This is a genomic window from Bradyrhizobium liaoningense (assembly GCF_018130825.1).
Taxonomy (GTDB): Bacteria; Pseudomonadota; Alphaproteobacteria; order Rhizobiales; family Xanthobacteraceae; genus Bradyrhizobium; species Bradyrhizobium liaoningense_B.
On record NZ_JAFCJS010000003.1, the window covers coordinates 1 to 113,406 of the forward strand.

Here is a 113,406-nt window from a genome sequence, read left to right on the forward strand (position 1 = left end):
AGTGCCTTGACTTCAGGACCCCGGCAGAGGCCTTCTCCCAAGTGTTGCACTTCGAGTGTGAATCCACCTCCCGGCCTCCGCCGGGACGACACCGAGTGTGTTGGAGCGCCTCGGCCTACCCCTTCGGCTGGATCCCGTCGCGCACGGCGCGGAAGCGGGAGAAGGCGGCCTGCCACTGGTCGCGCGGGGCGCTGGCGATGATGCGCAGCGAGGCGCCGCCGCTCGAGAAGCGGATCCACTGCACGACGGTCACCGGCGTCTTGTCCTTGCCGCTGACGCCGTCGATCCGGGTCTCGAAGCCCTGCTGGCCGTTGATGCGGATCGGCTCCGACATGGTGACGCGGGATTCACGCACGCCGGGGATCTGGAGCGCGGCCTCCTGGGCGAAGCGGGCGCGATCGTCGGCGGCTTGCGGGGTGGCGCCGATCAGGCCGAGGATCATGAACGGCTTCGACTCATAGCCTGCGCTCTCGTTGCCGTCGGCCAGGATGATGCTGGCGCCCGGCGCCAGCGTGCGGATGTCCTTGAAGTCGGCCAGATCGGTGATCTTGAACGGCATCAGCGCGATCTGCTCTTCGGCCGAGACCTGCTTGCGGGTGGTGGCGGTCGCGAACATCTGGCGCACCGCCTCGTCGGTGTAGATCTTGGTCGCGTTCTCCGGGATCTGCACCGCGACATAGCCGGAGAAGCCGGCGCCCGGCACGATCATCGAATAGCGTTTCACCGGGGTATCGCCGGCCTTGCCGCTCTCGGTGGTGAAATAGGCAAGACCCGCGGGGGTCTCGATCTTGTCCTGCTTGACGCCGCCAGCGCCGGCCGGATTGGAATTGAAGGCGCTCACGACCTCGCCATAGGCGGCCGGCGGCAGCTCTGTGATCAGCACCTTGACGCTGCCGTCCTCGCTCTCGAAGCCTGGAAAGGTCTTGGCCGTGCTGAGGCCGACCAGGGGCACCATGCCGAGGCGCAGGCCGGGCGGGAAGATGGCGTCGGCAGCCAGGGCCGGGAGCGCGGAGGCAACGAGGAGGGCGAGCGCGGCGAGGGGGCGGATCAGCTTCATGGGCACTCTGATTGGTTCACATTGAGGCCGTTCGATGGTCGGCCACCGGGCCGCTTTGTCGCGCGAAGCAGCCTTGGCGCGGCTGTCGGCCGGCCCGCCTTTTAGCGGTTTTGGCCCCGCCGTAACAGGGTGTGGCGGCTTGCGGGGGCGGGGTGGCGGAACGGCGGACCTGTTAATATTTCCTCACCCGCAAGGGCGGTTGAGCCCGGATATGAGCTCTTAAAACCCAATGTTTTCACGGCCGAAACGTTGCTTCGGTCCTTGCGGCCCCCTCCCCCCCTCCTATATGAGCCTCAATCATCGCAATATCGCGGATGTTTGATCTTAGGGGGTTTCGGTTCGGGTGCCTTCTGGGCCCAGCCAACCTGCCGCAAAACGAAGGATATCAGGACCATGGGAAAGGTCATTGGGATCGACCTCGGCACCACGAACTCGTGCGTCGCCGTGATGGATGGCAAAAACGCCAAAGTCATCGAGAATTCCGAAGGCATGCGCACGACGCCTTCGATCGTCGCCGTGACGGACGACGGTGAGCGCCTCGTCGGCCAGCCTGCCAAGCGCCAGGCCGTTACCAATCCCGAGCGTACGTTCTTCGCAGTGAAGCGCCTGATTGGCCGCCGCTACGACGACCCGATGGTCGAGAAGGACAAGAAGCTCGTTCCGTACAAGATCGTGAAGGCTTCCAACGGCGACGCCTGGGTCGAGGCCGACGGCCAGACCTACTCGCCCTCGCAGGTCTCGGCTTTCATCCTGCAGAAGATGAAGGAGACCGCGGAAGCCCATCTCGGCCAGAAGGTCGATCAGGCCGTCATCACCGTTCCCGCCTACTTCAACGACGCCCAGCGCCAGGCGACCAAGGACGCCGGCAAGATCGCGGGCCTTGAAGTGCTGCGCATCATCAACGAGCCGACCGCGGCCGCGCTCGCCTATGGCCTCGACAAGACCAAGGCCGGCACGATCGCCGTGTACGACCTCGGCGGCGGCACTTTCGATATCTCCATTCTCGAAATCGGCGACGGCGTGTTCGAGGTGAAGTCGACCAACGGCGACACCTTCCTCGGCGGCGAAGACTTCGACATGCGCCTGGTCGGCTATCTCGCCGACGAGTTCCAGAAGGAGCAGGGCATCAACCTGCGCAACGACAAGCTCGCTTTGCAGCGTCTGAAGGAAGCCGCTGAAAAGGCCAAGATCGAGCTGTCGTCGACGACGCAGACCGAGATCAACCTGCCCTTCATCACCGCGGACCAGACCGGCCCGAAGCATCTGACGATGAAGCTCACCCGCGCCAAGTTCGAGGCGCTGGTCGACGACCTCATCCAGAAGACCGTCGAGCCCTGCCGCAAGGCGCTGAAGGATGCCGGCGTCACCGCCGGTGAGATCGGCGAAGTCGTGCTGGTCGGCGGCATGTCGCGCATGCCGAAGGTCCAGGAAGTCGTGAAGCAGCTGTTCGGCAAGGAGCCGCACAAGGGCGTCAACCCGGACGAAGTCGTGGCGATCGGCGCCGCGATCCAGGCCGGCGTGCTCCAGGGCGACGTCAAGGACGTGCTGCTGCTCGACGTGACCCCGCTGTCGCTGGGCATCGAGACGCTGGGCGGCGTGTTCACCCGCATCATCGACCGCAACACCACGATCCCGACCAAGAAGAGCCAGGTGTTCTCGACGGCTGAAGACAATCAGAATGCCGTCACCATCCGCGTCTTCCAGGGCGAGCGTGAAATGGCGGCCGACAACAAGATGCTCGGCCAGTTCGACCTGATGGGCATTCCGCCGGCTCCGCGCGGCATGCCGCAGATCGAGGTGACCTTCGACATCGACGCCAACGGCATCGTCAACGTCTCGGCCAAGGACAAGGCCACCGGCAAGGAGCAGCAGATCCGCATCCAGGCCTCGGGCGGCCTGTCGGAAGCCGACATCGAGAAGATGGTCAAGGACGCCGAGGCCAATGCCGAGGCGGACAAGAAGCGCCGCGAGGCCGTCACCGCCAAGAACGAGGCGGATGGCCTGGTGCATTCGACCGAGAAGGCCCTGGCCGAGCACGGTTCGAAGGTCGCCGAGACCGAGCGCCGCGCCATCGAGGATGCCGTCAGCGACCTCAAGGAAGCGCTGAAGGGCGACGATGCCGAGGCGATCAAGGCCAAGACCCAGACGCTGGCCCAGGCTTCGATGAAGCTCGGCGAGGCCATGTACAAGCAGCAGGCCGAGGCCGACGCCAAGAAGGACGCGGCCAAGGACGACGTCGTCGACGCGGAGTTCACCGAAGTCGACGACGACAAGAACAACAAGAAGTCCGCCTGAACCCTGAGAGGGTGATGATGCGGACGGCTTGGACCCCACACACGCTACCGGCCTCCTCCCTCGCGGGGGAGGCCGTCGTGTCGGGACGGACGGGCGGGACGCTCGTTATGATCAATCAATTCCCAGCCGTTATTCGCAACGCCGCCGTGCCGCCCTCTGCCGCAAGGCGGAAGGCTGCCTATATGGTCGCGTGGCGACATCGTTTCGCTCCGACTTGACTCGCGATTGGATAGACCGAGCCCGCCATGTCCACCAAGCGCTGCTATTACGAAACCCTCGAAGTCGAACGCTCCGCTGACGATTCCGTCCTGAAATCGTCCTTCCGCAAGCTGGCGATGAAGTTCCACCCCGACCGCAATCCCGGGGACGACACCAGCGAGGTCAAGTTCAAGGAAATCAACGAGGCCTACGAGGTCCTGAAGGACAAGGACAAGCGCGCGGCCTATGACCGCTTCGGCCATGCCGCCTTCGAGCAGGGCGGTCCCGGCGGCGGCGCCGGTTTCGGCGCCGGCTTCGCCTCCTCTTTCTCCGACATTTTCGAGGACCTGTTCGGCATGGCCGGACAGCGCGGCCGCGGCGGCCGCGAGCGCGGTGCTGACCTGCGCTACAACATGGAAATCACGCTCGAGGAAGCCTTTGGCGGCAAGACCGCGCAGATCGAGATCCCGGTCTCGGTCACTTGCGAGGCCTGCTCGGGCATCGGCGCCAAGGCCGGCACCAAGCCGAAGACCTGCTCGACCTGCGGCGGCGCCGGCCGCATGCGGCAGTCGCAGGGCTTCTTCACGCTCGAACGCACCTGTCCGGGCTGCCAGGGCCGCGGCCAGATGATCGAGGACGCCTGTCCGTCCTGCTCGGGCCAAGGCCGCGTCACCCGCGAGCGCACGCTGTCGGTCAACATTCCCGCCGGCGTCGAGGATGGCACGCGGATCAGGCTCGCCGGCGAAGGCGAGGCCGGCGTGCGCGGTGGTCCGCCCGGCGACCTCTACATCTTCCTGTCGCTGGTCCAGCACCAGTTCTTCCAGCGCGACGGCGCCGACCTGCATTGCCGGGTGCCGATCTCGATGGTGACAGCCGCGCTCGGCGGCGAATTCGAGGTGCCGACCATCGACAAGGCCAAGGCCAAGGTGAAGGTGCCGGCCGGGACCCAGTCCAATCGTCGATTTCGCATTGCATCAAAGGGCATGCCCGTGCTGCGCTCGCGCCAGACCGGCGACATGTATGTTCAGGTCGTGGTCGAGACCCCGCAGAACCTCACCAAGAAGCAGCAGGAATTGCTCGCCGAGTTCGAAAAGCTCTCCTCCGGCAACACCCAGCCGGAATCCGAGGGTTTCTTCGCCAAGGTCAAGGACTTCTTCGGTAATCGGGCGAACTGAGCCGGCTTGACCGTATCGTCTGCGGCCTATACCTGTTTATGACCATTTTCTGACACGCCGCGGTCCCGCGGTCCCGTCCGGTCCTGACATGCCATTGCCATCGTCCGCGCGCGCGTTGAAGAAGCCTCGTCTCGACGACGAGGTGCGCTTTCTGAGATCGTGGATCGAAAAGCCCCTCCACATGGGCGCGGTGATGCCGTCGGGCAAGCTCCTGGCCCGGACCATGGCCCACTATGTCGACGTCGATTCCGACGCCCCGGTGGTCGAGCTCGGGCCCGGCACCGGCGCCATCACCTCGGCGCTGATCGAGCGCGGCATCGACCAGAAGCGTCTCGTCCTCGTCGAATACAATCCCGGCTTCTGCGCGCTGCTGCGTGACCGCTACCCGCAGGCCAAGGTCGTGCAGGGCGATGCCTATCGGCTGCGTGACACGCTCTGGAACGTGCTGAGCGCACCCGCCTCGGCCGTCGTCTCCGGCCTGCCGCTGGTCACAAAACCGATGCTGACGCGGCTGCGGCTCATTCGCGATGCCTTCACGGCGCTGGCGCCCGGCGCGCCCTTCGTCCAGTTCACCTATGCGGTGGTGCCGCCGATCCCGAAATCGCTGCCCGGCGTGTCCACAGAGGCCTCGGAACGGATCTGGATGAACCTTCCGCCGGCCCGCGTCTGGGTGTATCGCAAGGACTAATTCCGCCGGCGTTCTTCTTCGCGCGGCGGGCTCGTTTCGCCGAACGCATGGAAGCGGATGTCCGCACCCAAAATCCTGGTCATTCCCGGCTCGCTGCGCACCGGCTCGCATAATGCGAAGCTGGCGGCGGTCATAGCCTATGAATTCGTCCGGGCCGGCGTCGACGTCACCCGCATCTCGCTCGCCGATTTTCCGCTGCCGATCTATGACGGCGATCTCCAGGCCAAGTCCGGCGTGCCCAAGAACGCGATCAATCTGAAGCGCATGATCGGCGCGCATCACGGCGTGCTGATCGTCTCGCCCGAATACAATGCCTCGGTGCCGCCGCTCCTGAAGAACGCGATCGACTGGGTCAGCCGCGTCCACGATCTGCACGAGGCGCGCGGTGCGGTGTTCCGCAATCGCACCTTTGCGCTCGCCGGCGCTTCGCAGAGCCGGTTAGGTGCGGCCCGTGCGCTCCAGGCCTTGCGCCTGATCCTGACCTCCTGCCACGCCAATGTGATTGCCAGCCAGCTCGCGCTCGCCTTTGCCGACCAGGCCTATGACGATATGGACAGGCTGAAGAACGAGGGCGATATCGCCGCGTTGAAGGAGCTGGTCGCGCAGTTGATCGACGTTTCCCAACGCATGATGTGAGGTGACATGACGCCAGCCGAAATCGCTCCGAAAGACCGCCTGATCGTTGCGCTCGATCTGCCGAGCGTCGATGCCGCGGAGGCGATGATCGCGAAGCTCGGCGACAGCGTCACCTTCTACAAGATCGGCTATCGCCTCGCTTATGCCGGCGGCTTGCCGCTCGTCGCCAAGCTCGCCGACCAGGGCAAGAAGGTCTTTCTCGATCTCAAGCTGCACGACATCGGCAACACGGTGGCGCAAGGCGTCGAGAGCATTACCAGGCTGGGCGCGACCTTCCTCACCGTGCACGCCTACCCGCAGACCATGAAGGGCGCCGTCGAAGGCCGCGGCAGTTCGAAGCTAAAGATCCTCGCCGTCACGGTGCTGACCTCCTACAACGACGACGATCTGCACGCCGCGGGTTATCGGCTCAGCGTCTCCGAGCTGGTCGAGGCGCGCGCGCAGCAGGCGCAGGTGCTCGGCGTCGATGGCCTCGTGTCCTCGCCGGAGGAGGTCGGAGCCTTGCGCAAGATCGTCGGCCATCAGATGAACCTCGTTACCCCCGGCATCCGCCCGGCAGGCTCGGCCAGCGGCGACCAGAAACGCATCATGACGCCGGGCCGCGCGATTGCCGCCGGCGCCGATTACCTCGTCGTCGGGCGCCCGGTTGTGGAAGCCGCCGATCCCAAGGCGGTCGCGGAAGCCATCCACGCCGAGATCGCGCAAGCTCTCGGCTAACTACCGACAACAGGGAGAAGAACAATGGCAAAAGGCTACTGGATCGGCCGCGTCGATGTGAACAATGACGAGGGCTACAAGCCCTACGTCGTCGCCAACGGCCCGATCTTCAAGAAATGGGGCGGCCGCTTCGTCATCCGCGGCGGCAAGTTCACCACCGTCGAGGGCGCCAGCCGCACCCGCAACGTCGTCATCGAATTCCCGGACTATCAGACCGCGATCGCCTGCTACAACTCGCCGGAGTACCAAGCCAACATCAAGGTACGCGCGCCACACTCGATCGCCGACCTCATCATCATCGAGGGCTATGACGGCCCGCAGCCGCAGGACGGCTGAACACGATTTCTCGCTTACCCTCCCCTGGAGGGGGAGGGTCGGCACGTAATCGAGCGAAGCGAGATTGCGTGACGGGGTGGGGTGATCTCTCCACTCGGGCACTGTTCGTCGCGGAGGGACCGTCACCCCACCCCGCTCGCGCTGCGCGCGATCGACCCTCCCCCTCCAGGGGAGGGTGGGAGCATGCCGCGCGCACATGGGCCTCGGTTGCCGGAACTGCATCCCCCCGCTACAACGGCCTCCGAAAGGGATCACACCATGTCCGACATGCGCTTGATTGTTGCAGGAGCCGGCGGCCGGATGGGCCGCGCGCTGGTGCGGGCGATTGCCGAGAGCAAAGGCGCGGTGCTGGCGGGCGCGCTGGAGGCGCCGGGCTCCGACCTGCTCGGCAAGGATGCCGGCGTGCTCGCGGGCCTGCCCGCCAACGGCATCAAGCTCTCCGCCGATCTCTGGGCGATGTCGAAGGATGCCGACGGCATCCTGGATTTCACCGTGCCGGCCGCGACCATCGCCAATGTCGCCATCGCCGCCGAGCGCGGCCTCGTGCATGTCATCGGCACCACCGGGCTCTCCGTCTCCGACAATGCAGTGATCAAGAGCGTCACCAACCGCGCCGTCGTGGTGCAGTCGGGCAATATGAGCCTGGGCGTCAACCTGCTCGCCGCCGTGGTCAAGCGAGTCGCCAAGGCGCTCGACCAGACCTTTGACATCGAGATCGTCGAAACCCATCACCGCATGAAGGTCGATGCGCCCTCGGGCACGGCGCTGATGCTGGGGCAGGCGGCAGCCAGCGGCCGCGGCGTCACCCTCGATGACCATTCCGAGCGTGGCCGCGACGGCATTACCGGCGCGCGCCGGCCGGGCAATATCGGTTTCGCCTCCTTGCGCGGCGGCACCGTCGCCGGCGATCACAGCGTGACCTTCCTCGGTCCGTTCGAGCGACTGACGCTGTCGCACCAGGCCGAGGATCGCATGCTGTTCGCGCACGGCGCGCTCAAGGCGGCGCTGTGGGCACACGGCAAGAAGCCGGGGCACTACTCCATGGCCGACGTGCTCGGCCTCGCAGATATCTGATCGAACCCAACGGAAAGCAGTCAATGAGCGAACGTCTCCTCGTGCTCGTGCGCCACGGCCAGAGCGAATGGAATCTGAAGAACCTGTTCACGGGCTGGAAGGACCCCGACCTCACCGAGCTCGGCGTGAAGGAAGCCAAGGAAGCCGGCCGCAAGCTGAAGGCGCAGGGCCTCGTGTTCGACGTCGCCTTCACCTCGGTGCTGACGCGCGCGCAGCACACGCTCGACCTCATCCTCGGTGAGCTCGGCCAGGAGGGCCTGCCGACCTCGAAGGACCTCGCGCTGAACGAGCGCGACTATGGCGATCTCTCCGGCCTCAACAAGGACGACGCCCGCAAGAAATGGGGCGAGGAGCAGGTGCATGTCTGGCGCCGCTCCTATGACGTGCCGCCGCCCGGCGGCGAAAGCCTGAAGGACACGCTCGCGCGCGCATTGCCGTACTACGTGCAGGAGATCCTGCCCGGCGTGCTCAACGGCAAGCGCACGCTGGTCGCCGCCCACGGCAATTCGCTGCGCGCGCTGATCATGGTGCTGGAAAAGCTCTCGCCGGAAGGCATTTTGAAGCGCGAGCTCGCCACCGGCGTGCCGATCATCTACCGGCTCAATGCGGATTCGACGGTGGCGTCGAAGCTGGATCTGGCGGGTTAGTCTTTGCCGCACGCGCGGTGCCGTAGGGTGGGCAAAGCGAAGCGTGCCCACGCAGCGTCAGCGATTGAGAAAGATGGTGGGCACGGCGCTATGCGCCTTTGCCCACCCTACAGCAGCTTCGCCGGAACGACGACTTACTGCACCCCGACCCGCCCGGCTTCCCAGCCCAGCATCGCCTGCTTGCGGGTGATGCCCCAGTGATAGCCGGTGAGCGTGCCGCTCTTGCCGAGCGCGCGGTGGCAGGGCACGACGAACGAGACCGGGTTCTTGCCGACCGCAGCGCCGACGGCGCGCGAGGCCTTCGGGCTGTTGATGTTGCAGGCGATGTCGGAATAGGACACCGCGCGCCCCATCGGAATTTTCAGCAGAGTCTCCCACACCCGCACCTCGAAATCGGTACCGATCAAGACCACGCGCAACGGCTGGTCGGGCCGCCAGAGTTTCGTGTCGAAGATGCGCGCGGCGAGCGGCGCGGTGCCTTCGTGATCTTCCACATAGGTCGCCTTCGGCCAGCGCCGCGTCATGTCGGCGAGCGCGATCTTCTCGTCACCGGGATCGGCGAAAGCGAGGCCCGAGAGGCCGCGGTCGGTCGCGATCACGATCGCGGTGCCGAACGGCGAGGGGTGGAAGCCGTAGCGCAAGGTCAGCCCCGCGCCGCCGTTCTTCCATTCGCCCGGCGACATCGCTTCATGGGTGACGAAGAGATCGTGCAGCCGGCCCGGGCCTGACAGGCCGGAGTCGAGCGCGGCATCGAGGATGCTGGCGGAGTCCCGCAGCAGGCCCTTGGCGTGATCGAGCGTCAGCGCCTGCATGAAAGCCTTCGGCGTGATCGAGGCCCAGCGGCGGAACAGATGGTGCAGCTCATCCGGCGTGACACCGGCCGCATCCGCCATCGCCTCGATGGTCGGCTGCGCGCGCCAGTTCTCCGAGATGAACGCGATCGCCCGGCGCACGGAATCGTAATCCCGCAGCGCGGCGTTCTGGGGGCCCGGCTTGGCCAGGCGCTGGTCATGGATTGCGAGTGTCATCATGACCGGAAATGTAGGAGAGGGGCGGCCATGAAACCACCCGATTTCCGACTGGGATCAGCTGATCGGGTTGTAGGTCGGCCCGCGCCTGGCGGCGTTCAGTGCCTCGACCAAGCCTTTGTAAAAGCTTGCCTTTTCCTCGGGACCCAGGAACCTTGCGATCTGGATCTGGTGGCCGCGTGAGATCAGATAGAGATGCTCGATGCCAAAATCCTCGTCGACTTCCATGTCGAGGCGGACCCAGAGCGGGTTGAAGGTCCATTCGGCGACCTGACCGCGATGGCTGATGCGCCTCACGCGCAGCTCGGAGGTCGTGACGGTGATCTCCTCGCGTGCCCGCCCCGTGCCGAAATTGACCTTGAAGGCCCACCAGACCACGAGCACGTCGAGACCGAAGAAGCCGAGCACGGGCCAGGCGCCCTTCATCAGGAAGGCAAGGCCGGTGGCAAAGCTGACGACGCTCAGGAACAGCATGACGGCGAGGAAGCCGGTGCGGTTCAGCGAGCGGTGCGGCGTCAGCAGCGCGGAGAAGATCTGCACTTCGTTCTCGCGCTCAATTTCGTTGCCTGTGCTCATCGTCCCTCAGTATATCCCGATCATGGCGAAAATCACCCGCAAGCCGGTCCCGCGCAAGGCCGCCGTGCCGAAGAAAAAGGCAAAGGCGGCCGTCGCCAAGCCGAAGACCCCGGCGAAGAAATCGCTCAAGGCCATGAAACCCTGGACGCCGGCGGAGATCCACGAGGTCTTCAGCCGCTTCCGCAAGGCTAATCCGGAGCCGAAGGGCGAGCTCGAGCACGTCAACCCGTTCACGCTGCTGGTCGCCGTTGTGCTGTCGGCGCAGGCGACCGATGCCGGCGTCAACAAGGCGACACGCGCGTTGTTCGAGGTCGCCGATACGCCGCAGAAGATGCTCGACCTCGGCGAGGAGCGCTTGCGCGACTACATCAAGACCATCGGCCTTTATCGCACCAAGGCCAAGAACGTGATTGCGCTGTCGGCAAAAGTGCTCAGCGAGTTCGGCGGCGAGGTGCCGCGCACGCGCGCCGAGATCGAGTCGTTGCCCGGTGCGGGGCGCAAGACCGCCAATGTCGTGCTCAACATGGCCTTCGGCGAGCACACCATGGCGGTCGACACCCATGTCTTCCGCGTCGGCAATCGCACGGGGCTTGCGCCCGGCAAGACGCCGCTCGAGGTCGAGCTTGGCCTCGAGAAGGTGATCCCGGCCGAGTTCATGCTGCACGCCCATCACTGGCTGATCCTGCACGGCCGCTATACCTGCCTCGCCCGCAAACCGCGCTGCGAGGTGTGCCTGATCAACGATCTCTGCCGCTGGCCGGAGAAGACGGTCTGAGCCGCCCCGCGCGCTGGCCGTCGTCAGCGCATCTGCCGCGCCGGCTCGATCAGCTCGGGGCGCGGGCCTGACAGCCGCTTGTGCATGTGGACCATGAAGGCCATGCCGAAGATCGGCGTCGCCAGATTGACGATCGGGATCGAGACGAAGGCGGCGATGAAGAGGCCGGCGGTGAAGATGGTCGCGGCATTGTCGCGCCGCATCGCCTTGGCTTCCTCCGGGGAGCGGAAGCGCATCGCGGCGAGCTCGAAATATTCACGGCCTAAAAGCCAGGCGGCGGCGATGAAGAAGATCAGGAAGCCCGCGCCGGCGAACAACACCAGCGGCAGCGCAGCCAGGTAAACCAGGATCGCCAGCAGCGCGGTCTTGATGCCCTCGAGGATCGCCTGGCTGAACGGCAGCGCGACGCCCGGCCGCTCGCCGGGGTAGTGCTCGCGCTCGACGATCTCGGCGACGTCGTCGACGAACAGGCTCGCCACCAGCGAGGTGATCGCCGGCATGAGGAAGATGCCGCCGAACACGACGCCAAGCCCTGCCGCAATCGAGACGATCCAGGAGAGAACCTCGAGCGATGAGTGCCAGCCCGGCCCGAGCAGGCCCTCCAGCCAGACTTCGCCAGAGGTCGCAAACCAGCTCAGGAGCCGCTGCAGGCCGATCGCCAGCACGGTGATCAGCACGAGCGCAAGCCCGATCGATCGCCACAGGATCGAGCGCATCGGCGGCGAGATCATTTGCGACAGCGCCTTCACGGCGGCATCCAGCATGGGGGACCCTCTGAGGTAAACACTTCGCGAGAGGTAGATACCGAATGCGGCTTCGGCAAGGGCGGCTGGCCGCGCTGCCGTCGACCGCGAACGCGGCGCGAGCCCTTGCTTACCCTCCCCCTCCAGGGCTATCGCATATGAAGATGCGTGGCGGGTAGCTCGCCCGCAGCGCATCCTTCGAGACGCCCGCCGATGGCGGGCCCTCAGGATGAGGGCGGAGTGCGCGGCAGCAATTTCAACGGGGGCAATGCTGCCTAGCCTCATCCTGAGGAGACCGCGAAGCGGTCGTCTCGAAGGACGAGGCGCTTGCTCTGGCCGTCACCAAGAAGCCATCTGCGATAGCCCTGCCCTCCAGGGGAGGGTAAGAGTCGCCACTCTCTCCCAGAGTAGCCTACTCGTGCCGGTGTCCGTGCTTGCGCGCCTTCACCTGCTTGCCCTCACCGGTCGGAATCATCACCACGCGGCCGTAGCGTACGCCGCGTTCGGCGATGATGTGGTCGGCGAAATGCCGGACCTCGTCGGCGGCGCCGCGCAGTGCCGTCATCTCCATGCAATTGTTGTCGTCGAGATGGACGTGCAGCGTCGCCAGCGCGAGGTCGTGGTGGCCGTGGAATTCCTGCACCAGGCGTTTCGAGAGATCGCGCGCGGCGTGGTCGTAGACATAGACGAGACCGGCGACGCATTGGCCGGTCTGCGCGGTGTCCTCTGTGCTCTGCTGCAGCCCGGCGCGCGCGAGATCGCGGATGATCTCGGAGCGGTTCTGGTAGCCCCGCGCCTCCGCCGCGGCGTCGATCTCCGCCAGGAGGTCGTCCTCGATCGTGATCGTAATCCGCTGCATCAGGTCCTCTCCGCGCATATCGCCGAATGGACCTGTTTTACACGGATTTTGCGACACTCACAGCCGCGTCGCACGCAGTCGTAGCGCGTTGCCGACCACGCTCACCGAGGACAGCGCCATCGCCGCCGCCGCGATGATCGGGGAGAGCAGCACGCCGAACGCCGGATAGAGGATGCCGGCCGCGATCGGGATGCCGGCGGCGTTGTAGATGAAGGCGAAGAACAGGTTCTGCCGGATATTGCTCATCGTCGCCTGCGACAGTTTTCGCGCGCGCACGATGCCGACAAGATCGCCCTTGAGCAGCGTCACGCCGGCGCTTTCCATCGCCACATCCGTGCCGGTGCCCATGGCGATGCCGACCTCGGCGGCGGCCAGCGCCGGCGCGTCGTTGACGCCGTCGCCGGCCATTGCGACGCTGCGGCCAGCCTTTTGCAGCTTGGTCACCACCGCGCTCTTCTGGTCCGGCAGCACCTCGGCCTCGACATCAGTGATGCCGAGCCGGCGCGCCACGGCCTCTGCCGTCGTGCGGTTGTCGCCGGTCAGCATGATCACCTTGATGCCTTCGTCGGCCAGCGCCTTCAGCGCCTCCGGCGTCGAAGCCTTGACCGGATCGGCGATCGCGAACAGGCCGGCCAGCCGGCCGTCGATGGCCATGTTGATCACGGTGGCGCCGTCGCCGCGCAGCCGTTCGGCCTCGGCGTCGAGCGTTCTGGTGTCGATACCGATCGACGACAGATATTTTGCGTTGCCGAGCACGACGGTCTTGCCGTCGACCTTGCCGGTCGCGCCCTTGCCGGTCGGCGAGTCGAACTGCTCGACTTGGCCGAGCGCGAGCTGCTTCTCCTTCGCCGCGCGCACGATGGCGTCGGCGAGGGGATGCTCGCTGGCGCGCTCGACCGTGGCCGCGATGCGCAGGATGTCGTCGTCCGCGAAGCCGGACGCCGGAACGATCGTCACCACCTTGGGCTTGCCTTCGGTCAGCGTGCCGGTCTTGTCGACCACGAGCGTGTCGATCTTCTCCATCCGCTCCAGCGCCTCGGCGTTCTTGATCAGCACGCCGCCTTGCGCGCCGCGGCCGACGCCGACCATGATCGACATCGGGGTCGCGAGTCCCAGCGCGCAGGGGCAGGCGATGATCAGCACGCTGACGGCGGCAACGAGGCCGAAGGCGAGCCGCGGCTCCGGTCCAAACCAGGCCCATGCGGCAAAGGCGGCGATTGCGACGACGATCACGGCCGGCACGAACCAGCCGGCGACCTGGTCGGCCAAGCGCTGGATCGGCGCGCGCGAGCGCTGCGCATCCGCGACCATCTGCACGATCTGCGACAGCAGCGTCTCGCGCCCGACCTTGTCGGCACGCATGATGAAGCTGCCCGACTGATTCAGCGTGCCGGCGATGACTTTTGCGCCGGTCTCCTTGGTGACCGGCATGGATTCGCCCGTGACCAGCGACTCGTCGAGCGAGGAGCGACCCTCCAGGATGACGCCGTCGACCGGCACTTTCTCGCCGGGACGGACGCGCAAGCGGTCGCCGGCATGGAGCGTGTCGATCTCGACCTCATGCTCGCTGCCGTCAGCGTCGACGCGGCGCGCGGTCTTCGGCGCGAGCTGCAGCAGCGCCTTGATCGCGCCCGACGTGGCGTCGCGAGCGCGCAGTTCCAGCACCTGGCCGAGCAGCACCAGCACGGTGATGACGGCCGCGGCCTCGAAATAGACCGCGACTGCGCCCTCATGGCCGCGGAACGCGGCGGGGAAGATCTGCGGCGTGACCGTGCCGAGCACGCTGTAGACATAGGCAACGCCCGTGCCCATCGCGATCAGCGTGAACATGTTGAGGTTACGCGTGACGAGCGACTGCCAGCCGCGGACGAAGAACGGCCAGCCGGCCCACAGCACCACGGGCGTGGCGAAGACCAGCTGGATCCAGTTCGACAGCGTCGGATCGATCCAGTTGTGCGGGCCTGCGAGATGGCCGCCCATCTCCAGCACCACCGGCGGCAGCGACAGCACGCCGCCGATCCAGAACCGCCGCGTCATGTCGGCGAGCTCCGGATTGGGACCGGTCTCGAGGCTCGCCACTTCGGGCTCCAGTGCCATGCCGCAGATCGGGCAGGTGCCGGGGCCGACCTGGCGGATCTCGGGATGCATCGGGCAGGTATAGATCGTGCCTGCGGGCATCTCGGGCTCGGGCGCCTTCTCTTTGGCGAGGTATTTTGCAGGATCGGCGGCGAACTTGGTGCGGCAGCCGGCCGAGCAGAAATGGAAGGTCTCGCCGTGATGTTCGAAGCGATGCTTCGATGTCGCGGGATCGACCGTCATGCCGCAGACGGGGTCTTTGACCTTGGTCGCGGCGTCACCGTGGTCATGGGCGTGATGATGGGCATGGCCGGCATGATCGCCGTGGCCGCCGCAGCACGAGGCCGCGGGCTTGGCCGCCGGCGCTGCAGCTTTGGTGGAACAGCCGCATCCGGTGTGACCGTCCGCGTCGTGTTGATGCTCGTGTTCGTTCTTGTTCATTCCCATGCTCCGGCCTTCCAGCGGGTCTTGCAACCCATACCCGGTAGGGGTATATAGACCCCATGCGCAAGGACATCAAGGCATCTGTCGGAAAACGTCTCGGCCGGATCGAGGGCCAGGTTCGTGGCCTCTCGAAGATGGTAGAGGAAGACCGCTATTGCATCGACATCGTGACGCAGATCTCGGCGGTGCGCGCCGCGCTGCGCCGGGTCGAGGAGGAGGTCCTGAAGGACCACGTCGCTCATTGCGTCGAGCACGCCATTGCGAGCGGCGACAAGGCGGACCAGCGCGCGAAAATCGCGGAGCTGATGGCGGTGATCGGACGGGCGGAGCGGTAGCTCTTTACGTCATTGCGAGCGCAGCGAAGCAATCCAGACTGTTACCGCCGAGGCAGTCTGGATTGCTTCGTCGCAAGGGCTCCTCGCAATGACGGTGGAGAGGGACGCGCGGTATCTCCTCTAGCGTCGTCCTGGCGAAAGCCAGGACCCATACCGCGGAATCTATCGATAGCGCTCGGTAGGCATACCGAACGCCGGGTCTTCGCCAAACTGCATCTTGGGGTAATGGGTCCTGGCTTTCGCCAGGACGACGTTTGGGGGCGTGGCTTAAGCCGCCATCTCCCGCGCCCGCGCGCGATGCATCGCGAGCTCGCTCAGCAGCACAAAGTGCTCGGAGAACGCGGCGGTGATTTCCGCCGGCTGCGCGTTCACTTCTTCAGCCGGAACTTCATCCGGCGCTTCTTCGTCAATCGCCTCAGGAACGAGCGGCGGCGCACGGAGCGTTTCTGGAAACACACTGAAAGTACCCGCCACCTCCTCGAGCGGCTTTTGCTTGTCGGCCCAGTGCAGGGCGGTGTAGTCGAATCCGTTGACGATGGTCGGCTTCACCACCTCGAAATAGGGCGAGATGTCGAAGTCGCGGGGCATGTACAGCGAGGAATCGCGGATGTGCAGGATCTCGCGCCGGGCGGCGCGGCTGCCGGCTTTGGTGATCTTCGGCAGGATCGGGTAGCGCACGGCGTCGAAGGCCTGCGCGATCAGCGCCGAGCAGATGATCTTGGTCGGATCGCCCGAGCCGATCGCGATCATGCGCCGGCGCCAACGCTGCGGTATCGGCAGCGGGAACAGATAGCGCATGAGGTCGACGATGTTCTTGGTGTCGTAGCCGAAGCCGATGCGGTTGATGGCATAGCGGCAGACCGTGGTGCGGTCCTCGTAGGACAGTCCGACCGGGCGGCAGAGGCGGGTATGATACGGGAAATATTTCGACAGCGGCGCCGAGGTGACGCCCTCGCCGATATTGGCCTCGATCAGGACATGCGGCTCGCCGTCGGGCTCCACGGCGCCCTCGATCGGACCGACATAGAGCGCGGCATGCGACCAGGTCGACTGCGTCAGATATTTGATGATGCCGGAGATGCGGTTGTTGCCCTCGACCAGCAGCACGTCGCCGGCCTCGACGACGCCGCGCAGATGCTCGGGGTCGCTGGGCGTGAACGGCTCATAGCCCGGCACCTCCTTCGAGAGGTACGCGGCAATCAGCTTGCCGAATGAATCAAGGACCGTCCCCATGTCGAACTCCCCCACAGCCTTTTCCGGCCGTCTTTTTTCCCTTCTCTATCATGGTCGAAACGTGTTGCCATTCGGTTCATCACTCTGTGAGATCAAGCACGATTGATTCACCATGATGGTTGCCGTGCAACATCAGATGCGGCAAGGTTCGCTGGCTGTTCCCGTTCGCCGCAAGTCTCCGGAAACCATGACATGACAATCACGCGCCGCGGTTTCCTTTCGGCGTCGGCGGCCCTTGCCGCGCTACCGGTCCTGCGCGCAAACGCCGCGCCCCTGCCGCGCGACGCCGACATCGTCGTGATCGGCGCGGGAGCGGCCGGAATCGCTGCGGCGCGGCGCGTCATGGCGGCCAATCGCAAGGTCGTGGTGGTGGAGGCGGCCTCGCAGGTCGGCGGCCGCTGCATCACGGATACCACGACCTTCGACGTGCCGTTCGACCGCGGCGCGCGCTGGATGCACAATCCCGAGACCAATCCGATGATCCGCCTGGCGCGCAGCGCCGGGCTCGACGTGCTGCCGGCGCCGGCCGGTCAGAAGATGCGCATCGGCCGCCGCAACGCACGCGCCGGGGAGACCGAGGAATTTCTGGCGGCGCTGGTCCGCGCCAACCGCGCCATCGACGAGGCCGCGCGCGGCAAGCTCGATACGTCCTGCGCATCGGTGCTGCCGAAGGACCTCGGCGACTGGGCCGGCGCGGCCGAGTTCATGCTGGGTGCGAGCTTTGCCGGCAAGGATTTGAAGGAGCTGTCCGCGATCGACAAGGCGCGCGCACAGGACCGCAATGCCGCGATCGCCTGCCGCCAGGGGCTGGGGACGCTGATCACCAAGCTCGGCGAGCAGGCGCCGGTCGCACTTTCGACGCCGGCGAGCCGGATCGTCTGGAGCAATCGCGACGTCAGTGTCGAGACGCAAAGCGGCAAGATCGCCGCACGCGCCGCCATCATCACGGTCTCGACCAACGTGCTGACATCGGGCGCGATCAAGTTCGCGCCCGACATCCCCAAGCGCACGTTGGACGCGGCGTCAAAGCTCTCCCTCGGCAGCTACGATCACATCGTGCTGCAACTGCCCGGCAATCCGCTCGGCCTGTCGCGTGACGACATCCTGATCGAGCAGAGCAACTCGACCCGCACGGCGCTGATGTACGCCAATATCGGCGGCTCCTCGCTGTGCGCGATCGATGTCGGCGGCTCGTTCGGCCGCGATCTCTCCGAGCAGGGCGAGAAGGCGATGGCCGCCTTCGCGAAGGAATGGATCTCGAAGCTGTTCGGCAGCGAAGCTGCGGCCGTCGTGCAAAAGACCAGCGCGACGCGCTGGAACGCTTCGCCCTACGTGATGGGCGCGATGTCGGCCTCCGCGCCCGGCGGCCAGCTCTCGCGAAAGATCCTGACCGAGCCGATCGGCAATGTGTTCCTCGCCGGCGAAGCCAGCCACGAGACATTGTGGGGTACCGTCGACGGCGCCTGGGAAAGCGGCGAGCGCGCCGCGGACGCCGCCTTGCGCAAGATCGGCGCAATCAAGGACGAGCCGGCCGACGTGCCGACGCAATCGACGAAGAAGCGGCGGGCGCCAAGGCAGTAGGGCAATCAAGCGGCAACAATCTCCGCCGTCGTCCCGGACAAGCGAAGCGCAGATCCGGGACCCATACGCCGCAGCAGTAGTTTGGCGAAAACGGGCAATGACTATCTCGCCCAACAACGACTGCTGCGGCGTATGGATCCCGGCCTTCGCCGGGACGACATTGAGAGTTACCGCAACACCCCGTCCAGCGCCGGCAGCCCGAAAATCACCGCCATCGCAATCAGCGCATAGCAGATCCCGCGAAACACCTTCTCGCTGGCGCGGCCGAACAGCGACGCGCCGAAGGCGACGCCGAGGGCGTAGACCGGGCCGACGATCAGCGACAGCACCAGCGATTCGCGGCTGATCAGACCGGTCGTGGCGTAGCTGACCATCGAGAAGAAATCCGAGGCGCCGAAGAACAGCAAGATGTTGGCGCGTGCGATGATGGGCGCGATCGGGCGGCCGAGCCAATAGCCGACGATCGGCGGCCCGCCGGTCTGCGCGAGGCCGCTGCAGAAGCCGGAGAGGCCGCCAATGCCGACCGAGAGCCAGGCATGGTCCTTGCCGCGATAACGCCAGCCCGACAGCAGCAGAAGCAGCAGCGCCGCGACGAAGCAGGAGATGATCCAGCGCGTGGTGACGGGCTCGAGCACGCTGAGGAAATAGGTGCCGATGGGCACGCCGATCAGCGCGCCCAGCACGATCACGGCGGTGGCCTTTCGATCCGCCTTTCGCCACGCATCCGGCAGCAGCGGCGCGGCCGCGACGAAATCGATCACGAGCAGAAGCGCTGCGACCAGTCGCGGCGCCGCGATGCTGCTTGCCAGCGGCATGAAGATCAGCGCAGAGCCGAAGCCGGAGAAGCCGCGCGCGGTGCCCGAAATGAAAGCGACGGCGCAGAGCGCCGCCGCGATGGTGAGGCTGACATCCTTCGGAAGGAAATCCGCCAGCGTCATGCTCGATGATTCTGGAGCATGATGTTGTCCGAAAACCGCTTCACACTTTTCGGCATCATGCTCTCAAGACGCCGCCGGTCTTCTTGGTCACCTCGGCGACGATCTTCGCCGCGACGGCCTCGATCTCCTGGTCGGTCAGGGTCTTCTCGCGCGGCTGAAGCGTGACCGCGACCGCGATCGACTTCTTGCCATCGTCGATGCCCTTGCCCTCGTAGACGTCGAAGACGTTGACGCCGGTGATCAGCTTCTTGTCGACGCCCTGCGCGGCGCGGACGATGTCGCCGGCCTTGACGGCGCGGTCGACGATGAAGGCGAAGTCACGCGACACCGGTTGGAAGGCGGAGAGCTCGATCAGCGGCTTGGCGCGGGTCGGCTTCTTCTTGGCCTCGGGGATGCGGTCGAGGATCACCTCGAACACGACAAGCGGCCCGTCGGCGCCGAGCGCCTCGAGCGCGCGCGGATGCACTTCGCCAAAATAGCCGAGCACGTTCTGCGGCCCGATCTGGATCGTGCCGGAGCGGCCCGGATGCAGCCAGCCGGGACCGCCGGCGACGATCTGCAGCGCCTGCATCGGCGCGCCGGCCGCGGCCAGCACCGCCAGCGCATCGGCCTTGGCGTCGAACACATCGGCCTGCGCCGAGCCGGTCCAGTGTCGTCCGAGACCTTCGGACGAAGCAAGGCCGCGGCGCACGCCGCTCGCCGCCATGAACTGGTCCTGCGGGCGATCGCCCTTGAAGATTTGTCCAACCTCGAACAGCGCGACATCACCGAAGCCGCGATCGGCATTGGCCTGCGCCGCCGCGATCAGGCCCGCGAGCAGGGTCGGACGCATATCGGAAAGATCGGACGCGATCGGGTTGGCCACTTCGAGCGCGCGCTGGCCACCGCCGAACAATTCGGCCGCGGGCTTGGCGATGAACGACCAGGTAACGGCCTCGACCATGCCGCGGCTGGCGAGCGCGCGCCGGGTGCGGCGGGTGCGCAGCTGCAGCGGGGTCAGCACCGGTTTGCGCGCGTCCTCGCCGCGCTCGAACGGCGTCATCGGCACCTTGTCGACGCCGAAGATGCGGACGATCTCCTCGACGATGTCGGCCTTGCCGTGCACGTCCGAGCGCCACGACGGCACCGCGACCTTCACCACCGGACCCGGGCCAGCCATCATGAAGCCGAGATGGGTCAGGATGCGCTTCATCTCGACCTGCGGCACCTCGATGCCGGACAGACGCTTCACTTCGGTGATGGGGAAATCGATCACGCGGTCGTCGCCGAAGGCCTTGCCGACCACGACGTTCTCGGACGGCGCGCCGCCGCACATCTCCATCACCAGCTTGGTCGCGAGCTCGAGGCCGGGCACCATGAAGGCCGGATCGACGCCGCGCTCGAAGCGGTAGCGCGCATCGGAATTGATGCCGAGCTTGCGGCCGGTCTGGGCGATGTTGATCTCGTTCCACAGCGCGGACTCGATCAGCACGTCGGTGGTGTTCTCGTCGCAGCCCGAGGCTTCGCCGCCCATGATGCCGGCAAGCGATTCGACGCCGTGCTCGTCCGCGATCACGCAAATGGCGGGATCGAGATTGTAGGTGCGGCCGTCGAGCGCCAGCAGCGTCTCGCCCTCGCGCGCGCGGCGCACGACGAGATTGCCCTTCACCTTCTTGGCGTCGAACACGTGCAGCGGGCGCGCGCGGTCGTAGGTCATGAAGTTGGTGATGTCGACCAGCGCGTTGATCGGACGCAGACCGATCGCGGTCAGCCGCTTCTGCAGCCATTCCGGCGACGGGCCGTTCTTGACGCCGCGCACGAGCCGGAGCGCGAAGCCCGGACACAGCGTGGCGTCCTCGACCGTGACCTTCACCGGACAGGGGAATTCGCCCTTGACCGGCTTGATGGTGGCGTCCTTGAACTTGCCCATGTCGGCGGCGGCGAGATCGCGCGCGATGCCGTGCACGCCGGTGCAGTCCTGCCGGTTCGGCGTCAAATTGATCTCGATCACGGGATCGCCGAGCGCGGCCCATTCGGCGTAACCTGCACCGATCGGCGCGTCCGCCGGCAATTCCATGATGCCGTCATGGTCGTTGGAGATCTGCAGCTCGGCCGCTGAGCACAGCATGCCGCGGCTCTCGACACCGCGAATGGTGCCGACACCCAGCGTGATGTCCTTGCCGGGAATGTAGGTCCCGGGGGCTGAGAACACGCTGACGAGGCCCGCGCGCGCATTCGGCGCGCCGCACACGACCTGCACGGGCGCGCCACCGTCGCCGGTGTCGACCATGCAGACGCGCAACCGGTCCGCATTCGGATGCTGCTCGGCCGAGATCACCTTCGCAATGGTGAACGGCTTCAGCGCCTTCGCCTTGTCCTCGATGTTCTCGACCTCGAGCCCGATCATGGTGAGCTTGTCGGCCAGCTTGTCCAGCGGCTCGTCGGTCTCGAGATGGTCCTTCAGCCAGGAGAGCGTGAATTTCATTTTGCGTTCCTAGAAAACCTCGACCAGGCGGAAGCGTTCGCACATCAGCATCATGTCTTCGCGAAACTTGCCTTGCCGACCGAAATAGTTGCGATGCGCATTGCGCCAGTGGTCGAGACTGCGATCACCTTCGCCCTCGTCGAAGGCAAAGGCCGCATCGACCTCGCCGAAGCGGCGATAGCTCACCTCGGTCGATTCGATGATGCAGCGCGGCTCTCCGCGTCCGTCGAGCACGATCCAGCGTTCGCCCGGCGTCGAGGTGTTGGGCTCGTCCTCGGTGCTGCATGTCGCGGTCTTGACGCCCCGGATCACGAGATCGAGCAACTCGTCGGCCAGCGCCGGTCCGTCGCCGAAGGCGAACGACCGCAGGCCGCGATATTGCTCCGGGACGGCGCTCAGGTTCACGTGCTCAGTCCCCCCGCGAGCGTCGGGACTTCCAGCGGCTTGAAGCCGTAATGGGACAGCCAGCGGACGTCGCTGTCGAACAGCTGGCGCAAATCGGCGATGCCGTATTTCAGCATGGCGATGCGGTCGATGCCCATGCCCCAGGCAAAGCCCTGGTACTCGTCGGGATCGATGCCGCAGGCGCGCAGCACGTTCGGATGCACCATGCCGCAGCCGAGAATCTCCAGCCAGTCCTCGCCCTCGCCGAAGCGGATCTCGCCCTTGTCGCGGCGACACTGGATGTCGACTTCCAGCGACGGCTCGGTGAACGGGAAGAACGAGGGCCGGAAGCGCATGTTGATGTGGTCGACCTCGAAGAACGCCTTGCAGAACTCGTGCAGGATCCATTTGAGGTGGCCGAGATGCGAGCTCTTGTCGATGACGAGGCCTTCGACCTGGTGGAATTGCGGCGTGTGGGTCGCGTCCGAATCGATGCGGTAGGTGCGGCCCGGGCAGATCACGCGGATCGGCGGCTTCTGGCTCAGCATGGTGCGCACCTGCACCGGCGAGGTGTGGGTCCGCAGCAGCATGCGCGAGCCGTCCTCCTTCGGATGGAAGAAGAAGGTGTCGTGCATCTCGCGCGCCGGATGGCCTTCCGGGAAGTTCAGTTTTGTGAAGTTGTAGTCGTCGGTCTCGATGTCGGGGCCCTCGGCGACCGAGAATCCCATGTCGGCGAAGATGGTGGTGAGCTCGTCCCAGACCTGGCTCAGCGGATGGATGCGGCCGGCCTCCGCCGCCGCATCGCGCAGCGGCAGCGTCACGTCGATGGTTTCCGACGCGAGCCGCGCATCGAGCGCCGCCGACTTCAGCACGTCGCGCCGTGCTGCGAGCGCCTGCGTGACCTTGTCCTTGGCGAGGTTGATCGCGGCGCCTTGCGTCTTGCGCTCGTCCGGCGACATCTTGCCGAGCGTGGCAAGCAGTGCCGAGATCGAGCCCTTCTTGCCGAGGGCCGCGACGCGCACCGCTTCCAGGGCGGCTTCGTCGCCGGCGGCGGCGATCTGGTCGAGGATGGATGTTTCGAGCGTTGCGAGGTCGGACACTGTCAAATCCTTGGCTCTAAATTCGGCTGGGTTGTCGCCGCCCGAAGGCCGTAACGTCAAGCAAAAAGCCGGTCATTTCGGGCACATGGCCGGCTGGGTTGAACCCTGCGCGGGGAGGCGGCACCAAGGGGGATACGAGGAGACCTTTACGATGCTGTCGAGACCCCGCCTTGCCGTTGTTCTTGCCGTCCTGGCTGTCGTCCTGTCGGTCGCAGCCAGCCCAGCGCGCGCCATGGTCTGCATGGAGACATCCATGACGCTGGATGAGGTCGTCGACACCATCAACAAGCAGAAGAGCTGCGAAAGCGCGATGAAGGTGTTTCAGGATTGCCAGTTGACCGCGAGCGGGGATGTCCAGCTCGGCGCCGCCGTCGAGAAGAAGTGCGAGGCAGACTTCATGCCCGGTCTCAACACGGCGCAGCAGCAGGCTTACAAACGCGAGATGCGCGTCTGCGACCGGAAGTACCGGAACAAGTCCGGCACCATGTATCTCTCGTTCGCGGCTTTTTGCCGGGCGGAGGTCGCCCAGCGCTACTCGCAGCGCGCGCTGAAGGCTGCGGGCCAGAAGGCCCGCTAGCGCAAGCCTCAGGCAGCCAGAGCGGCCTTCGCCGTATTACGCCGCAAGGGCGGCTTTGGCCTTCTCGGCGATCGCCTGGAACGCCGCGGGCTCGCTGATCGCGAGATCCGACAGCACCTTGCGGTCCACAGTGATCCCGGACTTGGCCATGCCGTCGATAAAGCGGCTGTAGGTCAGGCCGAACGGACGGACGGCAGCGTTGATGCGCTGGATCCAGAGCGCGCGGAACGTCCGCTTCTTACGCTTGCGGTCGCGGAAGGCGTATTGCTGGGCCTTTTCCACGGCCGGCTTGGCGGCGCGGATGGTGTTCTTGCGGCGGCCGTAGAAACCCTTGGCGGCCTTGTAGACTTTCTTGTGCTTGGCGTGGGCGGTCACACCGCGTTTGACGCGAGACATGACAAAAATCCTTCAGAGATGACTTCGGTTTCGGATCGCCGCGAAAGCTGCGGCGCGCGAGGTGGCAGTGATCGTGGACGCGATCAGGCGTTCGGCAAGAAGTACTTCTTGACGTTGTCGCCGTCGGTCTTGAACAGCACGCGAGTGCCGCGGAGCTGACGGATCTGCTTCTTCGTCCGCTTGATCATGCCGTGACGCTTGCCGCGCTGGGCGTGCATCACTTTGCCGGTGGCAGTCACCTTGAAGCGCTTTTTAGCGCCCGATTTGGTCTTCAGCTTGGGCATTTGGCTCTCCTAATGGCCATAGAGATCCGCCCGCGAAGGCGGCTGGCCGTCAAAAATGCTCGTTAGAGCGTTGATTGTGCTCAGGTTTTGCGAACTAGCGCGAAACCCGCACGAAACACCGCCACGGCAGCCCTTAATCAGCCGGGCGATGAAGGCTGGGCTTATGACAGAGGACAAGCCAATTGGCAACGATGAACCGCCGAAACGGGCCCGCCGACTATTGGAGGACGCTACCCCATATCCAAGCCTTGTCGCCTGAAGCAGGTCCAAAATGGCCCATTTTCCGCAATTTCTCTCCTCGCTGACCGGTTTCGCCCGTCCGCGCCATCTCGCGCTGTTCGCCGTGCTCGCCACGGCCGCGCTCCCCTCACCTGCCGACGCCCGCGCCGGCGGCTATGACGGCATCTGGAACGTCACCTTCGCCACCACCCGCGGCAATTGCAGCTCGGGCTACAGCGTTCCCTTCACCGTGACAGGCAGCCGCGTCTCGTCGGCCGGCGGTGGCCGGGTCTCGGGCAGGGTCAACCGCTCCGGCGCCGTCGCCGTCCAGGTTTCGGTCGGCGCCTCCCATGCCAGCGGCGGTGGCCGGCTCGCCGGCATGTACGGCGCCGGTTCGTGGAGGGGCATCATTTCCGGCGATTACTGCAGCGGCACCTGGCAGGCGACGCGGAGCTGACACACAAACGGCCCGCCGGAGATCCGGACGGGCCGTTGAACTCGAGTTCCGAAGCGCTTCGCGTCAGCGCGGTGCCAGCACCATGACGACCTGGCGACCTTCGAACCGCGCGTCCTGCTCGACCTTGGCGAGCTCGGCAACGTCGGTCTTGATCTTGTCCAGCAGCTTGGTGCCGATCTCCTGGTGCGCCATTTCGCGGCCGCGATAGCGCAGCGTGATCTTGACCTTGTCGCCCTCTTCGAAGAACCGCTGCATCGCGCGCATCTTCACGTCGTAATCGTGGTCGTCGATCATCGGGCGGAGCTTGATCTCCTTGATCTCGACGGTCTTCTGCCGCTTGCGGGCTTCCGCGGCTTTCTTTTGAGCGGAATACTTGTACTTCCCGTAGTCCATGATCTTGCAGACGGGAGGGCTGGTATTCGGCGAAATCTCGACCAGATCCATGCCAACTTCCTGGGCCATCCGGATGGCGACGACGGTCTCAACCGTGCCTTTATTATCACCGGTCTGATCGATCAGCTGGATCTGCGCATTGCGAATATCATCATTGATGCGCGGCCCGTCTTTGCTGGCAGCGGGCGGAGCTTTATTGGGACGGCGAATGGGTGGTTCTCCAAAGTTGTGAAAGAAGCGGCTATTTTGAAGGAAGATGCGTTTGCCGGCAAGCAAGTCGCTCGTGCCGCGGTCAAAATACCTTCAAATGCGAGGCATTTTGGCCACGTCCTCCGGCACGTTGACCGACATAGACACCTTGCTTCTGTTCCGCAAGCGTCCCAAAGGGCCAATGCCGATGTTCGGCAGCGTCGCAAAATACGTCCGAACAGCTCAAACCACACAGCCAGAGTAAACGTTCCATGACCGAAGCGATTTCCGATGCCGTACTCGACTTCATCGAATTGGGCGAAGGCCCGTCCGCGCGCCGGATCGCGGTGCGTTACCGCGCCGGCAAGGGCCCTGGCCTCGTCTGGCTGGGCGGGTTCAAGTCGGACATGCAGGGCGGCAAGGCAGTGGCGCTGGACGCTTGGGCAAGGGATCACGGCCGCGCGGCGGTCCGGTTCGACTATTCCGGCCACGGCGAATCCAGCGGCGATTTCGCCGACGGAACCATCGGAAGCTGGCTCGAGGACAGCGTCGCCGTGTTCCAGCGGTTCTGCGACGGCCCGCAGATCCTGATCGGCTCCTCCATGGGCGGCTGGATGGCGCTGCTGCTCGCGCGCGAGATCAGGAAGCGGAGCGGCAAGGGCTCACTGGCAGGCCTCGTGCTGATCGCGCCAGCGCCCGACTTCACCGAGGAACTGATGTGGAAGAATTTTCCGCCCGCGGTGAAGAAGGAGATCGAGACCAAAGGCTTCTGGCTGCGGCCGTCGGACTATGGCGACGGCTCGCCCTATCCGATCACGCGCAACTTGATTGAGGAGGGCCGCAACCACCTCGTGCTCGGCAGCGCCATCGATCTCGGCTGCCCCGTCCGCATCCTGCAGGGCGCGCAGGATCCCGACGTGCCCTGGCAGCACGCGTTCGCGCTGACGCATCGCCTGCCGGCCGACGACGTCGTGCTGACCATGATCCAGGACGGCGACCACCGCCTGTCACGCCCGCAGGACATCGCACGCATTCTTGCAGCGGTAGCGGAGATCGGGTGATTGTTCTCTTCCTTCTCCCCTTGCAAGGGGAGAGGGCGCAACAAGAAGCACCGGGAGGCAATTCAATGACCACCACCGCCATGCTGCGCGCCTTCTGCGATGCGGTCGAGCAGCGCAACGGCCGCGCCTTTGCCGAACTGTTCACCGAAGACGGTGTCTATCACGACGTCTTCTACGGGGCGTTCGCAGGCCGCGAGAAGATCGCGGCGATGATCGACGACTGGTTCTATCGCACGGCGACCGATTTCCGCTGGGACATGCATGATCCCGTCACCGACGGCGCCACGCTCTATGCGCGCTACACCTTCAGCTACAAATCGACCCTGCCGGAAGCGAACGGCGCGCGGGCGATGTTCGAGGGCGTCGCGATCATGACGCTGAAGGGCGGCAGGATCGCTGGCTATCACGAGGTCGCCAACACCGCGCCGGCCTTCGTCGATCTGAAGTTCGCGCCTGAAAGAATTGCCAAGATCGTCGCCAAGCAGGGCGCCGAGCTGAGGGCGCGGCCGGAGATGCAAAGGCATCTGGCGTAGTCGTCATTCCGGGCTCACGCTTCGCGTGCCCCGGATTGACAAGGCCTACGGCGGCGGCACCTTCGTCATCGGCTTGCGCTGTGCGAGCGCTGCGACGGTCGCAGTGCCGATCGGGCCCTGTTCGTCATAGAGCCAGCATTCGCCGATCGCGACGCCATCCGTCGCGTGGTGATTGACCACGTCGAAGCCGATCCATTTCGTCACCGGCAGGCGGTGCAGATAGAGCGTGACGTCACTGTTGATGTAGCCGAGCCCCTTGTCGCCGGCGTTCGCGAACGGACTGGCGAAATCGGCGCCGACGGCGACATGGACGAACGGCGTCATCGCAACGCCGGCGACGAGCTCGCGCACCTCGCTCATCCAGAGACGGCGCGGCCCGAGCGCGCCCATGTGACCGACGATGGGGCGCGTCGTCCATTTGCCGTTCATGCCGAGCCTGGGATCGGTCGGTTTCGGAATGTCTGATGGCTTCGGCACGTCCCAGTTCGGCGGCGACCAGACATTGCCGTCGGGATTCTGTGTCTTGCGCAGCAGCTGGCACGAGGCGCGCGCCATGCTGACGCCGCCGGAAAACAGCTCCGCCTCGACCACGCGGATGCGCAGTCCATCGCGGACGAGCCGCGTCGTCACTTCAATCGGCTTGTCGATGGTCGGCAACCGGAACATGTCGGCGGTGAGCCGCGCCGGCACGAACTCGGGACCGGAATGACGCTCCTCGATGGCGAAGCCGAGCAGGCCGACGATGACGCGTCCGTGCAGCGATTTCGGGTCCCATGGACCATTGGCGACTTCCGTCGGGTGGAATGTATCGCCGTCGCGGGTGAAGAAGGGCATGTTTGTCATGCGCGCGACTTTGCGGGAACGCGTGGGGAAATCAAGCCTAGGAAGCGGCTCGCCACTCCTCGCGCACGCTCTCGTCGCGCTCGCCCGCGATGGCGTTCGTCCTGGACGCAGCGAACTCTTCCCGCGACACCAGCTGTCCCAGCGCCCACACCGCCGCGCCCCGCACCAGCGGGCTTGCGTCATGCAGCAATCGCCGGGCCTCTTCCGCCAGCGCTGCCTCGCCCGAGTTGCCGATCGCAATCAGCACATTGCGCAAGAAGCGGTCGCGGCCGATACGCTTCACCGGGGACTTCGTGAACAGCGCACGAAACGCGGCATCGTCGAGCCGTGCCAGTTCGGCGAGGCCAGGCGCGCGCAGTTCGTCACGCGCGGCAAGCTTCGCTTCGCGTCCCTCCTGCGCAAACTTGTTCCACGGGCAGGCGGCAAGGCAGTCGTCGCAGCCATAGATGCGATTGCCGATGGCTTTGCGAAAGTCGTGCGGGATCGGCCCCTTGTTCTCGATGGTCAGATAGGAGATGCAGCGCCGCGCATCGAGCTTGTAGGGCGCGGGGAACGCTGCCGTCGGGCAGATGTCGAGACACGCCCGGCACGAGCCGCAATGGTCGATCTCGGCGCCGTCGCGCGGCAGCTCCAGCGTCGTGTAGATCGCGCCGAGAAACAGCCACGAGCCGAATTCGCGCGAGACCAGATTGGTGTGCTTGCCCTGCCAGCCCAGATGCGCGGCCTGCGCCAGCGGCTTCTCCATCACGGCCGCGGTGTCGACGAACACCTTCACATCCGATGGGGCGGTTGCGACCAGCCAGCGCGCCAGCGCCTTCAGCCGCTTCTTGATGAGGTCGTGATAATCGTCGCCCTGCGCATAGACCGAGATTGCGGCGCGCGTGCGCTGCGCGAGAATCGAGAGCGGATCGGAGTCGGGACCATAATTGACGCCGAGCATGATCACGCTGCGCACGTCGGCCCACAGCCCGCGCGGATCGACCCGGCGCTCCGGCTGCGCCGCGAGCCAGTCCATGTCGCCATGGCCGCCGGAGGCGATGAATTCGAGGAAGTGCTTTCCGGCCGCTTCGATCGTGCCGGGTTGAGTGACGCCGATGCAGTCGAAGCCGAGCGCGCGCGCCTCGCGTCCGAGCGCCGCCTTCAGTTCAGTCGGATCGGAGCTCAGAAATCCAGGTCCACGTAGGTCCGCGACGCCGGCACGCCGGCCAGCCATTCGCTCAGCAGCGGACGGAACGACGGGCGGGATTTCACCCGCGCGTACCACGCCTTTGCTGCGTCGTCCTCGCTCCATGGCACGTCGCCCAGATAGTCGATCGCCGAGAGATGCGCCGCGGCGGCGAGATCCGCGTAGGTCAGCCGGTCGCCGGCGAGGAAGTTACGCGTCTGCGCCAGCCAGCCGATATAGGCCAGATGATAGCGCACGTTGGCCTTGGCCGCGCGCATCACGTCGGCCGAGGGCGGGCCGCCGCCATTCTCTTCGCTCATGAAGCGCTTGTAGATGCGCTCGGTGACGAGAGGGTGCGAAACCTCCTCGAAGAACTTCTCGTTGAACCAGGCCATCAGCCGGCGTACCTCGACGCGCTCGAACGTCGTCTCCGGCATCAGGCGCTTGGCTCCCATCCCGGCGCCATAGGCCTCGTCGACATATTCGGCGATGATGGCCGCGCCCGGGATCGGCGGCTGCTCGTCGTCCATCAGGACGGGCGTCGTGCCCGCCGCGTTGAGCAGCAAGAATGCCTCGCGCCGTTCCCAGCTGCGCTCCTCGACCAGCTTGAGGTCGAGCCCGTACTCGCCCGCGATCAGCCGGATGAAGCGCGAATGCGGACAGAACGGATGATGAAACAGCGTAAACATGAAGCCTTTGACTATTTGATGGTGCTTAAGAATCCATCAATGTTTGGGCGGCGCCACACTAGTCCTTCAAAACCGCGAAGCAAGAGCGTGATGCCGCATTTTGCGATTGCAGCATTGGGGGGAATAGGCGAGAAGAGCCCCGCTTTTCCAGCCGAAATGGACCGTAAATATGTCAGATGCAATACGGGCAGTGATCCTCGGCATCATCGAGGGCGTGACCGAGTTCCTTCCCGTGTCCTCGACCGGCCACCTGCTGCTCGCCGAGCGTTTCTTCCATCTTGGTGAAGGCGCCTTCTGGGATTCGTTTACCGTTCTGATCCAGCTGGGTGCGATCCTCGCGATCGTCGGGCTGTATTTCAAAAAGCTCTGGGACGTCGTGATCGGCTTCTTCACGGGCGATGCCTATGCGCGCCGTTTCGTCATCGGCGTGCTGGTGGCGTTCCTGCCTGCTGTCGTCGTCGGCCTGGTTGCCGGCAAATACATCAAGAGTGTGCTGTTCAACCCCTGGGTCGTCTGCTTCACGCTGATCGTCGGCGGCGCCATCCTGCTCTGGGTCGACAAGCTCGACCTCAAGCCGCGCGAGCACGACGCCACCAGGTTCCCGCTGCTGATGTACCTCTATATCGGCATCGCGCAGTGCGTGGCGATGATCCCGGGCGTGTCGCGCTCCGGCGCCAGCATCGTCGCGGCGATGCTGCTCGGCGCCGACAAGCGCGCGGCGGCGGAGTTCTCGTTCTTCCTCGCCATCCCCACCATGATCGGCGCGTTCGCCTACGACTTCTACAAGAACCGCTCCGAGATGACGATGGACCATATGGGCATCGTCGCGATCGGCTTCATCGTGTCGTTCATCACCGCGATCATCGTGGTGAAGACGTTCCTGACCTACGTCACCCGCCACGGCTTCGTGGTGTTCGCCTGGTGGCGCGTCATCGTCGGCACGCTCGGCCTGATCGCGCTGGCGCTGGGGCGGTAACCTTTAGAAACTCGTTGCGGCCCGTAGCGGATGGAGCTTGCGCTCCATCCGGGCTACGCGTCCACCACGCCTTCAACGCAAAATAAGCTTTTGACCGGTAGGCAGTTTCCAAGGCAGGGCGGACGCCGCCCGGCACAGGAGCTGAACCATGACCCTCGTCTCCGGCTGGGGGCGCTTCCCGGTCGCCGATACCGATCTGCTGCGTCCGCGCTCGTTCGAGGCCGTAGGCGACGCCGTCGCTGATCTGGCCGGCTCGGTGGCGCGGGGCAACGGCCGCGCCTATGGCGATGCCGCAATCGGAACTGCCAGGACCGTCGCGATGACCGGCTTCGACCGGATCAGGTCGTTCGATCCGGCCACGGGCCGTATCCGCCTCGAGGCCGGCGTGCTGCTGGCGGACCTGATCGACACTTTCGGCCCGCGCGGCTTCCTGCCCTTCGTCGTGCCCGGCACGCGCTTCGTCTCGATCGGCGGCGCCATCGCGTCCGACGTGCACGGCAAGAATCATCATTGCGAGGGCGGCTTCGGCCGCTATGTCGAGAGCATCCTGCTGCGCACCGGCGAGGCCCAGACCATCGAGGTCTCGCGCGAACAGAACTCCGATGCCTTCTTCGCGACGATCGGCGGCATGGGCCTCACCGGCGTGGTCCTCGAAGCGACGATGCGACTGCGGCGGGTCGAAACGGGATGGATCCGCGAGCGGGTGATCTCCGCATCCGATCTCGACGCCGCGATGCGCGCGCTCGATGCCGGCGATGCCGCGACCTATTCGGTGGCGTGGATCGACTGCGCCGCGCGCGGGCGAAATCTCGGCCGCTCGCTGATCTATCTCGGCGAGCACGCCGGCAAGGATGAGCTTGCGGATGGTGCCGACGCATTTCCGGTCGGCAAGAATCCCGGCCTCAGCGTGCCGATCGACCTGCCGTCGATGACGTTGAACCGCTACAGCATCCGCGCCTTCAACGAGCTCTATTATCGCAAGGGCGCGCGGCGCGCGGGCGGCAGCCATGTGGTCTCGCTCTATCCCTATTTCTTCCCGCTCGACAGCATTGCCGACTGGAATCGCATCTATGGCAAGCGCGGTTTCCTGCAGCACCAATGCGTGATCCCGGAAGCCGGCGCGCGCGACGTGCTCGGCGACATCCTCGATCGCGTCGCGCGTCGCGGCGATGCCTCCTTCCTCGCGGTGCTGAAGAAGCTCGGCCAGGGCGACGGCCTCCTGTCGTTTCCGCTGCCCGGCTACACGCTGGCGCTGGATTTCCCTGTGAAGGGCGACATCCTGGACTTCCTCGACGAGATCGACCGTCTGGTCGTCGCGGCCGGCGGCCGGCTCTACCTCGCCAAGGATGCGCGCCAGTCGCGCGCGACGTTCGAGGCCGGCTATCCCGCTCTGTCGCGCTTCAAGGCGATCCGCAAATCGCTCGATCCCGAAGGCAACATCCGCTCGAAGCTTTCACAACGCCTGTTTGATGAGGTCTAGGCCGTGACGTCACGCAAGTCCGTTCTGGTGCTGGGTGGCTCCTCCGACATCGGCCGCGCCGCCGCGCGTGCTTTTGCCAAGGCGGGCTACGATGTCGGCCTCGCGGGCCGCGACGTCGCCGCGCTGGAGCCCGACGCCGCCGATCTGCGCGCGCGCTACAATGTCGAGGTCGGTGTCTACAGGTTCGACGTGCTCGACACCGCCGCGTTCGACGGCTTTGTCGGCAGTCTTCCGGCGCTACCCGATGTCGTCATCTCCATCGTCGGATTGCTCGGCACGCAGGACAGCGCGCAGAGCGATCTCGCCCACGCCACCACGATCATGCGCTCCAACTACGAGGGGCCGTCGCTGATCCTCGGCCTGTTCGCGGAAGAGTTTTTAGGCCGCGGCAGCGGCACGATCGTCGGTGTGTCCTCGGTCGCCGGCGACCGCGGCCGCGCCTCCAACTATGTCTATGGCTCGGCCAAGGCCGGCTTCTCCGCCTTCCTCTCGGGCCTGCGCGCCCGCGCCAGCCGTGGCGGCGTCCACGTCGTCACGGTGAAACCCGGCTTCGTCCGCACCAAGATGACCGAGGGCATGAAGCTGATCGGCCCGCTCACCGTCGAGGCGCCCGTCGTGGGCGATGCGATCCTCGGCGCGGTCGAAAAGAAAACCGACGTCGTCTATGTCAGCGGCAAATGGCGCCTCGTGATGCTGATCATCAAGACGCTGCCGGAAGCGGTGTTCAAGAAACTGAAGTTTTGAGGTTTGTAGCCGCAGCGGCGGTCTGCTCCCTCTCCCCGCAAGCGGGGCGAGGTGAAGAAAGAAACCCTCACACGCTCATGCGCTGGAACTGACCGGCCGCGCGGAAGCGCCAGAGATATTGCGGGGCGATCGCCTCCAGCGAATCGGCGGCGATGCCGAGGCCTTCCAGCGTGAGCCCGGCCGCCTTCGCCGCATCGGACACGATATTGTCGCGCTCCAGCAGCGTGACCTGGTCCGGCGTCAGCTTGAATGCGCCCGGCGCAAACTGCAGGAAGTTGGCCTGGAAGCGGGCGGGGCCGAACGGCAGCGGTACCAGCATGCGCTTGCGGGCGGTGATGGCGAGGATCGCCTCGATGATCTCGCGCATGGTCAGCACTTCCGGCCCGCCGAGCTCGTAGGTCGCGCCCGCCTTGGCCTTGCCGTCGACGGCATCGGCGATCGCGGTGGCGACGTCGCCGACATAGACCGGCTGCATCCGGGTCGTCTCGCCGATCAGCGGCAGCACCGGCGACATCCGGGCCAGCGCGGCAAAGCGGTTGGTGAACTGGTCCTCGGGGCCGAACATCACGGAGGGACGGAAGATCGTGGCCGAGGGCACCGCGGCCAGCACCGCCGCCTCGCCGGCCGCCTTGGCCCTGGCATAATGCGAGGGCGATTCGGCGTCGGCGCCGATCGCGGAGACATGGATCAGGCGAGCGCCCGCGGCAGCCGCCGCCTTGGCGACGGTCTCGGCGCCCTTGGCCTGGACGGCGTCGAAGGTCTGCGCGCCGCCCTCGGCAAGGATGCCGACCAGATTGATCACGACATCCGAATCACGCAGCGCCGCCTCGACCGAGGCCGGATAGCGCAGGTTCGCCTGGACGACGTGGACCTGCCCCACCTTGCCGGACGGCTGGAGGTATCCGGCTAGTTCCGGCCGCCGCACCGCAACACGGACCCGGTAATCGCGCCGGCACAGCGCGCGGACGACATTCCGGCCCAAAAACCCCGATCCGCCGAAAACCGTGACGAGAGTTTCCAGATTCGATGCCATGGGAGCCAATCCTGCGGGAAAGAGTGCGTATTATCAGGCTTGTATCGGGCCGGTTTGCGATGCGCAATCCGCATCGCCAAAACCGGCCAAGCATGAATTGACAACGGCGTCACCGAACCGTAGTAACCGCCTCCGTGCCCCAAACGGCATGCCCAGGTGGTGGAATTGGTAGACGCGCTGGCTTCAGGTGCCAGTGGCTTAACGGCCGTGAAGGTTCGAGTCCTTTCCTGGGCACCATTTTGCGGGATTTGGTCCCAAAATAGACCTACCTTCGATCGGTAGAGATGGCAGGGCGGCGATCCCGGTATCGCCGCGCCCTCGGCCCCTCGATGGGCCCTCCCCTCACACCACCCTCTTCCCCGCCCGCTCCGCGACCGCCTTCTGCACGAAATACATCATCACCAGCGTGATGAGGGTCGTCATGACGACGACGTAGCCGATCCGGTCGAAATGGATCAGCGAGCCGTCGGGCGCCTGCGCGATGATGGCGCCGGCGAGCACCGAGCCGAGCCCGCCGGAGAGCTGCTGCAGCGAGGCGCTGACTGCGCTGAACGAGCCGCGCTGGCTGGGGTCGGGGATCGCCGACATCAGCGCCTGCGACGGAATCATGCGCGAGAAGATGCCGACGAACATCAGCACGTTCACGGTGATCGCGGTCGTGAGCGAGACCTGGCCGAGATGGGTGTAGATCAGCACCATGACGACGGTCATCGCGCAGCCGAACACGAAGGTCGGATATTTGCCGAAGGCGTCGCTGGCCCGGCCGACCAGCGGTCCGGTGACGATGCTGAACAGGCCGGAGACGAGATAGATCGTCGGCAGATGCAGCATGTCGATGCCGAGATTGTGCACGGTGTAGGCGCTGGAGAACGGCATCAGCATGTAGCCGCCGGTCGCAAGCAGCGTCGTGACGGCGAAGGCCAGCGTATAGCGCGGCTCTCCGACCGTCGCGATCAGGTGGTGGAACGGGTTCTTGTCCTGCTTGAGCTTCAGATGCGCGTTCACCGGCTCCATCACGAAGGCGATGATGGCGATCGTGACGATCGACAGGCCGACGATCGCGACGAAGCAGACCTGCCAGCTCCAGTGATTGGCGAGAAACAGCCCGGCGGGAATGCCGAGCACCTGGCTCGCGGCGAACGCGGTCTGCACGAAGCCCATGACGCGGCCGCGTAAGTGCAGCGCGAACAAATCGGTGATGATGGCGAGCACGACCGAGCCGATCACGCCGCCGAACAATCCGGTCACGATCCGGCCGACCAGCAGCACGTGGTAGTTCTGCGCCATGGCGCAGAGCAGGGTGCCCAGCGTGAAGCCGACATAGAAGAACAGCAGCAGGCGCTTGCGGTCGAAGCGGTCGGCAAAGCCGGCGGCGAGGATGCCCGATAGTCCCGCGCTGAATGCGTAGGCCGACACCGCGACGCCGAACTGGGCGGCCGTGATGTTGAGTGCCGGCATCAGGATGGCGCCGAGCGGCGACATGATGATGAAGTCGAGGATGATCGTGAACTGCGTGAACGCCAGAAGCGCGATCAGGAGCGCCTGGTAGCGCGAAAAGCCGCGCGGACGGTCCGATTGATCGTCGATAGGCGCGGCGAGCGTCTGGTCGGTCATGGGGCTCGATTCATGACGAGTGGAGGAAGAGACTGGCAGATAGGGTGAGCCGGGGCGAATTTCATCGGCCGCCGGCCGCTCGTTCCCTGGGGAACACGAAGCTCACACCGGGTTGTGGGATCCATGCAACAGGGAGTCCGGCAATCCGCTCAATTCCGCTTCGGCCTGCACCAGCCAGAACCGCATCTCCATCTCGCGGTACATCGTCGCCGCGGCAACAAGCTCGTCGCGAGCCTGGTCCGGGCGTCCCGCGTTCAAATACAATTTTCCGAGGCCGTGACGGCAGCGCGCAGCGAGCGGGCGGAGGTCGAGTTCATCGGCGAGCGCCAGCGCGGCTCTGTAGTGACCTTCGGCCTGGTCTGGGGAGCTGCCGCCGCTGGAAGCCTCGCCCAGAAGGCGCCGGGCGGCCGCCTCGCCGCTCCGCTGGCCATTTTCACGGGCCAGCGTCAGCGCCTGTCCGGCAGCCCTGAGAGCATCCGCCTGCCGGCCAGCCAACAGGTATGCTTCGCCCAAAGGCGACAGGAACAGCGCCTGGGCAAATCGATGCCCCATCTTCTCGAAGACCCTCAGCGCCTGCTCCATCAGCGGCAGGCCTTCGGCCGTTCGCCCCAGCAGGGCATAAGCGTGGCCAAGGCTGCCGGAATTGCCTGCGACGAGGAACGGCAGGTTCCACTCGCGCGCCACCGCCAATCCGCGCTCCAGCACCAGGACTGCGCGGTTCAGCTCTCCCCGGGACGCCAGCAGATCGGCAAAACACCAGCTGACGATGCCGAGGCTATAGGGGTGATCGACCGCCTCGGCGAGGCGTATGCCTTCCTCGCCGTGAGCGATCCCGCGCGCGAACTTGCCCTGGTCGGCATAGATGCGAGCGAGAAAACCGTGGGCGGTCACGGCCGGAAATCCGGCGAGGGAAAATTGCTGGAAGCATGCGTCGCGGTCGAGCAGTTCCAGCACGTTGAGATAATGAGATTCCGACTCGCCGTAGTGCAGCGTCGAGAAGCAGGCGAGCCCGAGAAACAGCGATGCCGAGATGCGGAGCGAAAGCTCGCCGAGCTGCTCTGCGAGACGATGGGCGTCCCGCCCGAACTTGACGGCGTCCTGTGGATGGCCGCTCAGGCTGAGGGTCTGGCACATGTGAACGGACGCGAGGCAAAGCCGTCCGGGATCGTCGAGATCTCTGGCCAGCGCTTCGGCCTCGCGAAGATAGCCGACGATGCGCGCGAACTGGCCGAGTGGAAACAGCGAGGTCTTCAGGTCGAACCTGAGATCGATCGCCTGCTCCATTGTGTCCCGGGTCTGCGGCAGCGTCGCGAGACAGCGCAGCCCCCGTTCGAAGAAATTGGCTGCTTCGCGGTTGGCCCATCGCGCATGTGCGAGTCGCCCCGCCTTGATCCAGTGGTCGGTCGCCTCGCGGACACGCCCGGCCTCGGCGAAATGAAGGGCAACGATCTCGGGTTGGGTTTCGGCCAGTGCCGGGAAGCTTTCGATGAGCGCGTTCGCGATATCCGCATGCAATTGCTGCCTGCGGCTCCTCAGCATTGCGACATAGGCGGCATCCTGGACCAGCGCGTGCTTGAACGTGTAGCTCGCCTGCGGCGGCGAGCCGCGACGGCTGACGAGGCCGGAGGCCGTCAGCCGTTCAAGCGCGGCGTCCAGATCGACAGGGGGCAGCGCGGATATTGCAGCGATCAGCTCGTAGGAGAACTCCCGCCCGATCGAAGCGCCGATCGAAGCCACGTCCTTCACCGCGCCGAGCAGATCGAGGCGAGCGGCCAGCGAGGCCTGCAACGTCGCCGGAATGGCGAGCGACCGCCGCGACCCCTCCGGCCCTTCGCTGTCGGATGCCTCGCGCAACAGTTCCTGCTCGATCAGCGTGCGGGTCAACTCCTCGACGAACAGCGGGATGCCGTCGGCGCGCGACAGTATCTGCTCGACGACGGGCTCGGGGAGAGGCTTGCCTCCCGCGACGTCATCAATGATGCCGGCGCTGTCGCTGCGGCCAAGGCGGCCGAGGGGCAACAGCGTCACATGTGGCTGGCCGATCCAGGAAGGCTGGAATTCCGGCCTGATGGTGACAAGCAACAGCAGCGGCAGATTTGCGGCGCGAGCCGCGATCGCGTCGAGCAGGTCGAGCGATGTCGGGTCGATCCAGTGCGCGTCCTCGACCACGATCAGCCCCGGTGTCTGCACCGTTCCGGCTGAAAGCTGGTTGAGCAGCGCATTGAGGGTCATCTCCCGCTTCTCCTGCGGGGAGATCGCGAGGGCCGGATAGCGTCCGTCAGAGGGCACGCCGAGAAGTTCGGCGATCAGCGCGACATCGCGGGTCAGATTTTTCGTTGCGGGCGCGAGCAGGGCTTCCAGCCTGTCTATCCGTACGCCGGCGCTGCTGCCGGGTTCGAAATCGGCAGCCCGTTCAAGCTGAACGATGAGCGGGTAGAGCGCGCTGTGCGCATGATGCGGAGAGCAATAATAGCGCAAGCGGCTGTGTTGCTCGTCCTCGAGCCTCGTCAACACGCTCTCGACGATGCGCGACTTGCCGATGCCGGGCTCGCCCGAGATCAGCACCACGCGGCCCGCACCGGACTTCGCCTGATTCCAGCGGCGCAGCAGCAGCTCGATCTCTTCCTGGCGACCGACGAGCGCGGACAGTGAATCGGCGCGCCGCGCATCGAAACGGCTGACGCCAACAGCCTCGCCGAGCACCTGCCACGCGGGCACCGGCTCTCGCAGTCCCTTGACCTCGATATCCGGAAGCGCGCGCGTGTCGAACAATTGCCCAAGCAGCCGCCGCGTGCCGGCCGCGATCGCGACCTCGCCCGGTCCGGCAACGCCCTGCAACCGCGTTGCCAGGTTCGGCGTCTCGCCGATCGCAACGTGCTGCCTGAGATCGCCGGGCCCGGGCTTCTCGCCGATCACGACGAGGCCGGTTGCGATCCCGACGCTCGCCCGCGGTGCCGCGCCGGCCGGTGCGTCCAGGATGCGAACCGCGTCGACGATCGCGAGGCCGGCGCGTACGGCATGTTCGGCATCGTGCTCGCGCGCCATGGGATAACCGAAATAGATCAGGACACCGTTGCCCTGGTGCTGGGCGACGAAGCCATGGAATTGCGCTGCGATCCGAGCCGCGACCCGATGAAAGGCGACGATCTGGTCGTGGATATCCTCTGGGTCGCGCTCCGCGGACAGAGGCATCGCGCCGATCAGTTGGCAGGCCATGATCGTCAACTGGCGCTGCTGGCGGCCGCCCGGGCGAAGCGATTCCGAGGGCGGAGCATCGTCGTCGCGTTCCGCGACGGCTGCGGCTTCGGTCTCCCGCACCCGAACGCCATCCAGGGGCTCGTTCGTCCGCGCCGCACCGGACGGTCTGGCGTTGCGGAGGTCCGCGACGAGCGACTGGGTGACCGCATCGGGCTCCGTGTTCAGCTCGCGCTTGAGCAGCGCGACGAGATCCTGATAGCGCTTGAGCGCCTCGGCCTTGCGTCCATTGGCGGTGAGCGCCTGGATGACCAGCCGATGCGCATCCTCGCGCAAGGCATTCACGGCAATGGCCCGGTTGGCCGTCTTGAGCGCGGATTCCGCATGTCCGGACTGCAGCGCGTGCCGGCCGTGCCGGACCATGGAATCGACGGCCAGGCCGTCCAGCCGCTCCCGTTCCTGGTCGCGCCATTCCGACCATGCGTCTTCTTCTATATTCAGATCCGTCAGCAGCGGATTGCGGTAGAGATCGGCGGCCGCGGCCAGCGACGCACGGCTGCCCTCGACGATCAGGGTCTCGAAGCGGACCGCATCGCAATCGATCACGCCGGGCGCGAGCCAGACGTCATTGTCGTCGCTGCAAATGGAGTCCTGCCCGAGAATCCGCCGTAAGCGTACCAGGCTCTGGCGCAGATTCTGCCGCGCCTGGGTCTCGAAATGCGAGCCCCACAGCAGGTTCGCGAGCTTTTCGCGCGGTTGGCGGCGCGGCGCAGTGCAAGCCAGATAGGCGAGCAATCCCGCAAGTTTCCGGCCCGGCAACGAAACCACGCCGTCATTTGTCGTCAGTTCAAAACGTCCGAACAGCGAAAGACCAAATCTCGGAAGCGGCACGCAGTCTCTCATTCCCATGGCAAACCGGGCCGGCGATCGTGGCCTCGGAAACACACCTAACACGCTTTGACGCACTTTGAAGGCCGCGCAAAGCAGGAGTCACGCTGCTGTCACGCCGGACTGACGCCGGCATTGACGGCGGTCGGCCTACAAATCCCCCGGGCGCTCCCCGATGTCTGCCAACAAATTCTCAGCCGCGACCGTCATCGGCTGGAATTTTTCACTGCTCCCGGACGGACTATGAAGAGGAACAAGTTCATGATGTATCGAATGATGATCGCCGCGGCGTTGTTCGCAGCGGTCAGTGCCGCCCCGGTCATGGCTTACACGAGATCTCCGTCGATGGCCGACGCGGCCGTACGGAAGAATATCCCGCCGCCGCCGAAGCCCACTCCGGCTCCCCCCAAGCCGCCAGCCCCCACGTCCGGGAAGAAGCAGCCGTAGCCGCGGCTTGATCGCGGGTCCGAGCGCGAGGTCGCCGTGCATCCGGCGATCTCGTTGCCGTCAGGCTTCTCCAACTGCATGTCCTCTCAGCCCATCATGCGCGCGCGCCTCTACGATTCGGTTCGAGACGGATGGAAGCGCGCGCGTGTGGTCATGGCCTGCTGTACGGTCTCCTCGCTCGCGAATGCCGCCGAGCCGAACTGGTCGCTGAGCGCCGATCAGGAATTGCGATATGCCACCTGGAGCGGCACGCGGGGTTTCCCTGCCAGCGGCTCGGCGGCGGCCGGCGCCGGGACGCAGGTCTATGCACCCCTGACGATCCAGGCGAGCGGGCAGCCGCTCGAAAACGTCAAAGTCGATCTGCTCGGCAGGGGCGGCTATGTCTGGTCACGGCAATCCACGCCCGGGTTGACCGGCAGCGTCACGACCACGACCGATACGGTCGTCTCGGGGACAGCAACCTATCTCGGCATTCCCGGAATTCAGCCGTTCGTCTCCATGAACGTCAATCTTCCAACGGGGACGACGGCTCTCTATGGCAGCGCGGCGAATGCGCGGATGGATCAGGACATCGTCGACCTCGCAACATTCGGGGAAGGGCTGAACATAGGGCCGACGGTCGGCGTCAACCTGCCCATCGGCGAACAGCTCATCCTGACGCTCAGTTCCGGCTATACCTGGCGCGGCGCATATCGCATGGAAGCGCTGCTCGATCCCGCAAGCACGGAGCCGCAGGCAACTACATTGGTGGGGCCGGGACGGGTCGCGACGCAGACGGCGTCGCTCGGCTACCAGCTGGCAAGCCTGACGCTGCTGGCTTCAGCGTCCTACGCCCACGAAACTGCAACCCATCTGGATCATATCTCATCCTATGCGCTTGGCGACCGCTACACGCTGTCAGGTACGGTCGGATACGCATGGACGACATCATCGAGCACGACATTCACGGCGTCGTGGACCAACGCCGAGAAGAACAGGGTTTTGGATCCGGAGTTGTTGAAGATCATTCCCGAGTCGTTTCGGTCCAACAGCGCCGTGTATCGGTATCGCCTCGAGCAACCCGTCGTGAGCGGCAACTGGACCGTCGCGCCGATGCTGAACTACATGCGGCGCGATCAAAACTCCTACAATCCGGTCACGCAGCAATTCATTCCGGCAAAGACCCGCATCGGAGCGGGAGGTTCTGCGCAGTATTCGCCACGCGAAGGCTTGTCCTTGAAAACGAGTGTCGAGCACTTCTGGATCAATGAAAACCTGACCGAACTGACGCCGAACCTTCGCGTTCGCGGCTGGATCGCGATGCTTGGCGGGAGCATGAAATTTTGACGCGCATCATCACTGGTTTGGGCGGCTTTGCTCTGGTCACGGCATTCGTCGCCGGCTTGTCGATTTTCGATCAGGCGCAGGCGCAAGCAAGATGCCCGGAGGGCAGGACTTCAGGCGGTGGATGCGTCAACGGCGGCCTCGCCAGGTCGATGCGCCAGCGAGCCATCATCTTCTCGCAGCCCAAACTGTCCTATACCGGCGCGCCGGTCTCGCAGAGCCGCGGCGACAGCCAGGACACGAACACCCCCAGGTCGATCGAGCGGTCCTACGACAAATACGGACCGCCTCCGCCGCAGCCCGTGCCGGCGGTGGTTCCGACCCTGCCGCCAACGCCTCCACCGCCTCCACCGCCTGTCACGTCCGACAGGCGGCTCAAGCGCGATATCTCGCGGCTCGGATGCCTCGACAGCGGCATCTGCCTCTACCGGTTTCGCTATCTCTGGGGCGACACGTTTTATATCGGTGTGATGGCCCAGGAGGTCGAGCGGATCGTGCCCAATGCCGTGGTGCACGGTCCCGACGGCTATCTTCGGGTCCGTTACGACCTGCTCGGACTGCAGTTCCGCAGCTGGAGCGATTGAGAGACCACCAGGCCTCGCCGGATTGCCGCCAATCTCGGGTTAAGCCAGCCTTAGCGAATGCCTCCTAGGCTCGCTGCCGTCCATTTCCCTGCTCCCTGGCCATCCGCTTTCCTGGAGCCGGTCATTTTGCGGCAAACAAGAGCGTTTTCGAATGGAGCAGCCTGCCTGGCAGTACGTTTCCAGCGCGCCGCAGCCGTCGGCAGTGCCGGCGGCGGCGCGGACGCTCGTGATCGATCTCGAAGGCGCCCTGCTGCGTTCCGAGCTCTTGATGGAAGCGCTGTTCTCCAGCCCCGCTCGCCTGCTGGCCCGCTTCGGCGCGGGCGGACGGCCCGGCATGGCGGCGCTGACGGATGTCCTGGCGCAGGCCGAGATCGACTACGCCCATCTGCCCTATGATCCCGATGTGCTGAACCAAGCGCTGGCGGCGCGGGCGCGCGGTGCGAAGGTCTACCTGGTCGCCGGCCGGCTTCCCGGTCATGCGGCCGGCATCGCCGCGCATCTCGGTTTCGATGGCGTCGTGACGCCGGCCGATCTCGCTGCGGGCGAGCTTCCCTTCGATCGCGGCACGATCGATCGCATCGAGAACCGCGGCGGTCGCAATCCCGGGCTGAAGGTCTGGGTCAAGGCGCTACGCGTCTATCAATATGGCAAGAACACGCTGGTGTTCGTGCCGGCGCTGACCGCGCACCAGATGAATTTCGCGACGCTCGGCTACGCGCTGCTGGCGTTCCTGGCGTTCTCGGCCTGCGCCTCCGGCGCCTATCTGATGAACGATTTGCTCGATCTCGCCGCCGACAGGCAGCATCCGACCAAGCGCCACCGCGCGCTCGCGGCCGGCGATTTGCCGATCTCGTCGGCGCTATCAGCGATCCCCGCGCTGTGGCTGTTCGCGGTCGCAGCCTCGCTCTTCATCTCGCCGCTCTTCCTCGGCGTGCTCGGCGCCTATCTCGCCACCACCATCGCCTATTCGCTCGTGCTCAAGCGCAAGATGCTGGTCGACGTCGTCACGCTCGCCGGGCTCTACAGCCTGCGCATCGTCGCCGGCGCCGTCGGTGTCGGCGTGGTGCTGTCGGAATGGCTGTTGATCTTCTCGCTGTTCGTGTTCACCTCGCTGGCGCTGATCAAGCGCTTCAGCGAGCTCAGCATGCGCGAGGGCGCCCGTCTCGCCGATCCCTCCAACCGCGACTATAGGATCACCGATCTGCATGTCATCGCGGCAATGGCCGCGGCGAGCGCCATGAACGCGGTGACCGTGTTCTCGCTCTATGTGTCATCAACCGCGGTGACGCCGCTCTACAGCCGCCCCTGGATGCTGTGGCTCATGACCCCGCTGCTGCTGTACTGGTTCGGCCGGGCCCTGATGATGGCGCATCGCCGCGAGATGCCGGACGATCCGATTCTCTACGCCTTCCGCGACGGCCCCAGCCGCACCGCGGTCGCGGCGATGATCTGCATCATGCTGGCCGCGATCTGAGCCGGCGGACGCTTGCGCCGCCTGCCGCGAGTGGATACATCGCGGGCAATCCGAAATGAGCCTATTGTGCCAAAAGACCGATTCGACCCGAGGTTTTGAAACGCCATGACCGTACGCCTGCACCGCGGCGACCTGCCCGACCTGTCCCGCTACACCACAGCGGTCGCGATCGACACCGAGACCATGGGGCTCAACCCCCACCGTGACCGGCTCTGCGTGGTGCAGCTCTCGCCCGGCGACGGCAGCGCCGACGTGGTGCAGATCCCCAAGGGCCACACCGACGCGCCGAACCTGAAGGCGCTGCTGGCCAATCCGGCCATTACCAAGATCTTCCACTTCGCGCGGTTCGACGTCGCGGTGCTGTACGAGACCTTCGGCGTCATGACCGGGCCGATCTACTGCACCAAGATCGCCTCCCGCCTGACCCGCACCTATACCGACCGCCATGGCCTGAAGGACCTTGTGCGCGAGGTGCTCAATGTCGACCTCTCCAAGCAGCAGCAGTCCAGCGACTGGGGTTCCGACAGCCTGACCGAGCCGCAACTCGCCTATGCCGCCTCCGACGTGCTGCACCTGCATGCCCTGCGCGAGCGGCTCGACGCCATGCTGGTCCGGGAGGGCCGCACCCAGCTGGCCAAGGCCTGTTTCGACTTCCTGCCGACCCGCGCCCTGCTCGACCTCCAGGGCTGGGCGGAAGAGGACATCTTTGCGCATTCCTGAGGCCTGAGCGGGCCTCCAAAGCATGATCCGGACCCGAAGGGCCGCGCTAGCGCAAGGTGCGAAGCGGTTTTCCGAAAAGATCATGCGCAAACAACGACCTAAAGCGCGATGACGATTCATCCAAATCTCGCGCTTTAGGCCGGGCCGGCCCCGTTTCGGACACTTTCCTGCGGCCTCTCGCGGGCTGCACATTCGGTCGCCGCCGGGTACAATGGCGCGGCCTTCAACCGGACAAGGCGAGCGACCTCTGGAGCAGCGGTGAATTCGGCCCAGAATCCCACCTACGACGCCGCGCTTGCGGCGAGGTTTGCCAGAGCGGCGCGTCACAGCCGCCTGGTGCGGATTCTGCGCGTCGCGGTGCCGGCGGCGGTGGCCGCGTCCATCGCCGCGATCGTCGCCGTCTCGACCTTCCTCAATCCCTTCACGATCCCCATCAAGCTCGACTCCGGAAATCTCGTGGTGACAGGCACCAAGATCACGATGGAATCGCCGCATATGTCCGGATTCACGCCGGACCGGCGGCCGTACGAGCTCTGGGCCAAGACGGCAACGCAGGACATCACCGACCCCGATCATGTCGATCTCGCCGATCTGCGCGCGAAGGTGCTGATGGAGGATCAATCCACCCTGTTCCTCGATGCGCGCACCGGCCGCTTCGACAACAAGCAGCAGCAGCTCGACCTGCACAAGGACATCTTCCTGCGCACCTCGACCGGCTATGAGGCGCGGCTGAACTCGGCCTTCGTCGACATGGGCAAGGGCACGGTCTCGTCGGACGAGCGTGTCGACGTCAAGCTCACCAACGGCACGCTGACCGCGGATCGCCTGCGAATCACGGAGGGCGGCGACGTCATCCGCTTCGAAGGCAATGTGGTGATGCATCTGGACAAGCTCGACGACGGTGCCGCTGCGCAGCCTGCGCCGCCCGAGCCAGCGCCGCCGCCTGCGAAGACGCGTACGCCTCAGAACAAATCTGCCAACTCAAAGTGATTTTCATGATCGGTTTTTTTTCGCGCAACGAGGACCAGCGGTGCGCCATCATCGCTGCGGCCGCGCTGGCCTTCGGCGCCGCGCTGGTCGCTGGCGGCGCGGCGGTCGCGCAGAGCACGATGCAGGGCGTGCCGAACGCGATGCAGGGCTTCTCGCAGAACCGCGATCAGCCGATCCAGATCGAGGCCGCTTCGCTCGAGATGCGCGACAAGAAGAAGGAGGCGACCTTCGCCGGCAATGTGAAGGTCGTGCAGGGCGACACCACCATGACCTCGAAGACGCTGGTGGTGTTCTATGAGTCGAGCGGTGACAAGCCCGCGCCGACGCAGCCTGCGGCGAAGGGGGCCAAGAACAGCAGCACCGGAGCGCCGATGCAGTCGGCGACGCCGGGCCCCGGCGGTGCCTCGTCGATCAAGCGGCTGGAGGCGCGCGGCAATGTCGTGGTCACCCAGAAGGATCAGGTGGTGACCGGCGAGACCGCCGTGTTCGACACCAAGACCAATCTCATCACGATGCTCGGTGGCAGCGGCGGCCAGGTGGTCCTGACGCAGTGCAAGAACGTGCTGCGCGGCGACCGCCTGATGGTCGACATGACCACGGGCGTCTCGCGGGTGGAATCCGACAGCGGCAGGGTGCAGGCCCTGCTGCCGCAGGGCGGCAGCAATGATTGCGGCCCGGGGGGCCAAGGGGGCAAGCCCGCCCCGGGGTCGCCTCTGCAGCTGCCCGGCGCAACTAAACCAAAGTAAATTCAACGGCTTGGTTGGGATGCTCCCGATCCGAGGTTGAAGCTTGCCCGGCGAGACTGTATCTAGCGCGAAGGGCTTTCGAAGCGGGGTCCGCCGCTTACCGGGCGTGTTTCATTGGGCATGAGACATCCCTTCACTCATGCTGCGTCGGCGAATCGATAAAGCCGGGGCGGCAGATCGCGCGAATGCCGCGAAAAGCTAGAAGGCGGGGATGGTCGATCTCTTCAGCATGTTCCGTCGGCGCCCCGCCAAGCGCGGCCGGCCAGGATTTGCACGTCAGGACATCACCGCCCTCGGTGACAGCGTCGGCGGGCTGGTGGCGAGCCCCGTGCGGGATGCGCCGACGATCGCCCGTGACCAGCCGATGCGCGCGCCCGACCAGTTCCAAGGGGATTATCAGGGCGATTATCAAGTCGATTATCAGGCCGAGGCACCGCGTGCGCAGGCGGTCCACCCGGTCAGGGCGGCCGCCAGGCCGAACGGCGCCGGCGGGCCGCAGCTCCTGAAGCGGCCGGGCTACCTGGCTGTGCATAGCGTGGAAAAGAGCTTCGGCAGCCGGCAGGTGGTGCGCGGCGTCAGCATCTATGTGCGCCGCGGCGAGGCGGTGGGTCTGCTCGGCCCCAACGGCGCCGGCAAGACCACCGTGTTCTACATGATCACCGGCCTCATCAAGGCCGATCGCGGCGCGATCGAGCTCGACGGCCACGACGTCACGAAGCTGCCGATGTATCAGCGCGCGCGGCTCGGCATCGGCTATCTGCCGCAGGAAGCCTCGATCTTCCGCGGCCTCACCGTGGAGCAGAACATCCGCGCCGTGCTCGAAGTGGTGGAGCCCTCGCGCAAGAAGCGCGAGCAGCAGCTCGACTCGCTGCTCGACGAGTTCAACATCACGCGCCTCAGGAAATCACCGTCGATCGCGCTGTCAGGCGGGGAGCGTCGCCGCGTCGAGATCGCGCGCGCGCTGGCGACGCGCCCGAACTACATGCTGCTCGACGAGCCTTTCGCCGGCATCGATCCGATCGCGGTCGGCGACATTCAGGATCTCGTCCGGCATCTGACCAATCGCGGCATCGGCGTGCTCATCACCGACCACAATGTGCGCGAGACGCTCGGCCTCACCGATCGTGCCTATATCGTCTATGCCGGTGAAATCTTGACCGAGGGTAGCCCGGATGAGATCGTCGCCGATCCGGACGTTCGCCGCCTTTACCTTGGCGAGGAATTCCGCCTCTAGCCCTTTTTTCCAATTCGTCAAGACGTGTACATCGGGCTGAGACTAGGATAAGCAAAAATCGGACCACTTTTCGGGATCGGTTCTTGCTTCATGGCGCTTACGCAGAGATTAGAGTTCCGGCAATCGCAGTCGCTGGTCATGACGCCGCAGCTGATGCAGGCGATCAAGCTGCTGCAATTGTCCAATCTCGATCTCACGACCTTCGTGGAAGAGGAACTCGAGCGTAACCCCCTGCTGGAGCGGGCCAGTGACGAGGCCCCCACCGAGGCCCCGGCCGAGACCGGCCAGTTCAGCGACGGCGATGAGTTCGGCGGCAGCAACGGCGACGAGCCGGGTGGTGGTTCGGGCGACGCCTTCGAGCCCGGCCAGGAAGAATGGATGAGCAAGGATCTCGGCACCCGCGCCGAGATCGAGCAGACCCTGGATACGGGCCTGGACAACGTCTTCTCCGAGGAGCCGGCCGAGGCCGCGGCGCGCAACGCCCAGGACGCGGCACCGACCACCTATACCGAATGGGGCGGCGGCGCCTCCGGCGACGAAGACTACAATCTCGAAGCCTTTGTCGCGGCCGAGACGACGCTGTCGGACCATCTCGCCGAGCAGCTCTCGGTCGCCTTCACCGCACCCGCGCAGCGCATGATCGGCCAGTACCTGATCGACCTCGTCGACGAGGCCGGCTATCTGCCGCCCGATCTCGGCCAGGCCGCCGAACGTCTTGGCGCGTCGCAGCAGGAGGTCGAGGACGTCCTTGCCGTGCTGCAAAAATTCGACCCGCCCGGCGTCTGCGCGCGTTCTCTCAGCGAATGCCTCGCGATCCAGCTCCGCGAGCTCGACCGCTACGATCCGGCGATGCAGGCCCTCGTCGAGCATCTCGACCTGCTCGCCAAGCGCGACATCGCCGCCCTGCGCAAGCTCTGCGGCGTCGACGACGAGGACATCGCCGACATGATCGGCGAGATCCGCCGCCTCAATCCCAAGCCCGGCATGAAGTTCGGCTCGGCGCGGCTGCAGACCATGGTGCCCGACGTCTATGTCCGCCCGGGTCCGGACGGCGGCTGGCATGTCGAGCTCAACAGTGACACCTTGCCGCGCGTGCTGGTCAACCAGACCTACTATTCCGAGCTGTCGAAGAAGATCGGCAAGGACGGCGACAAGTCCTACTTCACCGATGCGCTGCAGAACGCCACCTGGCTGGTGCGCGCGCTCGACCAGCGCGCCCGCACCATCCTGAAAGTTGCAACCGAGATCGTGCGCCAGCAGGACGGCTTCTTCACCCACGGCGTCGCGCATTTGCGGCCGCTGAACCTGAAGGCCGTCGCCGACGCCATCCAGATGCATGAATCCACGGTGTCGCGCGTCACCGCCAACAAGTACATGGCGACAAATCGCGGCACATTCGAATTGAAATATTTCTTCACCGCCTCGATCGCCTCGGCCGACGGCGGCGAGGCGCATTCGGCCGAAGCCGTGCGCCACCACATCAAGCAGCTGATCGATTCGGAGGCGCCCTCCGCGATCCTGTCGGACGACACCATCGTGGAACGGTTGCGCGCCTCGGGCATTGATATTGCCCGCCGCACGGTCGCGAAGTACCGCGAAGCCATGCGCATTCCCTCCTCGGTGCAACGCCGCCGCGACAAGCAGAGCGCTCTTGGTAACGTCCTCTCCACCGCACTGTCCGATCGCTCCCGCAACACCGAGCCGGCCTGATTGCGCTCGCGCCAAATCGCGCTACTCTCAATCCCCCATCGAGACCGATCCAAGCATGCGCATGAATCGGAAAATGTGCACGGCGGTTTTCCGAGCGGACCATGCGCAGGGAACAACCCCAGCTGCGATGATGCGTCGTCGCAGCTCGGCGTAACCAAGCGAGGCATCACATGACCCTTCGAATTTCGGGAAAGAGTGTCAGCGTCGGCGAGGCCCTGCGCGGCCGCGTTACCGACCGGACCGATGAGGTCCTGCGGAAATATTTCGACGGCAATTATTCCGGCCACATCACGCTCTCGAAGGACGGCTTCGGCTTCCGTACCGACTGCGCGCTGCATCTGGATTCGGGAATAACGCTGGAAGCCGATTCGAACGCGCCCGACGCCTATGCCAGCGCCGACCAGGCCCTCCTGATGATCGAGAAGCGCCTCAAGCGCTACAAGAGCCGGCTCAAGGATCGCTCGGCCCGCAAGGCCCATGTCGCCAGTGCGGCGCTGGCCGCGCTCGACGCCACGAGCTACGTATTGGAGGCTCCAGGCGAAGGCGAGGATGAGGACGAGATCACCGGCTACAGCCCCGTGATCATCGCCGAGGCAACCACCTCGCTGAAGCAGCTCTCGGTCAGCGAAGCCGTCATGGAACTGGACCTCAGCGGGGCACCCTGCCTGGTATTCCAGCATGGCTCCAGCGGCCGGGTGAACATCATTTACCGGCGCGCCGACGGCAATGTGGGCTGGATCGACCCGCCCGGAGCCAAAGCCGACGGCAAGGCCGGCGGTTAGGGCGGAAAATCGGGCCCCGTATCAACCACAGGTCTTAACAATGACCGGGGCAAAGCCGCACGCAGGAGTTGGCACCGGGATTGCGTTGGAGTAGAAGCGCCCCACATCAGGATCGGGGCTAAGTCCTCCTCCTGCTTCACCTTCTTGACGCCGGCCCGGCGCGGTTCTTTCCAAGCTGGCCAATTCGGAACCTGACGGTTTAATTCACCTCGGAAACCTTCCATGCCGATTACCGATCTGGTCGCACCCGAGGCGATTCTCCCGGCATTGAAGGTCAACAGCAAGAAGCAGGCCCTGCAGGAGCTTGCGGCCAAGGCCGCCGAGCTGACCGGGCAGAACGAGCGCGCGGTGTTCGAGGTGCTGCTGCAGCGTGAGAAGCTCGGCACCACCGCGGTCGGCTACGGCGTCGCCATTCCCCACGGCAAGCTGCCCAAGCTGGAAAAGATTTTTGGCCTGTTCGCGCGCCTCGATCGTCCGATCGATTTCGAGGCGATGGACGGCCAGCCGGTCGATCTCGTCTTCCTGCTGCTCGCCCCCGAAGGCGCCGGTGCCGACCATCTGAAGGCGCTCGCCCGCATCGCGCGCCTCTTGCGCGACCAGGACATCGCCAAGAAGCTCCGCGCCTCCCGCGACGCCCAGGCGATCTATTCGGTGCTGGCGCTGCCGCCGGCGAGCGCGGCTTAATCGCTCCTCAGCGACCCATCGATCGTCAGCGCGTCGAAAGGCCGCGCGATCAGCAGCTGTTCCACTCAGCGCTTGCGGCTGAGCCGTTCCAGACTGTAACTGTCTCGGAGCCGGCGGTTGATGGGCTGAGGGGGTAGGAGTGAACAAAGTGCCAGATCTCCGCTTTGGAGATCTGATCCTTGACGAGACGTGCCTCTTCGCGCGCCGTAACGAGCAGACGATCAAGTTCACCAGAAACGAGCGCGCACTGCTGCTGGCCCTCACGCGCAATCCACATCGCCTCATGCGCCGTGGCCGACTGCTTGACGAGCTCGCCTCCGAATCGGACATTTCCGATCGCAACATCGACTTTCTGGTAAACAGGGTGCGGTCCAAGCTTGGCGACAGTGCCAGATCGCCAAAGTACATCGCCACGCAATATGGCGAAGGCTATGTCTGGATTGCTGCACCGTCTTCCGGAACGATCGCGGGCTTCCTCGCCATTGCGCCGACGTTCGGACCGCAGGGCCATCGCTTCGGTCAGCAGGCGTCGTCCCTGGTCGGGCAGATCAGTGACATGATCGCCGGCGACCTGGGCCGCGATGTCGTGGTTGTCGAGGACGGGTACGCCGGCGCAACCAGCGCGCGCTATGTCCTGCAAATGAGCTTTCTTGCCGGCAATGAATATCTTGATTGTGCCGCGACCTTGCGGGACATGCCGTCAAAGCGCATCGTGAAAGCATTCCGGCTGCATTTCGACATGGCGGACGCCAGATCGTTGGCGACAGAGGCGAGAAGGATTTCGGACGGCGTCGTCGATGCGCTGTCGCAGGCGCTCATTGAGGCCTCGACCGGCCTCGGCACGCCCGCGGATGAACCGCTTGAAACGCGCTTCCACAAGGCCGCAAGCCTTCTGTCAGCCTCGAATCGCACGTGGCTGGCAAGCGGTGAGCAACTCGGCAGGGACCGCGCGCACGACCCCCTTAATGCAGACATCGCCCTGCAATGGTGTTTGCATCTGTTCGCGCGCCTGGTCCACACCAGTCCGTTCGGCGAGATCAGCCTGGAAGAACGCTATCGCATCGAAAGCGAGATCGACGCCACGGTGCTGGAGTGCCTGCCCGCCGTCGAGGCGAATCCGCTTCTGATGCTGGCGGCCGCCAAGCTGTTGTACTTCATCGACCGCGGTCACCTCGACCTCGCGGAGGACATTGCCGGTCGCGCGTTCGCCCGGACGGCCGATTCTGGCGCAGCCTTTCCCGTGATGGGGCAACTGTGCCATGCGCGCGGCCGTTTCGACGAAGCAATCGGATTCTTCGATCGCGGCATCGAAACGTTCGAACCGGACTCCGACCTGCATCTCCATATGCGGGTCCTGAAGGCGATCTCCGTGCTTGCGTCCGGAGACCGCGCTGCGCTGGACACGACTGTCGCCGATGCAGCGAGGGAAAATCCGCGCTGCCCGCGCGACATCGGCCTGACGATCGGCTGGATGGTCGCTGCCCCGGAGCAGAAATTGCCGGCGGCGTCGGTGGATGCACTGACCGCGATCGGCCCCGCGGGCGCAGGCAATGCGATCGAATATCTCTACTTCACCTCGGCGCGTCACCTCGTCTCGGAAGAGGCACGCGCCAATGTCATGCGCGGCCTGATCGCGCATGTGATGCGGTTGCACGGCAAAGAGGCCGTGCCAGCCTTCGTTCTCAGGAGCATCGGTCCGATCGCGGCCTGAATTGTTGCCCGCGTGCCGCATTGGCGGGTCGATCCGGCTCACGCACGCCCGGCATTAGGCTGCCCGGCGATCCTCAAATATTGACCAAACAATTGCCTGCTAGCGACAGCCGACCGGCTCGATTTTGTCGGCCAACGTGCAAGGCGGGGTATGTTCGTTCGTTCAGTCCTGAAAAGTCGGCCCTCGACTCTCGAAAGGTGCCGGCCGGCGACCCGCGGTCGGCTCATGTCGTCATGGCTGTTGCAGATTGCTGCACTGGTACTGATGTTGCTCGCCGTACCGGCTACGGCTCTTGCTGTGACCTCCCTCAGCCCGCCTGCCGGCGCCCTGCCGTCGGTAACCGTGGGAGATGCCTATACCCCCACACAATTCTCCGGCGTGGGAGGCGCGGCCGGGTGCTGCACCTATGCGGCATCGGGCGCTGTTCCGCCTGGACTCACGCTCAGTTCGTCCGGCTTGTTGTCGGGTACGCCCATTGCAGCCGGATCGTTTTCCTTCACTGTCACGGCGACCGACACGGACACCACCAGCGCCTCGAACAACTATACGCTCGTGGTCAACAAGGCCGCCACCGCCGTCGGCGTGACCTCCTCGGCCAATCCAGGCCCGTACGGCTCGTTCACCTTCACCGCGGTCGTCTCGTCCACCCCGGGGGCGGGAACGCCGACCGGCAGCGTGACCTTCAATATCTCCGGCGACGGCGCGGGGTCGCAATTGGCGACGTTGAGCGGGGGCACCGCCAGCTTCACCACCTGGCTGAACCCGGGCTCCTACACGATCTCGGCTACGTATAGCGGCGATGGCAATTTCAACAGCAGCTTCGGCTCGATGAACACGTCACAGATCGTCACCCCGGCGAACACCACGACCGCTGTGACCTCTTCGGCCAATCCGAGCGTGTTCGGTCAACCGGTCACTTTCACCGCGAACGTCTCGTCAGGCGGGTTGGGGGGTATTTCGATCCTCACCGCAGACTTCCTCGACGGCGGCACTTCGATCAACGCGGGTCCATTCCCGAACGCCGGCACACTCACGACCTCGTCGCTCGCTGTCGGCAATCACACGATCACGGCCTCCTATGCCGGTGAGAGTTTTTACTACGGCAGCACGGGACCGCTCACCGGCAATCCGCAAGTGGTCAACAAGGCCAACACGACGACCTCCGTGACATCCTCAGTCAATCCGAGTGCTGTCGGCCAGTCCGTCACCTTCACCGCCGTCGTTGCGGCCGTTGCGCCCGGGGCCGGAACTCCGACCGGCACGGTGACCTTTCTCGACGGCGGCAGTCCGATCGGCACTGCGCCGCTGAGCGGAGGCTCCGTCACCCTTACCACCGCAGCGCTTGCCGCAGGCAATCACACCATCACGGCCAGCTTTGGCGGCGACGGCAATTTCAACGGCAGCACGGGCTCGCTCTCCGGTAATCCGCAGGTGGTCAATTCACCGTTGTCACCTCCTGTGCTCGACGCGGCGTTTGCTCCAGCGTCCATTACGGTCAACGGCGCCACCACGCTTACATTCACGATCACCAACCCCAGTGCCTCGGCAGCACTGACAGGTGTCGCGTTCACCGATGCCTTTCCACCGGGCCTCGCGGTCGCGGCGCCAAACGGCCTCACCACGACCTGCGGGGGTACCGTGACCGCGGCGTCCGGCGGCGGCACCGTCAGTCTTTCAAGTGGAACGGTGACGGCGAGCAGCTCCTGCACCATCGCGGTGAATGTCACGGCCGGCTCCGTCGGCGCCAAGACCAACACGACCGGCCCCGTCAGTTCGACCAATGGCGGCATTGGCAACGCCGCGACAGCCGTCCTCACCGTGAATACGTCGACGACGACGACCGCTTTGACCTCGTCGCCAAACCCGAGCGGCTTGGGGCAATCGGTGACGTTCACCGCGACGGTCACGGCTCCGTCGGGCATGCCGACGGGGACGGTGACGTTCAAGGACGGCGCCACGACACTCGGGACAGGGGCGCTCGCCGGCGGCGTAGCGACATTCTCCACGTCGGCGCTGGCGGCCGGATCGCATTCAATCACTGCGGTTTATCCCGGGGATGTCAACAACGCGGGCTCGACATCGGCGGCTCTGACGCAGGCCGTCAATCAGTCGGCGACCACCGCGGTGGTAACCTCATCGCAAAATCCGAGCCCGGCAGGCCAGCCGGTGACATTCACCGCGACGGTGTCGAGCGGTGGCGGCACGCCGACTGGCACGGTGACATTCAGCGACGGCGGTGCTGCGATCGGCGCGGCGACGCTTGCCGCGGGCATCGCGACCTTCACGACCGCGTCGCTGACGCTCGGCAGCCACGCCATCACTGCAAGCTACGCCGGGAACGCGACCTTCACGGCCTCAACGTCCGCAGCGCTGATCCAGAGCGTCAACACGCCGGCGGACAGCCTGAAACTGCGTGCCATGCAGACTCTGGCGGCGCCGATGGTGGCGCAGGTCTCCGGGCAGGCCATCTCCGGCGTGGTCGATAGCGCAATCGGCGAAGGCTTTAGCGACGGCGGGCCGCTCGTCACACCCAACAGCAGCGGCGTCCGCTTCAACTTTGCCGCGGATCCCGGCGCAGCAGCAACAGACGCAGCTCCGCGCGGCACCGGCAACGATCCCGCCCCGAGCCGCGATCGCGCCTCCGCCTGGGGCATGCGACCGGCATCGCCACCGCAAATGTCTGGCTCGCGCGTCGATGATGCCTTCGCGGCGCTCAATAATGCGGTAGCGGCCAAGGCGCCGCCCAAACGCATCGCCGAGCCGCGCGATTGGCTGGCCTGGGCGGAGGTGCGCGGTGCGACGCTGGATCGCTGGAGCGTCGCGCCGCTTGGCAGCGCCTCCACGGTGCCAATGCTCTACGGCAACCAGATCAATGCGCTCGCGGGCGTCACGCGCAAGCTGACGCCGAGCTTTCTGGTCGGCGTGCTCGGCGGTTACGAAACCTTCGCCTATCGCTCCGACGTGCTCACGGGTCGCCTGAAGGGCGACGGATGGACGGTCGGCTCCTATCTCGGCTGGCGCGTCACCGACACCGTCCGTTTCGACGCGGGGATCGCCTATTCGGGCATCGGCTATAACGCAACTGCAGGCACGGCAGCCGGCTCGTTCACCGGCAGCCGTTGGCTGGCTTCCGGCGGGCTCACGGGCACCTATCGCTACCTGAGCCTCCTAATCGAACCGTCGGCGAAGATCTACGCGATGTGGGAGCACGAGAGCGCCTATACCGATACGCTCGGCACGTTGCAGGCCGCGCGCGATTTCACCAGCGGCCGGGCCAGCGGAGGCGTGAAGCTCGCATACCCGGTCGCATGGCTGTCCCGTGCGACCGTCATTCCCTATGTTGGCTTGTACGGCGACTATTACTTCAATGGCGACACGGCTGCGGCCTCGGCGTTGGCCGCCGCCGCTACGCCGCCGACATTCCTGCTCGATGGATGGTCCGCGCGGGTCACCGGTGGCGTTGCCGCGCGCTACGACAATGGCGCACAGATCGCCCTAGGTATCGAGCGCGGCGGCATCGGCGGCGACGTTGGGCTGTGGACCTATCGCGCCCGCGCCTCAATGCCGTTCAGCGCGCAGTAGCGGCGCCCAGGCGCGAGATAGCGACCGTCTTGCCGCCATTGTGGACGCTGGGGCGACGGCGTCTCCCTCTCGTGTCCGGATTGAACGCTCGCAGCGTCCCCTGCGACTTATGTCACAGCCGGGGCTGCGATGCCGTCCGGGAGGTTTTCTCCTCATCCGGGCCGACGAGGCGTCCTGCCGGCGGCTCGGATTCGACGCGGGATTTTCAGGCATGAATTGCGGTTCAACAGTACGTTTCTTCGGCCTGCTTTGCTCGGTCACGATCGCCGTGACGGCCGTGGCGCATGCCGACGAGGCATCCAACGATCGCGTCATCGCCGAGAAGACCGCAATCATCGCAGCCGATCCGGCCAATGCGGCCGCCTACGAGTTGCGGGGAGAAGCCTACTATCTCAAGCGGGACTGGAATCGCGCCTTCGACGATTGCAGCGCTGCGATCCGGATCGACCCGAACTTCGGGCGTGCCTATCATTGCCGCGGCCGCGCCTATTCCGCCAAAGGCGACCGCGATCGCGCGATGGCCGACTACAACGAGGCCATCCGCCTCGATCCCGACTATGGCGCGCCCTATAGCTCGCGCGCCGAGGAATATTTCAACCACCGCGATTTCGATCGCGCGATCGCCGGCTTCACCGAGGCCATCGAACACAGCCCCAAGCAGGCCTACCGCGCGCTCATGATGCGCGGGCAGGTCTATGCGGTGAAGGGCGACGCCGATCACGCCGCCGCCGATTACACCGAGGCCATGCAGCGGAATCCCGCCGCCGCCTGGCCCTACGAGCTGCGAAGCAACATTCGTCTCAACAAGGGCGAGATCGAGGCAGCCCTGGACGACTGCGACAGCGCCGTCCGTCTCGAGCCCGGAAGTGCCGGCGGCCATTATTGCCGGGCCATCGTGTTCCTGAACAAGGATGACACTGAAGGCACCATCCGGGAATTGGATGACGTTACGCGAATCGCGCCGTCTTTCCAGAAGGCTTATCGCGTTCGCGCCGTTGTCCTGCACAGGAAGGGCGACGACAAACGGGCCCTTGCCGATTTCGACGAAGCGATCCGGCTGCAGCCGCGAGATTCGGAAGTCTACAACGATCGCGGCGGCGTGTTTCGCGACCTCGGACAGCACGACCGCGCGCTCGCCGACTACAACGAGGCGATCCGGCTCGATCCCAAAAGCCAGACCGCGCTGGTCAATCGCGGCCTTCTCTACATGATGATGTCCGATGCCAAGCATGCGCGCGCGGACTTCAACAGCGTGCTCGCGCTGCCGCTGAATGATAAATGGGCGGTGGATACGGCGCGTGAAGGCCTCGGCTTTGTGAAGTGATAAAGGAGCGGACATTCCCGCTCTCGTGCCCCGGACGCACAGCGCAGGGCTCCTTCAGCGCACCGCATCGCGCTGCGCCGCGCCCGGGACACGAGAGTTGAGCGTGCGATTTCCTCACACTCCGTCATTGCGAGCGAAGCGAAGCAATCCAGAATCTTGCCGCGGAACGATTCTGGATTGCTTCGTCGCAAGTGCTCCGCGCAATGACGGCGCGGAAGCTTCATCGCCCAAAATGAAAACGGGCATGCCTTCCTGCGAAGGCATGCCCGTCTGAAATCCTGATTCGTGCGACCCGTGCTCAGTGCACGCTGACGGCCTGCAGCTCGTTGCTCCAGGCGTTGGCAATCGCGGCCTCGCGGCTGTCGGTCAGCATGATCGGCGTGCCGTCGGCGGCGTGGAGCGCGAAGAGCTTGAGACCGGGCGCGATCTTGGGCGCCTCGGGAAACAGGCCCGGCACGTCCTCGGAGCGGATCTGCTTCACATAGGCGATATGGCCTTCGCCCAGGGTTGCCAGCGTCTCCGGAGAGACGTTCTTGGCTTCGTATTCGAACGCAACGTGACCTTCACTCATGGTCTCGACTCCTCTAACGAACTAAGCGGTCGAGTCCGCTACTCGTTCCATTATTCGTGCTCATTGATAGCGATTGTCTTAACGATCCTCTCCGGTTCAGGCCGGGCGAGGTCGATCGACAACAACCCGTTCTTCAGATCCGCACCCAGTACCAGCATCCCCTCCGCCAGCACGAAGGTGCGCTGGAAGTGGCGCGCGGCGATGCCGCGATGGATGTATTGCCGGGTCTTGTCGTCCTGCTGCCGCCCGCGGATCACGAGCTGGTTTTCCTCAATGGTTACATCGAGTTGGTCGCGGGTGAATCCGGCGACCGCCAGCGTGATGCGGAGCCGCTCGGGCTGGCCGTCCGACCGGTCACACCTCTCGATATTGTAGGGAGGGTAGCCGTCGGCGCCTTTGACGACGCGGTCGAGCACGCGCTCGATCTCGTCGAAGCCCAGCAGGAACGGACTGGATAACGTGGGAACACGAGACATAGTTTACAAAGTCCTCTCGAAGCGACTTTGGTGTTTCGGGGCCCGATCAAGGCACCCCTTGGTCAGCAATATGGGCATATCCGCTTGTGCGTTCAAGGACGTAGCAGGGGGCTGTGGATGGCCATGCCGGCCGCCCACCCGCTCAGCCATCGCACAAAATGCTTACAATTCGTCATGGCCGGGGACGCGCAGGCATGAAGAATTTGCGAGGCGAAATATCCCAATGAAAACAGACCCCCTTCTACTGTGCATGGGGTTGTTTTCGCGCTTTTTTGAGAGGGGCCTTACGGGACGCGTCAGGCCTCGATCCGCGTCCGCCCGTCGCCGCTGAACAAATGCAGTTTCGCCCGCACCGCCGCGACCCGGATCTTCTGGCCGATCGCGGGGGCGTCGGTTCCGGGGATGCGGACGATGACCTCGCCGGGCGGCAGCTCGCCCGGGGTGGCGGCGACGCGCTGGTCTTCCTGCTCGCGGGAGCCGTAGACGAAGGTCTCGGCGCCGACGCGCTCGATCGCTTCCACGGTCAGCGGCAACGCCACGCCACCGGCCGGGGCCTGGTCGGTGATGACAAAGTCCTCCGGGCGGATGCCGACGATGCCGGCCTCGCCCGCGGCGCCGTCCAGCTGCGATTTGATCTCGTCGGAGCGCGTCGACATCAAATTCATCGGCGGTGCGCCGATGAACGAGGCCACGAAGGTCGTGGCCGGCTTCTCGTAGATTGCGAGCGGGTTGCCGACCTGCTCGACCTGGCCGCCATTCATCACGACGAGGACGTCGGCGAGCGTCATCGCCTCGAGCTGGTCGTGGGTGACGTAGATCGAGGTCGTGTTGAGCCGGCGCTGCAATTTGCGGATCTCGACCCGCATCGCGATGCGCAGCTTGGCGTCGAGGTTCGACAGCGGCTCGTCGAACAGGAACACCTTCGGCTGGCGCACGATGGCGCGGCCCATGGCGACGCGCTGGCGCTGGCCGCCGGAGAGCTGGCGCGGCTTGCGCTCCAGCATCGCGGAGAGCTCGAGCACGCGCGCGGCTTCCTCGACGCGGGTCTTGATCTCGGCCTCCGCCATGCCGCGGTTGCGCAGGCCGTAGGCCATGTTGTTGTAGACGCTCATATGCGGATAGAGCGCGTAGTTCTGGAACACCATCGCGATGTCACGGTCGGCGGGCTCGATCTGGTTGACGACGCGCCCGCCGATGTCGATCTCGCCGCCGGTGACGGTCTCGAGGCCAGCAACCATGCGCAGCAGCGTGGACTTGCCGCAGCCGGAAGGGCCGACCAGCACGCAGAACTGCCCGTCGGCGACGTCGACGTTGACGCCTTTGATCGCCTCGAAGCCGCCGGTGTAGGTCTTGCGCACGTTGCGCAGGGTGACGTTAGCCATAGAAACTCGCTTCTTACTTTTCCGTCTCGACCAGGCCGCGCACGAACAGTTTCTGCATGGCGACGACGACGAACACCGGCGGCAGCATGGCCAGCACGGCGGTCGCCATCACGATCGGCCATTCGGTCAGCGCGTCGGTGGTGGTGATCATCTTGCGGATGCCGACCTGGATGGTCTGCATGTCGTCGCGGGTGGTGATGAGCAGCGGCCAGAGATATTGATTCCAGCCGAGGATAAACAGGATCACGAACAGCGCCGCCATGTTGGTGCGTGACAGCGGCAGCAGCGTGTCCCAGAAGAAGCGCAAGGGGCCGGCGCCGTCGATGCGCGAGGCCTCGAGCAGCTCGTCCGGCACGGTCATGAAGAACTGGCGGAACAGCAGCGTCGCCGTGGCGGATGCGATCAGCGGCAGCGCGAGGCCCGCATAGCTGTCGAGCATGTGCAGGTCGGCGACGATCTTGTAGGTCGGATAGATGCGCACCTCGACCGGCAGCATCAACGTGATGAAGATGATCCAGAAGATCGACATCCGGAACGGAAAGCGGAAATACACGATCGCATAGGCCGAGATGATCGAGATCGCGATCTTACCGATCGCGATCGCCATCGCCATCACCAGCGAATTGAGCATCATGTTGCCGACGGGCTCGCGGGTCGAGCCGCTCGTGCCGACGAAGATGGTCTGGTAGTAGACCTCGAAGAAATGGCCGCCCGGCAGCAGCGACATCTGCCCGTTCGCGATCAGCGCGTTGTCCTGGGTCGAGGCGATGATCGCGATGTAGACCGGGAACGCGACGATCGCGATTCCGATCCAGAGAATGAAATGGGCGACGTAGCGCCTGATGCCCTCGTCCTCGACCATCAGTACGTCACCTTGCGTTCGACGAAGCGGAACTGGATGCCCGTCAGCACGATGACCATGATCATCAGGACCACCGACTGCGCCGCCGAGCTGCCGAGATTGCCGCCGAGCAGGCCGTCCGAATAGACCTTGTAGACCAGCGTCACCGTCGACGTTCCCGGACCGCCGCGAGTCATGGTGTCGATGATGCCGAAGGTGTCGAAGAAGGCGTAGACGATGTTGACGACCAGCAGGAAGAAGATGGTCGGCGACAGCAGCGGGAAGGTCACGGTCCAGAACCGGCGCATCGGGCGGGCACCGTCGATCGCGGCGGCCTCGAACACGCTTTTCGGGATCGCCTGCAGGCCGGCGAGGAAGAACAGGAAATTGTAGGAGATTTGCTTCCACGCGGCGGCGAGGATGATCAGGCCGGCGGCCTGGTTGCCATCGAGCAGCGGATTCCAGTCGATGCCGGCGGCGCGCAAGTAGCGCGAGATCACGCCGAGCGAGGGATGCAGCATGAAGATCCAGAGCACACCGACCACGGGCGGCGCCACCGCATAGGGCCAGATCAGCAGCGTGCGGTAGAGCATCGAGCCGCGCAGCGGCTTGTCGGCCATCACGGCGAGCAGCAGCGCAAACGACAGCGACGAGATCGCGATGGCGAACGAGAAGAAGAAGGTGCGGACGACCGCTTCGAAATAGGCGGGGTCCTTGAATAGCTCGATGTAATTGTCGAACCAGACGAAAGTGGTGGAGAGACCGAAGGCGTCCTGGAGCAGGAAGGATTGGATGACCGCTTGTAGGGCCGGCCAATAGAAGAAAATCAGGACGATCGCGAGCTGCGGCGCAACCAGCGCGTAGGGCAACAGCTTCGATTGGAAAATGGCTTGCTTTTGCATGATGCCCCAGCAGCGGCAGGCCGGGTGTCCGGCCTGCCGCCAGTCGCCTTACTTGACGGCGGTCTTTTCGAACTGCCGCAGCATGGTGTTGCCGCGTTCGACGGCGGCATCGAGTGCCTGCTTGGCGGTCTTCTTGCCGGCCAGCGCCTGCTCGATCTCTTCCGACCAGACGTCACGCAGCTGAACCATGTTGCCGAGGCGCAAGCCGCGCGAATTGTCGGTCGGCTCCTTGTTGGTCAGCTCGATCAGCGGCGTCTCGAGATAGGGCTGGTCCTTGTAGAAGCCTTCTTCCTTCGCCTTGGCGTAGGCCGCCTTGGTGATCGGCAGATAGCCCGAGGCCTTGTGGATGTAGACCTGACGATCGGTGTCGGAGAGGAAGGTCAGGAATTTTGCGACGCCCTTGTAATCGTCGGCCGGCTTGCCGCCCATGACCCAGAGCGAAGCGCCGCCGATGATCGAGTTCTGCGGCGCGCCCTTGACGTCCGGATAATACGGCATCGGCACGGCGGTGAAGTTGAACTTGGCCTGCGCCTTGACGTTGCCGAAGAACGCCGACGAGGTCAGGTAGATCGGGCATTCACCCGACGTGAAGCGGCCTTCGCCTGTGTTGGTGCGACCGGCATAGTCGTAGACCTTGGTCTTCTGCAGCTCGACCAGGTTTTCGAGATGCTTGACCTGGAGCGGGCCGTTGAATTCGAGCACGGTGTCGAAGCCGTCGAGGCCGTTGGCCTTGCTGGAGAGCGGCGTGTTGTGCCAGGCCGAGAGCTGCTCGAGATTGACCCAGGTCACCCACGAGCCGGAGAAGCCGCAGGTGTCGTGACCGGCGGCCTTCAGCTTCTTGCCGGCCTCGAACACTTCAGGCCAGGTCTTGGGGATCTCGACATTGGCCTTCTTCAGCTCGTCGAGATTGATCCACATGACCGTGGACGACGAGTTGAAGGGGAACGACAGCATCTCGCCCTTCGAGGTCGAGTAGTAGCCGGTGATCGCGGGCAGGTAGTTCTTCGGATCGAACTTCTCGCCGGTCTCGGCCATCAGCTTGTAGACCGGCTTCACGGCGCCGGTCGCGGCCATCATGGTCGCGGTGCCGACTTCGAACACCTGCATGATGTGCGGAGCGTTGCCGGCGCGGAACGCGGCGATGCCGGCGTTCATCGTATCGGGGTAGTTGCCCTTGTAGGTCGGAATCACCTTGTAGTCGGTCTGCGACGCGTTGAAGTCGTTGGCGAGCTTGACGATGACGTCATTGTTGGCGCCGGTCATCGCGTGCCACCACTGGATTTCGGTCACGGCCAGGGCCGGCGAGGCGCCGAGACCAACCGTGAGTGCAACAGCTGTAGCCGCGCCAAAATGTCTAAGAGCCATCAAGAAAACCTCCCTTGCCCGTCACTAAAGAAGCGCTTGCGCTAGCAGCGCCATATGACGTTCACATGACTGTGTAAGCGGCCGAAACGAAAGCGGCAAGCGCTGGAAAAGGGAAGCCGTCAAATAGGCGAATGCGCCGCAGACAGCCGCAGCCGTTCGCGCTGCACTATCGTGCCCGCGCCGCAGTGCGGCATTGGATGAGGTGAGGCGAAGGTCCCTAGCGCTTGCGCTCGGGGCCGCAGACCGTGCCCTTTTCGACCATCGCGTCGATCTCGGACTTGGAGTAGCCGAACTCGCCCAGCACCTCCGCTGCGTGCTGGCTGAATTTCGGCGGCACGCGGCGCAGGCTCGGCTTGCTGCGATCGAGCCGGATCGGCGAGGCCACGCCCTTGTACCAGTCCTTCTCGATGATATCGCCGCGCGCGATGGTGTGCGGGTTCGTCAACGCCTGGTCGATCTTCTGCACGGGGCCGGCGGGCAGGCCGGCGGCGAGCAGGCGATTGCACAGCGGCTCGGCCTCGTGCTGGCTGAACACCGCGGCCAGCTCGGCGCGCAGCGCCTCGCGATTGGCGATACGGTCCTTGTTGCGGGCAAAGCGCGGATCGGTGCCGAGCTCGGGCTTGCCGATCTCCTTGGCGAGCTTGCGGAAGGTGCCGTCATTGCCGACGCCGATGAAGATGTTGTCGGTCTTGGTCGGGAAGATCGCGTAGGGCACGAGGTTCGGATGCTCGTTGCCGGTGAGCGAGGGCGGCTTGCCATGCATGAAATAGTTCGCGGTGTGCGGATGCATGATGGCAAGGCCGGTCTCGTACAGCGTCGTCTCCAGGAACTGGCCCTTGCCCGAACGCTGCCGCTCCGACAGCGCCATCAGGATGCCGATCGCGGCATAGAGGCCGGTGGTGATGTCGACCAGCGGCACGCCGATCCGCATCGGTCCGCTCTCCGGCGAGCCGGTTGCCGCGATCATGCCGGTCATGGCCTGGATGATGGCGTCGTAACCGGGATTGCCGCCGCGCGGGCCGTCGGCGCCGAAGCCGCAGATCCGGCAATGCACGAGGCGCGGGAATTTCTTGCTGAGGACATCATTGCCGATGCCCCATTTCTCCAGCGTGCCCGGCTTGAAGTTCTCGATCAGGACGTCGGCCGTCTCCAGCATCTTCAGCAGCACGACCCGGCCGCCCTCGGAGGCGAGGTCGAGGCCGATCGAACGCTTGTTGCGGTTGATGCCGACGAAATAGGCCGCGTCCTCCTCGTGGAAGGGAGGGCCCCATTCGCGCACCTCGTCGCCCGCGGGCGGCTCGACCTTGATGACGTCGGCGCCATGGTCGGCGAGGATCTGGGTGCAGTAGGGACCGCCAAGCACGCGCGTGAGATCGATGACGCGCAGTCCGCTCATTGCGCCCAATGCTGCTTCAGTCATGCCTTCGCTTCCCCTGTGTCGGTCATTTGATCACAGGCCTAGCGAGGTTTTTTTGCGCCAGCAATGGCCCCTCGCGTGGAGCCGTATGCGCTGCCGCGCAGCCGTCCCGCGAGGTGGCAAATCAAAGAGGAAGCGGCCGGCCCGAGGGGGATCCCGGGTCAGCCAATCCGCACCGCCGATCAGACGACCGTCAGGCGAACGTCGACATTGCCGCGCGTGGCATTGGAGTAGGGGCACACCTGGTGCGCCTTGGCGACCAGCGCCTCGGCTTCCGCGCGGGCAAGGCCCGGCAGCGAGACGGCGAGGTCGATGTCGAGGCCGAAGCCGCCCTCGGAGCGCGGGCCGATGCCGACGGTCGAGGTGACGGAGGCGTCGGCGGGAACCTTCGGGCCGCCCTGCGAGGACACGAACTTCATCGCGCCGATGAAGCAGGCGGCATAGCCGGCCGCGAACAGCTGCTCGGGATTGTTGCCGGCGCCGCCGCCACCGCCGAGCTCCTTCGGCGTGGTGAGCTTGACGTCGAGCGCGCCGTCGAGGGTCGCAGCATGGCCGTCGCGACCGCCGGTGGCCTTTGCGCTGGTCTTGTAGAGGACGTTCACGGACATTTTCGTCTCCTCGGGTCTTTCCGGGTTGGGGTGCCATCTTTATCGCAGACAATTAGATTGCGCGCAATCTAATTAGGCATGCCTCACATTTAATTGTTCGCAATTGAATGTGCCGCCGGCCGGCCCCAGAATGGGAGAAACGCGTGAGATTCTCCATGGCCCGGAAACTATCGACCCTCGACCCGCAGCGCCTCGACAACCAGATCTGCTTCGCGGTCTATTCCGCCGCGCACGCCTTCAACCGCGTCTACAAGCCGCTGCTCGACCGGCTCGGCCTGACCTATCCGCAATATCTGGTGATGCTGGTGCTGTGGGAGCGCGACGACGTGCCGGTCAAGGAGATCGGCGAAAAGCTGTTCCTGGATTCGGGCACGCTGACGCCGCTGCTCAAGCGCCTCGAGGCCGCCCATCTCGTCAAGCGCACCCGCTCGCGCGAGGACGAGCGCCAGGTCCTGATCGCCCTGACGACGCAGGGCCATGCACTGAAGGAGAAAGCGCGCAGCGTGCCGCAGTCGATCCTGGCGGCGTCGGACTGCTCGGTGTCGGAGCTGGTGACGATGAAGGACGAGATCGTCGCGCTGAGGGATCGGTTGAATGCGGTGATTGGGGAGTAGGGGAGCTAGCAGAGCCGCTTTTTCGAGAAGGCGCGGCCTGAGTGTGACTTGAGATATGTCTCGAACGCCAAGGCCTTCATCTTGTCAGGGAAGGCGCAGTACCAAACCAGCTTCCATGGCTTGAACTTGGCGGTGTGAGCGGACTTGCCGGCGTTGTGCTCCGGAAGCCGTCGCTTCAGATCTTCCGTGGCGCCGATGTATTCCTGGTCGGGGAACTCAATGCTGCGGATGATGTAGACGTACCACATCGATGGCTCGCACGGAGGAAAGCGCGGGGTAGGGAGCGTCTAACAGTCCGTCTTCGCCCTGCGGGCTACGCCGGACACCACGCTTCACCCTTCGGGCTCTGCGCGGCTGCGCCACGCGTAGCCCGAAGGGCGAAGCGTGGTGGAGCCAGGCGGGATCGAACCGCCGACCTCTTGCATGCCATGCAAGCGCTCTCCCAGCTGAGCTATGGCCCCTTAGTCCTTAAATGGGACGATCCCGGAGGATCCCCCACAGACCGGCGAGCCTGGTGACTCGCGCGGTGCACCCTTTTTCACAGATCAGGACTGATCTCAAGTCTCTTCATCGCCTCCGACATCACCAATGATGTCGGTCACGTCCTCATCGCCTTCTTCCTCGTCGGCAATGAAGGTCGAATCATCGTCATCATCGTCGTCGAGGGTTTCATCGACCTCGATATCGTCCTCCGATTCGGGCACGGCGGCCTTGACCTTGCCGGTGTTCTCCTCGGCATCGGCCTCCTCGAGGGAGACCTCTTCGACCTCTGCCGGCTCCGGCGCGGTATCCGCTGTCGCCGCATGCCGGGCTTCTGCGCCGCGCGGTACGCGCGCGGGCGCCACGGGCGCGATCGGCACGACTTCGCCGGTATAGGGCGAGATCACCGGGTTCTTGTTGAGGTCATAGAATTTCTTGCCCGTGGTCGGGCAAATACGTTTGGTTCCGAGTTCGGACTTGGCCACGGCAGGAATCCTGGGAATGTCTGAAAAGCGGTGCTTCACTTGGCTAGTTGGCGGCCCGCTGTCAATAGCGCATTACGGGAGAAAGACATGCCCGTGACGGGGCGCAGACCATGTGGTACCTGCGCGCCAGCCCACAGGGCCTATCCAAGGACACAATCTTGACCCATTCCGACCAACCGAGACCGCTCCAGTCTCGCGCCAGCGGTCCCCTGACCGGGAAAGTACGGGTGCCCGGGGACAAGTCGATCTCCCATCGCGCCCTCATCCTGGGCGCGCTCGCGGTCGGCGAGACCAGGATTTCCGGCCTGCTGGAGGGTGAGGACGTCCTCAACACCGCCAAATCGATGCAGGCGCTCGGCGCGAAGGTCGAACGCACCGGTGATTTCGCCTGGAAGGTCAACGGCGTGGGCGTCGGAGGCTTCGCCCAGCCCAAGGTGCCGCTGGATTTCGGCAACTCCGGCACCGGCTGCCGGCTGGTCATGGGCGCCGTCGCCGGCTGCCCGATCTCGGCGGTATTCGACGGCGACGCCTCGCTGCGCAGCCGTCCCATGCGCCGGATCCTCGATCCGCTCGAAAAGATGGGTGCGAAGGTCACCTCCGGTAGCGAGGGCGGGCGTCTGCCGCTGACCCTCCAGGGCGCGCGCGATCCGCTGCCGATCACCTACAAGACGCCCGTCGCCTCGGCCCAGATCAAATCGGCCGTGCTGCTGGCGGGCCTCGCCGCGCCGGGCATCACCACCGTCATTGAGACCGAGGCCAGCCGCGATCACACCGAGCTGATGCTGAAGCATTTTGGCGCCGACATCACCTCGGTGCAGGAAGGCCAGCACGGCCGCCGCATCACGCTGGTCGGCCAGCCCGAGCTGCACGGCGCCAATGTCGTCGTGCCCGCCGATCCCTCCTCGGCGGCCTTCCCAATTGTCGCTGCGCTGATTGTCGAAGGCTCGGATGTTGTTTTGTCCGACGTCATGACCAATCCGCTGCGCACCGGCCTGTTCACCACGCTGCGCGAAATGGGTGCCTTCATCGAGGAGAGCGAAGTGCGCGGCGATGCCGGCGAGCCAATGGCGCGCTTGCGCGTGCGCGCGTCAAAGCTGCGCGGCGTCGTGGTGCCGCCGGAGCGCGCGCCCTCGATGATCGACGAATATCTGGTGCTGGCGGTGGCGGCGTCGTTCGCCGAAGGCACGACCATCATGCGCGGCCTGCAGGAGCTGCGCGTCAAGGAATCCGATCGCCTGGAGGCCACCGCCGCGATGCTGCGCGTCAACGGCGTCAAGGTCGAGGTCTCCGGCGACGATTTGATCGTCGAGGGCCGCGGCCATGTCCCTGGCGGAGGCACTGTCGCCACCCACATGGACCATCGCATCGCGATGTCCGCGCTGGTGATGGGCTGCGCCTCCGACCAGCCGGTGACCGTCGACGACACCGCCTTCATCGCCACCAGTTTCCCGGATTTCATTCCGATGATGCGTTCGCTAGGGGCCGAGTTTTCATGATTATCGCCATCGACGGGCCCGCGGCCTCGGGCAAGGGCACGCTCGGCAAGCGTCTCGCCCACCATTACGGCTATCGTCACCTCGATACCGGCGTGATCTATCGCGCGGTGGCCTATGCCCTGATGCAGTCCGGCCATGATCTCCGGGACGAGGCGGCCGCGGTGCAGGCCGCCTTGGAGCTCGATCCCGAAAAGTTCGGCAATCCCGCCCTGAAGACCCAGGAGGCCGGCGAGGGCGCCTCGATCGTCTCGGCGATCCCTGGGGTCCGCGAGGTCCTGGTCAATTTCCAGCGGCAATTCGCCGCCGATCCGCCCGGCGCCGTGCTCGACGGCCGGGATATTGGAACCGTGATCTGCCCCCATGCCGACGTGAAGATCTTCGTCGTTGCGGACCCCAAGGTTCGTGCGCGCCGCCGGACCATGGAGGCGAGGGCGCGGGGCGAGGAGGCCGATGAGGCAGCGGTGCTTGCCGACATCATCCGGCGCGATGAACGCGACAAGAACCGGCCGATTGCGCCCCTAAAACCGGCCGCGGATGCTTACTTGCTAGATAACTCCCAACTGGATATAGAAGGCGGCGTCCGGGCCGCCATCGACATTATCGAGGCCGTCCGAGCGGGCCGTCCGCGGGGTTAAGCCGCGGCCGTCATTGGAGGAAGCGCCCGCTCCCGCTCTTTGAGGTCGATACCTCGGTTCCCGTTTCGGGAGCCGTCGCATCCAGCTCCGGACATAAGATTTCCACGTATCGAACGCGCGGGCCTCAGCCGGCCCGCCTCCGCTGTTCTGGTCTTCGAGATCGGAGCAGCGAGCGGTCGCTCGAAGGTTTTGCGGACCTTCCGACACTGCGTGTGCGATGCGCCCATGAACCCAACGGCCGGCAAGACTTCCGCAACTGGAGAACAAATGGCTTCGACTTCTGCTGATACCTATAGCCCGTCGCGTGACGATTTCGCCGCGATGCTCGACGAGTCCTTCGCAGGTGGCAACCTGCAGGAAAGCTCCGTCGTCAAGGGCAAGGTGGTTGCAATTGAAAAGGACATGGCCGTCATCGACGTCGGCCTGAAGACCGAGGGCCGCGTTGCCCTTCGCGAATTTTCCGGCCCCGGCCGTGACAGCGAGATCAAGGTCGGCGACGAGGTGGAAGTGTTCCTCGATCGCATCGAGAACGCCCTCGGCGAAGCCGTGCTGTCGCGCGACAAGGCGCGCCGCGAAGAGAGCTGGGGCAAGCTCGAGAAGGCCTTCCAGAACAACGAAAAGGTCAACGGCGTCATCTTCAACCAGGTCAAGGGCGGCTTCACCGTCGACCTCGACGGTGCCGTGGCCTTCCTGCCGCGCTCGCAGGTCGACATCCGTCCGATCCGCGACGTTGCGCCGCTGATGAACAACTCGCAGCCGTTCCAGATCCTCAAGATGGACCGCCGCCGCGGCAACATCGTGGTGTCGCGCCGCACGGTTCTCGAAGAGACCCGCGCCGAGCAGCGTCAGGAGCTGGTGCAGAACCTCGAAGAGGGTCAGGTCATCGACGGCGTGGTCAAGAACATCACCGATTACGGTGCGTTCGTTGATCTCGGCGGCATCGACGGCCTGCTGCACGTCACCGACATCGCGTGGCGCCGCGTCAACCATCCGACAGAGGTGCTCTCGATCGGCCAGACCGTGAAGGTCAAGATCATCAAGATCAACCACGAGACGCACCGCATCTCGCTGGGCATGAAGCAGCTGCTGGACGATCCGTGGCAGGGCATCGAAGCCAAGTACCCGCTGGGTGCCCGCTTCACCGGCCGCGTCACCAACATCACCGACTACGGTGCGTTCGTCGAGCTCGAGCCGGGCATCGAAGGCCTGATCCACGTCTCCGAGATGTCGTGGACCAAGAAGAACATGCACCCCGGCAAGATCGTGTCGACCTCGCAGGAAGTCGACGTGCAGGTGCTGGAAGTCGATTCCGTCAAGCGCCGCATCTCGCTCGGCCTCAAGCAGACCATGCGCAACCCCTGGGAGGTCTTCGTCGAAGGTCACCCGACCGGTTCGGTGGTCGAGGGCGAGGTCAAGAACAAGACCGAGTTCGGTCTGTTCCTGGGTCTCGAGGGCGACGTCGACGGCATGGTCCACCTCTCCGACCTCGACTGGAAGCTTCCGGGCGAGCAGGTGATCGACAACTACAAGAAGGGCGACATGGTGAAGGCCGTGGTGCTCGATGTGGACGTCGAGAAGGAGCGCATCTCGCTCGGCATCAAGCAGCTCGAAGGCGACCCCTTTGCCGAGCCGGGCGATGTCAAGAAGGGCGCGGTCGTGACCTGCGAAGTGCTCGAAGTGAAGGAGAGCGGTATCGAGGTGAAGATCGCCGGTACCGACTTCACCACCTTCATCAAGCGCTCGGAGCTCGCCCGTGACCGCAACGACCAGCGCGCCGAACGCTTCGCCGTCGGCGAGAAGGTCGATGCCCGCGTGATCCAGTTCGACAAGAAGGCCCGCAAGGTCCAGGTGTCGATCAAGGCGCTCGAAGTCGCCGAAGAGAAGGAAGCCATCGCGCAGTACGGCTCCTCGGATTCGGGTGCGACGCTGGGCGACATCCTCGGCACCGCGCTCAAGAACCGCGACAACAAGTAAGCGAAACTTCCGTTTCGCCGCATCGAAGCCCCGGCGAAAGCCGGGGCTTTCTTGTTGCGCTTGGTGGCCGTAGCCCGGATGGAGCGCAGCGTAATCCGGGAAAGCCTTTCCGTGACGCGAAGACCCCGGATTGCGCTGTGCTCCATCCGGGCTACGAGGACTTCCAAGCCTTCATTTCTTCAAATTGCGCGGCAATTGATGTATCCAGACAAGCCAATGCTTACGTTGTGACGGCACAACGCCTCTGGCCTTTCATTTGGAGATATTCCGATGTCGCTCGATTCGGACATCATCGTCGATCGCCGCAGGATTCGCCGCAAGCTGACGTTCTGGCGTGTGATGGCGGCGCTGATCGCGATCGCGGCGATCGCGAGCTTTGCGCTGATCGCGACGCCCGGTGCGCGCGGCACGTTCGCATCCGCCGGCTCGATCGCGCGGGTCCAGATCGAGGGACTGATCCGCAGCGATTCCGATCGCACGCAGGCGCTGGAGCGGCTGGAGAATTCGCAGGCCGCCGCCGTCATCGTTCACATCAACTCGCCGGGCGGCACCACCGCCGGCTCCGAGCAGCTCTATGACTCGCTCGTGCGGCTGAAGGCGAAGAAGCCGCTCGTCGTCGTGGTCGAAGGCCTCGCCGCCTCCGGTGGCTACATCACGGCGATCGCGAGCGACCACATCATCGCCCAGCAGAGCTCGCTGGTCGGCTCGATCGGCGTTCTGTTCCAGTATCCCAACGTCACCGAGCTCTTGAAGACCATCGGCGTCAAGGTCGAGGAGGTGAAATCCTCGCCGCTGAAGGCAGCGCCCAACGGATTCGAGCCGACAAGTCCCGAAGCGCGCGCCGCGCTCGATGCGCTGGTGAAGGACTCCTACGCCTGGTTCAAGGGACTGGTGAAGGAACGGCGTGGCATGGATGACACGCTGCTCGACAAAGTGGCCGACGGCCGCGTCTTCACCGGACGCCAGGCAATCGAGCTCAAGCTGATCGACCAGATCGGCGACGAGAAGGCGGCGGTGACTTGGCTGGTCGAACAGAAGGGCGTCAAGAAGGGACTTTCCGTGCGCGATTACAAGCTGCAGCCGCGCTTTGGCGATCTGCCGTTCCTCAAGACAGCGGCCGCCGTAACGCTGGAAGCGCTTGGTTTGGGCTCGATCGCGCATCAAATCGGCCAAACCGGCGTCGCACAGGCGGTCGACCGGCTCGGAATGGATGGAATGCTGGCGTTGTGGCAGCCAGCTGCATCAAATTGACTCGGACAGGCGAGTTCCCGAGGTTTTTCTCGCAGTGCGAGTGTCGGGACAGCCCGCTTTTTCGGCATTTGTCACGCACTTTCACGACGCTCAACCTTGATTTAGCGTCTTGACAGATCACGGTATTTTCACGGAAATGGTCATCCGCACGCTTCCGGGTCCTATCTCTCGATGATCAAATCCGAACTTGTTCAGCGTATCGCCGAGCACAACCCGCATCTGTACCAGCGGGATGTCGAGAACATTGTGAATGCGATTCTCGAAGAGATCGTAGCGGCCCTCGCACGCGGTGACCGCGTCGAGCTGCGCGGTTTCGGTGCCTTCTCGGTCAAGCATCGCCCGGCGCGCGCCGGGCGCAATCCGCGCACCGGCGCCCATGTGCCCGTCGACCAGAAGAGCGTTCCGTTCTTCAAGACCGGCAAGGAAATGCGCGAGCGGCTGAACCGCGACCATCCGGATCCCGGCGCGGCGGACTGAGGTCCGGCGCCGGGGTTTTCCGCGGTCGCTCAGGACGCGGCCGGCAGCTTGATTCAAGGCGAGCGAAGCGAGATGCGAAAGTTTCTGACCGCGCTGATCGTGATCCCGCTGGGCCTCATCCTGGTGACCTTTGCCGTCGCCAACCGGCATTTCGTCACGGTCTCCTTCGATCCCTTCATCTCCGGCGACCCCGCCTTCTCGACGACGATGCCGCTGTTCCTGCTCCTGATCCTGGTGGCGGCGCTGGGCGTCGTGGCGGGCGGCTGCGCGGTCTGGTTCGGCCAGCGGCGCTGGCGGCGCGCCGCGCGCCGGAATGAGGCCGACGCCCGGGCCGCCAGGGGCGAACTGGCCGATCTGCGGGCCCAGGCGGCCGCGGCGAGGCCCGAGTCCCAGCGCCTCCCCGTTCCCTCCGGGGTCGGCCTTTACGGGCCTATCGGGCGAGACAAGCAGCGCGCGACGTTGTAGAAGCGGCCCCGACCGAAAACCCCGTTTTCCGGCCGCACCTTGCGGCCGCTACCCGCTTTGAGACCATGTCCCTGCTCGTCAAAATCTGCGGCCTGTCCACGCGCGAGACGCTCGAAACGGCGCTTGAGGCGGGTGCCGACATGGTGGGGTTCGTGTTCTTTCCGCCCTCGCCGCGGCATCTGTCGCTGGAGGCCGGCCGTGATCTCGGCAGGCAGGTCAACGGGCGCGCGCTCAAGGTCGCGCTCACGGTCGATGCCGACGACGCCACGCTCGACAACATCATGGATGCGCTGTCGCCGGACATTTTCCAGCTTCACGGCAAGGAGAGTGTCGCGCGGCTGCGCGACATCAAGCAGAAGTTCGGTCGCCCCGTGATGAAGGCGGTGCCGGTCGCGACATCAGCCGATCTCGCTGTGCTGCCCGGCTATGCCGCGGTCGCCGACCGCATCCTGTTCGATGCCCGTGCGCCCAAGGATGCGACGCGGCCCGGCGGCCTCGGCGCGCCGTTCGACTGGCATCTGCTGGAAAACCTCGATCTGAAATTGCCCTACATGGTCTCGGGCGGGCTCGACGCCGGCAACGTCGCGGAAGCTCTCCGCGTCACCGGAGCCGGCGGCGTCGACGTGTCCTCCGGTGTCGAGAGCGCCCCCGGCGTCAAGGACCCCGAGATGATCAAGGCCTTCATTCGCGCCGCGCGCGCCAGTCAAGAGTTGAGCGTTCGATGAACATCGCCAAACCAAACTCCTACCGCAGCGGCCCCGACGAGCGTGGCCATTTCGGCATTTTCGGCGGACGCTTCGTCGCCGAAACCCTGATGCCGCTGATTCTCGATCTGGAGAAGGCCTACACCGCGGCCAAGGCCGATCCGGCGTTCCAGGCCGAGATGAACGGCTATCTCAAGAACTATGTCGGCCGGCCCTCGCCGCTCTATTTCGCCGAGCGCCTGACCGAGCATCTCGGCGGCGCAAAAATCTACCTCAAGCGCGAGGAGCTCAACCACACCGGCTCGCACAAGGTGAACAACGTGCTCGGCCAGATCATGCTGGCGCGGCGTATGGGCAAGAAGCGCATCATCGCCGAGACCGGCGCCGGCCAGCACGGTGTTGCCACCGCGACGCTGTGCGCGCGCTTTGGCCTGGAATGCGTGGTCTATATGGGCGCCGTCGACGTCGAGCGGCAGCAGCCCAACGTCATCCGCATGGAGATGCTGGGCGCCAAGGTGTTTCCGGTGCAGTCGGGCACGCGCACGCTCAAGGACGCGATGAACGAGGCGCTGCGCGACTGGGTCACCAACGTGCACAACACGTTCTATTGCATCGGCACGGTGGCGGGCCCGCATCCCTATCCGACCCTGGTGCGCGACTTCCAGTCGATCATCGGCAACGAGACCAAGGCGCAGATGCAGGAGATCGAAGGCCGCCTGCCGGATTCGCTGGTCGCCTGCATCGGCGGCGGCTCGAACGCGATGGGCCTGTTCCATCCGTTCCTCGACGATCCCTCCGTCGAGATCTTCGGCGTCGAGGCCGCCGGCCATGGCCTCACGCAGCTGCATGCGGCATCGATCGCAGGCGGCCGTCCCGGCGTGCTCCACGGCAACCGCACCTATCTCTTGATGGATGCCGACGGCCAGATCCAGGACGCGCATTCGATCTCGGCCGGCCTCGACTATCCCGGCATCGGCCCCGAGCATTCCTGGCTGCATGAGGTCGGCCGCGTGAATTATCTCTCCGCGACCGACGACGAGGCGCTCGCCGCGTTCCAGCTGCTGTCGAAGCTCGAAGGCATCATCCCCGCGCTCGAACCGGCGCATGCCATCGCCAAGGTGATGGAGCTCGCACCGAAGCGGCCGAAAGACCACCTGATGGTCGTCAATCTCTCCGGCCGCGGCGACAAGGACGTCCCGCAGGTCGGCGACATCCTGAGGGGCAAGAGCAAGTGACCACGCGTATCGACACCCGTTTTGCCGAGCTGAAGAAGCAAGGCCGCTCGGCCTTCGTCACCTATGTGATGGCCGGCGATCCCGATCTCACGACGTCGCTCAATATCGTCAAGGCGCTGCCCAAGGCCGGCGCCGACGTCATCGAACTCGGCATTCCCTTCACCGATCCGATGGCGGATGGTCCCTCGATTCAGGCTGCAGGTCTGCGCGCCCTCAAGGTCGGCATGACCTTGAAGAAGACGCTGGAACTGGTGCGCGACTTCCGCAAGGACGACAACGTCACGCCGCTGGTGCTGATGGGCTATTACAATCCGATCTACATTTACGGCGTCGACAAGTTCTTGGCTGATGCCAAGACATCAGGCGTTGACGGCCTGATCATCGTCGATTTGCCGCCGGAGGAAGACGACGAGCTCTGCATTCCAGCGCTGAAGGCGGGCCTGAACTTCATTCGCTTGGCGACCCCGACGACCGACGACAAGCGCCTGCCCGCAGTGCTCGCGAACACATCAGGCTTTGTCTACTATGTCTCCATCGCCGGCATCACCGGTGCGGCGGCGGCGGACGCCAATGCAGTTGGCGAAGCTGTTGCGCGCATCAAGCGGCATACCAAGCTGCCGATCTGCGTTGGTTTTGGCATCCGCACGCCGGAAGCGGCGCGCGCCATTGCCGAGAAGGCCGATGGTTCGGTGGTCGGTACCGCGCTGGTCGATGCGCTCAAGAACAGCCTCGATGCGGAAGGCCGGGCCACCGCCAAAACCGTTAACGCCGTGGCCGAGCTGACGGCGGCTCTGGCCCAGGGCGTCAAGGGCGCGAAACAAGCGGCCGAATAGGCCAAAATTCCGCTTCCGGGGCGGGCGACACGGCGGCTTGCCGGGCAGGGGCCCGGCCGCCATATATTCCTTCAGGCGATTCCCAGCGGGATCGCACATCGGAGCAAACCATGAACTGGCTTACCAATGTGGTCCGGCCGAAGATCCGCAACATGCTGCGGCGGGAGACGCCGGAGAATCTTTGGATCAAGTGCCCGGATTCCGGACAGCTCGTGTTCTACAAGGACGTCGAGGCCAACCAGTTCGTCATTCCCGGCTCGAACTACCACATGCGCATGAACTCGGCGGCGCGTCTGAAGTCGATCTTCGACAACGAGACCTGGTACGACGTCGCGCTGCCCGACGTGACGGCGGACCCGCTCAAGTTCCGCGACGAGAAGAAATACGTCGACCGCATCAAGGATGCCCGTGCGCGCACCAATCTGAACGACGCGATCAAGGTCGGTTACGGCAAGCTCGAAGGCGCCGCCGTCGTCGTCGCCGTGCAGGATTTCGATTTCATGGGCGGCTCGCTCGGCATGGCCGCGGGCGAAGCCATCGTGCGCGGGCTGGAGCTCGCGGTCGAGAAGAAGTCGCCCTTCATCGTGTTCGCGGCTAGCGGCGGCGCGCGCATGCAGGAAGGCATCTTGTCGCTGATGCAGATGCCGCGCACCACGGTGGCGGTGCAGATGCTGCGCGAGGCAAAGCTGCCCTACATCGTCGTGCTGACCAATCCGACCACCGGCGGCGTCACCGCCTCCTACGCAATGCTGGGCGACGTGCAGATCGCCGAGCCCGGCGCGTTGATCGGCTTTGCCGGAGCGCGCGTGATCGAGCAGACCATCCGCGAGAAGCTGCCTGAGGGTTTCCAGCGCGCCGAATATCTCAAGGAGCACGGCATGGTCGATATGGTCGTGCATCGCCACGACCTGCGCCCGACCCTGGCGCGGCTCTGCCGCCTGCTGACCAAGGCGCCGGCGCAGGAAGGCGCTTCGAAGCCGGCGCAGCCGGTGACGAGCCCGGCGCAGATCGTATCGGCCGCCGAGACGGCGCCGGCCGCGCCGCACGCGTGAACGCCTCCTCTGACAGTGCAAAGACACCGCTCGACGAAGTGATCGGGCGGCTGTCGGCCCTGCATCAGAAGCGCATCGATCTCGGGCTCGAGCGGATGCACCGCCTGCTCGAGCGGCTCGACCATCCAGAACGCAAGCTGCCGCCGGTGATCCACATCGCCGGCACCAACGGCAAGGGCTCGACGGTCGCCTATCTGCGCGCGACGCTGGAGGCCGCCGGCCTGCGCGTCCACGCCTACACCTCGCCCTATCTGGTCCGCATCAACGAATGTTTTCGGCTTGGCCGCGTCGGTGGCGGCCGTCTCGTCAGCGACGATGAGCTGCGCGCGGCGCTCGAAGAGGTCGAGCGCGTCAATGCCGGCGAGCCGGCAACCGTGTTCGAGTTGAAGACCGCCGCGGCGTTCCTTCTGTTCGCGCAGAATCCCGCCGACGCCGTGTTGCTCGAAGTCGGCCTCGGCGGCCGGCTCGATTCGACCAACGTCGTCGATACGCCTGCGGCCTGCGTGATCACGCCCGTCAGCATGGATCACATGGATTTTCTCGGGGACACCCTGGCCTCGATCGCCGGCGAGAAGGCGGCGATCATCAAGCGCGGCGTGCCCGTGATCTCTGCCGAGCAGTCGAGCGAGGCGATGGCCGTGATCGAGGCGCAGGCCAAGCGCATGCGCGCGCCGCTGTTTGCCGCGAACGAGAGCTGGCACGTCAATGTCGAGCACGGACGGCTGGTCTATTCCGACGACCGCGGCCTGATGGATCTGGCCGCGCCGCGCCTGTTCGGCCGGCATCAGTTCGACAACGCCGGCCTTGCGATTGCGACGCTGCGCGCGATTCCGACCTTCAAGGTCAACCAGGCCGCATTCGAAGCCGGCATCGTCGGTGCCGAATGGCCGGCGCGGATGCAGCGTCTCACCGCGGGCGATCTGCTCTCGTGGGGACCGCAGGGCTCGGAGATCTGGCTCGACGGCGGCCACAATGCCGAAGGCGGGCGTGTCGCTGCGGCCGCGCTCGGCGATCTCGAGGAGCGAGTGTCGCGGCCGCTGGTGGTTATCGCCGGCATGATGGCCAACAAGGATGCGCACGGCTTTCTCGCCAATTTCGCCGGCCTCACCCGCCACATCGTCGCGGTGCCGATCCCCGACGCGGAGAATGCGATGCCGGTCGATCGCCTCTCGGATGCGGCGCGCAGCCTCGGCATGCGCGTCGAGATCGCGCCCGGGATCGAGGCCGCGCTACGCGCTTTGTCGAAATTGGCTTACGAGGTGCCGCCGCGCATCCTGATCACCGGCTCGCTCTATCTCGCCGGCCATGTGCTCGGGCTCAACGGCACGCCTCCTGCATAAGGGTTTCGTGTCCCGGACGCGGTGCAGCGTGCAACGCTGCTCCGCAGAGCCGGGACCCAGGAGCCAAATAGATGGGCCCCGGCTCTGCAGCGCACCGTTTCACGCTGCGCTGCGTCCGGGGCACGAGAGTGAGAAGTGCCAATGCGTTTTGCCGCGATCGCCGACGTCCATGGAAACCATCTCGCACTGGAGGCGGTGCTCGCCGATATCCGCGCGCACGGCATTGCAGACATCGTCAATCTCGGCGACATGTTGAGCGGCCCGCTCGATGCGCGCCGCACCGTCGAGATCCTGATGCAGCTCGACGCCGTGCACGTGCTCGGCAATCACGACCGCTATCTGCTCGACCGTCCGCCGGAGAAGATGGGCTCGTGGGATCGTCCGGCCCATGCACAGCTCGATAGCGCGCACCTCGACTGGCTGCGCGCGCAGCCGATGACGCGGGTGTTCCGCGACCAGGTGTTCCTCTGTCACGCCACGCCCGCGAACGATGAAGTCTACTGGCTCGACACCGTGCACCCCGACGGCACCGTCGCGCTATCGCCGCTCGACCGTATCGAGCAGCTCGCGCAAGGCATCACGCAATCGCTGATCCTCTGCGCCCACACCCATCTCGCCCGTGCGGTGCAGCTGCGTGACGGAAGGTTGATCGTCAATCCCGGCAGCGTCGGCAGCCCCGGCTATCGCGACAAGCATCCGTTTCCGCATGTCGTCGAAGCCGGCACGCCGCACGCGCGCTATGCGATCCTCGAATTGGCGAATGGTAGTTGGCAGGTGACGTTCCGCCATGTCGCCTACGATCACGAGGCGATGGCCGCGCTAGCGCGCCGCAACGATCAGCCGGAGCTCGCCAACGCGCTGGCGACGGGATGGATCAAGTAGGCAAAACAAAACGGCCGGCGTGATGCCGGCCGTTGCACAAACTCTTCGGGAGCGCCGCGGATCAGACCGCCGACGTGATCCACTGCTGCAGCTTCGCCTTCGGCGCCGCGCCGACCTGGCGGGAGGCCATCTCGCCGCCCTTGAAGATCATCAGGGTCGGGATCGACATCACGCCGTACTTGGAGGCCGTCTTCGGGCTCTCGTCGACATTGAGCTTCACGATCTTGACCTTGTCGCCCATCGCGCCGGCGATCTCGTCGAGAGCGGGTGCGATCATGCGGCAGGGGCCGCACCACTCGGCCCAGAAATCGACGACCACGGGGCCGTTCGCCTTGAGCACTTCGGCTTCGAAATCGGCGTCGGAAACCTTGCTAACGGCCATTGGAGTACCTCACTCGGTTGAAAGAGAATCGGCGCGACGTGGAATCGCGCCCGGGATCATGGGGTGAACCTATGAACGGCTCCTTGCCGGGTCAAGGATGCTCACACCGAGATGAAGGGATGCCAGCGCCGCGTCCAGCGCGGGGGCCGAAATCTCCATATATTCAAGGGCCTCGGTCCAGAGCAGGACCGCCCTGATCGGCTTTTGGGGATAAAGCCGCGCCAGCACCGCCCGGTACAGCGCGAGCTGCCGGACATAGGCCGCCGGCGCCTCGGTGGCGCTTTTGGGGGCCGCCTGGTTGGTCTTGAAATCGACGATCAAAACCTCGTCCGGACGAACGACCAGCCGGTCGATCTGCCCCGACACCAGCGCTGGGCTGCGGCCCGGCCGCTCCAGCCGGCCGGCGATGGCGACCTCGGCCCGGCTGCCGGCGGCAAAGACCGGGGCAAAACGCGGCTCGGTGATCAAGGCGAGCACCTTGTCGGCCAGCGCAATGCGGTCGGCCTCCGGCCAGTCCGCGGCGTTGCGCGCCATGAAGCCGAGCGCGGCCTCGCGCCGGCGCTCGGCGGCGATGTCGGGCAGGGATTGCAGGAGACGGTGCACCAGCGTGCCGCGCTGCAGCGCCAGCGCCCGGGACTGCACCGATTCGCCTGTCCGCACGCTGCGGCCTTCCTCGGCCGAATGGCCGGACGGGCGCACGAGATCATCGTCGACGGTCTCGCGCGGCGCGGGTGTCCGCAGCCAGTCCGGCAGCGTGACCGTCTGGTCAACTGACGTCGCGGGCGTGCCCAGGGCCGCGACATCCTCGGGCCGGGCGAATCGCGTGACCTTGCCGAGCGGCGTCTCGATCGTCTGCTTGTCGAGGCCCGAGCCGGCGAGGCCGGTGTCGATGAGGTCGTACCAGCTCAGCTTGCGCACCGTCCTCATGTTGCCGGGCATGCAGCCGCCGACGATCAGCCGGTCGGCCGCGCGCGTCATCGCGACATAGAGCAGGCGGCGATACTCGTCCTCGGTCTCCTCGATCATGGCCTTGCGCGCGTCGGCGACGGGTTTTGGATCGTCCGCCTTGCGCCCGGCCCAGACCACGACCTCACCGCCATTGCCGCGCGGCACGTTGATCAGCCGGACCCGCTGCGAGTCCGCAGGCGACGACGTGGTGTCGACCATGAACACGACGGAAGCCTCCAGGCCCTTGGCGCCGTGCACGGTCATCACCCGCACCTCGTCGCGCGAGATCTCCATGTCGCGCTTCACCTCGGTGTCGGCCGAGCGCAGCCAGGCCATGAAACCCTGCAGCGAGGCCGGCGCCTTGCGCTCATAGTTCAGCGCCAGCTCGAGGAATTCGTCGAGCGCGTCGTTGGCCTCGTGGCCGAGCCGGCGCAGGATGCGCGCGCGGCCGCCGTCGCCCCCGAGCAGCCAGGCGTAGAAGGCGAACGGTGTCTCCTCGCGCGCACGGACCTCGCAGGCTTCCAGGCGCTGCAACGCCGCGGCGAATTTTTCGCTTGTGGCCGCCTGCTCGCCGAGCGCGCGGCGCAGCGAACCCTTGCGATCCCAGGCAAGCTGGAACAGATCGTCGTCGTCGAGCCCGAACAGCGGGCTCTTCAGCGCCACCGCGAGCGCGAGGTCGTCCTGCGGCAGCAGCAGCGCGTCGGCAAGGTTCATCAAATCGATGATGCCGATGTGCTCGGTGAGCTTGAGCCGGTCGGCGCCCGCGACGGGGATGTTGGCGTGCTTCAGCGCCTGGATCACGGCGTCGAAGGCATTGCCGCGCCGGCGCACCAGGATCAGCATGTCGCCACAGCGCAGCGGACGCCGCTCGCCCTCGTGGCCCGTCAGCGTCCCGCTCTCGACCAGCCGCTTGATCTCGCCCTGGATGCGGCGTGCGAGTTTGACTTCGGGGCTGGTCGCGGCAACGCCGTCGAACGGCGCACGCCAGCCCTCGATCTCCTGCCGGTCGTCGGCCTCCGCAAGATCCCACAGCTCGATCACGCTCGGGCCGGCATCGGTGAGCGAATTGTGCAGGGGGTGGCCGATATCGATCGAATGGATGCTCTTGTAGATCTGGGGCTCGCGGAAGACGTGGTCCACCGAATGAAGGATCGCGGCACCCGAGCGGAACGAATAAGTGAAGGCAACCGGATCGAACTTCAGGCCGGCAGATTTGAACTTGCGGTCAAGCTCCCGCTTGCGCTTGTCGAATTCGTGCGGGTCGGCGCCCTGGAACGAGAAGATCGACTGCTTCTCGTCGCCCACCGCAAAGACCGTGCGGTTGAGCCCTTCGCGCGCGCCTTCGCCCGCGGTGAACTCGGAGATGATGTGCGCGACGATGTCCCATTGCCGTGGGCTGGTATCCTGGGCCTCGTCGATCAGGACATGATCGACGCCGCGGTCGAGCTTGTAATGCACCCAGCCCGAGGAGACGCGGTTCAGCATCGCCAGCGTCTTGTCGATCAGGTCGTCATAGTCGAGCAGCCCGCGCTCCTGCTTCTCGCGCCGGTAGTTTGCGGCGGCGGCCGTCGCGATGTGCAGAAGGGCCGCGGTGCGGTCGCGCATGGTCACCGCGCGGCGCTTCTCGATCAATCCGGCGAGGCGCTGCACCTCCGCCTCGAACAGGCGCGCGACGGACGGGTTGTTGTCGCAAAACTTCTTGGTCAGCACCGCCTTGCGCGGCAGCTTCTCGTCGGTGAGGAAGACGCAGACATAGGCGTCGACCTGCGCGCTGCCGGAGAAGACCTTCGCTTCGCGCAGCCGGCCAGCCTGGTCGTTGTCGGACTTGCTGCCGTCCTCCAGCGCGAAGGCGATGTCGTCCCAGCGCGAGCGCGGCAGGAACGGGCCGTCGAGAATCTCGGCCTCGACGTCCTCGATACGATCGGCGGCATCAACGCCCAGCACGGCCGCCATCTGCGCCGCGGCCGCTTCCGCGTTGCCGGCTTCATCCGTCCAGGCCATGAAATGGTCGCGGCTGAGGCAGGCCTCCCGCACGACCTCCTTGAAGGTGACATCGGCGGCGCTCGCCATCGCCGTCAGCAGCGCGCGGCCGGTGACGCTGTCGGGATCGCGCGCGGCCTCCAGCAGCACCTTCAGATTGGCGCGCTCCATCATGTCGGTCTGGTCGCGCTCGTCGATGACCGAGAAGCGCGCCGGGACGTTTGCCTCGAACGGAAACTGCTGGAGCAGACGCGTGCACAGCGCGTGGATGGTCTGCACCTTCAGGCCGCCGGGCGTCTCCAGCGCGCAGGCGAACAGTTTTCGCGCGTCGCGGCGCAGCTTTGTGCTCGGATGCGGAATGCCGACCGCGCGGATCGCCGTGTCGAGTGCGGTGTCGTCGAGCGTCACCCAATGGCCGAGCGTGGTGAACACGCGCTCGGCCATGTTGGCGGCGGCGGCCTTGGTGAAGGTGATGCAGAGGATCTTTTCCGGCGGCACGCCCGACAGCAGCAGGCGGATCACGCGCTGCACCAGCACATGCGTCTTGCCCGAGCCGGCATTGGCCGACACGAAGGCCGACGCGGTCGGATCGGACGCGCGCGCCTGCCGCGCGCGCACTTCGTCGGGGATGGGACGCGGCAGTTTCACCATTCCTCGATCCCCAGACCGCCGGCGGCCGACCATTCCTTGATGCGGGCTAGGTCGTCATAGGCGCCGTAGCGGTTGGTCCACATCGGCAGGTTCAGCGAGGTGTAGGGCTGATTCTCGTCCTCGAAGGCGCGGATCAGCGCTTCCAGCTTGGCCCGCGCCTCGGCGGCTGCCGTATCCGGCGGCTGCGGCTCGTCGCCCTGCTTGTACTTGAGCTCGAGGATGCGCTCCTCGCCGGGCGGATTGTTGCCGCTGAGGCGGACATAGACGAGCTGGCTCACGGACGCGCCGGCGTCGATATCGGGAAAACCGCCCTCGCGCAGGATCGCCGCTTCCAGCGTCAGCTGCGGCGACAGGCCCATGCGCACCTGCTTGCCGGTCGGCGGCTGGCCGGTCTTGTAGTCGAGAATGGCGTAGCCGCCGCCCTGGCGCCGCTCGATGCGATCGGCGCGGGCAGAGAGAGAGAAGCTGCGCTCATTGTCGAGCCTGATCGAGATCTCGCCGCGCGTCTCCGCCGTGATCCCCTCGATCGCTTCGCGCCGCGCGGTCTCCCATTCGCCGAACCAGCGCGCGATGCGCTGGAAGCGGGGCCACCACAGTGCACGCGCCTCAGGGCGCTCCATCAGCGGTTCAAAGTACTTTTTGCCGATCGCATGCAGCACACGCGCGGGATCGTCAGGCAGATGTGCAGCATAGCTTTCCGTGAACTCGCCGATCGCATCGTGGATCGCGGAGCCGCGGTCGGCGGCTGAGAGCGGCATGTCGACGGGATCGAGCGCCGCGAGCTTCAGTATATACTTTGCGTAGATCGTGTAGGGATCGCGCAGCCAGTCCTCGATTGCGGTGACCGACATGCTTGTCGGCCGCGTCGCGCGCGGTGGGCGCGGCTCGGGTTGCTTGATCGGCGTGACCTCGGCGGGCTGGTCCAGGGCGCCCGCGAACTGCACGTATTTTTCGCCGGCGCGAATAGCCGTCTTCCAGAGCTCGTCGCCCGCCACCGCTTCCAGCCGATGCAGGAAGCGCGAGGCGACGGCCGGCGCGCCGCCGGCCTTGGCGGAATGGGTGAGGATCACCTCATCGCCGCCGAGGAGCTGCGCGAAGTCGTGTGCGGAGAGGCCGATACGGCGTTCCGGCAGATCGAGCCCAAGCTCGTGCCGCATCGGCCGGCTGAGCCAGGGATCGATGCGCGGTGCCGGCGGCCAGACGCCTTCGATCAAGCCGCCGATGATGATGCGGTCGGCCTGCATCAGGCGCGATTCCAGCGGACCGTAGATCTGCAGCCGCGCGCCCGGCCTGTCGCGACGCCGCACCGCGCGATCGCCGAAGGCGGTCTGGAACACGTCGGGATAGTCGGGCAGCGGCACCATCAATCCGCTGGTCGTGCCGCCGCGCAGGAGATCGTCGAAGGCGCTGGCGAGCGCAAGACCTTCGCGCTCCTCGAAGGCGAGCGGAATGCCGAGCTCGTCGCGCGACAGCGCGATCAGGATCTCGCGATGCCGGTGCGCGAGCTCGGCGAAGTCATATGGCTTCGGCGGCGGAAGACTCTCGATCGGCGCCAATGCTTTTTGCAGCGTATCGATCAGCGCCTGGATGCGATCGAGATCCTCGGCGTTCAGACGCGCGCGCGGTTCTGCCCTATGAAGCGCAGAGACTTCGCTGCGCCACAGCTTGGCAAGCTCTTCGCGAAAACGGTTGAACTCGCGCAAGAGCCCGGCCGTGCCCGCAGGCGGACGTGTGCCGCGCAAGACCGCGAGCTCGAGGTTTTCGATCGCCGCTTTCCAGGCGCCGGGCGCGCGGCCGAGCCGGCACAGCGGATGTTTCAGCATCGCCAGCAGCGTCGGTGGCTCCAGGCCCTTGGTCGCGGCTTCCGCCGCGAGCCGCGCAAAGACGCCGGCGGAGGTTTCCATCAAAACGTCGCCGCCGGAATCGTCGAAGGCGAGATCCCATCGCGTCAGCGCCGCCATCACCCGCCGCGCCAGCGCGCGATCGGGCGTCACCAGCGCTGCCGATTTGTCGAGGTGCCGCGCCTCGCGCATCGCGATGGCGATCGCGAGCGCTTCCATCTCGGGGTTGGGCGCTTCGACCACTGCGAGATTCTTCATGCCGCCTGATATCTTCGCGGCGACATCGGGCTGCTTCAGCCGGTCGTGCCAGACTTCCGTCTTGGCGGAGGGCCGCATCGATTCGGATGCAAGCAGATCGCGGCCGCCTTCTGCCGGCGGCTGCAAAATCTCGATGTCGCTGCGCTTGATGCCGAAGCGATCGAGCAGCGCATGCATCGCATATTGCGGATGGTTCGATGCCGGATGCTCGGCGAACTTGCCGAGCGAGTCGCGCACGCCGCCGATGGTGCGCCAGGCATCGTCGTCGAGATCGGTATCGAGACCCGGCAGCACCACCGCGCCATGCGGCAGGGCGGCGACCGCATGCAGGAATTTTGCCGTGGCCGGCATCGAGCCGGTCGAACCGGCCGCGATCACCGGCCCGCTCGGATGCGCGGTCAGGCGCCTCGCCTCCGCCGCGATCAGGAGATCGCGCCGCGCCGCCGGCTCGATCCGGTTGATCTCGGCGAGATGATTGGGCCAGGCGATGCGCGCGATGCGCAGGAATTCGAGCGAGTGCTGCCAGTAGCGATCGAGGTTATCAGGCACGAGGCCGTCGAGCGCGCTCCAGTCGACGCCGCGCGTCACCATGTCGTCGATGAGGCGTGCGAGATCGCCGGCGAGAGCAAGCGTCGAGGCGGGGCCGCCGACCACCAGCGGCGCCAGCACCGGGCCCTTGGCCCAGGCGGCGACGAGCTGCGCCAGCGTCAACCGTCGCTCCAGCTCGCCAAGCCGTGGCGGAATCTCGAGCGGCGTCGCGCCGGAGAACTGCTCGCCTTCGTCGGCGAAGGCGAGCTCGTCCTCGTCGATGTCGCCGAGCGCGACGATGCGCGGAAGCACGACGGCATCGGTCTTCATTTCATCGAGGAAGATCTCCCGGACGACGCGCATCGCGCGGCGGGTCGGCAGATACAGCGTGGCGTCGGCCAGCCGTGCCGGTTCCTTGCGCGCCTCGAAGCCCTCGACCAGCCGGCCGTCGAGCAGGGCCGTGACGACCGTGCGCAGGAACGGAACTGAGATGGGAACGCTGAAAACGCGCATGGGCTGCCTGATTCGGGAATCAGGGCAATATAGGGAGACGGGCTCGAATGGTCATGGGTGGGAACGAAGTCGTCCCCGTTGTTCGCGGGCTGGCACAAGTGCCGTAGGGTGGGCAAAGCGAAGCGTGCCCACGCATTTTTGCGATCGAAAGAGATGGTGGGCACGGCGCAAGGGCGCCTTTGCCCACCCTACGGCACTGCCGTTGTGGCGAGAGCAGCCCCTAAGCCACGCTCTCCAGAAACGCCTCTTCCGCGGCGTGCACCGCGTCGGGCGTGCCGACATGCATCCAGACGCCGTCGAGGCGCAGGCCGAACAGCCGCTCCTGCTCGTTGGCGCGGTCGAACATCTTTGTCAGCGAGAATTCGCCCTGCGGCGCACCGGCGAAGATCGACGGCGACAGGATCGCCGCGCCTGCATAGACGAACGGGACGACCTCCTTCTCCTTGCGCTTGCGCAGGGCGCCATCGGGCAGCATGCCGTAATCGCCGCGGCCAGTATAACCGATGCTGGTCGCCGTGGGCGCCATCAGCAGCAGGATGTCCATCCGCTCGGGGTCGAAGTTTTCGGCAAGGCGCGTCAGGTTGGAGCGCACGCCATCGATCCAGAGCGTGTCGGAATTGACGTGGAAGAACGGGGCGTCGCCGAGCAGCGGTAGCGCCTTGACCACGCCGCCGCCGGTGCCGAGCACCTGGTCGCGCTCGTCCGAGATGGTCACACGCGGAAGCTGGCGCGATGCGACGTGGTCGATGATCTGGTCCGGCAGGTAGTGCACATTGACCACCGCCTCGCTCACCCCGGCGTGGCCGAGCTTGTCGAGCACGTGGTCGAGCAGCGGCCGACCGGCGACCGGCACCATCGGCTTCGGCATCTTGTCCGTCAACGGACGCATGCGCAGGCCGAACCCTGCGGCGAGCACCATGGCTTTGGTCGGCTTGACGGACATCCTTTGCCTTCTCGGAACTCTTTCTGTCTCGGATCTTATGTCTCGGACCCACTGGTTTCGCGCTTGCAGCAAATCCTAGCACGGGACTTCATCAGTCGCACCGCGTCTCAACCGCCTTAACCACCCGCCGTGACGGTTGTACGACGGGTGTTGCCGTTACGCCCCAACGGATGCGGAACGGGCCTTTTTCTTCCTGTCGCCGATCTTGAGGAAATTGACGCCGATCTGGTCGCCATTGACCCAGGCCAGTTCGCAGCGCCGGTACGCAAGTCCCGTGGACGACAGCAGCAGAAAGAATTCCTTCAGATGCAGGCCTTCGACCGAACCGTCGATGGTCAGCTTGGCGCCGCTTTCGGAGACGTCCTCCATGGTGCAGTCGCGCCGCCAGGTACCGTCGATTCCCATCATCTGGGCCGGTATCCCGCGCTCGAAAACAACCCGGCTGTTGCCGCGCTGATCCGTCTTTACCGCCATCTGCCCCGCTCCAGCCCGTATTTATCCGGCTGCTTCGCCGCCAGAATAGCGACGTCTTGGCTAACAGGCGGTAAATCGGGCCCGAATCAGGCCTGCGGCGGGCTTTGAGGCGGCGGCACGTTGGCGAGATACCAGTCGCGCAGATGGCCGAGTGCGGGATGCGCCAGCGAGCGCTGGAGGTAGGTCCAGATCCGCGGCTGATGTCGCAGATAATGCGGCTTGCCATCGCGGCGGTTGAGCCGGGCGAAGGTGCCGAGCAGCCGCGTGTTCCGCTGCGCCGACATGATCGCGTAGAGCTCGGCGAAGCCGGCCGCATCGAAGCTCGTATCGTCTGCGCGCCGCGCCTTGATGTAGCGCGACAGCAGCGTCAGCTCGATGTTTTCAGGGACGTCGATGCGGGCGTCCTGGAGCAGCGACACCACGTCGTAGGAGTGTGGCCCGAGCACGGTGTCCTGGAAGTCGATCACGCCGACGCGCTCGATGCCGCTGCGCTCTCCGAGCCAGATCAGATTCGGCGAGTGATAGTCGCGGATGATCCAGGTCCTCGGCGAGGCCTGCGGCTTCTTCAGCAGCTCGCGCCACATCGCAAAAAATTCCGCGCGCTTCTCGTCGCTCAACGGCGCGTCGCGATCGGGCAGATACCATTCCGGCATCAACCCGATCTCGATCAGGAGTGCCTCGGTGTCGAAGACGGGGATGGCGTAGGTCTGCCCGTCCAGCGGCAGCGTCTCCGGCAGCGACTTGCCGTGCAGCATCGCCAGCAGGTCGGTCGCGGCCTCGTAGCGCTCGGCGATCGGACGCGGCGGATCGCCCTCGATCACGCCGTCGCTGCCGAAGTCCTCCGAGATCAGGAAGCCGTGGTCGAGATCGAAATGATGGATTGCCGGCGCGGAGATTCCCTGGGCGCGCAGGCCCTCGTCGATCGCGACGAACGGCCGAACGTTTTCGGCGAGATGCACGGCGGCGCTATAGGACTTCCCATTGTAGAGGGCAGCACCATCGGGGCGCTGCGGAAAGTTCATGAGGATGACGATCTCATCGCCGCGGATCAGTCGCGCATAAGATCGGGTCGAGGCGTCGCCGTTCATGCGCCGTCGCGTCGCGTCGATGTAGCCGGATGCGTCGAGGAATTCGCGCAGCGCCTTCAGCCGCGCGACCTGCGCAGCGCTCTTGCCATAGCCGGTGATGTCGGCGGCGCGCGCGTTCGAGCCCAGCGCGGGGCGATGCGTCAGCGCGATGTCGATGCGATCCGCGGGCATGGCCGACGGTGCACGCTCCGGCCATTCGATCAGAACCAGCGTGACGTCCGGCAGCGGCGACAGCCCGATCTCCTCGAGCTCGCTCTCGTCCTCGACGCGGTAGAGATCGGCATGCATCACCGGAAACGGCGGCAGCTCGTAGCCCTGCACCAGCGTGAAGGTCGGGCTCGGCACTTCCAGCTCGTCGTCGCCGGCGAGGTAGCGGATCAGCGCGCGGGCGGCGGCGGTCTTGCCGGCGCCGAGATCGCCGGTGAGGGTGATGACATCGCCCGGTCCGACCAGCAGGGCGAGATCGGCCATCAATTGCGCGGTGGCCGTCTCGTTGTGAAGCGCGACGGAGAATGTGGTGGGGGCGGTCATTCGGCGGCGTCGCGATGCGCCGCCTGGTCGGTCGGGAAATCGCAGATCACGACCGTGCCCCGGCCGACGATCGAATCCACCCGCACCTTGCCGCCATGCAGCTCGACGAAGGAGCGCACCAGCGACAGGCCGAGCCCGGCGCCGCGGTGACGCGAGCCCTGCGAGCGGCTTTCGAACCAGTTGAACACCTTGTCCTTCATGTCGGCAGGTATTCCAGGCCCGGAATCTGTCACAGTGAAGACCACGCTGCGTTCGGTGCGGCGTGCGCTGATTCCGACGGTGGAATCCTGTGGAGAAAACCCGACGGCGTTGGCGAGGAGGTTATAGAGCACCTGCACCACGCGCTTCTCGTCGCCGATGAAGCTGCCGACATCGGGCGCGATCTCGACCTTGAGGCGGATGCGGTCGGTGGCGAGGCGGTCCTGGATGCCCTCGGCGGCGAGCTCGATGGTCTTGCTGACGTCGACGGGCCCGAGTTCCAGCTTCATCGCGCCGGCGTCGATGGTGGCGAGATCCAGGATGTTGTTGGTGAGCGCCAGCAGCGCGTTGGTCGATTTGGTGACGTAATCGAGATATTCGGCCTGTTTCGGCGTCAGCGGCCCGGTCGAGGGGTCGCTGAGGAAATGCGCGAAGCCGATGATGGTGGTCAGCGGTGAGCGCAGCTCGTAGGAGACGTGGTGGACGAAATCCACCTTCATCTGGTCGGCGGCTTCAAGCGCCTCGTTGCGCTCGCGCAGCGCGCGCTCGACATTCTCGGTGTCGGTGATGTCCTGGAACGTCAGCATGGTCGCGCCGTCGGGCAGCGGGCGGATCATGCCGTCGAGCACGCTGCCGTCCTTGCGCTCCAGCTTCAGCGGCACGTCGGCGCGGTTCTCGATCGAGGTGATGGCCTCGCGGATCTGCCGCCAGACCTGCGGCTCGTCGAACAATTGATGACACCAGCCCTCGACGGTCTGGATGTGCGGCTCGTCGCGCATGGCATCGCTCGACAGCTTCCACATCCGCACGAAGGCCGGGTTGAACAGCTGGGCCTTGCCGTTGCTGCCGAACACCGCGACGCCCTCGGCGAGACTGTCCAGCGTCTCGCGCTGGACCCGGATCATGCCGTCGAAGCGGCGGGCCAGCTCGAGGCTCTCGGTGACGTCGTCGAACAGATAGGTGACGCCGCCTTCCGGGTTCGGCGTGGTGACGACCGAGAGCGCGCGGCCGTCGGGCAGGTACCAGGTGTCCTTGGCGGTCTCCACCGCGCGATAGGCCTCGTGCAGCTTGGCCTTCCAGGCGCGGAAATCCGGCTGCTCCGGCAATTTGCGCGCGGCACGAAGCTGGTCGAGCACGCTGGAATCATCGGGATTGGCGTCGAGGAAGGTGCGGTCGAGGTCCCACAGCCGGCGGTAGGAATCGTTGTAGAAGGCAAGGCGCCGATGGCCGTCGAACACGGCGACGCCGGAGGAGAGCTGGTCGAGCGTGCGGCGATGCGCCTCCGCCATCCGCACCAAGGCCGAGCTCAGCGCATCCGCCTCGCTGGCATCGATGGCGACGCCGACGCTGCCGCTGCCGACATTGACGGCGCGGACGTCGTACATGCGCCGCTCGCCGCCGACTACGATCGGCAGCCGCGAGGTGAAGCCGGCGGCATCCTTCAGCCCGCGCTCCATTGCGGCGCGGTCGGCACTGTCGAGCAGCTCGAGCTTGCGTTCATGGGCATCGGTGATGCTGGTCGCCTCGGTGGCGCGGACATAGGCCGGATTGGCGTAGGTGAGCGCGCCGTTCTCGCCCTTGGCCCAGATCGGCCACGGCGCTGCGGCGGCGAAGCCGCGCAGCATCTCGGTCTCGTCCGAGAGCGCCTTGTAGCGCAGATGGGTCTCGGCGAGGTCGCGGCGCAGTCCGGAGAGCTCGCGAATCCGGACGATGGCCTGGCCGCCGATCGCGCGGCCGATGGCTTCCAGCGTGTGGCCATGCGCGGTGGTCAGCGTCAGCTGGAACCCGTCGCCCCGGTCGCGCAGCGCGTCGACGGCATGATCCATCTGCAGCGCGGGTTCCGGCGGCAGCCAGGTTCCGAACGCCAGCACGCGCTGTGGCGAGGAATCGCGCGGCAGCACCATCGAGATGTCGCCGGAGATCTGCGCGCGGTTGTCGCCGGCCGGCCAGGAGATCAGGATCTGCGGCTCGGCGAACAGCAGCGCGCCGAAGCGGTCGGCCTGCAGCTGCAGCTCTCCGATCCGCGCGCGCAGCTGTGCCTCGTTCGCTGCCGTGCGCACCCGCGTCCGCATCAGCAGGATCGCGGCCATGACCGAGAAGCCGAGCAAGGCCAGCGCGGTGGCGAGCACCGCGAGCTCCTGCCGGTTGAAGTCCAGCAAGATGGAAAGCGTGTCCATGAGGTCGGCGGCCTCAGCCGGCGCAGCCGGCAGCAGCGCTGCGAAAGCGCCTCCCAACAAGCTGTTGCGCGCCAACGATGTGCACGACAGCAGCGTCCGACGCATCGACACGATCACGCCTGACATAGTTGCCCCAAGACCGCACGGATTTACGCGCGGCGACCCCCGCCGCACGCGAATCAAAAGACAATACCCCCACCGCGACTCCACCGGTAAGAGTCCAGATCGTGAACGCAAACGCGGCGCCAAAAAAATGCCGGCCGCGCGGTTCCGCACCCACGTCGTTCTTCGGGTGATTCAGCTGGGATTGCCGTGTGTTAGCGGCCGGTGGAGCCGAAGCCGCCGGCGCCGCGATCGGTCGCGGACAAGGCCGCCACGGGAACCAGCGCGGCCTGCACCACGGGGGCGATCACCATCTGCGCGATGCGCTCGCCGCGCTTGATCACGAACGGCGCGGTGCCGTGATTGATCAGGATCACCTTGATCTCGCCGCGGTAGTCGGCGTCGATGGTTCCGGGCGAGTTCAGCACGGTGACGCCGTGCTTGGCGGCGAGGCCCGAACGCGGCCGCACCTGCGCCTCGTGCGCGGGCGGCAAGGCGATCGCAAGGCCGGTCGGCACCAGCGCATATTGACCGGGCGCGAGCGTCATCGGCTCGGCCTCCGGCACCGCGGCCATCAGGTCGAGGCCGGCGGCTTCCGCGGTCTGATAGGCCGGCAGCGGCAGGCCTTCGGCATGGGCGAGGCGTTGCAGTTCGACGGTGACCTTCGTGCTCAAGATGCCGGCTCCAGGGATTTGTCGGTCACGCTTCTGGCGATGTGCGCGACCAGTTCGATGGCGACCTGTTCCTTGGTCATCACGGGCCAGGAATCAACTGCAATCTCTCCGCTCTTGCGGCTGATGAGATGGACAGTGTTGCGATCGCCGCCCATCACACCGGTGGCCGGTGAGACGTCGTTGGCGACGATCCAGTCGCAGCCCTTGCGGGCGAGTTTTGATTTGGCGTTGTCGATGAGGTGCTCGGTCTCGGCGGCAAAGCCGATCACCAGCGGCGGACGCTTGTCGGCCAGTTTCGAGATCGTGGCGAGGATGTCGGGATTCTCGACCAGCTGAAGCGGCGGCATGCCGGCCGCGGTCTTCTTCAGCTTCTGCTCGCCTTCATTGGCGACGCGCCAGTCGGCGACCGCGGCAGCGAAGATCGCGATGTCGGCGGGCAGCGCCGCCTGGACCTGCTCCAGCATCTGCCGTGCCGATTCCACGTGCTTCACCGTGACGCCGGCGGGATCGTCGAGATCGACCGGGCCGCTCACCAGGATCACCTCGGCGCCCGCGGCTTGTGCGGCGGCGGCAATGGCAAAACCCTGCTTGCCGGAGGAACGGTTGGCGATATAGCGCACCGGATCGATCGGCTCGTGCGTCGGGCCCGCTGTGATCAGCACGCGCTTGCCGGCAAGCGGCTTCGGCACCGGCGGCCGCAGCAGGCGCTCGGCCGCATTGGCGATCTCGATCGCTTCCGACATGCGGCCGACGCCGGCTTCGCCCGCCTCCGCCATCTCGCCGGAATTCGGGCCGATCAACACCACGCCGTCGCGCTGGAGCTGCGCGACGTTGCGCCGCGTCGCCGCGTTGTTCCACATCAGCGGATTCATCGCCGGTGCCAGCAGGATCTTGCGGTTGGTCGCGAGCAGGATGGCGCTGGCGAGATCGTCGGCATGGCCGTTGGCCATCTTCGCCATCAGGTCGGCCGTCGCCGGTGCCACCACGATCAAATCGCAGTCGCGCGCGAGGCGGATGTGGCCGGCGTCGAACTCGCTCTGAGGGTCGAACAGGTCGGTGTAGATGCGCTCATGCGAGAGCGCGCTGACGGCGAGCGGCGTCACGAATTGCTGCGCGGCCTTGGTCAGCACGCACCGGACCTCGACGCGGCGCTCCTTCAGCCTTCGGATCAGGTCGAGCGACTTATAGGCTGCGATCCCGCCGCCGATGATCAGGGTGACACTGGCCTCGGGAAGCGCGCCGGTGCGCTGGGGTGTCGGGGCGGAGGATGGGGCCGGGGGTGCTGAAAACGGCGTCAGCGGCTCCTCTCGGCCCTCGATCAGCTCCCGCAGGATGACCCGGACCTCTTCCTCGACCGACCTGCGGTTCTTGGCCGAGCGCAGCCGCAAATAGGTTTTGACGGCATCGTCGAGCTTGCGGATGGTCAGGCTTGCCATGACGCCCCTCCAGCACGGAATGATAGCGATGCTATCATCCGCGTGATTGCAGTGCAATCACAGATTCCGGACGGCGATCAGGATTCCGATGAAGGTTGCGGCGATGATCCAGAGCGCCACGGTGCGCCAGCGGTTCTTGCGGCCTTCGCTGCGGCCCATCGCCGCGATGCTCTCCGGCGACAGTTTTAACCCCTCCCGGGTCATGGTCTCGAGCTGCTCGATGACCTTCACCGAGCGCTCCGCAATCTCCGGCAGGCGCATCAGCACGCGCGCAATGTCCCCGGTCCCGGCAAGCGCGCCCTGCACCCGGCCGATCGGCCCGAGATTGCGCTCGATCCACTCGCGCACCACGGGGTCGGCGACCTTCCAGATGTCGAGCCTGGGATCGAAGCCGCGCGCGACGCCCTCGACCACGACCATGGTCTTCTGCAGCAGGATCAGTTCGGGCCGCGTCGTCATGTCGAACAGGCCGGTGACCTCGAGCAGCAGGGTCAGCAGCCGCGCCATCGAGATCTCCTCGGCGGTGCGGTTGTGAATGGGCTCGCCGATGGCGCGGATGGCCTGCGCGAAATTCTCAACCGAGTGGTGCGAGGGCACATAGCCCGCCTCGAAATGCACTTCCGCCACGCGGCGATAGTCGCGGGTGATGAAGCCGAGCAGGATCTCGGCGAGGAAGCGCCGCTCCTTCATCCCGAGCCGGCCCATGATGCCGAAATCGACAGCGACGAGGCGGCCGGCGTCATCGAGGAACAGATTGCCCGGATGCATGTCGGCGTGGAAGAAGCCGTCGCGCAAAGCGTGGCGCAGAAAGCTCTGGATCACCTTGCGGCCGAGATCGGGCAGATCGACCTGCGCCTCTGCCAGACGCTTGTGGTCGTTCAGCGCAATGCCGTCGATCCATTCCATCGTCAGCACGTTGTGCGTGGTGCGGTCCCAGTCGACGGTCGGCACGCGGAAATCGGGATCGTCGCCCGTGTTCTCCGCCATCTCGGACAGCGCGGCTGCTTCCAGCCGCAGGTCCATCTCCATCGCGACCGAGCGCGACATGGTGTTGATGACCTCGATCAGGCGCAGCCGCCGCGCCTCGGCCGAATAGGCCTCCGCCTTGTGCGCGACGAAGAAGAAATCCGAGAGGTCGCGGCGGAAACGCGAGGCTACATTCGGCCTCAGCACCTTGACCGCAACGGGCTTGCGGATGCAGTCGCGCATCACCTCGCCACGATGCACCTGCGCGATCGAGGCGGCGGCGACCGGCGGGCCGAAGCTCACGAAGATGTCCTTCAGCGGCCGCTCCAGCGAGGTCGCGATCGTAGCTTCCGCTTCCGCCTGCGAAAACGGGGGCAGGCGGTCCTGAAGGCTTTCGAGGTCCCGCGCCATGTTGAAGCCGACCACGTCGGGGCGCGTTGCCAGGAATTGGCCGAGCTTGAGATAGGCCGGACCCATCCGCGTCAGTGCGCGCGAGATTCGTGGTCCCTGCTTGACGCCGCGGCGCTCGACGATGCGCGCGAGCTTCAGCGCAAGCTGGCCGGGGGGCGGCACCAGGCTTGGATCGACCGAGCCGAACACGCCTTCGCGCGCAAACACGAACGCGGCGCGGATGAGGCGCGTAATGTGGGTGAAAGCAGAGATCACAAACGCCAGCCCGAATGCAGTGCGACGATGCCGCCGGAGAGTGTCTGCCAGCTCACGCGGGAAAAGCCGGCCTCGCGGATCATGTCGGCGAAGGCGGCAGGCTTCGGAAACTTGCGGATCGATTCGACGAGATATTGGTAGGATTCGGCGTCGCCCGTGACCATGCGGCCGAGCGGCGGGATCACCTTGAACGAGAACAGATCATAGAGCTTGTCGAGGCCGGGCATCTCGACGGTCGAGAACTCCAGGCACAGGAAGCGGCTGCCGGGCCTCAGCACGCGATAGGCCTCGCGCAGCGCAAGGTCGATCCGCGGCACGTTGCGAATGCCGAAAGCGATCGTATATGCGTCAAAGCTGCGGTCGGCGAAGCCAAGCGATTCGGCATTGCCCTCGACGAAATCGACCTGGGTCTCGAGATGGCGCTTGGCGGCGCGTTCGCGCCCCACCGCGAGCATGTCGGAATTGATATCGCAGACCGTGGCATGGAAGCCGGGGCCGGCCGCCTTGGCGGCGCGGAACGAGATGTCGCCGGTGCCGCCGGCGACGTCGAGCAAGGCGAACGGCCGGTCGCTCCTCGGCGGGTCCAGCGCGTTGATCATGATGTCCTTCCAGACCCGGTGCATGCCACCGGACATCAGGTCGTTCATCAAATCATAGCGAGACGCCACGCTGTGAAACACATCGTTCACCAGCGTCTGCTTGTCCCCCAGGGGAACGTCTTTGAAGCCAAAATGCGTGGTTTCGCCCGGCCGATCCATTACTCTACTCCACGAGGCGGACCATAGCCTGCCCGCCGCAATGGCGCTATCACACCGCCCTCATAAGGTGAATGCCCGACCATGCCTGAATTGCCCGAAGTCGAGACCGTCCGCCGCGGCCTTCAGCCCGTCATGGAGGGTGCAAAAATCCTGGTCGCAGAGGCCCGCCGGCCGGACCTGCGCTTCCCTTTCCAGCCGGATTTCGTGGCCCGGCTCAAGGGGCAGGTGGTCACGGGCCTCGGTCGCCGCGCAAAATATCTCATGGCCGATCTCGCCTCCGGTGACGTGCTGCTGATGCATCTGGGCATGTCGGGCTCGTTCCGCGTCATCAAGCCGGACAACGGCACGGTGCCCGGCGAGTTTCACTATCCGAAGGCCAAGGATTCAGCGCATGACCACGTGCTGTTTCGGATGTCCTCCGGCGCCGACATCGTCTTCAACGATCCGCGCCGTTTCGGTTACATGAAAGTGATCGCGCGCAACGCACTCGAGGACGAGCCGCTGCTGCGTGGGCTCGGACCCGAGCCGCTCGGCAACGAGTTCGACGCCGCGATGCTGGCGCGGTCGTGCGAAGGCAAGGCCACGAGCCTGAAGGCCGCGCTGCTCGACCAGCGCGTGGTCGCCGGGCTCGGCAATATCTATGTCTGCGAGGCGCTGCACCGCTCGCATCTGTCGCCGCGTCGGATCGCGGCAACGCTGTCGACCAAGAAGGGCGAGGCGACGGACCATGCGAAGCGTCTGGTCGGTGCGATCCACACCGTGCTGAACGACGCGATCAAGGCCGGCGGCTCCAGCTTGCGCGACCATCGCCAGACCACCGGCGAGCTCGGCTATTTCCAGCACTCGTTCAAAGTCTATGACCGCGAGGGCGAGAAATGCACGACGCCGCGCTGTGGCGGCACGATCAAGCGCTTCACCCAGAACGGCCGCTCGACCTTCTGGTGCCAAAAGTGTCAGAAGTGACGTAGCCCGGATGGAGCGCAGCGCAATCCGGGTCCAGCCTCTCCGCGGAGAGACTTTCCCGGATTTCGCTTCGCTTCATCCGGGCTACAAGGAGCCCGTCATTGCAATGACGGGTGGATGGAACGCGAAGCGAAGCAATCCGGCCGGGCTGGTGGCCGGATTGCTTCGTCGCTGGGGCCCTTCCGGATGGAGAAGGGCCGGCTGTCGTCCGAGCGATGGCCCCGCTCAGGACACCAGGGGCGTGGTCTCGTCCGCCGCAAGCTCGGTGGCGACGTGCAGCATGCCGTCCGCGGCCGAGATGACCTGGTCGATCAGGAAACTGGTTGTGGCTTCGAGGTCGAGCCGGGTCTCGATCCAGCGCCAGAGGCAGCGGATCTCCTCAGCCGATTTGCCGTTCGGCGCGAATTCGCTCACCGCGAGGCCGTTGGCGAGCGAGTCCTGGTGGTCGTTTCGCATCACGATCAGGGGGCGCGCGAGCACCTCGGCGAGATCGAGCGCGGCTTCCTCGGCGAGCGCACCCGCGGCATTGTCGATGCGCTGGCCGCGGATCGGTGTCTGGTTCAGCACGAAGCTGTAGGGGCGCTTCCAGGCGCGCGCGACGCTCAGCGTCGAGACGGTCGCCTCGATGTCGGCAACGCTCGGGCGGGCCGGGATCAGGCAAAGATCGGAATGGCGGATTGCGGCGGTGGTGGCGGCGGAAAGGCCGGCCGCGGTGTCGACGATCGCGAGCTGGAGGCCGCTGTCGGCCAGCATCTTCAGGCGCGGCTCGATATTGGCGGCGTGATAGATCGGCTCGACGACGACGTCGTCGTTGTTGCGGCGGCGTTGCCAGTTGGAGAGGGTGCCCTGCGGGTCGGTCTCGATCAGGCGGACGGTGAAGCCGGCCTGCTTGGCCGCCAGCGCGAGGCCGATGGCAAGCGTGCTCTTGCCACTGCCGCCCTTTTGGGTGGCCAGTACGATCGTATGCATTTGAAGATCAATCCTTTGGAGTGCCTGGGTCTTAAGGGGAAACGCCACGCGAACGTGCATCGCTTCTCGATGCTGAGCTCTTCTCGCTCAGGACGTGCCCTGCCCGATCCAAAGGGGGACCGCGGATGTCCGAATCAACGGTACGATGATGGCAGAATCGGGAATGCCAGCTAATCCGTACCAATACTGGACCCGTAGTTGTGCCTATGGTGTGCTCGCCGCCTTGAATAGAAAGGGCAGGCGAGATGAGCGGCAACTGGCGCGACCGGACGGCAACCACCTTTGACTGCCAGAAAATGCCGGCGGTCTCGAGCCGCGGCATGGTGGTCAGCAACCATCCGCTCGCCTCCAGTGCCGGCGCCGAGATGCTGGCCGCCGGCGGCAACGCCATCGATGCCGCGATCGCAACCCTGTTCACCCTGACCGTGGTCGAGCCGATGATGGTCGGCATCATCGGCGGCGGCATGGCGCATATCCGCCTCGCCGACGGCAGCCATCGCTTCATCGACGGCCAGAGCACGGTCCCATCGGCGGTGCGCGACACCACCTACACCTCCAAGCCGGGCTCGGCGCATGACGTGTTCGACACCGTCGGCAACGAGAACCTCAACGGTCCGAAAGCGGCTGCCACGCCCGGCTCGCTGAAAGCCTGGTGCGAGACGCTGCACCGGTTCGGCACCATGAGCCTCGCCGACGTGATGCAGCCCGCGATCAAGCACGCCGCGCGTGGCTACGCGGCAACGCCCTATTTGCACGAATGCATCAGCGAGTGCGCGGCCGAGATGCGCAAGGACGAGCCGATCGCGGCGATCTTCCTGCCTGATGGCGAGCCGCTGAAGGTCGGCCAGCGCGTGGTGCAGTCGGAATATGCCGACACGTTGCGCTATATCGCCGACCACGGCGAGAAGGCGCTCTACGAGGGGCCGCTCGGCGACATCCTCGCCGACTACATGGAGAAGACCGGCGGTTTCATCCGCCGCAATGACCTCACGGCTTACAAGACCGTCGAGCGGCAACCGATCCGCGCCGACTATCGCGGCTGGACCATTTTTGGCCCGCCGCCGCCCGCGGCCTCCGGCGTGCATATCGCGCAGATGCTGAACATACTCGAGGGCTACGACATCGAAGGTCTCGGGTTCGGGACATCGGAGACCATCCACTATCTCGCCGAGGTCCTGAAGATCGCCTTCGCCGACCGCGCCGCCGCCAGCGGCGATCCTGATTATGTCGGCGTCCCCGTGGAGAAGCTGACCTCGAAGACCTACGCTGAGGAGCGCCGCCGCGCGATCGATCCGGCGCGGGCGCAGGCCTGGGGCGCCGGCGTGTCGCAGCTCGAAGGCGCGCACACCACGCACATGACGGCGGCTGACAGCTTCGGCAATGTGGTCGCGACCACGCAGACCATCAACAATTTGTTTGGCGCCAAGATCATGATCCCGGGCCTCGGGACCGTCGCCAACAACTACATGAATCTGTTCGATCCGCGCCCCGGCCACGCGCTGTCGCTGGCGCCGGGCAAGAGGGTCACCACCTCGATGTCGCCGATGATGGCTCTGCGTGACGGCAAGCTGCGCTATGCGCTGGGGCTGCCCGGGGGCAAACGCATCTTCCCGAGCGCGATGCAGGCGCTGGTCAATCTGATCGACCACGGCATGAGCCTGCAGGAAGCGGTCGAGGCGCCCAGGGTCTGGACCGAGGGCAATGCGCTCGAGGTCGAGCAGAAAGTGCCAGAGAGTGTGCGTGCAAGGCTCGCGGCGCTTGGCCACAAGGTGCAGCCCGTGGCAACGGTCGCCGGCGGCATGAATGCCATTGCGTTCCACGACGACGGCACCATGACCGGCGCCGCCTGCTGGCGCGCTGATGGCACACCGGTGGGGATTTCGGGTGGGCTCGCGAAGAGTGGGGTCAGGTTCCGGTTGAGCTAGGTCCCGTGCCCCGGACGCGGCGCAGCGCGAAGCGGTGCGCTGCAGAGCCGGGGCCCAGAAACTTCGCCCACCGAATTTGTGGTGGCATGGGTCCCGGCTCTGCGCAGCAACGCAAGCGCGTTGCAGCGCGTCCGGGACACGAAAGCTACTTCCGCACGCAGATCACGCGCACGACGGCGGCTTTCGCGTCAGTCGATGTGCCGTTCGCGGTGACGCCGTTCGCCTTGAGGAATTCGCGCGCCGTTTCCGCGGAGACCATCACCGCCTGCGAGGCGGGCACCGCTGTCGCGGGGCCCGCGACCATTGCCGGCTTCAGCAGCGCGACGCCGGCGAACTTGCCGTCGCCGTCGATTGCGGGACCTCCGGAAAACCCGACCGCCGGTGGCGGCGACAATGCGGAATCGCTCGATGTGACCGGCGCCAGCGCGCCCTTGACGTTCGATACGCCGGCCGCACCGCCTTGGCTCTGCGGATCGGCGATGCCGATGACATCGACATTGGTCCTGGCCGTTCCGCCGGCGAGGCTGAGCGGTTTCAGGCCCCGCGCGCCATAGATGTGCAGCAGCGCCAGATCGTGCTCCTTGTCCTCGGCGAGACGGTCGGCGCTGCCGAAGCCTGCGATGGTGATCGCAAGGCAGCTGTCGGTGACGAGGCGGTCGGCCAGAATCGCGCCGTCGTCGCTGACGACGATGCCGGTGCCGTATTCGACATTCTTGCGCGGCGGCGGTCCGGCCATCGGGGTGGACGGAAATGCGTTGAACGCGCTCGACATCGCGATCACGACCGGCTCGACCGTGTTCTCCATCGCCTGGTCGTAGAGGATCGTCATGATGCGGACCTCGTCGCCCCTGAAGGTGCCGCGTACGTAAAACTTCTTCAGGCCCTGCAAGCCCGACAGCACGAAGAAGTCGGGCTTCACCACGGTGTAGTCGACCTTGCGCCCCGCCGGCTCCTTCTTCTCGGCGTCCGCGAGCTTTGCGGTGGTCGGATTCGCCTCCTTGCGGCGGCTGAGCAGCACCTGCACGGTTCCGGTCGGCGAGGTCCATTTCGAGCCGTTGGCGTCGCTCGCCTGTTGCGGCACCAGCTTTGAGGGAATGCCGAGCCGCGCACCGCTGGTCGGCTCCATCACGATCTTCCAGCCGACGCCGTCCTGTTTCCGACGCGCCGTCTCGGCGAGCGCAGCGCGCTCCTGCGGATTGAGCACGCCGGTCGGCTTGCCGCCCTTGGCCTTCTGGTATTCCTTGATGGCGTTGACCATGCGCTCGCTGACGTCGCCGGTGATGGCGCCGTTATATTGGCCGACCCAGGCGAGGTCGGACTGCAGCGACAGGCGCTCGGCCTGCGCCATGGCATCGGCGGTTTCCGACGCCGTTTGCAGTGCGGGCGGGCGGACCGGGACGGTCTGGACCGGTTTCGGCTTGGTGCCGGGGATCTGCGGCGCCGTCATCTGGGCGTGCGCGCCCGTGGCGGCCGCCAACATCAGTGTTGCCGCAAGCATCGATCTCATGACAAATCCAGCCAGCCCATTGAACGCAATGCCATTCAAGCACATCTCGTTGGTCGCGAACAATGTTGCGGTGGTTCAGGTGGCTGAGAGACCACGAACTGAGGTCCTCATCCTGAGGAGCGGCCCAAAGGCCGCGTCTCGAAGGATGGCCACAGGCGAGATCGGGGCCTTCATGGTTCGAGACGCGCGTTCCGCGCTCCTCACCATGAGGGTTGAGAGGAACGTAGGACGATGCTGAGCCCGGACGAACTCGAACGCTATGCCCGCCATATCGTGCTGCGCGATGTCGGCGGCCCCGGCCAGGCTGCGCTGAAGCGTGCTTCCGTGCTGGTGGTCGGCGCCGGCGGGCTCGGCGCGCCAGCCCTGATGTATCTGGCCGCGGCCGGCGTCGGCACGCTCGGCGTGGTCGATGACGACGTGGTGTCGCTGTCCAACCTGCAGCGCCAGGTCATCCACACCACGCCCGACATCGGCCGTCACAAGGTCGAGAGCGCGGCCGAGCGGATCGCCGCGCTCAATCCGCATGTGCGCTTCGTCGGCCACGCCACCTGGCTCAATGCCGACAATGCGCTCAGCCTGATCGGCGACTACGACCTCGTGCTCGACGGCTCCGACAATTTCTCGACGCGCTATCTCGTCTCCGACGCCTGCTTCTTCGCGCAGCGGCCGCTGATCACGGCCGCGCTCGGCACCTTCGACGGTTCGCTCACCACCATCCGCGCGCATGAGACGAACGAGCAAGGCGAGTTCAATCCGACCTATCGCTGCCTGTTTCCGGAGGCGCCGCCGCCGGGCACCGTGCCGGCCTGCGCCGAGGCCGGCGTCATGGGCGCGCTCGCGGGCGTGCTCGGCTCGATGATGGCGCTGGAGGCGATCCGCGAGATCGTCGGTTTTGGCGACGGCCTCGTCGGCCGCCTCCTGATGATCGATGCACGCGCGATGCGCTTCGAGACGTTGCGCTATGCCCGCGATCCCGCCAATCCGCTCAATGGCGACGGGCCTGTGATCACCGATCTCAGCGCCCATCGCACCTGATCGGCGCGGTTACGCCGTCGCCGGCTTCTCACTGTCGAGATGCGCCATCTGCTCGGCTGCATAGCGCGTGCCGGCTGCGACATTCGGCGGGAAGGCTTTTGCCAGCGCGGCAAGATGCGCCTGCGTCAGCGTCAGCTTGGTCGCGCCGAGCGCTTCGGCCAGACGGCTGCGCGTGCGCGCGCCGATCAGCGGCACGATCTCCTTCCCCTGCGCCGCCACCCAGGCGATCGCGACTTGCGCCGGCGTGGCTCCGATTTCGGTCGCGATGGCGCGCAGCTGGTCCACGAGTGCGAGATTGGCGTCGAGATTTGCGCCCTGAAAGCGCGGCGTCATCAGCCGGTAGTCGCGGCCGGCCTTGCCTGACTCCTTCGACCAGTGGCCGCTGATCAGGCCGCGCGCCAGCACGCCATAGGCGGTGATGGAAATACCGAGCTCGCGGCAGGTCTTCAGGATGTCGCGCTCGATGCCGCGCTCGATCAGCGAATATTCGATCTGGAGATCGGCGATCGGATGAACCGCATGGGCGCGGCGGATGGTGTCGGAGCCGACCTCGGACAGGCCGATATGCCTGATGTAACCGGCCTTCACGAGATCGGCGAGGCCGCCGATGATCTCCTCGATGGGAACGTTTGGATCGAGCCGCGCCGGGCGGTAGACGTCGATGTAGTCGGTGCCGAGCCGCTGCAGCGAATAGGCGAGGAAATTTTTGGTCGCAGCCGGCCTCGTGTCCATGCCGGCGAATTCGCCGGCGGGGCCGCGCAGTGCGCCGTACTTGACGCTGAGCTGCACTTTTTCGCGCCGCACATCCTTCAAGGCTTCGCGGACCAGCATCTCGTTGTGGCCCATGGCGTAGAAGTCGCCGGTGTCGAGCAGCGTGATGCCGGCGTCGAGCGCGGCATACACCGTGGCAATGGCTTCGCCGCGGTCGGCGGGGCCGTAGACCTCGGACATGCCCATGCAGCCGAGCCCGAGGGCGGAGACGGTGGGGCCGGTTGAACCGAGTTTGCGCTGTTCCATGATGGCTCTCCTCGAAAATTGGCGGCGAATGGCGCCGCGTGACGAGGCCAGATATGCGCTTGGGCGATTACGCCGATAAGCTGGACAATCCAGAATGGCTTGTTCACACTGGCGAACAATGGTTACCCCTGACCTGCGTGATCTCGATGCCTTCGTGGCCGTCGCCCGCACCCGCAATTTCCGGCGCGCGGCGGTCGAGATGCGCGTGTCCGTATCGAGTCTTAGCCAGCGGCTGCGGGACCTGGAGGAACGCCTCGGCGTCCGTCTGATGAACCGCACCACCCGCAGCGTCGCGTTGACCGAGGCGGGCGAGCTGCTGCTGTCGCGCGTCGCCCCGGCGCTGCGCGATGTCGGTGATGCCCTGGAGCAGGTGCGGGGCCTGCGCGAGGTCGCCTCGGGCCGCCTGCGCATCAATGCGCCGCCGCCGGCGGTCGATCTGGTTCTGGCGCCCATGGTGGGGCCGTTCCTTGGCGAGCATCCGCAGGTCGATCTCGATATCGTTTCCGAGAGCGGTTTCGTCGACATCGTGAGTGGGGGTTACGACGCCGGCGTGCGCTATGGCGAGCATCTCGCCCAGGACATGGTGGCGATCCCGCTGAGCGGCCCGCAGAGTTACGTCGTCGTCGCGTCGCCCGATTACATCGCGCGCCGTGGCCGGCCGACGCATCCGAAGGATCTGCTCGAGCACGATTGCATCCGCGCCCGCTATTCGAGCGGCGTCATGCATGATCTCGAGTTCGAGAAGGCGGGCCAGATCGTGAAGGTCGATCCGCCCGCAAAGCTGATCTCGACCAATATGAACCTTGCGATGCGCGCGGCGCTCGACGGCGCTGGCGTCTGGGCGACGCTCGATGGCTATGTCGGTGAAGCCGTGAAGTCCGGCGCGCTGGTCAGCGTGATGGAAGATTGGTGCGAGCCGTTTCCGGGCCCGTTCCTGTATTACCCGAGCCGGCGCCAGACGCCGCCCGCGCTGCGCGCGTTCATCGATTTCGTCGCCGATTGGCGCAGGCGCGAGACGCGCAGCCGGTAGACCCTCATGGTGAGGAGCGCGCTCTTGCGCGCGTCTCGAACCATGAAAGGCCCGCATCTCGCCTGTGGCCATCCTTCGAGACGCCGCTTCGCGGCTCCTCAGGATGAGGAGATGAGGGTGTGGCGCGCGGAAATCAGAAACTCAGAGCATGCTCGGCAGCACGCGATCCGGCGGCTTGTGGGCGTCGAGGAAGGTGCGGATGTTGATGATCACCTTCTCGCCCATCTCGACGCGGCCCTCGATCGTGGCCGAGCCCATATGCGGCAGCAGCGTCACCTTGCCCGCCTTGGCGAGCCGCACCAGCTTCGGATTCACCGCGGGCTCGTGCTCGTAGACGTCGAGGCCGGCGCCGCCGATCTCGCCGCCCTCGATCAGCTTGATCAGCGTGTCCTCGTCGGTCACCTCGCCGCGCGAGGTGTTGACGATATAGGCGTCCTTGCGGATCAGCTTCAGCCGCCGCGCCGAGAGCAGATGATAGGTCGCCGGCGTGTGCGGACAGTTCACCGAGATGATGTCCATCCGCGCCAGCATCTGGTCGAGGCTCTCCCAATAGGTCGCGCCAAGCTCTTCGGCGATCTTCGGGGCCACGGGACGGCGGTTGTGATAGTGGATCTGCAGGCCGAAGGCGCGGGCGCGGCGCGCCACGGCCTGGCCGATGCGGCCCATGCCGACGATGCCGAGACGTTTTCCCCCGATGCGGTGACCGAGCATCCAGGTCGGCGACCAGCCGGCCCAGGATTTTCCTTCGGTCAGGATCGAGGCGCCTTCGATCATCCGGCGCGGCACGGCGAGGATCAGCGCCATGGTCATGTCGGCGGTGTCTTCGGTCAGGACCTTTGGCGTGTTGGTGACGGTGATGCCGCGGGCGTGCGCGGCCTCGACGTCGATATTGTCGACGCCGTTGCCGAAATTGGCGATCAGGCGCAGCTTGCAGTCGGGCTGGTTCACGACATCGGCGCTGATGTGGTCGGTGACGGTCGGGACCAGCACGTCGGCGGTGCGCGCGGCTTCCGCGATCTGCTCAGGCGACATCGGCGTGTCGTCGAGATTGATCCGCGCATCGAACAGCTCGCGCATCCGCGTCTCGATCGAATCCGGCAGCTTGCGCGTCACCACGACGAGGGGCTTTTTCTTCACCGACATGTCCTGCTCTCATGAGGCGCCGCATGCCGCCTCTGTCGCCAAAGGCCGGTCGTTCAGGCCTCATTAACCCGGTTGTTCGACACTGGCCTTGCCGTGTCGTCCCCGGCGTTTCCTCTAAGCTCTCCCGAGATTTCCAGCCGGAAAATTGGGACAAACTGGTTGCTCAAGCGCCCGTCCTCTCTAGCAGAAGGCCGGGCCAAGACAAGAACCACGGGTCAAGGCTTGGCGGAACACCCGCGTGGGGCGGGTCAGGGACTGGCGCGGCGGGGTTTTTGGAGTTTGGGGTGAGGGTTCGGCGCGTGGCCGGGTCCTCGACAGGAGACGGGTTGATGGCGTTGGGGCGTTTTTGTTCGGTGATGGCGCTCGTTTGTACCTGGTTGAGCGCCTCGGTCGGCCCCTCGCATTCGGCGAAGGACAATAGCCCGCAGACCGCCAGCGGCTTGCCCGTGCCGCGCTATGTCAGCCTCAAGTCCGATCACGTCAACGTTCGCGCCGGCCCGACCAAGGACAATGACGTGGCCTGGGTCTATACCCGCGCCGGCCTGCCGGTCGAAATTACCGCCGAGTTCGAGAACTGGCGCCGGGTGCGCGATTCCGAGGGCGCCGAGGGCTGGGTCTATCACTCGCTGCTGTCGGGCCGCCGCACTGCAGTCGTCACCATGAAGCACAAGGATGACCTCGCACCGATCTATGACCGGGCCGATTCGGACAGCGCGGTTGCGGCCAGGCTCCAGGCCGGCGTGGTCACGCAAGTGAAGAAGTGCACTGCAAACTGGTGCCGCGTCACCGGCAGCGGCTTTGACGGCTGGATCCAGCAGGAACGCCTCTGGGGTGTGTACTCGGACGAGCAGGTGAATTGACCCAAAGGGTCATCCCGGAGCGATGCGCAGCATCGAATCCGGGATCTCGAGATTCCGGGCTCGGCGCTTCGCACCGCCCCGGAATGACGGGATAAAACAACAATGGCCGGGATAAACCCGGCCATGACGACGAATTCAGCAGATTTGGATCGATCTCAGCGCTTCTTGCGCAGGCGCACGACCATGTCGATGCGGGAGATCTCGTAACCCTCGGGCACCTCCGGCATCTTGGACAGCGCCAGATGCGGATCCTCGATGTCGACCAGCTCGTGGCTGTTCTCGAGGTAATAGTGGTGGTGAGTGGTGACGTTGGTGTCGAAATAGGTCTTGGTGCCGTCGACGCTGACCTGGCGGAGCAGGCCGGCATCGGTGAGCTGGTTCAGCGTGTTGTAGACGGTCGCCAGCGACACCGGGACCTTGGCGAGGGTTGCTTCCTCGTACAGCATTTCAGCCGTGAGGTGGCGCGCACCCTTGCCGAACAGGAGCCAGCCCAGCGCCATGCGCTGGCGCGTCGGACGGAGCCCGGCGGACTGGAGCATTTCATTGACGTCGTGCCAGGGGCAGCCGGTCAGGGCCGGCTGGCGGCCGGACAGGAGGGCCGCCGCATGGACGTCGTCGTCGTGATGGGGCGCGGTATTCTCGCTCATTTCCAGTTTTCGGGCACGCGTGAACAATATCTCCCTGCAATATAAGAATAGAAAGATGCAGATGCAAGTTTCTCGCAACTAGAGAGGTTCTAATCAGGCTTGGAACCGGGCGAGAAGGCCGTCATTCTACCTTCATGAGAGCGCTTTGCCACCGAAATAGCCTGTGTTAGAGAGCCCGCGGTTCCGCTTAGCCGATTTTGGCGCAACCGGGCCTGGAGGCCCGGTCCGCCGTCCATCCGGGCTTGCGGGGGCTGCGCCTGACGACGGCAATCGGCGTTGCTCTCCGACCGAGACGGGGCCCATTTTCGCCAAAGAACGCCGCTCAATCGGAATTTGAACAGAGGCTCGTGCATGCTGAACAGGCGCAACGGTTACGAATATGAAGACTTGCTGGCGTGTGCCCGCGGCGAGATGTTCGGCCCGGGCAATGCCCAGCTGCCGCTGCCGCCGATGCTGATGTTCGACCGCATCACGGACATCAACGACAATGGCGGCGAGTTCGGCAGGGGCCTGGTGCGCGCCGAGCTCGATGTGAAGCCTGACCTCTGGTTCTTCGGCTGCCACTTCAAGAACGATCCCGTCATGCCCGGCTGCCTCGGCCTCGATGCGCTGTGGCAAATGGTCGGCTTCTATCTGGGCTGGATAGGCGGCGAAGGTCGTGGCCGTGCACTTGGCCTGAACGAATTAAAGTTCAGCGGCCAGGTGCTGCCCGAGGCCCGCAAGGTTGTGTACAACGTCGACATGAAGCGCGTGATGCGCTCAAAGCTGGTGCTCGGCATCGCCGACGGGTGGCTTTCGGTCGATGACCAGATTATCTATCGCGCCAAGGATCTGAAGGTCGGCCTGTTCAAGCAGGGCACGAGCCTGGGCTGAGGCGCATCACCAAGAGAGACAACGATTTAGGCGAGGCTGTCATGAGGCGGGTTGTGGTCACCGGGATGGGCATTGTCTCGTCCATCGGAAACAACACCCAGGAAGTGCTTGCGAGCCTTCACGAGGCGAAGTCGGGCATTTCGCGGGCTGAGAAATATGCCGAGCTCGGCTTCCGTTCGCAGGTGCAAGGTGAGCCGACACTCGATCCTTCGACGGTGGTCGACCGCCGCGCCATGCGTTTCCTCGGTCAGGGCGCGGCGTGGAATCACATCGCGATGGAGCAGGCGATCCAGGATTCCGGCCTGTCGCCCGACGAAGTCTCCAACATCCGCACCGGCATCATCATGGGGTCGGGCGGTCCGTCCGCGCGCACCATCGTCGAATCCGCCGACATCACCCGCACCAAGGGGCCGAAGCGCGTCGGACCGTTTGCAGTGCCGAAGGCGATGTCGTCCACGGCCTCCGCGACGCTCGCGACCTGGTTCAAGATCAAGGGCGTGAACTATTCGATCTCCTCGGCCTGCGCGACGTCGAACCACTGCGTCGGCAATGCCTATGAGACGATCCAGATCGGCAAGCAGGACGTCATCTTCGCCGGCGGCTGCGAGGAGCTGGACTGGTCGCTGTCGGTGCTGTTCGACGCCATGGGCGCGATGTCCTCGAAGTACAACGACACGCCCGCCACCGCATCGCGTCCCTACGACGTCAACCGCGACGGCTTCGTCATCGCCGGCGGTGCCGGCGTGCTGGTGCTGGAAGAGCTCGAGCATGCCAAGGCGCGCGGCGCGCGCATCTATGGCGAGATCGTCGGCTACGGCGCGACGTCGGACGGCCACGACATGGTCGCGCCATCTGGCGAAGGCGCCGAGCGCTGCATGCGCATGGCGATGTCGACGGTGAAGACCAAGGTCGACTACATCAATCCGCATGCGACCTCGACGCCGGCCGGCGATCCGCCGGAGATCGAGGCGATCCGCAGGGTGTTCGGCGTCGGCGAGAAGTGCCCGCCAATCTCCGCCACCAAGGCGCTGACCGGCCATTCGCTGGGCGCGACCGGCGTGCAGGAGGCGATCTACTCGCTGCTGATGATGAACAACGGCTTCATCTGCGAGAGCGCGCACATCCAGGAGCTCGACCCTGTGTTCGCCGACATGCCGATCGTGCGCAAGCGCATCGACAACGTGAAGGTCGGCACCGTGCTGTCGAACTCGTTCGGCTTCGGCGGCACCAACGCCACGCTGGTGTTCAGCCGGCTGGATGTGTGAGCCCCCACACCGCGGCTTCTCGGCCTGTAATTGCTGTCTCTGGAATACTGGATCGCCCGCATGCGCGGGCGATGACGTGGGAATGATAGGAGCCGAAAGGCAATGGAAGGTTTGATGAAAGGCAAGCGCGGTCTGATCATGGGCATCGCCAATGATCATTCGATCGCCTGGGGCATGGCGAAGACGCTGCATGCCCACGGCGCCGAGCTCGCCTTCACCTTCCAGGGCGAGGCCCTGGGCAAGCGGGTCAAGCCGCTGGCTGAATCGCTTGGCGTGGATCTGGTGCTGCCCTGCGATGTCGAGGACATCGCCAGCGTCGATGCCACCTTCGCGGTGCTGCGCGAAAAGTGGGGCAAGCTCGATTTCGTCATCCATGCGATCGGCTTTGCCGACAAGAACGAGCTGAAGGGCCGCTACGCCGACACCAGCCGCGAGAACTTTTCGCGCACCATGGTGATTTCCTGCTTCTCATTCACGGAAGTGGCAAAGCGCGCCGCCGAGCTGATGACGGAGGGCGGCAGCATGATCACGCTGACCTTCGGCGCCTCGGAACGCGCGATGCCGAACTACAACGTGATGGGCGTGGCCAAGGCCGCGCTGGAAGCCTCGGTACGCTACCTCGCCTCCGATTTCGGACCGCGCGGTATCCGCGTCAACGCGATCTCCGCAGGTCCCATCCGCACGCTCGCCGGCTCCGGCATCGGCGAGGCGCGCGCGATGTTCGCGTTCATGCAGAAGCATGCGCCGCTCCGCCGCGGCGTCACGCTCGACGAGCTCGGCGGCTCGGCGCTGTATCTGCTGTCGGACCTCTCGGGCGGCGTGACCGGCGAAATTCATTATGTCGATTCCGGCTACAACATCGTCCTGATGCCGAGGCCGGATGATTTGAAGTCGGAATAGACGAAGCTGCCGTAGGGTGGGCAAAGCGAAGCGTGCCCACCATCTGAAACGTGGGCACGTCGCTTGCGCTCCTTTGCCCACCCTACAGGATCTTCGTCCTGGCGGACTGAAGCCGCCTCAGCGGCCGCGACCTCGTCGCACCCCACGATCATGGGGCAGACCCGGCAATAAAATCATGTTTGCTGCGCCCCGGTGGCGCCGCAGGATCGTATCCCGCGGTTCGGGAGGAACGATCGTGCCGAGGATGCGTGCGATATGTCGTGCCGGGGCGCTGGCGTCCGTTGCCGGCGCCGCGCTGCTTTGCAGCAGCACGCTTGCCCGGGCGCAGTCGGCGATCTGGGACACGACCCTCTCCAACACCAACTGGTACGTGCCGACGGCGCAATTGCTGGCCTACGCCGCGCCGAAGACCGGCTTCTCCAACCCGATCCCGATCGGCGACCAGACGCTGTGGTCGCTCGCGACCGCGACCAACGGCGCGTTCACGGGAACGAGCGTTGCCCAGCTCAAGCTTGGGTCGGCGCTGCTGACGGATAGCTCGACCATCCAGGGCTTCGTCACGACTGCGGGCCAGATCACGATGCTGTTCACGCCGACATCGGGCGGCGTGGTCACTGTTGGCCTCGGCCATATGCGGGCCATCAACGGCGTGACCGCGATGGAGATGCAGATGATCACCGGCGACAGCCTGCTGGTGACGCACTGGGCCTACATGCTGCCCTATGACCCCGCGACGTACACGCCGCCGGCTTCGCAGGCCGTCCCCGCCAACTCCGTCCCGCAATGGGCGTGGACATCGGGCACACCGTGGCGGATCGTCAGCTCCACGCTGTTCGGTACCTCGGCACCCGGCCGCTTCGTCATCACCAATTACCAGAACGGATATTTCTGGGGCGCCGGCATCGCGCCCGCGGGAAGCAGCGCCGCGAACTTCACGCTGCTGGGCTCGGTGACGCCTGAAGGCAACGTGCTCTTCAACACGCTCTCGAAAGGCACGCTCGCAAGCCTCTATGGCACGGCCAGAGGCGATGCATCGGGCGCGCAGATGCTGGTCAGCACCTACGATCTCTCGGGCAATCCGACCGGCGGCATCGCCTATCTCTCTTTGGTGCGCCCCTACGGCGAAACGCTGCAAGCGCAGAACAGCCGTGCGGGCCTCGGCGCAGCCGACATGCTCTATCGCTTGTCTGCGACCTCGCTCGGCTGGAGCGGCAGCATGGCGCAAGGCTTCACCGCGCTCGACAATCTCAGCGGTCCCGGTCTCGTCAACGCCGTCAACCAGACCTTGCCCGTCCTCACCGGCGCGGCATCGCAGGCGACCTATTCCACCCAGCGCGTGTTCCAGCAGGCGATGACGGGACGGCTGGACGATGTGCTCGGGTTGAACGCCGGCGTCACACCAGAGCGGAATGTCTGGATGAAGCCGCTCGGCGGTAGTGTCCGGCAAGGGAGTGTCGACGGCGTCCCCGGCTACAACGCCTCCGGCGGCGGCATTGCCGTTGGTGCGGACGCGACGATATCCCCGCGCGCGATACTTGGCGGCGTGTTCGCCTTTTCGCATCAGGCGATCATCGGCAGCGACGACGCCGTCCCGAACCGGCTCGCCATCGATTCCTATCAAGCTGGCGTCTATGGCGCTTATGCACTCGGCCATGGCGTTCAGGTCGACGGCCAGCTCGACGGCGCGCTGAATGACAATGGCGAGAGCCGCTCGCTGACCTTCATCAACAGCACGGCCGGCGCTGGCTATAGATCCTATAGCGCGCACGCCGGTGCGGGTGTTCGCAAGCTGATCCCGATCGAGCCGGGACTTGCGATCGCGCCGTCGCTGCGGCTGGACTATGGCCAGGTTCGCTCGCCCGCCTATCAGGAGGGCGGCGCGGGCGGCTTCAGCCTCAACGTGGATTCGCAAACCTATCGCGAGCTGACGCTGACGGCGGGACTGAAGGGCGCCTATAGGATCGCGAAGCAAGTCTATCTCACCGGCGAGGCCGGTGTCGGCTACAACGCGCTGAACCAGGGCCTTCAGATCAAGTCCGCGTTTGCCGGCGGCGGCGACACCTTCGCGACCTCCGGTCTTGCGCTGTCGCCATGGATCTACTCGACCGCGCTGGGGCTCGTTGCGGCCGACAACAATCGCTTCGATCTCGGCCTCCGCTATGGCCTGTCGGCGACGTCCTCCGGCTTGCTTCAGCAGTCCGGGCTCGCCGTCCTCAAGATCAGGCTGTAAGCGAGATTCTTGTTTGGCGCGTTTTCTTGACGCGAACCGGGGCCCACTTCGCTTGAAAACGCTTTAGCCGGCCGCGATCTTCTCCGCGCGCTGGAACGCCGGCCGCGCCATGCAGCGCGCCAGATAGGCATCGAACGCCGGCCGCGACGGCACCATCTTGAACAGGCGCACCGCAAAATTCAGCCCCGCACCGACCGTGACGTCGGCGGCGGAAAAATCCTCACCGAGAATCCACGGGCCCTTGGCGAGCGCGGCTTCCAGCACGTCGAACACCTGCGTCGCGCTGCCCCAGGCCGCGGTCGAGGTCGGGATCTCGATCTTGGTGAAGATCTGGATGATGGCGGGCTCGATGCAGCCGGGCGAGAAGAACAGCCATTGCAGATAGCGCGCGCGGCGCGGATCGGTCACCGCGGGCGCGAGCTTGGTCTCGGGATAGCGGTCGGCGATGTAGGCGCAGATTGCCGCGGCTTCGCCGAGCGCGGCATCGCCGTCGTTGAGCGCCGGCACCTTGCCCATCGGATTGATCTTCAGATAGTCCGGTGCCTTCTGCGCCCCGGTCGAGATGTCGGTCAGCACGCGCTCGTAGGGCAGGCCGCTCTCTTCCATCAGCCAGAGCGTCGTGAACGAGCGCGAGCGGGGCGACCAATAGAGCTTGATCATGGCGGGAACCTTTCATCGGAGGAAGGTCAACAGCGCGCAATTCATGCCGCGTTTGCCGCGCATCCGCAACGCACTACGCCTAGGCAGAAGGCAAGCGGCGTGAACGACATGTGGGTCAACGTTCTCCGGCGTCGCTTTGACTCGCTGCTGATCGAACACCGAGCAAAAGCGGCAGCGTCTTGTCGAGGCTTTCGGTCAGCAGGGCGCGCACGCCGTCGCGCAGTGCGGGATTGTCGGCGGCATCTTCAGGGCGCGCTGGAAACGATTCTGCGGGTAATTCGCGATAGGGGCCGCCGATTTGCCTGCCCAGAAGCCTCTGCACCACCAGGGAATGATGCACGTTGATCAGCGCAGAGCTCTGTCTGACAACGGAGAAG

The 113,406-nt window shown here is 65.4% G+C and carries 101 protein-coding genes and 2 tRNA genes (1 of these 103 only partly in view); 54 read left to right on the forward strand and 49 right to left on the reverse strand.

Annotated elements, in window-relative coordinates; all coding sequences use genetic code 11:
* Window positions 1-115: 115 nt before the first annotated feature.
* The gene (locus JQ603_RS13550; RefSeq protein WP_212340009.1) at window positions 116-1,057 is read right to left on the reverse strand and encodes a hypothetical protein; all 942 of its coding nucleotides are present in this window, start codon (window positions 1,055-1,057) and stop codon (window positions 116-118) included.
* Window positions 1,058-1,450: 393 nt separating this feature from the next.
* On the opposite strand from JQ603_RS13550, the gene dnaK reads away from it, so the two are divergent.
* The 8 genes from dnaK (at window position 1,451) to JQ603_RS13590 (ending at window position 8,823) form a co-directional block, all read left to right on the forward strand.
* Window positions 1,451-3,352, forward strand: coding sequence for a molecular chaperone DnaK (dnaK, locus tag JQ603_RS13555; RefSeq protein ID WP_018645013.1), 1,902 nt, complete (start codon window positions 1,451-1,453; stop codon window positions 3,350-3,352).
* Window positions 3,353-3,597: 245 nt separating this feature from the next.
* Window positions 3,598-4,725: a molecular chaperone DnaJ gene (dnaJ, locus tag JQ603_RS13560; protein ID WP_212340010.1), complete on the forward strand. Its 1,128-nt coding sequence runs from the start codon at window positions 3,598-3,600 to the stop codon at window positions 4,723-4,725.
* Window positions 4,726-4,813: 88 nt separating this feature from the next.
* Window positions 4,814-5,413, forward strand: a complete 600-nt coding sequence (locus tag JQ603_RS13565) for a class I SAM-dependent methyltransferase (protein WP_212340012.1) — start codon at window positions 4,814-4,816, stop codon at window positions 5,411-5,413.
* A gap of 57 nt (window positions 5,414-5,470) precedes the next feature.
* Window positions 5,471-6,049 (forward strand): NADPH-dependent FMN reductase, encoded by a 579-nt coding sequence (locus tag JQ603_RS13570; RefSeq protein WP_212340014.1) that lies wholly within the window; start codon window positions 5,471-5,473, stop codon window positions 6,047-6,049.
* 6 nt (window positions 6,050-6,055) lie between these two features.
* Complete coding sequence (pyrF, locus tag JQ603_RS13575; RefSeq protein WP_212340016.1) at window positions 6,056-6,766, forward strand: orotidine-5'-phosphate decarboxylase; 711 nt, start codon at window positions 6,056-6,058, stop codon at window positions 6,764-6,766.
* 24 nt (window positions 6,767-6,790) lie between these two features.
* Window positions 6,791-7,102 carry a DUF1330 domain-containing protein gene (locus JQ603_RS13580; RefSeq protein ID WP_212340018.1) on the forward strand — a complete coding sequence of 104 codons (312 nt, stop codon included), beginning with the start codon at window positions 6,791-6,793 and terminating at the stop codon, window positions 7,100-7,102.
* 258 nt (window positions 7,103-7,360) lie between these two features.
* Window positions 7,361-8,176 carry a 4-hydroxy-tetrahydrodipicolinate reductase gene (dapB, locus tag JQ603_RS13585; RefSeq protein WP_212340019.1) on the forward strand — a complete coding sequence of 272 codons (816 nt, stop codon included), beginning with the start codon at window positions 7,361-7,363 and terminating at the stop codon, window positions 8,174-8,176.
* 23 nt (window positions 8,177-8,199) lie between these two features.
* The gene (locus JQ603_RS13590) at window positions 8,200-8,823 is read left to right on the forward strand and encodes a 2,3-bisphosphoglycerate-dependent phosphoglycerate mutase (RefSeq protein WP_018645020.1); all 624 of its coding nucleotides are present in this window, start codon (window positions 8,200-8,202) and stop codon (window positions 8,821-8,823) included.
* 134 nt (window positions 8,824-8,957) lie between these two features.
* Here the strand turns inward: JQ603_RS13590 and JQ603_RS13595 are convergent, their stop codons facing one another.
* Both JQ603_RS13595 and JQ603_RS13600 read right to left on the reverse strand, forming a co-directional pair.
* Window positions 8,958-9,854: a methylated-DNA--[protein]-cysteine S-methyltransferase gene (locus JQ603_RS13595; protein ID WP_212340020.1), complete on the reverse strand. Its 897-nt coding sequence runs from the start codon at window positions 9,852-9,854 to the stop codon at window positions 8,958-8,960.
* Between the two features lie 54 nt (window positions 9,855-9,908).
* Window positions 9,909-10,427 (reverse strand): DUF2244 domain-containing protein, encoded by a 519-nt coding sequence (locus tag JQ603_RS13600; protein ID WP_212340022.1) that lies wholly within the window; start codon window positions 10,425-10,427, stop codon window positions 9,909-9,911.
* Window positions 10,428-10,449: 22 nt separating this feature from the next.
* Here JQ603_RS13600 and nth point away from each other — a divergent pair, with 22 nt between their 5' ends.
* Complete coding sequence (gene nth, locus JQ603_RS13605; protein WP_212340024.1) at window positions 10,450-11,202, forward strand: endonuclease III; 753 nt, start codon at window positions 10,450-10,452, stop codon at window positions 11,200-11,202.
* 23 nt (window positions 11,203-11,225) lie between these two features.
* Here the strand turns inward: nth and JQ603_RS13610 are convergent, their stop codons facing one another.
* From JQ603_RS13610 to JQ603_RS13620, 3 genes are all read right to left on the reverse strand, one after another.
* Complete coding sequence (locus JQ603_RS13610; RefSeq protein WP_212340026.1) at window positions 11,226-11,966, reverse strand: sulfate transporter family protein; 741 nt, start codon at window positions 11,964-11,966, stop codon at window positions 11,226-11,228.
* Window positions 11,967-12,357: 391 nt separating this feature from the next.
* Entirely contained in the window at window positions 12,358-12,804 is a 447-nt protein-coding gene (gene nikR, locus JQ603_RS13615) for a nickel-responsive transcriptional regulator NikR (RefSeq protein ID WP_211403355.1), read from the reverse strand.
* 57 nt (window positions 12,805-12,861) lie between these two features.
* Window positions 12,862-15,321 (reverse strand): heavy metal translocating P-type ATPase, encoded by a 2,460-nt coding sequence (locus JQ603_RS13620; RefSeq protein WP_212340028.1) that lies wholly within the window; start codon window positions 15,319-15,321, stop codon window positions 12,862-12,864.
* A gap of 62 nt (window positions 15,322-15,383) precedes the next feature.
* On the opposite strand from JQ603_RS13620, the gene JQ603_RS13625 reads away from it, so the two are divergent.
* Window positions 15,384-15,659, forward strand: a complete 276-nt coding sequence (locus JQ603_RS13625; RefSeq protein ID WP_063198826.1) for a metal-sensitive transcriptional regulator — start codon at window positions 15,384-15,386, stop codon at window positions 15,657-15,659.
* A 267-nt stretch (window positions 15,660-15,926) separates the two neighbouring features.
* On the opposite strand, the gene JQ603_RS13630 is transcribed toward JQ603_RS13625, so the two are convergent.
* Complete coding sequence (locus JQ603_RS13630; RefSeq protein WP_212340030.1) at window positions 15,927-16,892, reverse strand: YiiX/YebB-like N1pC/P60 family cysteine hydrolase; 966 nt, start codon at window positions 16,890-16,892, stop codon at window positions 15,927-15,929.
* 192 nt (window positions 16,893-17,084) lie between these two features.
* Between JQ603_RS13630 and JQ603_RS13635 the strand changes: the two genes are divergently transcribed.
* Complete coding sequence (locus JQ603_RS13635; RefSeq protein WP_212340038.1) at window positions 17,085-18,473, forward strand: flavin monoamine oxidase family protein; 1,389 nt, start codon at window positions 17,085-17,087, stop codon at window positions 18,471-18,473.
* Between the two features lie 167 nt (window positions 18,474-18,640).
* Here the strand turns inward: JQ603_RS13635 and JQ603_RS13640 are convergent, their stop codons facing one another.
* From JQ603_RS13640 to pheS, 4 genes are read right to left on the reverse strand one after another with little or no spacing between them, the layout of a single operon-like run.
* The gene (locus JQ603_RS13640) at window positions 18,641-19,411 is read right to left on the reverse strand and encodes a sulfite exporter TauE/SafE family protein (RefSeq protein WP_212340040.1); all 771 of its coding nucleotides are present in this window, start codon (window positions 19,409-19,411) and stop codon (window positions 18,641-18,643) included.
* A 55-nt stretch (window positions 19,412-19,466) separates the two neighbouring features.
* Window positions 19,467-21,875, reverse strand: a complete 2,409-nt coding sequence (pheT, locus tag JQ603_RS13645; RefSeq protein WP_212340042.1) for a phenylalanine--tRNA ligase subunit beta — start codon at window positions 21,873-21,875, stop codon at window positions 19,467-19,469.
* Window positions 21,876-21,884: 9 nt separating this feature from the next.
* A complete protein-coding gene (locus tag JQ603_RS13650) occupies window positions 21,885-22,274 on the reverse strand; it encodes an ASCH domain-containing protein (RefSeq protein ID WP_212341512.1) in 390 nt (129 codons plus the stop codon).
* 2 nt (window positions 22,275-22,276) lie between these two features.
* The gene (gene pheS / locus JQ603_RS13655; protein WP_212340052.1) at window positions 22,277-23,359 is read right to left on the reverse strand and encodes a phenylalanine--tRNA ligase subunit alpha; all 1,083 of its coding nucleotides are present in this window, start codon (window positions 23,357-23,359) and stop codon (window positions 22,277-22,279) included.
* 151 nt (window positions 23,360-23,510) lie between these two features.
* On the opposite strand from pheS, the gene JQ603_RS13660 reads away from it, so the two are divergent.
* Window positions 23,511-23,936, forward strand: coding sequence for a hypothetical protein (locus JQ603_RS13660; RefSeq protein WP_212340053.1), 426 nt, complete (start codon window positions 23,511-23,513; stop codon window positions 23,934-23,936).
* A 36-nt stretch (window positions 23,937-23,972) separates the two neighbouring features.
* Here JQ603_RS13660 and rplT read toward each other — a convergent pair whose 3' ends face one another.
* Together rplT and rpmI are read right to left on the reverse strand one after the other, a co-directional pair.
* Window positions 23,973-24,332, reverse strand: a complete 360-nt coding sequence (gene rplT / locus JQ603_RS13665) for a 50S ribosomal protein L20 (RefSeq protein ID WP_027561620.1) — start codon at window positions 24,330-24,332, stop codon at window positions 23,973-23,975.
* Between the two features lie 83 nt (window positions 24,333-24,415).
* The gene (rpmI, locus tag JQ603_RS13670; protein ID WP_008539890.1) at window positions 24,416-24,616 is read right to left on the reverse strand and encodes a 50S ribosomal protein L35; all 201 of its coding nucleotides are present in this window, start codon (window positions 24,614-24,616) and stop codon (window positions 24,416-24,418) included.
* A 271-nt stretch (window positions 24,617-24,887) separates the two neighbouring features.
* Here rpmI and JQ603_RS13675 point away from each other — a divergent pair, with 271 nt between their 5' ends.
* Entirely contained in the window at window positions 24,888-25,292 is a 405-nt protein-coding gene (locus tag JQ603_RS13675) for a hypothetical protein (protein WP_212340054.1), read from the forward strand.
* A 63-nt stretch (window positions 25,293-25,355) separates the two neighbouring features.
* Here the strand turns inward: JQ603_RS13675 and infC are convergent, their stop codons facing one another.
* Window positions 25,356-25,895 carry a translation initiation factor IF-3 gene (gene infC, locus JQ603_RS13680; protein WP_074447655.1) on the reverse strand — a complete coding sequence of 180 codons (540 nt, stop codon included), beginning with the start codon at window positions 25,893-25,895 and terminating at the stop codon, window positions 25,356-25,358.
* Between the two features lie 251 nt (window positions 25,896-26,146).
* On the opposite strand from infC, the gene JQ603_RS13685 reads away from it, so the two are divergent.
* The gene (locus tag JQ603_RS13685; protein ID WP_212340056.1) at window positions 26,147-26,935 is read left to right on the forward strand and encodes an alpha/beta hydrolase; all 789 of its coding nucleotides are present in this window, start codon (window positions 26,147-26,149) and stop codon (window positions 26,933-26,935) included.
* 65 nt (window positions 26,936-27,000) lie between these two features.
* A complete protein-coding gene (locus JQ603_RS13690) occupies window positions 27,001-27,468 on the forward strand; it encodes a nuclear transport factor 2 family protein (protein WP_212340058.1) in 468 nt (155 codons plus the stop codon).
* A gap of 45 nt (window positions 27,469-27,513) precedes the next feature.
* Here the strand turns inward: JQ603_RS13690 and JQ603_RS13695 are convergent, their stop codons facing one another.
* Genes JQ603_RS13695 through JQ603_RS13705 form a run of 3 tightly spaced genes read right to left on the reverse strand, consistent with a single transcriptional unit; the run spans window position 27,514 to window position 30,165 of the window.
* Window positions 27,514-28,311: an acyl-CoA thioesterase domain-containing protein gene (locus JQ603_RS13695; RefSeq protein WP_212340060.1), complete on the reverse strand. Its 798-nt coding sequence runs from the start codon at window positions 28,309-28,311 to the stop codon at window positions 27,514-27,516.
* A gap of 37 nt (window positions 28,312-28,348) precedes the next feature.
* Complete coding sequence (queG, locus tag JQ603_RS13700; protein ID WP_212340062.1) at window positions 28,349-29,524, reverse strand: tRNA epoxyqueuosine(34) reductase QueG; 1,176 nt, start codon at window positions 29,522-29,524, stop codon at window positions 28,349-28,351.
* Window positions 29,473-30,165, reverse strand: a complete 693-nt coding sequence (locus tag JQ603_RS13705) for a glutathione S-transferase family protein (protein WP_212340064.1) — start codon at window positions 30,163-30,165, stop codon at window positions 29,473-29,475. The genes queG and JQ603_RS13705 overlap by 52 nt, the downstream gene beginning before the upstream one ends.
* A gap of 169 nt (window positions 30,166-30,334) precedes the next feature.
* On the opposite strand from JQ603_RS13705, the gene JQ603_RS13710 reads away from it, so the two are divergent.
* The 3 genes from JQ603_RS13710 to JQ603_RS13720 all read left to right on the forward strand — a co-directional run bounded on the left by JQ603_RS13710 (window position 30,335) and on the right by JQ603_RS13720 (window position 33,365).
* Window positions 30,335-31,141: an undecaprenyl-diphosphate phosphatase gene (locus JQ603_RS13710; RefSeq protein WP_212340066.1), complete on the forward strand. Its 807-nt coding sequence runs from the start codon at window positions 30,335-30,337 to the stop codon at window positions 31,139-31,141.
* Window positions 31,142-31,289: 148 nt separating this feature from the next.
* Window positions 31,290-32,621: an FAD-binding oxidoreductase gene (locus JQ603_RS13715; RefSeq protein WP_212340068.1), complete on the forward strand. Its 1,332-nt coding sequence runs from the start codon at window positions 31,290-31,292 to the stop codon at window positions 32,619-32,621.
* A 3-nt stretch (window positions 32,622-32,624) separates the two neighbouring features.
* Window positions 32,625-33,365, forward strand: coding sequence for an SDR family oxidoreductase (locus tag JQ603_RS13720; RefSeq protein ID WP_212340069.1), 741 nt, complete (start codon window positions 32,625-32,627; stop codon window positions 33,363-33,365).
* A 67-nt stretch (window positions 33,366-33,432) separates the two neighbouring features.
* Here JQ603_RS13720 and JQ603_RS13725 read toward each other — a convergent pair whose 3' ends face one another.
* The gene (locus tag JQ603_RS13725; RefSeq protein ID WP_212340070.1) at window positions 33,433-34,398 is read right to left on the reverse strand and encodes a complex I NDUFA9 subunit family protein; all 966 of its coding nucleotides are present in this window, start codon (window positions 34,396-34,398) and stop codon (window positions 33,433-33,435) included.
* A gap of 150 nt (window positions 34,399-34,548) precedes the next feature.
* On the opposite strand from JQ603_RS13725, the gene JQ603_RS13730 reads away from it, so the two are divergent.
* Window positions 34,549-34,635 (forward strand) — tRNA-Leu (locus tag JQ603_RS13730).
* Window positions 34,636-34,740: 105 nt separating this feature from the next.
* Here JQ603_RS13730 and JQ603_RS13735 read toward each other — a convergent pair.
* A complete protein-coding gene (locus tag JQ603_RS13735) occupies window positions 34,741-36,012 on the reverse strand; it encodes an MFS transporter (RefSeq protein WP_212340071.1) in 1,272 nt (423 codons plus the stop codon).
* Between the two features lie 102 nt (window positions 36,013-36,114).
* Window positions 36,115-40,116 carry a BTAD domain-containing putative transcriptional regulator gene (locus JQ603_RS13740; RefSeq protein ID WP_349630738.1) on the reverse strand — a complete coding sequence of 1,334 codons (4,002 nt, stop codon included), beginning with the start codon at window positions 40,114-40,116 and terminating at the stop codon, window positions 36,115-36,117.
* 462 nt (window positions 40,117-40,578) lie between these two features.
* Between JQ603_RS13740 and JQ603_RS13745 the strand changes: the two genes are divergently transcribed.
* The 13 genes from JQ603_RS13745 (at window position 40,579) to JQ603_RS13805 (ending at window position 57,406) form a co-directional block, all read left to right on the forward strand.
* Complete coding sequence (locus tag JQ603_RS13745) at window positions 40,579-41,868, forward strand: hypothetical protein (protein WP_212340074.1); 1,290 nt, start codon at window positions 40,579-40,581, stop codon at window positions 41,866-41,868.
* Window positions 41,865-42,449 carry a tail fiber domain-containing protein gene (locus tag JQ603_RS13750; protein ID WP_212340078.1) on the forward strand — a complete coding sequence of 195 codons (585 nt, stop codon included), beginning with the start codon at window positions 41,865-41,867 and terminating at the stop codon, window positions 42,447-42,449. The genes JQ603_RS13745 and JQ603_RS13750 overlap by 4 nt, the downstream gene beginning before the upstream one ends.
* Before the next feature lie 151 nt (window positions 42,450-42,600).
* Window positions 42,601-43,923, forward strand: a complete 1,323-nt coding sequence (locus JQ603_RS13755; RefSeq protein ID WP_212340082.1) for a UbiA family prenyltransferase — start codon at window positions 42,601-42,603, stop codon at window positions 43,921-43,923.
* A gap of 105 nt (window positions 43,924-44,028) precedes the next feature.
* Window positions 44,029-44,643 carry a ribonuclease D gene (locus JQ603_RS13760; protein ID WP_212340084.1) on the forward strand — a complete coding sequence of 205 codons (615 nt, stop codon included), beginning with the start codon at window positions 44,029-44,031 and terminating at the stop codon, window positions 44,641-44,643.
* A gap of 258 nt (window positions 44,644-44,901) precedes the next feature.
* Window positions 44,902-45,633 (forward strand): LPS export ABC transporter periplasmic protein LptC, encoded by a 732-nt coding sequence (gene lptC, locus JQ603_RS13765; RefSeq protein ID WP_212340086.1) that lies wholly within the window; start codon window positions 44,902-44,904, stop codon window positions 45,631-45,633.
* A gap of 5 nt (window positions 45,634-45,638) precedes the next feature.
* Window positions 45,639-46,379, forward strand: a complete 741-nt coding sequence (locus tag JQ603_RS13770) for an LptA/OstA family protein (RefSeq protein ID WP_212340088.1) — start codon at window positions 45,639-45,641, stop codon at window positions 46,377-46,379.
* A gap of 211 nt (window positions 46,380-46,590) precedes the next feature.
* Window positions 46,591-47,613, forward strand: a complete 1,023-nt coding sequence (gene lptB, locus JQ603_RS13775) for an LPS export ABC transporter ATP-binding protein (RefSeq protein ID WP_212340090.1) — start codon at window positions 46,591-46,593, stop codon at window positions 47,611-47,613.
* Between the two features lie 90 nt (window positions 47,614-47,703).
* The gene (rpoN, locus tag JQ603_RS13780; protein ID WP_212340091.1) at window positions 47,704-49,323 is read left to right on the forward strand and encodes an RNA polymerase factor sigma-54; all 1,620 of its coding nucleotides are present in this window, start codon (window positions 47,704-47,706) and stop codon (window positions 49,321-49,323) included.
* Between the two features lie 170 nt (window positions 49,324-49,493).
* The gene (gene hpf, locus JQ603_RS13785) at window positions 49,494-50,105 is read left to right on the forward strand and encodes a ribosome hibernation-promoting factor, HPF/YfiA family (protein WP_212340092.1); all 612 of its coding nucleotides are present in this window, start codon (window positions 49,494-49,496) and stop codon (window positions 50,103-50,105) included.
* 222 nt (window positions 50,106-50,327) lie between these two features.
* Window positions 50,328-50,789: a PTS IIA-like nitrogen regulatory protein PtsN gene (gene ptsN, locus JQ603_RS13790; RefSeq protein ID WP_027550087.1), complete on the forward strand. Its 462-nt coding sequence runs from the start codon at window positions 50,328-50,330 to the stop codon at window positions 50,787-50,789.
* A gap of 148 nt (window positions 50,790-50,937) precedes the next feature.
* Window positions 50,938-52,500 carry a winged helix-turn-helix domain-containing protein gene (locus JQ603_RS13795; RefSeq protein WP_212340094.1) on the forward strand — a complete coding sequence of 521 codons (1,563 nt, stop codon included), beginning with the start codon at window positions 50,938-50,940 and terminating at the stop codon, window positions 52,498-52,500.
* 264 nt (window positions 52,501-52,764) lie between these two features.
* Window positions 52,765-56,082, forward strand: coding sequence for an Ig-like domain repeat protein (locus tag JQ603_RS13800; protein WP_245003658.1), 3,318 nt, complete (start codon window positions 52,765-52,767; stop codon window positions 56,080-56,082).
* Window positions 56,083-56,293: 211 nt separating this feature from the next.
* Entirely contained in the window at window positions 56,294-57,406 is a 1,113-nt protein-coding gene (locus JQ603_RS13805) for a tetratricopeptide repeat protein (RefSeq protein WP_212340098.1), read from the forward strand.
* 298 nt (window positions 57,407-57,704) lie between these two features.
* Here the strand turns inward: JQ603_RS13805 and JQ603_RS13810 are convergent, their stop codons facing one another.
* The 8 genes from JQ603_RS13810 to JQ603_RS13845 all read right to left on the reverse strand — a co-directional run bounded on the left by JQ603_RS13810 (window position 57,705) and on the right by JQ603_RS13845 (window position 64,968).
* On the reverse strand, window positions 57,705-57,977 hold the full coding sequence (locus JQ603_RS13810; protein ID WP_007598581.1) for a DUF1150 family protein: 273 nt from the start codon (window positions 57,975-57,977) through the stop codon (window positions 57,705-57,707).
* A gap of 50 nt (window positions 57,978-58,027) precedes the next feature.
* The gene (locus JQ603_RS13815; protein ID WP_011083554.1) at window positions 58,028-58,453 is read right to left on the reverse strand and encodes an Hsp20 family protein; all 426 of its coding nucleotides are present in this window, start codon (window positions 58,451-58,453) and stop codon (window positions 58,028-58,030) included.
* Window positions 58,454-58,749: 296 nt separating this feature from the next.
* A complete protein-coding gene (locus JQ603_RS13820) occupies window positions 58,750-59,835 on the reverse strand; it encodes a sn-glycerol-3-phosphate import ATP-binding protein UgpC (protein ID WP_212340103.1) in 1,086 nt (361 codons plus the stop codon).
* A gap of 13 nt (window positions 59,836-59,848) precedes the next feature.
* On the reverse strand, window positions 59,849-60,697 hold the full coding sequence (gene ugpE, locus JQ603_RS13825; RefSeq protein WP_212340105.1) for a sn-glycerol-3-phosphate ABC transporter permease UgpE: 849 nt from the start codon (window positions 60,695-60,697) through the stop codon (window positions 59,849-59,851).
* Window positions 60,697-61,578, reverse strand: a complete 882-nt coding sequence (ugpA, locus tag JQ603_RS13830) for a sn-glycerol-3-phosphate ABC transporter permease UgpA (protein ID WP_212340108.1) — start codon at window positions 61,576-61,578, stop codon at window positions 60,697-60,699. The genes ugpE and ugpA overlap by 1 nt, the downstream gene beginning before the upstream one ends.
* Before the next feature lie 48 nt (window positions 61,579-61,626).
* Window positions 61,627-62,943 (reverse strand): sn-glycerol-3-phosphate ABC transporter substrate-binding protein UgpB, encoded by a 1,317-nt coding sequence (gene ugpB / locus JQ603_RS13835; protein WP_212340109.1) that lies wholly within the window; start codon window positions 62,941-62,943, stop codon window positions 61,627-61,629.
* A 217-nt stretch (window positions 62,944-63,160) separates the two neighbouring features.
* Window positions 63,161-64,363, reverse strand: a complete 1,203-nt coding sequence (locus tag JQ603_RS13840) for a CaiB/BaiF CoA transferase family protein (protein ID WP_212340110.1) — start codon at window positions 64,361-64,363, stop codon at window positions 63,161-63,163.
* Window positions 64,364-64,542: 179 nt separating this feature from the next.
* Window positions 64,543-64,968 carry an organic hydroperoxide resistance protein gene (locus JQ603_RS13845; RefSeq protein WP_063685714.1) on the reverse strand — a complete coding sequence of 142 codons (426 nt, stop codon included), beginning with the start codon at window positions 64,966-64,968 and terminating at the stop codon, window positions 64,543-64,545.
* Between the two features lie 155 nt (window positions 64,969-65,123).
* Between JQ603_RS13845 and JQ603_RS13850 the strand changes: the two genes are divergently transcribed.
* Entirely contained in the window at window positions 65,124-65,582 is a 459-nt protein-coding gene (locus tag JQ603_RS13850) for a MarR family winged helix-turn-helix transcriptional regulator (RefSeq protein ID WP_212341513.1), read from the forward strand.
* A gap of 5 nt (window positions 65,583-65,587) precedes the next feature.
* On the opposite strand, the gene JQ603_RS13855 is transcribed toward JQ603_RS13850, so the two are convergent.
* From JQ603_RS13855 to JQ603_RS13865, 3 genes are all read right to left on the reverse strand, one after another.
* Window positions 65,588-65,830 carry a GIY-YIG nuclease family protein gene (locus tag JQ603_RS13855; RefSeq protein WP_200470836.1) on the reverse strand — a complete coding sequence of 81 codons (243 nt, stop codon included), beginning with the start codon at window positions 65,828-65,830 and terminating at the stop codon, window positions 65,588-65,590.
* 137 nt (window positions 65,831-65,967) lie between these two features.
* A tRNA-Ala gene (locus tag JQ603_RS13860) sits at window positions 65,968-66,043 on the reverse strand.
* 96 nt (window positions 66,044-66,139) lie between these two features.
* Entirely contained in the window at window positions 66,140-66,547 is a 408-nt protein-coding gene (locus tag JQ603_RS13865) for a TIGR02300 family protein (RefSeq protein ID WP_183250106.1), read from the reverse strand.
* A gap of 158 nt (window positions 66,548-66,705) precedes the next feature.
* Between JQ603_RS13865 and aroA the strand changes: the two genes are divergently transcribed.
* The 12 genes from aroA (at window position 66,706) to JQ603_RS13925 (ending at window position 78,891) form a co-directional block, all read left to right on the forward strand.
* Window positions 66,706-68,043, forward strand: a complete 1,338-nt coding sequence (gene aroA / locus JQ603_RS13870) for a 3-phosphoshikimate 1-carboxyvinyltransferase (RefSeq protein WP_212340111.1) — start codon at window positions 66,706-66,708, stop codon at window positions 68,041-68,043.
* Complete coding sequence (gene cmk / locus JQ603_RS13875; RefSeq protein WP_212340112.1) at window positions 68,040-68,678, forward strand: (d)CMP kinase; 639 nt, start codon at window positions 68,040-68,042, stop codon at window positions 68,676-68,678. Before aroA ends, cmk begins: the two co-directional genes overlap by 4 nt.
* 267 nt (window positions 68,679-68,945) lie before the next feature.
* On the forward strand, window positions 68,946-70,652 hold the full coding sequence (rpsA, locus tag JQ603_RS13880) for a 30S ribosomal protein S1 (protein ID WP_026312314.1): 1,707 nt from the start codon (window positions 68,946-68,948) through the stop codon (window positions 70,650-70,652).
* 270 nt (window positions 70,653-70,922) lie between these two features.
* Window positions 70,923-71,903, forward strand: coding sequence for a signal peptide peptidase SppA (gene sppA, locus JQ603_RS13885; protein ID WP_212340113.1), 981 nt, complete (start codon window positions 70,923-70,925; stop codon window positions 71,901-71,903).
* Between the two features lie 171 nt (window positions 71,904-72,074).
* Window positions 72,075-72,380 (forward strand): integration host factor subunit beta, encoded by a 306-nt coding sequence (locus JQ603_RS13890; protein ID WP_008539997.1) that lies wholly within the window; start codon window positions 72,075-72,077, stop codon window positions 72,378-72,380.
* Between the two features lie 72 nt (window positions 72,381-72,452).
* The gene (locus JQ603_RS13895; protein WP_212340114.1) at window positions 72,453-72,845 is read left to right on the forward strand and encodes a lipopolysaccharide assembly protein LapA domain-containing protein; all 393 of its coding nucleotides are present in this window, start codon (window positions 72,453-72,455) and stop codon (window positions 72,843-72,845) included.
* 65 nt (window positions 72,846-72,910) lie between these two features.
* Window positions 72,911-73,570 (forward strand): phosphoribosylanthranilate isomerase, encoded by a 660-nt coding sequence (locus tag JQ603_RS13900; RefSeq protein WP_212340115.1) that lies wholly within the window; start codon window positions 72,911-72,913, stop codon window positions 73,568-73,570.
* Window positions 73,567-74,784 carry a tryptophan synthase subunit beta gene (trpB, locus tag JQ603_RS13905; RefSeq protein ID WP_212340117.1) on the forward strand — a complete coding sequence of 406 codons (1,218 nt, stop codon included), beginning with the start codon at window positions 73,567-73,569 and terminating at the stop codon, window positions 74,782-74,784. The genes JQ603_RS13900 and trpB overlap by 4 nt, the downstream gene beginning before the upstream one ends.
* A complete protein-coding gene (gene trpA, locus JQ603_RS13910; RefSeq protein ID WP_212340125.1) occupies window positions 74,781-75,617 on the forward strand; it encodes a tryptophan synthase subunit alpha in 837 nt (278 codons plus the stop codon). Before trpB ends, trpA begins: the two co-directional genes overlap by 4 nt.
* A 110-nt stretch (window positions 75,618-75,727) precedes the next feature.
* The gene (gene accD, locus JQ603_RS13915; protein WP_212340127.1) at window positions 75,728-76,669 is read left to right on the forward strand and encodes an acetyl-CoA carboxylase, carboxyltransferase subunit beta; all 942 of its coding nucleotides are present in this window, start codon (window positions 75,728-75,730) and stop codon (window positions 76,667-76,669) included.
* Window positions 76,666-78,009, forward strand: coding sequence for a bifunctional folylpolyglutamate synthase/dihydrofolate synthase (locus JQ603_RS13920; RefSeq protein WP_212340129.1), 1,344 nt, complete (start codon window positions 76,666-76,668; stop codon window positions 78,007-78,009). The genes accD and JQ603_RS13920 overlap by 4 nt, the downstream gene beginning before the upstream one ends.
* A gap of 141 nt (window positions 78,010-78,150) precedes the next feature.
* The gene (locus tag JQ603_RS13925) at window positions 78,151-78,891 is read left to right on the forward strand and encodes a metallophosphoesterase family protein (RefSeq protein ID WP_212340131.1); all 741 of its coding nucleotides are present in this window, start codon (window positions 78,151-78,153) and stop codon (window positions 78,889-78,891) included.
* A 61-nt stretch (window positions 78,892-78,952) separates the two neighbouring features.
* On the opposite strand, the gene trxA is transcribed toward JQ603_RS13925, so the two are convergent.
* From trxA to ubiE, 11 genes are all read right to left on the reverse strand, one after another.
* Window positions 78,953-79,273, reverse strand: coding sequence for a thioredoxin (trxA, locus tag JQ603_RS13930; RefSeq protein WP_008540017.1), 321 nt, complete (start codon window positions 79,271-79,273; stop codon window positions 78,953-78,955).
* Window positions 79,274-79,342: 69 nt separating this feature from the next.
* Window positions 79,343-82,852, reverse strand: a complete 3,510-nt coding sequence (addA, locus tag JQ603_RS13935; protein ID WP_212340133.1) for a double-strand break repair helicase AddA — start codon at window positions 82,850-82,852, stop codon at window positions 79,343-79,345.
* The gene (addB, locus tag JQ603_RS13940; RefSeq protein WP_212340136.1) at window positions 82,846-85,992 is read right to left on the reverse strand and encodes a double-strand break repair protein AddB; all 3,147 of its coding nucleotides are present in this window, start codon (window positions 85,990-85,992) and stop codon (window positions 82,846-82,848) included. The genes addA and addB overlap by 7 nt, the downstream gene beginning before the upstream one ends.
* A 220-nt stretch (window positions 85,993-86,212) precedes the next feature.
* On the reverse strand, window positions 86,213-86,935 hold the full coding sequence (locus JQ603_RS13945) for a nucleotidyltransferase family protein (protein WP_212340138.1): 723 nt from the start codon (window positions 86,933-86,935) through the stop codon (window positions 86,213-86,215).
* Window positions 86,936-87,091: 156 nt separating this feature from the next.
* Window positions 87,092-87,409 (reverse strand): PilZ domain-containing protein, encoded by a 318-nt coding sequence (locus JQ603_RS13950; RefSeq protein ID WP_212340140.1) that lies wholly within the window; start codon window positions 87,407-87,409, stop codon window positions 87,092-87,094.
* 86 nt (window positions 87,410-87,495) lie between these two features.
* A complete protein-coding gene (tsaE, locus tag JQ603_RS13955; RefSeq protein WP_212340143.1) occupies window positions 87,496-89,028 on the reverse strand; it encodes a tRNA (adenosine(37)-N6)-threonylcarbamoyltransferase complex ATPase subunit type 1 TsaE in 1,533 nt (510 codons plus the stop codon).
* Complete coding sequence (locus JQ603_RS13960; protein ID WP_212340144.1) at window positions 89,025-91,529, reverse strand: sensor histidine kinase; 2,505 nt, start codon at window positions 91,527-91,529, stop codon at window positions 89,025-89,027. The genes tsaE and JQ603_RS13960 overlap by 4 nt, the downstream gene beginning before the upstream one ends.
* A 191-nt stretch (window positions 91,530-91,720) precedes the next feature.
* On the reverse strand, window positions 91,721-92,179 hold the full coding sequence (gene dut / locus JQ603_RS13965; RefSeq protein ID WP_212340146.1) for a dUTP diphosphatase: 459 nt from the start codon (window positions 92,177-92,179) through the stop codon (window positions 91,721-91,723).
* On the reverse strand, window positions 92,176-93,615 hold the full coding sequence (gene coaBC / locus JQ603_RS13970; RefSeq protein WP_212340148.1) for a bifunctional phosphopantothenoylcysteine decarboxylase/phosphopantothenate--cysteine ligase CoaBC: 1,440 nt from the start codon (window positions 93,613-93,615) through the stop codon (window positions 92,176-92,178). Before coaBC ends, dut begins: the two co-directional genes overlap by 4 nt.
* A 57-nt stretch (window positions 93,616-93,672) precedes the next feature.
* The gene (gene ubiB / locus JQ603_RS13975) at window positions 93,673-95,247 is read right to left on the reverse strand and encodes a 2-polyprenylphenol 6-hydroxylase (RefSeq protein WP_212340150.1); all 1,575 of its coding nucleotides are present in this window, start codon (window positions 95,245-95,247) and stop codon (window positions 93,673-93,675) included.
* Complete coding sequence (ubiE, locus tag JQ603_RS13980; RefSeq protein WP_212340152.1) at window positions 95,244-96,005, reverse strand: bifunctional demethylmenaquinone methyltransferase/2-methoxy-6-polyprenyl-1,4-benzoquinol methylase UbiE; 762 nt, start codon at window positions 96,003-96,005, stop codon at window positions 95,244-95,246. The genes ubiB and ubiE overlap by 4 nt, the downstream gene beginning before the upstream one ends.
* Before the next feature lie 81 nt (window positions 96,006-96,086).
* On the opposite strand from ubiE, the gene mutM reads away from it, so the two are divergent.
* Complete coding sequence (gene mutM / locus JQ603_RS13985; RefSeq protein ID WP_212340154.1) at window positions 96,087-96,968, forward strand: bifunctional DNA-formamidopyrimidine glycosylase/DNA-(apurinic or apyrimidinic site) lyase; 882 nt, start codon at window positions 96,087-96,089, stop codon at window positions 96,966-96,968.
* A 225-nt stretch (window positions 96,969-97,193) separates the two neighbouring features.
* Here mutM and JQ603_RS13990 read toward each other — a convergent pair whose 3' ends face one another.
* Window positions 97,194-97,937 (reverse strand): ParA family protein, encoded by a 744-nt coding sequence (locus tag JQ603_RS13990; protein ID WP_212340156.1) that lies wholly within the window; start codon window positions 97,935-97,937, stop codon window positions 97,194-97,196.
* A 245-nt stretch (window positions 97,938-98,182) separates the two neighbouring features.
* Here JQ603_RS13990 and ggt point away from each other — a divergent pair, with 245 nt between their 5' ends.
* Window positions 98,183-99,862 (forward strand): gamma-glutamyltransferase, encoded by a 1,680-nt coding sequence (gene ggt, locus JQ603_RS13995; RefSeq protein WP_212340158.1) that lies wholly within the window; start codon window positions 98,183-98,185, stop codon window positions 99,860-99,862.
* Window positions 99,863-100,007: 145 nt separating this feature from the next.
* Here the strand turns inward: ggt and JQ603_RS14000 are convergent, their stop codons facing one another.
* Window positions 100,008-101,369 carry a serine protease gene (locus JQ603_RS14000; protein WP_212340160.1) on the reverse strand — a complete coding sequence of 454 codons (1,362 nt, stop codon included), beginning with the start codon at window positions 101,367-101,369 and terminating at the stop codon, window positions 100,008-100,010.
* 231 nt (window positions 101,370-101,600) lie between these two features.
* On the opposite strand from JQ603_RS14000, the gene JQ603_RS14005 reads away from it, so the two are divergent.
* On the forward strand, window positions 101,601-102,404 hold the full coding sequence (locus JQ603_RS14005; protein ID WP_212340162.1) for a HesA/MoeB/ThiF family protein: 804 nt from the start codon (window positions 101,601-101,603) through the stop codon (window positions 102,402-102,404).
* A 9-nt stretch (window positions 102,405-102,413) separates the two neighbouring features.
* Here the strand turns inward: JQ603_RS14005 and JQ603_RS14010 are convergent, their stop codons facing one another.
* Entirely contained in the window at window positions 102,414-103,421 is a 1,008-nt protein-coding gene (locus tag JQ603_RS14010) for an aldo/keto reductase (RefSeq protein ID WP_212340169.1), read from the reverse strand.
* A gap of 118 nt (window positions 103,422-103,539) precedes the next feature.
* Between JQ603_RS14010 and JQ603_RS14015 the strand changes: the two genes are divergently transcribed.
* Window positions 103,540-104,451: a LysR family transcriptional regulator gene (locus JQ603_RS14015; RefSeq protein WP_212340170.1), complete on the forward strand. Its 912-nt coding sequence runs from the start codon at window positions 103,540-103,542 to the stop codon at window positions 104,449-104,451.
* Between the two features lie 141 nt (window positions 104,452-104,592).
* Here JQ603_RS14015 and JQ603_RS14020 read toward each other — a convergent pair whose 3' ends face one another.
* On the reverse strand, window positions 104,593-105,594 hold the full coding sequence (locus JQ603_RS14020) for a 2-hydroxyacid dehydrogenase (RefSeq protein ID WP_212340171.1): 1,002 nt from the start codon (window positions 105,592-105,594) through the stop codon (window positions 104,593-104,595).
* A 329-nt stretch (window positions 105,595-105,923) separates the two neighbouring features.
* Here JQ603_RS14020 and JQ603_RS14025 point away from each other — a divergent pair, with 329 nt between their 5' ends.
* Window positions 105,924-106,454: an SH3 domain-containing protein gene (locus JQ603_RS14025; protein ID WP_212340173.1), complete on the forward strand. Its 531-nt coding sequence runs from the start codon at window positions 105,924-105,926 to the stop codon at window positions 106,452-106,454.
* Window positions 106,455-106,609: 155 nt separating this feature from the next.
* Here JQ603_RS14025 and irrA read toward each other — a convergent pair whose 3' ends face one another.
* Window positions 106,610-107,101 carry an iron response transcriptional regulator IrrA gene (gene irrA, locus JQ603_RS14030; RefSeq protein ID WP_027546833.1) on the reverse strand — a complete coding sequence of 164 codons (492 nt, stop codon included), beginning with the start codon at window positions 107,099-107,101 and terminating at the stop codon, window positions 106,610-106,612.
* Window positions 107,102-107,452: 351 nt separating this feature from the next.
* Between irrA and fabA the strand changes: the two genes are divergently transcribed.
* The 4 genes from fabA (at window position 107,453) to JQ603_RS14050 (ending at window position 112,369) form a co-directional block, all read left to right on the forward strand.
* Window positions 107,453-107,974 carry a bifunctional 3-hydroxydecanoyl-ACP dehydratase/trans-2-decenoyl-ACP isomerase gene (gene fabA / locus JQ603_RS14035; RefSeq protein ID WP_212340175.1) on the forward strand — a complete coding sequence of 174 codons (522 nt, stop codon included), beginning with the start codon at window positions 107,453-107,455 and terminating at the stop codon, window positions 107,972-107,974.
* 41 nt (window positions 107,975-108,015) lie between these two features.
* Window positions 108,016-109,239 carry a beta-ketoacyl-ACP synthase I gene (gene fabB / locus JQ603_RS14040; RefSeq protein ID WP_018644179.1) on the forward strand — a complete coding sequence of 408 codons (1,224 nt, stop codon included), beginning with the start codon at window positions 108,016-108,018 and terminating at the stop codon, window positions 109,237-109,239.
* A gap of 102 nt (window positions 109,240-109,341) precedes the next feature.
* Window positions 109,342-110,139 (forward strand): enoyl-ACP reductase FabI, encoded by a 798-nt coding sequence (fabI, locus tag JQ603_RS14045; protein ID WP_212340177.1) that lies wholly within the window; start codon window positions 109,342-109,344, stop codon window positions 110,137-110,139.
* Window positions 110,140-110,383: 244 nt separating this feature from the next.
* A complete protein-coding gene (locus JQ603_RS14050) occupies window positions 110,384-112,369 on the forward strand; it encodes an autotransporter outer membrane beta-barrel domain-containing protein (protein ID WP_212341514.1) in 1,986 nt (661 codons plus the stop codon).
* A 63-nt stretch (window positions 112,370-112,432) separates the two neighbouring features.
* On the opposite strand, the gene JQ603_RS14055 is transcribed toward JQ603_RS14050, so the two are convergent.
* Window positions 112,433-113,029 (reverse strand): glutathione S-transferase family protein, encoded by a 597-nt coding sequence (locus JQ603_RS14055; RefSeq protein ID WP_212340179.1) that lies wholly within the window; start codon window positions 113,027-113,029, stop codon window positions 112,433-112,435.
* Between the two features lie 115 nt (window positions 113,030-113,144).
* Window positions 113,145-113,406: the end of a hypothetical protein gene (locus JQ603_RS14060; protein ID WP_245003661.1), read on the reverse strand. It continues 647 nt past the right edge of the window; only the last 262 of its 909 coding nucleotides appear in the window; the start codon falls outside the window, past its right edge — the gene reads right to left on this strand; it ends in the stop codon at window positions 113,145-113,147.

What these genes read in the sequence shown, in the direction of transcription:
- JQ603_RS13550 (WP_212340009.1), bottom strand. Translation starts at nt 1,057, where the DNA reads ATGAAGCTGATCCGCCCCCTCGCCGCGCTCGCCCTCCTCGTTGCCTCC.
- dnaK (WP_018645013.1), top strand. Translation starts at nt 1,451, where the DNA reads ATGGGAAAGGTCATTGGGATCGACCTCGGCACCACGAACTCGTGCGTC.
- dnaJ (WP_212340010.1), top strand. Translation starts at nt 3,598, where the DNA reads ATGTCCACCAAGCGCTGCTATTACGAAACCCTCGAAGTCGAACGCTCC.
- JQ603_RS13565 (WP_212340012.1), top strand. Translation starts at nt 4,814, where the DNA reads ATGCCATTGCCATCGTCCGCGCGCGCGTTGAAGAAGCCTCGTCTCGAC.
- JQ603_RS13570 (WP_212340014.1), top strand. Translation starts at nt 5,471, where the DNA reads ATGTCCGCACCCAAAATCCTGGTCATTCCCGGCTCGCTGCGCACCGGC.
- pyrF (WP_212340016.1), top strand. Translation starts at nt 6,056, where the DNA reads ATGACGCCAGCCGAAATCGCTCCGAAAGACCGCCTGATCGTTGCGCTC.
- JQ603_RS13580 (WP_212340018.1), top strand. Translation starts at nt 6,791, where the DNA reads ATGGCAAAAGGCTACTGGATCGGCCGCGTCGATGTGAACAATGACGAG.
- dapB (WP_212340019.1), top strand. Translation starts at nt 7,361, where the DNA reads ATGTCCGACATGCGCTTGATTGTTGCAGGAGCCGGCGGCCGGATGGGC.
- JQ603_RS13590 (WP_018645020.1), top strand. Translation starts at nt 8,200, where the DNA reads ATGAGCGAACGTCTCCTCGTGCTCGTGCGCCACGGCCAGAGCGAATGG.
- JQ603_RS13595 (WP_212340020.1), bottom strand. Translation starts at nt 9,854, where the DNA reads ATGATGACACTCGCAATCCATGACCAGCGCCTGGCCAAGCCGGGCCCC.
- JQ603_RS13600 (WP_212340022.1), bottom strand. Translation starts at nt 10,427, where the DNA reads ATGAGCACAGGCAACGAAATTGAGCGCGAGAACGAAGTGCAGATCTTC.
- nth (WP_212340024.1), top strand. Translation starts at nt 10,450, where the DNA reads ATGGCGAAAATCACCCGCAAGCCGGTCCCGCGCAAGGCCGCCGTGCCG.
- JQ603_RS13610 (WP_212340026.1), bottom strand. Translation starts at nt 11,966, where the DNA reads ATGCTGGATGCCGCCGTGAAGGCGCTGTCGCAAATGATCTCGCCGCCG.
- nikR (WP_211403355.1), bottom strand. Translation starts at nt 12,804, where the DNA reads ATGCAGCGGATTACGATCACGATCGAGGACGACCTCCTGGCGGAGATC.
- JQ603_RS13620 (WP_212340028.1), bottom strand. Translation starts at nt 15,321, where the DNA reads ATGAACAAGAACGAACACGAGCATCAACACGACGCGGACGGTCACACC.
- JQ603_RS13625 (WP_063198826.1), top strand. Translation starts at nt 15,384, where the DNA reads ATGCGCAAGGACATCAAGGCATCTGTCGGAAAACGTCTCGGCCGGATC.
- JQ603_RS13630 (WP_212340030.1), bottom strand. Translation starts at nt 16,892, where the DNA reads ATGGGGACGGTCCTTGATTCATTCGGCAAGCTGATTGCCGCGTACCTC.
- JQ603_RS13635 (WP_212340038.1), top strand. Translation starts at nt 17,085, where the DNA reads ATGACAATCACGCGCCGCGGTTTCCTTTCGGCGTCGGCGGCCCTTGCC.
- JQ603_RS13640 (WP_212340040.1), bottom strand. Translation starts at nt 19,411, where the DNA reads ATGACGCTGGCGGATTTCCTTCCGAAGGATGTCAGCCTCACCATCGCG.
- pheT (WP_212340042.1), bottom strand. Translation starts at nt 21,875, where the DNA reads ATGAAATTCACGCTCTCCTGGCTGAAGGACCATCTCGAGACCGACGAG.
- JQ603_RS13660 (WP_212340053.1), top strand. Translation starts at nt 23,511, where the DNA reads ATGCTGTCGAGACCCCGCCTTGCCGTTGTTCTTGCCGTCCTGGCTGTC.
- rplT (WP_027561620.1), bottom strand. Translation starts at nt 24,332, where the DNA reads ATGTCTCGCGTCAAACGCGGTGTGACCGCCCACGCCAAGCACAAGAAA.
- rpmI (WP_008539890.1), bottom strand. Translation starts at nt 24,616, where the DNA reads ATGCCCAAGCTGAAGACCAAATCGGGCGCTAAAAAGCGCTTCAAGGTG.
- JQ603_RS13675 (WP_212340054.1), top strand. Translation starts at nt 24,888, where the DNA reads ATGGCCCATTTTCCGCAATTTCTCTCCTCGCTGACCGGTTTCGCCCGT.
- JQ603_RS13685 (WP_212340056.1), top strand. Translation starts at nt 26,147, where the DNA reads ATGACCGAAGCGATTTCCGATGCCGTACTCGACTTCATCGAATTGGGC.
- JQ603_RS13690 (WP_212340058.1), top strand. Translation starts at nt 27,001, where the DNA reads ATGACCACCACCGCCATGCTGCGCGCCTTCTGCGATGCGGTCGAGCAG.
- JQ603_RS13695 (WP_212340060.1), bottom strand. Translation starts at nt 28,311, where the DNA reads ATGACAAACATGCCCTTCTTCACCCGCGACGGCGATACATTCCACCCG.
- queG (WP_212340062.1), bottom strand. Translation starts at nt 29,524, where the DNA reads ATGGCTGGCCGGCGTGCCGGCGTCGCGGACCTACGTGGACCTGGATTT.
- JQ603_RS13705 (WP_212340064.1), bottom strand. Translation starts at nt 30,165, where the DNA reads ATGTTTACGCTGTTTCATCATCCGTTCTGTCCGCATTCGCGCTTCATC.
- JQ603_RS13710 (WP_212340066.1), top strand. Translation starts at nt 30,335, where the DNA reads ATGTCAGATGCAATACGGGCAGTGATCCTCGGCATCATCGAGGGCGTG.
- JQ603_RS13715 (WP_212340068.1), top strand. Translation starts at nt 31,290, where the DNA reads ATGACCCTCGTCTCCGGCTGGGGGCGCTTCCCGGTCGCCGATACCGAT.
- JQ603_RS13725 (WP_212340070.1), bottom strand. Translation starts at nt 34,398, where the DNA reads ATGGCATCGAATCTGGAAACTCTCGTCACGGTTTTCGGCGGATCGGGG.
- JQ603_RS13735 (WP_212340071.1), bottom strand. Translation starts at nt 36,012, where the DNA reads ATGACCGACCAGACGCTCGCCGCGCCTATCGACGATCAATCGGACCGT.
- JQ603_RS13740 (WP_349630738.1), bottom strand. Translation starts at nt 40,116, where the DNA reads ATGGGAATGAGAGACTGCGTGCCGCTTCCGAGATTTGGTCTTTCGCTG.
- JQ603_RS13755 (WP_212340082.1), top strand. Translation starts at nt 42,601, where the DNA reads ATGGAGCAGCCTGCCTGGCAGTACGTTTCCAGCGCGCCGCAGCCGTCG.
- JQ603_RS13760 (WP_212340084.1), top strand. Translation starts at nt 44,029, where the DNA reads ATGACCGTACGCCTGCACCGCGGCGACCTGCCCGACCTGTCCCGCTAC.
- JQ603_RS13770 (WP_212340088.1), top strand. Translation starts at nt 45,639, where the DNA reads ATGATCGGTTTTTTTTCGCGCAACGAGGACCAGCGGTGCGCCATCATC.
- lptB (WP_212340090.1), top strand. Translation starts at nt 46,591, where the DNA reads ATGGTCGATCTCTTCAGCATGTTCCGTCGGCGCCCCGCCAAGCGCGGC.
- rpoN (WP_212340091.1), top strand. Translation starts at nt 47,704, where the DNA reads ATGGCGCTTACGCAGAGATTAGAGTTCCGGCAATCGCAGTCGCTGGTC.
- hpf (WP_212340092.1), top strand. Translation starts at nt 49,494, where the DNA reads ATGACCCTTCGAATTTCGGGAAAGAGTGTCAGCGTCGGCGAGGCCCTG.
- ptsN (WP_027550087.1), top strand. Translation starts at nt 50,328, where the DNA reads ATGCCGATTACCGATCTGGTCGCACCCGAGGCGATTCTCCCGGCATTG.
- JQ603_RS13800 (WP_245003658.1), top strand. Translation starts at nt 52,765, where the DNA reads ATGTTGCTCGCCGTACCGGCTACGGCTCTTGCTGTGACCTCCCTCAGC.
- JQ603_RS13805 (WP_212340098.1), top strand. Translation starts at nt 56,294, where the DNA reads ATGAATTGCGGTTCAACAGTACGTTTCTTCGGCCTGCTTTGCTCGGTC.
- JQ603_RS13810 (WP_007598581.1), bottom strand. Translation starts at nt 57,977, where the DNA reads ATGAGTGAAGGTCACGTTGCGTTCGAATACGAAGCCAAGAACGTCTCT.
- JQ603_RS13815 (WP_011083554.1), bottom strand. Translation starts at nt 58,453, where the DNA reads ATGTCTCGTGTTCCCACGTTATCCAGTCCGTTCCTGCTGGGCTTCGAC.
- JQ603_RS13820 (WP_212340103.1), bottom strand. Translation starts at nt 59,835, where the DNA reads ATGGCTAACGTCACCCTGCGCAACGTGCGCAAGACCTACACCGGCGGC.
- ugpE (WP_212340105.1), bottom strand. Translation starts at nt 60,697, where the DNA reads ATGGTCGAGGACGAGGGCATCAGGCGCTACGTCGCCCATTTCATTCTC.
- ugpA (WP_212340108.1), bottom strand. Translation starts at nt 61,578, where the DNA reads ATGCAAAAGCAAGCCATTTTCCAATCGAAGCTGTTGCCCTACGCGCTG.
- ugpB (WP_212340109.1), bottom strand. Translation starts at nt 62,943, where the DNA reads ATGGCTCTTAGACATTTTGGCGCGGCTACAGCTGTTGCACTCACGGTT.
- JQ603_RS13840 (WP_212340110.1), bottom strand. Translation starts at nt 64,363, where the DNA reads ATGACTGAAGCAGCATTGGGCGCAATGAGCGGACTGCGCGTCATCGAT.
- JQ603_RS13845 (WP_063685714.1), bottom strand. Translation starts at nt 64,968, where the DNA reads ATGTCCGTGAACGTCCTCTACAAGACCAGCGCAAAGGCCACCGGCGGT.
- JQ603_RS13850 (WP_212341513.1), top strand. Translation starts at nt 65,124, where the DNA reads ATGGCCCGGAAACTATCGACCCTCGACCCGCAGCGCCTCGACAACCAG.
- JQ603_RS13855 (WP_200470836.1), bottom strand. Translation starts at nt 65,830, where the DNA reads ATGTGGTACGTCTACATCATCCGCAGCATTGAGTTCCCCGACCAGGAA.
- cmk (WP_212340112.1), top strand. Translation starts at nt 68,040, where the DNA reads ATGATTATCGCCATCGACGGGCCCGCGGCCTCGGGCAAGGGCACGCTC.
- rpsA (WP_026312314.1), top strand. Translation starts at nt 68,946, where the DNA reads ATGGCTTCGACTTCTGCTGATACCTATAGCCCGTCGCGTGACGATTTC.
- sppA (WP_212340113.1), top strand. Translation starts at nt 70,923, where the DNA reads ATGTCGCTCGATTCGGACATCATCGTCGATCGCCGCAGGATTCGCCGC.
- JQ603_RS13890 (WP_008539997.1), top strand. Translation starts at nt 72,075, where the DNA reads ATGATCAAATCCGAACTTGTTCAGCGTATCGCCGAGCACAACCCGCAT.
- JQ603_RS13895 (WP_212340114.1), top strand. Translation starts at nt 72,453, where the DNA reads ATGCGAAAGTTTCTGACCGCGCTGATCGTGATCCCGCTGGGCCTCATC.
- JQ603_RS13900 (WP_212340115.1), top strand. Translation starts at nt 72,911, where the DNA reads ATGTCCCTGCTCGTCAAAATCTGCGGCCTGTCCACGCGCGAGACGCTC.
- trpB (WP_212340117.1), top strand. Translation starts at nt 73,567, where the DNA reads ATGAACATCGCCAAACCAAACTCCTACCGCAGCGGCCCCGACGAGCGT.
- accD (WP_212340127.1), top strand. Translation starts at nt 75,728, where the DNA reads ATGAACTGGCTTACCAATGTGGTCCGGCCGAAGATCCGCAACATGCTG.
- JQ603_RS13925 (WP_212340131.1), top strand. Translation starts at nt 78,151, where the DNA reads ATGCGTTTTGCCGCGATCGCCGACGTCCATGGAAACCATCTCGCACTG.
- trxA (WP_008540017.1), bottom strand. Translation starts at nt 79,273, where the DNA reads ATGGCCGTTAGCAAGGTTTCCGACGCCGATTTCGAAGCCGAAGTGCTC.
- addA (WP_212340133.1), bottom strand. Translation starts at nt 82,852, where the DNA reads ATGGTGAAACTGCCGCGTCCCATCCCCGACGAAGTGCGCGCGCGGCAG.
- addB (WP_212340136.1), bottom strand. Translation starts at nt 85,992, where the DNA reads ATGCGCGTTTTCAGCGTTCCCATCTCAGTTCCGTTCCTGCGCACGGTC.
- JQ603_RS13945 (WP_212340138.1), bottom strand. Translation starts at nt 86,935, where the DNA reads ATGTCCGTCAAGCCGACCAAAGCCATGGTGCTCGCCGCAGGGTTCGGC.
- JQ603_RS13950 (WP_212340140.1), bottom strand. Translation starts at nt 87,409, where the DNA reads ATGGCGGTAAAGACGGATCAGCGCGGCAACAGCCGGGTTGTTTTCGAG.
- tsaE (WP_212340143.1), bottom strand. Translation starts at nt 89,028, where the DNA reads ATGACCGCCCCCACCACATTCTCCGTCGCGCTTCACAACGAGACGGCC.
- JQ603_RS13960 (WP_212340144.1), bottom strand. Translation starts at nt 91,529, where the DNA reads ATGTCAGGCGTGATCGTGTCGATGCGTCGGACGCTGCTGTCGTGCACA.
- coaBC (WP_212340148.1), bottom strand. Translation starts at nt 93,615, where the DNA reads ATGGCAAGCCTGACCATCCGCAAGCTCGACGATGCCGTCAAAACCTAT.
- ubiE (WP_212340152.1), bottom strand. Translation starts at nt 96,005, where the DNA reads ATGGATCGGCCGGGCGAAACCACGCATTTTGGCTTCAAAGACGTTCCC.
- mutM (WP_212340154.1), top strand. Translation starts at nt 96,087, where the DNA reads ATGCCTGAATTGCCCGAAGTCGAGACCGTCCGCCGCGGCCTTCAGCCC.
- JQ603_RS13990 (WP_212340156.1), bottom strand. Translation starts at nt 97,937, where the DNA reads ATGCATACGATCGTACTGGCCACCCAAAAGGGCGGCAGTGGCAAGAGC.
- ggt (WP_212340158.1), top strand. Translation starts at nt 98,183, where the DNA reads ATGAGCGGCAACTGGCGCGACCGGACGGCAACCACCTTTGACTGCCAG.
- JQ603_RS14000 (WP_212340160.1), bottom strand. Translation starts at nt 101,369, where the DNA reads ATGAGATCGATGCTTGCGGCAACACTGATGTTGGCGGCCGCCACGGGC.
- JQ603_RS14005 (WP_212340162.1), top strand. Translation starts at nt 101,601, where the DNA reads ATGCTGAGCCCGGACGAACTCGAACGCTATGCCCGCCATATCGTGCTG.
- JQ603_RS14010 (WP_212340169.1), bottom strand. Translation starts at nt 103,421, where the DNA reads ATGGAACAGCGCAAACTCGGTTCAACCGGCCCCACCGTCTCCGCCCTC.
- JQ603_RS14015 (WP_212340170.1), top strand. Translation starts at nt 103,540, where the DNA reads ATGGTTACCCCTGACCTGCGTGATCTCGATGCCTTCGTGGCCGTCGCC.
- JQ603_RS14020 (WP_212340171.1), bottom strand. Translation starts at nt 105,594, where the DNA reads ATGTCGGTGAAGAAAAAGCCCCTCGTCGTGGTGACGCGCAAGCTGCCG.
- JQ603_RS14025 (WP_212340173.1), top strand. Translation starts at nt 105,924, where the DNA reads ATGGCGTTGGGGCGTTTTTGTTCGGTGATGGCGCTCGTTTGTACCTGG.
- irrA (WP_027546833.1), bottom strand. Translation starts at nt 107,101, where the DNA reads ATGAGCGAGAATACCGCGCCCCATCACGACGACGACGTCCATGCGGCG.
- fabA (WP_212340175.1), top strand. Translation starts at nt 107,453, where the DNA reads ATGCTGAACAGGCGCAACGGTTACGAATATGAAGACTTGCTGGCGTGT.
- fabB (WP_018644179.1), top strand. Translation starts at nt 108,016, where the DNA reads ATGAGGCGGGTTGTGGTCACCGGGATGGGCATTGTCTCGTCCATCGGA.
- fabI (WP_212340177.1), top strand. Translation starts at nt 109,342, where the DNA reads ATGGAAGGTTTGATGAAAGGCAAGCGCGGTCTGATCATGGGCATCGCC.
- JQ603_RS14050 (WP_212341514.1), top strand. Translation starts at nt 110,384, where the DNA reads ATGCGTGCGATATGTCGTGCCGGGGCGCTGGCGTCCGTTGCCGGCGCC.
- JQ603_RS14055 (WP_212340179.1), bottom strand. Translation starts at nt 113,029, where the DNA reads ATGATCAAGCTCTATTGGTCGCCCCGCTCGCGCTCGTTCACGACGCTC.